Raw genomic sequence first — 115,343 nt, forward strand, 5'->3', positions numbered from 1 at the left:
CGTTGAGGCTATCCGCCAGGGCCGCACCGAGCGGGCACTGACGGTTGCGACCGACGGTTCGGTCAGCGCCGAGGCACTGATCCGCTTCTCGCTTCTCTCCGCGCTTTCGACCCAGAATGATCCGCCGGAAAAGGCCTCCAAGCCGTTCAGCAAGGATCGCGACGGTTTCGTGATCGCTGAAGGTGCCGCAACGCTGGTGCTGGAATCGCTCGAAGCCGCGGTTGCACGTGGCGCGAAGGTGCTCGGCATCATCAAGGGTGCCGGTGAAAAGGCCGACAGCTTCCACCGCACGCGGTCTTCGCCCGATGGTGGCCCGGCGATTGCGACGATCCGTGCGGCACTGGCCGATGCGGGTGTGGCCGAAAGCGATATCGGCTATATCAACGCTCACGGCACCTCGACGCCTGAGAACGACAAGATGGAATATGGCTCGATGCTCGCCGTCTTCGGCGAAGGCCTGAAGAATATTCCGCTGTCTTCCAACAAGTCGATGATCGGCCATACGCTGACGGCGGCAGGTGCCGTGGAAGCCGTGTTCTCGCTGCAGACGATGCTGACCGGCACGCTGCCGCCGACGATCAACTACAACAATCCCGATCCGACCATTTCGCTCGACGTGGTGCCGAATGTGAAGCGGGATGCCGAGGTGAGTGCGGTTCTGTCCAACTCCTTCGGATTTGGCGGACAGAATGCAAGCCTTGTCATGACGCGGGAACCGGCTTAACCGGTTCCGCCACAAACAGAAGCGTTTCCGGACCTGAACAGAACTCTGGAAACGCTCTCGCTTCTTTGATTACGCATTCCGGCCGCAAAACCGTTACAGAGGTTTGCTGGAATAGCCCTTTAGATAAACGCCCTCGGGCGAAGGACTGAAATATGCGCGCTCTTCAACTCGTGGACGACCGGAAGCTCGAAAAAGTGGACCTGCCTGAACCGGATGCACCGGGCCCGGGCGAGGTGACGCTGCGCGTCAAGGCCGTGGCGCTCAACCACATCGACGTGTGGGGCTGGCGCGGCATGGCTTTCGCCAAGCGCAAGATGCCGCTCACCATTGGTGCCGAGGCTTCGGGTGTGGTGGAAGCCATCGGCCCGGGCGTTTCGAACGTGCTGCCGGGCCAACTCGTCGCGGTTTATGGCGCGCGCACCTGCGGACTGTGCAAGCCCTGCCGCGAAGGCCGTGACAATCTGTGCGAACACGTTCAGGGCGTACACGGTTTCCATCTCGACGGTTTTGCGCAGGAAAAGATCAATATTCCCGCCCGCCAGCTCGTGCCGGCACCGCATGGCATTGACGCCGTCGCTGCAGCACTTGCGCCGGTGACCTTCGGCACGGTCGAGCACATGCTGTTCGACAATGCCAAGCTTGAGCCGGGCGAAACGATCCTTGTGCATGCCGGCGGTTCCGGCATCGGCACGGCGGCGATCCAGCTTGCCAAGAAGATGGGCTGCACCGTCATCACGACAGTCGGCTCCGATGACAAGATCGAGCGGGCAAAGGCGCTCGGCGCCGATCACGTCATCAACTACCGCACCGACCGTTTCGAAGGCGTCGTGCGCAAGCTGACGAAAAAGAAGGGTGTCGACGTGGTGTTCGAACATGTCGGTAAGGACACGTTCGTGGCCTCGATGTTCTCGCTGAAACGCGGCGGCCGCCTCGTCACCTGCGGCTCCACCTCTGGCGTATCCACTGACATCAACCTGATGATGCTGTTCCAGCAGCAGCTGAAGCTGCTCGGCTCCTTCGGCTGCCGCATGGAAAACATGGCCAATGCCATGCAGAAGATGGCGCGCGGCATCGTTCATCCCGTCATCGACACCGAAGTGACCTTCGATGATATCGACCGGGCACTGGAGCGCATGGAAACGCGCCAGGTGTTCGGCAAGATCGTTCTGCGGATGGACTGACCAACGTGAAGCTGTTCCTGACGCGGATCGTCCTTAAACTGGACCACTTCCGGCAGTGGCTGATTGCGACATTCGCCTTCGGCCTTCTCAACCTGCTGAAGCTTTTCCCTGCCGATGCGGGCATTCGCGCCGCCGACCGGCTGGCGCGCTTCGTGGGGCCGAAAACCGGCCGCCACAAGCTGATGCTCTACAATCTGGCCCGTGCCTTTCCGGAAAAATCCGAGGAAGAGCGGCTGGCGATCGCCATGGACAGCTGGGCCAATATGGGCCGGCTTGCGGCGGAGTATGTGTTTCTCGACCGGCTGTTTGATTTCGATCCGGAGAAGAACGAGCCCGGCCGCATTCAGGTCGAAGGCATTCCGACATTCCTTGAGTTGCGCGACAATCCGCGACCCTTCATCGTCTTTACCGCCCATAGCGGTAACTTCGAGCTGCTGCCGGTGGCGAGTTCTGCCTTCGGTCTTGATGTCACGGTGCTGTTCCGTCCGCCCAACAATCCGTATGTCGCCGACAAGGTGTTCAATTTCCGCAAGGAGCGCATGGGCAATCTCGTGCCGTCGCATGCCGGCTCGTCCTTTGCGCTGGCGCGGCAGCTGGAAAGGGGCGGCGGTGTCGGCGTTCTGGTTGACCAGAAGTTCAGCAAGGGGCTGACGACCAGGTTCTTCGGTCTTGAGGTTCGCACCAATCCGCTGCTGGCCAAACTTGTGCGGCAGTTCAACTGCGATGTTTATCCCGCCCGCTGCGTGCGTCTGCCGGATAATCGTTACCGGCTGGAGATCGAACCGAAGGTCGAGATTCCACGCGATGAAAAAGGCAATGTCGACATTCAGGCGACGGCGCAGCTTTTGAACGACAAGGTGGAAAGCTGGGTGCGCGAATATCCCGGACAATGGTTGTGGTATCACGACCGCTGGGACGTAAAGCACCAGATCTGAGGTATTTGCCGCCGGGTTCGATTGCGCCTGATTTTTATAAAATCAGGCTGCGAATTTGTGCGTTTTGATATTTTTTCATATTAGTGGAACCTCATTTCTCGTTCATGGATTATCGAAATTGAAAAAATAGCGGCGGCTGTGATATTTTGAACAATAATCCCTGCGGCGTTTCTGTGTTTCGTTACGTCATTTTTAAGCGCGCAGACGTTATGATTGAGGGATATAGGGTCTATCCTTTTGGATTGGGAGCGGGGTGTTTGCCCGTTCAGGGAGAGTTGGGTTGAAAGATTTGATTGAGCTGTTCTGGCTGCGTTACACGGAACTGCAATCTGCCGTTGGTAAGAACGAGACCGACAAGATTGCGGTGCTGGAGCGTGAACTGGAGCAGCTGCTCGACCGGGTCATCGGGCGTCAGACCGGCAGTTCCGAGGACATTCGCGAGCAGTTCCGTTTCGCCATCGATCTCCTCAACCATGAGGCGGAAGACCTTGGTTGCGTGCAGCGCAATTCCGAGCTTTTGCGAACGCTTGTCGATCGTTATGTCGGCATGCCGCTCAAGGCGAAAGTCATCGGCGACGAGGACCAGGACAGTTTAGAGTGGCATCACCGCCATCTGATCCTCGATGAGGATATGCTGAACGACCTCGACGAACCCGTGATGGTGGTTTCGCCCGGCTACCGCGTGTCCTTCGCGAACGGGCTGGATGCGTTTCCGCACAACAGGCCGGACGGGCTTATGGGATGCCATATCGCCGAGCTTGTCGGGGTGCACCGTTTCCAGAACGACCTGCGGGAACGGCTCGACAATTGTTTCAAGGGCGGTACCTCGAAATATACCTATGCCGAAGATCACGACGGACAGACAATCGTGAAGTCGCTTGAAATGTCACCCTGCTACTCCTCCAGCTACAAGCTTGTCGGTGCCATGGTGGTCATCAGGGAAATCGCCGATCGCAGGCGCGGTCGCGCCACCGGGTGAACCAGCGGATAATTTTATCCGCGTTTCCGTTTTCAACGGAGCGTTTCACCTGAGGCTTACGTCGGAAAAATGGTTTCCCAGATCGTGGCGATGGACCAGGCGGATGACGCATCGACAAGAAGCTTCGTCGCCATTGCCAGACACGAAAGCACCAGAAGCGGGCGGATGATCTTCGCGCCGTTTTTCATCGCGAAACGTGAGCCGATCTGCGCGCCGACGAATTGGCCGAGACCCATGGCGAGGCCGAGTTTCCACAGAACCGCGCCGCCAATGGCGAAGACGATGAAACCGCCGAAATTCGAGCCAAGGTTCAGAAGTTTGGTATGGGCGGTTGCCTTCAACATGCCGAAGCCGGCAAGCGCCACGAAGGCCAGCATGTAAAACGAACCCGCGCCGGGACCGAAAACCCCGTCATAAAAGCCCACCAGCGGCGCGACCGTAAGGCCGAAGACGAAGGGGGTGATGCGACGATGGCTGTCGATATCGCTGAGCTGCGGTTTAAAGGCGAAATAAAGCGCGATGGCGATCAGCAGGAACGGCATGATGGTGCGCAGCAGATCTGCCGGCACGAACGCGGCGGTAACGGCCCCCAGCATTCCGCCGGCCATGGCCATCAACCCCATCGGTAATTGCTCTTTCAGATTGACGTGGCCGCGTCTGGCGTAAGCAAGGGTGGCGGAGGCCGAACCGAACTGCGCCTGCAGCTTGTTGGTGCCAAGCGTGTCGAGCGGCGCAATACCCATGATCAGCATGGCCGGAATGGTGATGAGCCCACCGCCACCGGCAATGGAATCGATAAATCCGGCAAAGATGGCGACGCAGAAAAGAACGACGAAAACGTTGAGAGCGATGTCTTGCACTTGGGATGTCCGGGCAGGCGGAAGGGAGAGAGCCCCTTCTTTCACCGAAAACAACGCCGCGCAATATTTTTCTCTCCGATCTGCGACGGGCAGGGGGATTGCGGTGTTGCCGCTTATGGGTATGTTTCCGTGGCGCGTCGGCAATAGAGGCCGATGACGCTCAGGACATACGGATGAGGGCATTATGCATAAAGTGATTTTCGATACGGATCCCGGTGTAGATGACGCCATGGCGCTGCTGTTCCTGCATCGCCATCCCGATATCGATCTGATCGGCGTCACCACGGTTTTCGGTAATGCCCCCATCGATATTACCACACGCAATGCGCTGTTCCTGAAGCGGGAATGGCAGATGACAGCGCCGGTTGCGAAAGGCGCCGGTGTAACGTTCGATCCCGCCCGCAAGGAAGGCCACTGGCCGACCTTCATCCACGGAGAAAACGGTCTCGGCGATATCGACATTCCAGAGACCATCGATCTGCCGCTCGATCCGCGTCCGGCGCATCGTTTCATCATCGAGACCGTGAAGGCCAATCCGGGTGAGGTGACGCTGATTGCCGTCGGCCGCATGACCAATCTGGCGCTGGCGCTGCGCGAAGAGCCGGATTTTGCGGCACTGGTGAAGGAAGTCATCGTCATGGGCGGCGCCTTCGACATGAACGGCAATGTGTCGCCGGCGGCCGAGGCCAATATTCACGGTGACCCGGAGGCGGCCGATCTCGTCTTCACGGCACCCTGGCGCGTCGTCGTCGTTGGTCTCGATGTGACGACGAAAACGGTAATGACCAGCGCCTTCATGGCTGAGATGGCAAAGGCCGGCGGCAAGCCGGTGCAGCTCTTGTCCGACCTGTCGCAATTCTACATTGATTTCTACAAGACCCGCACCGGCGACGGCATGGTGGTGCATGACAGCTGCGCCTGCGTCTATCTCGTCGCGCCTGAGCTGTTCGAGAGCCGCAGCGGCCCCGTGCGCGTCGTCTGCGGCGGTCTTGCTGACGGCCAGACCATTCAGAAGCCGGACGGACGTGCCTTCCCGCCGGGTGACTGGGACGGGCATCCAAGCCAGCTTGTGTGCACGGATATCAAGCCGGAGCGCGTGCTTTCGGTCATCCGTGCTGCAATTGTGACGGGTGAGCGCGGCTGAACGACAGGAATGGCCGTTCTTGAGCATGGCTTGCCTTGCATTTTCCAAGAATCTGGCGTTATGCAAGTTCCTTGATCCTATTGCGCGATCCGCCTTGCCAAAGGGGCCGAAAAGGCTGTGCCGAAGCACAGGCGGATGACCGCGGTGGCGTGTGGGCCGAGAAAAGCCTTGTAGGTTTTCCCGTGCTTTGCGCTACAATGAATAACGCCTGCCGGATCGGTTCGTGTCGGCGGCGTTTAAAAACAAAAAACGAACCTTCGTTATGGGCCGGCAGAACCGGTCCATTCCCATGAGGAAAGTGATGGAAGAGTTTCACAAGGTCCGGCGTCTGCCGCAATACGTCTTCGAACAGGTCAACCGTTTGAAAGCGAGCGCGCGAGCGGCCGGGGCCGATATCATCGATCTCGGCATGGGCAACCCCGACCTTCCGACCCCCAAGGCGATCGTCGACAAGCTTTGCGAAGTCGTTCAGGACCCGCGCACCCATCGTTATTCCTCGTCCAAGGGCATTCCCGGCCTTCGCCGCGCGCAGGCCGCCTATTATGCCCGCCGTTTCGGCGTGAAGCTGAACCCCGATACCCAGGTTGTCGCCACGCTCGGCTCCAAGGAAGGCTTCGCCAATATGGCGCAGGCCATCACCGCACCGGGTGACGTGATCCTGTGTCCGAACCCTACCTATCCGATCCATGCCTTCGGCTTCCTGATGGCGGGCGGCGTTATCCGCTCGATGAATGTCGAGCCGGATGAGAGCTTCTTCGGGCCACTGGAGCGCGCGGTGCGCCACTCCATTCCCAAACCGCTGGCGCTGATCATCAACTACCCGTCGAACCCGACTGCTCATGTGGCTTCGCTGGATTTCTACAAGGACGTCATCGCCTTTGCGAAGAAACACGAGATCATCGTGCTCTCCGACCTTGCCTATTCGGAAATCTATTTCGACGACAACAATCCGCCGCCTTCGGTTCTGGAAGTTCCCGGCGCAATCGACGTTGCGGTGGAATTCACTTCCATGTCGAAGACCTTCTCCATGCCCGGCTGGCGCATGGGCTTTGCCGTTGGCAACGAGCGGCTGATCGCGGCCCTGACCCGCGTGAAGTCCTATCTCGATTACGGCGCCTTCACGCCGATCCAGGTTGCGGCCACCCATGCCCTCAACGGCGACGGTTCCGACATCGCCGAAGTGCGCAGCGTTTATCGCCGCCGCCGTGATGTCATGGTCGACACCTTCGGCAAGGCCGGTTTCGAGGTTCCGCCGCCGGCGGCGACGATGTTCGCCTGGGCTAAAATCCCGGAAAAATTCCGCCATCTCGGCAGCCTGGAATTCTCCAAGCTTCTGGTCGAGAAGGCTGATATTGCCGTTGCTCCCGGCATCGGCTTTGGCGAGATGGGCGATGATTACGTCCGCCTTGCGCTCGTGGAAAACGAGCATCGAATTCGTCAGGCAGCGCGCAATCTGAAGCGTTTCCTGTCGAGCGCAGACGAAACGATGCACAATGTCGTTTCGCTTAACGCCCACAGATAAGGGCAACCGAAGGCGGCCGGGCCTCGGCCGCCACCATCATCAGCAAATCAGGAACATACCCATGGCAGATTCATTGAGAATCGGCATAGCGGGGCTCGGCACTGTCGGCGCTTCGCTCGTGCGCATCCTCCAGCAGAGAAGCAACGAACTTGCGATTACCTGCGGACGCGCGATTGAGATTATTGCGGTGAGCGCGCGCGACCGTTCGCGCGACCGCGGCATCGATCTCAAGGGTATTACCTGGTTCGACACGCCGGAGCAGCTGGCGAGCGAAGCCGATATCGACGTGTTCGTCGAACTGGTCGGTGGCGCTTCCGGCCAGGCTGAAAATGCTGTGCGAGCCGCACTAGCACGTGGTCTCCACGTGGTGACAGCCAACAAGGCACTGCTGGCCAAGCATGGCGTGGAACTGGCGACTATCGCCGAAGACAAGGGCGCGCTTCTCAACTTCGAAGCGGCGGTGGCCGGCGGTATTCCCGTCATCAAGGCGCTGCGTGAGTCTCTTACCGGCAACCATGTGTCGCGCATCTACGGCATCATGAACGGCACCTGCAACTACATCCTCACCAAGATGGAGAAGGAAGGGCTGTCCTTCGAGGCCTGTCTGAAGGAAGCACAGCGGCTCGGTTATGCCGAAGCCGATCCGGCTTTCGATATCGAGGGCAACGACACCGCTCACAAGCTCGCCATTCTGACGACGCTTGCCTTCGGCAACAAGATTTCGGCCGATGACATCTATCTCGAAGGCATCACCAATATTTCGAGCGAGGATATTCAGGCGGCCGCCGAACTCGGTTATCGCATCAAGCTTCTCGGCGTGGCGCAGGTGACCGAATCCGGTATCGAACAGCGGGTGCATCCAACCATGGTGCCGCTCGATTCCGTCATCGCACAGGTCGATGGCGTCACCAATGCGGTGGCGATCGAATCCGATATTCTCGGTGAGTTGCTGATGGTCGGTCCGGGTGCCGGCGGCAACGCCACGGCGTCGGCCGTGCTGGGTGACATCGCCGATATTGCCAAGAGCCGCCCCGGCGCCCAGCAGGTGCCGGTTCTCGGCCGTCCGGCAAAATCGCTGGCCGATTATCGCCGCGCCAAGATGAAGAGCCATGAGGGCGGTTATTTCATCCGTCTGACGGTGAAGGACCAGGCCGGTGTCTTCGCCTCCATCGCCGGCCGTATGGCCGACAATAACATCTCGCTGGAATCCATCGTGCAGCGCCAGCGCGTGCATGTGGAAGGCGCGCCGCAGACAATCATCCTCGTGACCCATGCGACGATGGAAGATGCGATCCGCAAGGCCGTGAAGGCGATCAAGAACGAGAAATATCTGGTCAGCGAACCGCAGGTCATCCGCATCGAGCGGACCTGAGATAGTCCACGATTTTTCTGAAATTGACGACCGCGCCTCCACATGGAAGCGCGGTCTTTTTTGTCATGGGGAGACCTTGGTGAGGGTGTAAAAAACGCCCCCGAAACACCGGCTTTCAGCCGTCATAAAATTTTAGAAAACGGCTGCTGAACCGCTGGAATGCGACACGATTCGGCCCTATGGTTAATCCTGTTCACCAAGCGAGGGAGGCGTGGCCGTGACATCGATCATCCTGTTCAAGGACAATAAGCGCGCAGACGTTCCGGTTGCCCATCATCGGGCACGGCCTCACACTGCCAACGACAATATTCGCAGCATGGAATTCGATATAGCCGAACACGAGCGCAACTGGTGTTCGCTTGCCGTGTTCTCGCTGCTGCTGCTGGTCGGTGCGGTATCGATCGTCAGCCCGTTTTTCTCGATATTTGCAGTGTGAAAGCCGGAACAAGCGTTTTTGCTTGAAAAACGCGCCATCGCCATTTAGCCCGTTCTAAGCATTAAAGCGCCGATATACGCGCATGACAGGACGAATGGACAGGATGGCAATGATGGAGCCGGCCGACGCCGTGGCCCGCGCATTTTTGAGCGTGGAGCGGTCGGCGACAGAGCAGCGCTGGGTATCACGGCTGGATCAGGCCGGACAGAACCGCGCGCTGGCCATGTCCCAGATCCATGCCATTCCCGAGCTGATTGCCCGCGTGCTGGCCGGACGCGGAGTAGGCGTGGATGACGCGCTGGCTTTTCTCGATCCGACCATCCGTTCGCTGATGCCCGATCCGCATATGTTGACCGATTGCGAGAAGGCGGCCGAGCGGCTGGTGCGCGCCATCGAGACCGGCGAGAAGGTGGCGATCTTCGGCGACTATGATGTCGATGGGGCTGCCTCTTCCGCCTTGATGTACCGGTTTTTCGCGCATTTCGGGCTGACGCCGGAGATCTATATTCCTGACCGTATTTTCGAAGGCTACGGGCCGAACCCGGCGGCGATGCAGCAGCTTGCCGCCAATGGTGCGACCCTGATCGTGACGGTCGATTGCGGTTCCACCAGCCATGAATCGCTGCAGGCGGCCAGGGATGCGGGAACCGATGTGGTCGTCATCGATCACCACCAGGTGGGTTCGGAACTGCCGCCGGCTGTCGCACTGGTCAATCCCAACCGGGAAGACGATCTGTCAGGGCAGGGGCATCTGTGTGCCGCCGGCGTGGTGTTTCTCGTGCTGGTCGCCACGCTGCGGCTGCTGAAGGACCGACGCAACCGGCAGGCCTTCACGCTCGATCTGCTGTCGCTGCTCGATATCGTCGCCCTTGCAACGGTATGCGATGTGGTACCGCTGAAGGGGCTTAACCGCGCCTATGTGGTGAAGGGGCTGATCGCCGCGCGCCATATGAACAATGCTGGCCTCACCGCCCTGTTCAAGAAGGCTGGATTGGGCGGACCTGTCACGCCCTATCATTTCGGTTTCCTGATCGGGCCGCGCATCAATGCCGGCGGCCGCATCGGCGATGCCGCTCTCGGCAGTCGTCTGCTGACCATAGAGGATCCTTCGCAGGCAGAAGTGATCGCGGAACGGCTGGATGAGCTGAATCGTGAGCGGCAGGCGATGGAAGCGGTGATGCTGGCGGAAGCCGAGGCGGAGGCGTTGTTTGAATATGGTGATGGGTCTGGCGCCGGTGTCATCGTTACCGCCCGGGAAAACTGGCATCCGGGTATTGTCGGCCTGCTTGCATCGCGGCTGAAGGATCGCTTCCGTCGTCCGGCCTTTGCCATCGCTTTCGATCCCTCCGGCAAGGGCACCGGTTCTGGCCGTTCGATCAATGGTTTCGATATGGGCCGCATGGTGCGCGCCGCCGTGGATGCGGGTTTGCTGGTCAAGGGTGGCGGTCACGCCATGGCTGCCGGGCTGACGGTGGAGCGTGCCAATCTCGGCAAGCTCAGGACGTTCTTTGAAGAAGCAGCCGTCAAGACGGTGAGCGAACTGGTGGAAAGCAGCGTGCTGAAGATCGACGGCGCCATCGGCGCGTCGGGCGCGACATTGCAGCTTGTCGACCAGCTGGAGCAGGCCGGTCCTTATGGATCAGGCCACTCACAGCCGATCTTTGCCGTCCCGGCCCATCGCCTGCGCGATGTGCGCCTCGTCGGCACCGCCCATGTGAAGATCACGCTCGAGGCCATGGACGGCTCTCGGCTGGAGGGCATCGCATTCCGGGCCGCAGAGGCGCCTCTGGGGCAGATGCTGCTGAATGCGCGCGGCAGGTCCATCCATGTTGCAGGCACCGTGGGTGCCGATCTCTGGCAGGGCCAGAGGCGTGTGCAGCTGCGCGTTCTGGATGCGGCTTTCGCGCCCTGACGGGGTTGCCAATCTGTCTGAATTTTCGGGGAACAGCTGGTGGACGAGCTATAAACGGCAATCGTCACCACATTCACGTGCTACGTGAAGTTTTTTATGCAGAGTGCTGATTTTTAATGAGAAGCAAGTGGCACGCCCTAGGGGAGTCGAACCCCTCTTTTCAGAATGAAAATCTGACGTCCTAACCGATAGACGAAGGGCGCGTGCGCTTGTGGTGTGGCGCCCTTATAGTCAGGCTCCCGTTGGTCCGCAAGCGGAAAAATTGATTTTTTCGCTTCGGGACGAGATTTTTTGAGGAAATCCGAAGGGCTGTGGAAAACCATGCACGATCTGGCCAAAGCCTTGAAATATCGCCCCTATCACTTGCCGGAAGTATTGCCAGTTTGCCTCGTGAGAGGTCGGAGACGCCGCTTTTATCCCCTTAGCTGGCATCTCTGCCGGGGGAATCGGAAAGGCGCTGTCATCGGATCAAGGGGGGAAAGGCAAGCCGGTCGATCTGCCCGTTGGCGTTTCCCCCGGCTTGCCTTCCATCGGGGGGGACAGCATTCTAACGTGCCGATCGGGAATCGGTTCCGACGCATCGGTTGCCCACGGCAATTTCGCGGGCATGAAGGATATCTGTGTATTTTTTGATGAGGGTAACACGAAGGCAAGTGGCACGCCCTAGGGGAGTCGAACCCCTCTTTTCAGAATGAAAATCTGACGTCCTAACCGATAGACGAAGGGCGCGTGCGCTTGTGGTGTGGCGCCCTTATAGTCAGGCTCCCGAAGGTCTGCAAGCGGAAAAATGCATGATTTGACAAAAAAATGACATGGGCGGTCACAACGCTTGGAAAACAAGGATTCTTGTTTCGTAACAAATGGTTAAAGCGTGTGAGTATTGCTGCTTTCGAGGCCTTTCGCTCGGGAGGCAGGCCGCGAGATGACGACTCAGCGTGGTTGTTGGCTGGATTGGAACCGTACGGTGACGCAGTCACGAGGGAGAACACGTTTACCGTCATCCTTGCCCTTGAGGCGAGGGATCCACTCTTCAGCCGCCCATGGATCCTCGCCTCAAGGGCGAGGATGACGGGGTGTGTGGCGCATTGACCCTGCAACAAAAAACGGGGCCGAAACGGCCCCGTTGAATGATGCATTGATGGTAAAAGGTCTCAGTGCAAAATCTGGCTGAGGAACAGACGTGTACGTTCGTGCTGCGGATTGTCGAAGAATTCGGCGGGCGAATTCTGTTCGACGATCTGGCCCTGATCCATGAAGATGACGCGGTTGGCGACCTGGCGGGCGAAACCCATTTCGTGGGTCACGCACAGCATCGTCATGCCGTCTTCGGCAAGGCCGACCATGGTGTCGAGCACTTCTTTCACCATTTCCGGATCGAGCGCCGAGGTCGGCTCGTCGAACAGCATGATCTTCGGCTTCATGCACAGCGAGCGGGCAATCGCCACGCGCTGCTGCTGGCCGCCGGAAAGCTGGCCCGGGTATTTGTGGGCCTGCTCGGGGATCTTGACGCGCTTCAGATAGTGCATCGCCACTTCTTCCGCTTCCTTCTTGGGCATCTTGCGAACCCAGATCGGCGCCAGCGTGCAGTTTTCGAGGATGGTCAGATGCGGGAAGAGGTTGAAGTGCTGGAACACCATGCCAACTTCACGACGGACTTCATCGATCTTCTTCAGGTCGTTGGTCAGTTCGATGCCATCTACCTGGATAGAGCCCGACTGGTGCTCTTCCAGCCGGTTGATGCAGCGGATCATGGTCGATTTGCCCGATCCCGAAGGACCGGCGATGACGATGCGCTCGCCCTTCATCACCTTCAGGTTGATGTCGCGCAGCACGTGGAAATCGCCATACCACTTGTTCATGCCGGTGATTTCAATTGCCACGTCCGTTGTCGAGACGGCCAGTTTTTTTGCTTGGTTTTCTGCCATTTTGAGCGTCCCTTATCGTTTATGCCCGGTGTCGAGGTGCCGTTCCATGAACAGCGAATAACGCGACATGCCGAAGCAGAATATCCAGAATACGAAGCCTGCGAAAATATATCCAGTCATGGCGGTGACGGGTGTCGCCCAGTTCGCATCCGATTGGTTGAGTGTGACAATGCCGAGCAGGTCGAACATGCCGATGATCGAGACCAGCGACGTGTCCTTGAACAGCCCGATGAAGGTGTTGACGATGCCCGGAATGACCAGCTTCAGCGCCTGCGGCAGCACGATCAGCCGCGTTTTCTGCCAGTAGTTCAACCCGAGCGAATCCGCCCCTTCATATTGTCCCTTCGGAATGGCCTGCAGGCCGCCGCGGATCACCTCCGCCATATAGGCCGAGGAGAACAGCGAGACACCGACCAGCGCGCGCAGGAACTTGTCGAAGGTCCAGCCGTCAGGCAGGAACAATGGCAGCATGATGCTGGCGAAGAACAGGACGGTGATCAGCGGAATGCCTCTGATGACTTCGATGAAGAGCACGCAGAGCATCTTGATGACCGGCATGTTCGACCGGCGGCCGAGCGCCAGAAGAATGCCGAAGGGCAGGGATACCGTTATTCCAAAGAATGACAGGATCAACGTGACCATCAGGCCGCCCCAGAGCTGCGTTTCCACCTTCGGCAGGCCGAAGACGCCGCCGATGAGCAGGAAAAACGCAATGAAGGGCAGGATGATGAACAGCACCAGAGCATTGAGGCGCTTGAACGGCGCTTTCGGGATGAGCATCGGTATCAGCAGGATGGCGAACGTCACCATCACGAGAATGGGACGCCAGCGTTCATCAAGCGGATAACGGCCAAAGACAAATTGTCCGAGTTTGGCCGAAACGAACGCCCAGCATGCCCCGGACTGACCGTCCGGAAGCGCGCCGCCCTGCGAGGCGGTAAGGCAGGCGATACGATCGCTGCCGGTCCACACAGCATCGATGAACAGCCACTTCACCACCGGTGGCAGAATATAAGCCAGAAAGGCGATGGCGAGAACCGTGAGAATGGTGTCCTTCGGTGTGGCGAAAAGTTTGGTGCGCAGCCAGTGGCTGATACCAACGGCGCTGGAAGGGGCGGGTTTCGCCTCTTCGATGGTGTGTCGCACGAATGCGGGATTGCTTGATGTCATCGATTATCTCTCCACCAGCGCCATTTTCGCGTTGAACCAGTTCATGACCACGGCCGTGAGCAGGGACAGCGAGAGATAGATGACCAGCCAGATCGCGACGACTTCGACTGCCTGACCCGTCTGGTTGAGGATCGTGCCGCCGACGGAGACGATATCGGCAAAGCCGACCGCGACCGCAAGCGAGGAGTTTTTGGTCAGGTTGAGATACTGGCTCGTCAGCGGCGGGATGATGATGCGCATCGCCTGCGGCACGACGATCAGACGTGTCGTCGTGCTGGAGCGAAGCCCCAGTGCTTCCGCAGCTTCCGTCTGGCCCTTCGCCACGGCCTTGATGCCGCCGCGAACGATTTCGGCGATGAAGGAGGCTGTGTAGAAGGACAGCGCAAGAAACAGCGACATGAATTCAGGTGCGACGACTGCGCCGCCCGACAGGTTGAACCGCCCGGCAATCGGGAAGTCGAATGTCAGCGGTGAGCCGAGCGCCAGAAATGTCACGGCGGGAAGGCCGATAAGGAGAATGGTAAGGGTGATCCCGGTGCGAAACTGCTTGCCGGTCTGCTCCTGTCTGGCCTTCGCCCAGCGATAGACAAAAAAGCTGATGACGATGGCGACCAGGAAGGAAAGCGGTATCAACCACGTGCCGTCTCCCCAAAGCGGCTTCGGGAAAAAGAAGCCGCGGTTGTTGAGGTAGCTTCCGAGCGGAAGCTCCAGCGAATCGCGCGCCTGCGGCAGGACGGAGATAACCCCCTTGTACCAGAAGAAGAGAACAAGCAGCGGCGGGAGGTTGCGGAAGATTTCCACATAGGCCTGCGCCAGCTTGGCGATGAGCCAGTTGTTGGACAGCCGCGCGATACCGACTAGGAATCCGATGATCGAGGCGGCGATGATGCCGAAAAATGCAACCTGAAGCGTGTTGAGAATACCAACGAGCAATGCCCGGCCATAGGTCGCATCGCTGGTATAAGCGATCAGCGACTGGCCGATATCGAAACCGGCGCGTCCATTGAGGAAGCCGAAGCCGGATGAAATGTTTGACCGTTGAAGATTGGTGATCGTATTCGTCACGATGATCCAGACGAAGGCGGTCAGGATGACGACTGTCAGGACCTGATAGAAAATTCCGCGTATGCGTGGATCGTTGATAAGTGACGACGCGCTTTGCGCGCGCGATCGTTGCGAACTGACCGCGTTGCCTGCCATAGGCACCTTTCCCTTTTATATGCTCTTTGCGAGCTTATTTATATAATTTTAAATGGAGGCCGGGCGTTGCCCAGCCTCCTGTCATGATCTAGCCGATGATGGGGTCGATCAACGGACCGGCGGTGCGTATTGCAGGCCGCCCTTGGTCCAAAGCGCGTTCTGGCCACGCTCGATCTTCAGCGGCGAGCCCGCACCGACGTTGCGGTCGAAGACTTCGCCGTAGTTACCCACCAGCTTGACGATGTTGTAGGCCCAGTCGTTGGTTACGCCGAGGTCGGTACCGATCTTGGTGCCTTCTTCGGTGCCGAGCAGACGCTTGATATCCGGATTGGCGCTGGACTTCTGCTCATCGACGTTCTTGGAGGTGATGCCCAGTTCTTCGGCATTGACCATGGCGTAGTGAACCCAGGTCACGATGTCGAACCACTGGTCGTCACCCTGGCGAACGGCCGGTCCAAGCGGCTCCTTGGAGATGACTTCCGGAAGAACGATGTTGTCGTCCGGGTTCTTCAGCTTCAGGCGGATGGCATAAAGGCCGGACTGGTCGGTGGTGTAGACGTCGCAACGGCCCGAATCATAGGCGGAGGTTGCGTCGGCTTCCTTTTCGAAGACGACCGGGTTGTACTGCAGATTGTTGGTCTTGAAATAGTCGGCGAGATTGAGCTCGGTGGTCGTGCCGGTCTGAACGCAGACGGCGGCGCCGGAAAGCTCAAGCGCAGACTTCACGTTGAGGCCCTTCTTGGCGATGAAGCCCTGGCCGTCATAATAGTTGACGGTACGGAAGTTGAAGCCAAGCGACGTGTCGCGGCTGATCGTCCAGGTGGTGTTACGGGTCAGAACGTCGACTTCGCCGGACTGGAGAGCCGGAAAGCGGTCCTTGCTCGAAAGAGCGACAAACTTCGCCTTGGAAGGGTCACCGAAAACCGCTGTGGCAATACCACGGCAATAGTCCACGTCGATGCCGGACCATTCGCCCTTGTCATCGGGATTGGAAAATCCCGGAATGCCGGCGCTTACGCCGCAGGTGACGAAACCTTTTCCCTTCACGTCCTGAAGCGTCGCAGCCGAAGCGACCGAGGCTCCTCCCAAAACTGCTGCGCCGATAGCGGCTGACAGAATTGCCTTTTTCATTTTTCCCAACCTTTGTTTGTTATCGTCAATAGCAAGGGGACCGGCATGTTTGTTTTACCCCAGCTCCCCCCTCGGCGAGATCTTTTCGATCCGCTTTTTCTATCACAATCGCAATTGGCAGCGGGGTCAAGACATGCCGGCGATAATTGTGCCTATAAAACGGAATTTTCGGAATTTTGGTCGGGAAGTGTGCAAAGGGTGAAAATATAAGCATATTTTTGCGGAAATTTGCACTTGCACGATTTTTGTATACTTCTTGTATGCTGTTTCACGATGGATCAATCGAGCCATCCCGCGTCGCCTTACGGGGCTTGACCTTGCCTCTGGCTCTCAGCATTGTCGCACGCGTCAATATTCTTCGAAAGCTGATCTGAAATGACCAAGACAAATGACCTGCTTTCCGCCGCAGGTGTGAATACGCGCCTGACCCATGGCGGCAACGATCCCGCGGACTGTTTCGGTTTCGTCAATCCGCCCATCGTGCGCGGCTCGACCGTGCTTTTTCCCGACGCGGAAACGCTTTCGACTGAAAACCAGAAATACACCTATGGCACGCATGGCACGCCGACGACGGACGCGCTGTGCAACCTCGTCAACGAGCTGGAAGGTTCTTTCGGAACTATCCTCGTGCCGTCGGGCCTTGCGGCGATCACCGTGCCGTTCCTTGCCTATCTCGGTGCGGGCGATCATGCGCTTGTCGTCGATTCCGTCTATTTCCCTACACGCCGCTTCTGCAACACGATGCTGAAGAAACTGGGCGTGGAGATCGAATATTACGATCCGGCGATCGGGGCTGGCATCGAGGCGCTGATCCGGCCGAATACGAAACTCGTGCATCTGGAAGCGCCGGGTTCCAATACATTCGAGATTCAGGATGTCCGGGTGATCACGGAGATCGCCCACAGGCATGACTGCGTGGTCACGATGGACAATACCTGGGCGACACCGCTTTATTTCAAGCCGCTTGATTTCGGCGTCGATATTTCCATTCACGCCGCCACCAAATATCCCTCGGGGCATTCCGATGTGCTGATGGGCTTCGTCTCGGCCAATGAAAAACACTGGAAAGCGCTTTACCAGGCCAATACCAATCTCGGCATCTGCGTTACCTCCGATGATGCCTACCAGATCCTGCGTGGCATGCGCACCATGGGCATCAGGCTGGAACACCATCAGAAAAGCGCGCTCGATATTGCCCAATGGCTGGAAGGCCGTGACGATGTCGTGCGTGTTCTGCACCCGGCCTTGCCGAGCTTTGCCGGGCATGAAATGTGGAAGCGCGATTTCAAGGGCGCAAGCGGCGTGTTCTCCTTTGTGTTGAAGGCGGAAGAGGGCAAATACAAGCAGGTGGCGTCGGCCTTCCTCGATGCCTTGACCTTTTTCGGGCTTGGTTATTCCTGGGGCGGATACGAATCGCTTGCGGTTTCGGTGTCGCTCATCGACAGGACCATTGCAAAGGGGCATTCGGAGGGACCGGTCATCCGCCTGCAGATCGGGCTCGAAGACATAGCCGATCTGAAAAAGGACCTCGAAGTCGGCTTCGCAGCCGCGGCTGGGGTCTAATCAGCCCCCAGTGCCCAGACCCTACTGCTCAGCCCTCTGCGTGATAGCCGTAGAGCCAGTCGAAATCGCCAAGAAAGGCCTCTGAGGGGCGCGTGGAAAATACGAAGTCCCTGGCAATACGGACCGGGCCTTTTGCATGATAGGCAAAACGATTGAGAGAGGCCCGCTTGCGGGCCTTTTCTATGCGCGGCAGGCGCAGAGCCTCAAAGGCGGCAAGGGCTTGCGGCACGGGCAGGGAGGCTGTACCTCCGCTGCCTGCCATTGTTCCCGCAAGTTCAAATGCATCCTCTATTGCCATGGCCGCCCCCTGTGCCGCGAACGGCATCATGGCGTGGGCCGCATCGCCGATCAGTACCGTGTCGCGGCCATTATGCCAGCGTCCGGGGCCGGCCTGATAGAGCGGCCAAAAGGTGGGGTTCTGAGCCTTTTCCAGCAGCCGCAGCAGATACGGGCTCCAGCCGCGAAACTGTTCGAGCAGCATGGTTTTCTGCCGTCCACTCGATTCGGCCCGCCATGTGGCGCCGGGATCGGCGCCAAGCGCGATGGCGACGATGTTGAAACCGCCGACTTCCTTCAGCGGATAGGCGACGATATGGCCGCCCGAGCCGAGATAGGCTGTGACGGCGCTTTTATTGATGGCGGACGGCACGTCGTTTTCGCTGACGGTGAAACGCCAGGCGATATTGCCGGAGAAGGTGGCTGCCGGCGCGGAAGGCACGGCAAAACGGGCTGCCGACCAGACGCCGTCGGCGCCGACGATCAGATCGTGATCGCGGAAGGTGGTTGCGGCGATGACATCGACTGTGGCGTTTTCGATGCGCTTGCCGAGATGCAGGCGGCAGAGCGGATTATCCTTGACCGCATTCAGAAGTGCGCTCTGCAGCGTCGAACGATGCAGCACGCCATAGGGTGCGCCCCAGCGGGTGCGGGCCACCGCGCCCATTGGCAGCGACAATAGCGTGGCCAGTGACTTGCCGGAGGCCAGATCGACGCTGACCGGTTCGGTCCAGCGCGCCTCGATCTCGGGCAGCACGCCGAGTTCGGCGAGAATGCGGGCGGCGTTGGGGGAGAGTTGCAGGCCGGCACCGACCTCCGTCAGCTCGCCTGCCTGCTCGATGATGTCACAGTCGATACCGTGCCGGGCAAAAGAAAGGGCAGCGGTGAGACCGGCGATGCCGGCACCGACAATGGCTACGGATTTTATGGGCATGATGCGGCCCGATCAGCAAAAGTGGAGGTCAGGCGGCCTTCACATGGAAGACGCAGCCCGGAGGATTGGTCTGCTCGGCCTTCAGCGACGGATTGTAGCGGAAAAGGGTGGAGCAGTAGGAACAGACCTTCTCGTTGTCGTCGCCCATATCGATGAAGATATGCGGGTGATCGTAAGGCACGGAAGCGCCGGTGCACATGAATTCCTTGACGCCGATCTCGATTACGCTGTGTCCGCCATCGTTCTGGAAGTGGGGAATGGAATGCCCGGCCATGTTCGTCTCCAAATGCAATATCGTTATCGAGCCGCAATCCGTCGTCGCGCAGCGGCTCTTCGTTGCGGATATGTAGCCTCAAACGCATTGCATCTCCATAAAAATCGTCAGGAAAACATGTTCAATCTTGTGCTTTCCTGCCATATGGTCCGGCAAAAAGGATGTCCTTGATGAATCTCAACGTGCCGCAATTTTCAGATTTTTCCCATGACGGCCTGCGCCTTGCTTATTTCGACGAGGGCGATCCGGCGGGTGATCCGGTTTTGCTGATCCACGGCTTTGCCTCCAGCGCCAATGTAAACTGGGTACATCCCGGCTGGCTGAAGACACTGGGCGATGCGGGTTACCGGGTCATCGCCATCGATAATCGCGGCCATGGCGCAAGCGACAAGCCGCACGATTCTGAAGCCTATTATCCGCCGGTGATGGCTGGTGACGCGGTGGCGCTGCTCAATCATCTCGGCATCGCGGAAGCGAATGTGATGGGTTACTCCATGGGCGCGCGGATTTCGGCCTTCCTCGCCATGGCCCATCCGGAGCGTGTGCGCTCGCTGGTCTTTGGCGGGCTTGGCATCGGCATGGTAGAAGGCGTGGGCGACTGGGATCCGATCGCCGAGGCGCTTCTTGCGCCCTCGCTCGATGTCGTCACCCATGAGCGCGGCCGCATGTTCCGGGCCTTTGCCGACCAGACGAAGAGCGACCGGCTGGCGCTTGCCGCCTGTATCGAAACGTCGCGGGTTCTCGTCACGCCTGAACAGGCGGCAAAGATCGAAGCGCCGACATTGATTGCGGTTGGAACGAATGACGATATTGCCGGATCGGGCGCGGAACTCGCCGCGATCATGCCGCATGCGCGGGCAATCGACATTCCCGGCCGTGACCATATGCTGGCCGTTGGCGACCGGGTGTTCAAGGCGGCGGTGCTGGAATTTTACCGCTCGCTTTGATCCGGAGCATTTCCGGGAAAGCGGAACCCGGTTTTCCGTGCGGAAATGCTCCGTGCGGCAAGAAACGGTTTTTCATGCTGCATGAAGAAAAACTGAAGCTTTGCCGTCTTTAAAGTCGTCATTCGAATCCCATTTCTTATGCACGTCTTTTTCTGTATAAAGAACGACCACTGCAAACGAGGAGACCGTTCATGGTCGCACGTACCGAGGCCCGCCAGCCCGAACAGCTGGCGATCGTCGATCCGATCTGGGGCAGCCTGCTGCATGAAGCGCGTAGCGCCGCAGCTCAGGATCCGCTGCTTTCCGCCTTTCTTTATTCGACGATCCTCAATCACCGGTCTCTCGAAGAATGTGTGATCTATCGTATCTGCGAACTCCTCGATCATCCCGACATGCAGGCCGTGCTTCTGCGCCAGACCTTCCAGGACATGCTGGATGACTGGCCGGAATGGGGCAGCGTGCTGCGCGTCGATATCCAGGCCGTTTACGACCGCGACCCGGCCTGCACGCGTTTCATGGAGCCGCTGCTTTATTTCAAGGGCTTCCACGCCATCCAGACCCATCGCCTCGCGCACTGGCTGCTTGCGAAGGGCCGCCGGGATTTTGCGTTTTACCTGCAAAGCCGCTCATCGAGCATCTTCCAGACGGATATCAACCCCGCCGCACGCATCGGCAAGGGCATCTTCCTCGACCATGCCACCGGACTGGTGGTTGGTGAGACCGCCGTTATCGGTGACAACGTTTCCATCCTGCATGGCGTGACGCTTGGCGGTACCGGCAAGGAGGGGGCAGATCGCCATCCGAAGATCGCCAATGGCGTGATGATCGGTGCGGGCGCCAAAATTCTCGGCAATATCGAGATCGGCAGCTGCTCGCGCATTGCCGCCGGTTCGGTGGTGTTGAAACCGGTTCCGCCAAAGACCACCGTGGCCGGCGTGCCGGCGCGCGTGGTAGGAGAAGCAGGGTGTTCGGAACCCTCGCGTCTGATGGACCAGGTTATCGGGGCCGATATCTGACAGGTCGTGAATATTGCGCTCGTCCGTGTGGAAGACACGGATGATGCGCCGCTTTCACTTTACTTTGGCCTTTGTCCCATGCCAAAAGCGGCCAACCCGAACCGCACAGGAGAATACTGGTGAAAGCCGACGAAATCAAAAAACTCGACGCCTATTTCAAGCGCACCTTCAACGAGAAGATGATTGTCAAGGCGCGTCCGCGCAAAGACGATTCCGCCGAAGTGTATCTTGGCGAAGAGTTTCTCGGCGTCGTCTACATCGATGACGAAGACGGCGACCGCTCGTACAACTTCTCCATGGCGATCCTCGACGTCGATCTGTGATTGTCACCTTCAGGTGACATATTCAGCAATCATAGTCGCCCGCGGTGATTACACCGCGGGCGATTTGTTTTAGCGCTGGGTGATCTTCATCATCAGCCGGTCCTGCGGCCGCAATGTCACCCGCATCAGCGGCTCCGCCGCAGTCGTGGACCTATTTTCGAGATGGACGGTCTGCAGAAGAACGGCAAGGATCGCCACGGCCTCCATCATGGCAAAGGCATTACCGATGCAGACGCGCGGGCCGGCGCCGAAGGGCATATAGGCATAACGGTGTCGGGCCTTGACCTTGTCGGGCTCGAAACGGGACGGGTCGAAGCGTTCGGGTTTATCCCACAACGCGGCGTGCCGGTGCACGGCATAGATTGGCACATAAAGAACCGTTCCGGCCGCAATATCATGCTCTCCGAGCCTGAAATCCTGCAGCGCCGTGCGCGTGATGACCGGGGCAGGCGGGTAGAGCCGCATCGCCTCCGAAAACACCTGTCTCGTATAGGTGAGATTGGTGATATGTTCGGCCGCGACAGGCTCGCCGCCGGTGACCGCCTCAATCTCCTCGACAACTTTTCTTTCAATTTCTTTGTTCTGCGACAGAAGGTGGAAAGTCCAGGCTAGGCCGAGCGCTGTCGTTTCATGGCCGGCGGTGATGAAGGTCAGAAGATTGTCGATGATTTCCTCATCGCTCATCATGCGTCCGGTCTCCGGGTCTTTGGCTTCCAGCAGCATGGAGACGAGATCGCTTCGGTCGGTGGGTTTTTGCCGCCGGCCGGCGATCACCGTTGCAAGGCTGGCGCGGAGATAATCGACGGCGGCGCGGGATTTGCGCCGGCCGGGATGGGGCAGCCATTCCGGTGCGCCGAGCATGGCGAGCGCGAAGGTCCAGCCCGTCGGCCTCAGATAATCGGTGATGCTCTGTTCGACACGCGCGATATCGATACCGTATCCGCCGGACATCATGGTTTCGACGATGATGTCGAAGGTGGTGCGCATCATTTCATGGCCGATATCGATGTCGCCGATTGAAGGGGAGCGCCAGCGCGCTTGCGTGCGCCGCGCCGTCTCGATCATGGCCGGCAGCAATTCCAGCAGCTTTTCATGCCGGAAGGCTGCTGCGACGGATTGCCTTTGCCATTTCCAGTGGTCGCCATCGGCGGTCAGCAGACCCTGCCCAAGCGCGGGCCCGAGCACCCGGCGGACATCTTCGCCCTTGCCAAGCAGATTGGCATTCTTGACCAGAGCTTCGTGGATCAGCACGGGATCGGCAAGATGAACGCGCATCGTGCCGCCCAGCCGGGTGAAGACGGCGGGTTGGCTGAAAATATCCGGCGGCAAGGCTTTTAACGGGTTACGGACAAGCGAGATTGCAAGACGCGCCGTGGCCAGTTTTGACAGGGGCGCCGCCCCGGTCTTATCCATGGGCGGGGTGTGAAGGCCGGTTCCGATCATCGACAGCTCCTTATTCGCGTTTGAACAATGGGGTTTTGCTGTTAAGGTGCATACCTTATTTTAGGTATTTAAGGTGCATGCCTTAGGTTTCAATGGCAGGACAGGATTTTGATGAAGAGCAATGAGCCGGAGCGACCACGCAGAGCACGTACGCGCGACAGAATTCTGGACGCCGCCCTCGAACTGTTCAACGGGCGCGGACCTGATCGCGTAACGACGGCGGAGATCGCCGTTGCGGTCGATATTAATGAGGGCAATCTTTATTATCATTTCCGCACCAAGGAAGCGCTGGTTCTCGCGCTGTTTGCGCGGTTCGAAGCCGATGCGATGATGCTGGTCGCAACCGTTGCCGGGGCAGACGAGGGGGCGGCGGCCACCTATGCCGGTTTTCTTCGGCAATGGTTCTCGCTGGTATGGAATTACCGTTTTCTGTTTCGCGATCTGGTCGGCCTGATCGCACTGGCACCATCACTGGTGGAGCCGGTCAGAACCATAAGCGCCGCAATGCGACTGGCGGTTGGCGAGATTGTCGGCCGCATGCAGAAGGCGGGTCTGGTGACTATTCCCGAGAGCGAGCGCGACGCGGTTTTGACCAATCTATGGATCGTCTCGACCTATTGGGCGGCCTATCTCAATCTGCAGGAAGGCGTCAGCGAATTCGGGCAGCAGCAGCTGGATTGGGGGCTGCAGCAGGTCTCCAGCCTGTTCAGGCCTTATCTTTCCGCGGAGGCGGTGGCCGAGCTTGAAGCGCTTGCCGAGAGCGAAGCCTAATATCTCCGGCCGGAGACATGCCTGGCCATGCAAAAACGCCCGCGACGGGGTGTGTCGCGGGCGTTCTGTCATTCCTGCCTGTTGATCGAGGCGTCAGGCCGCTTTCAACAGATCGCCGTGCGGGTCGAGGACGAACTTGGTTGCCGCGCCCTGATCGAAGCTTTCATAACCCTGGACGGCATCGTCGAGCGCGATGATCTTGGCATTGACGATGTCGGCGATGGGCAGGCGGTCATGCAGGATCGCCTGCATGAGCTGGCGGTTATATTTCAACACCGGCGTCTGGCCGGTGTGGAAGGATTGCGCCTTGGCCCAGCCGAGGCCGAAACGCAGCGACAGGGCGCCCTGTTTCGCCGCATTGTCAACCGCGCCGGGATCCTCGGTGACGTAGAGGCCGGGGATGCCGATGGAGCCGGCGGCGCGGGTGATTTCCATCATCTGGTTGAGAACGATGGCCGGCTGTTCGCCGCCGGAATGGCCGCGTGCCTCGAAACCGACGGCGTCGATGGCGCTGTCGACCTCGTTGGTGCCGACGATCTCGGCAATCATGTCGCCCAGCCGGTCACCCTTGGAAAGATCGACGGGCTCGAAACCGACGCGGGCGGCGTGGGCGAGACGATCCTTGTTGAAATCACCGACCATGACGACGGCCGCACCGAGAATGCGGGCGGAGGCGGCTGCGGCAAGACCGACCGGGCCGGCGCCCGCCACATAGACCGTGGAACCGACACCGACGCCCGCCTTGACGGCGCCGTGGAAGCCGGTCGGCAGAATGTCTGACAGCATGGTGAGATCGCGAATCTTCGACATCGCCTTGTCGCGATCGGGGAATTTCAGAAGGTTGAAATCGGCATAGGGGATGGTGACATAACGGGCCTGTCCGCCGATCCAGCCGCCCATATCGACGTAACCGTAAGCGCCGCCGGCGCGTGACGGGTTCACCGTCAGGCAGACGCCGGTATCCTGCGACTTGCAACAACGGCAACGGCCGCAGGCAACGTTGAACGGCACCGAGACGATGTCGCCGATTTCCAGCATTTCGACATCGACGCCTTTTTCGATGACTTCGCCGGTAATTTCATGGCCAAGGACGAGACCCGGCATGGCGGTGGTGCGGCCGCGCACCATATGCTGGTCGGAGCCGCAGATATTGGTGGAAATCACTTTGAGAATAACGCCGTGTTCGATACGGCGGCCATCCGGCGCCTCAAGCTTGGGGTCGTCGATGTCGCGGACCTCGACCTGTCCGGGCTTCAGGTAAACGACGCCTCTGTTCCTGCTCATATCCATCTCCTCCTCGGGTTGAACGCCAATGCCGGCCCGCTCCTCCGCGGACAGGATATCGTCGAAATACGCGCCTGAACCGATGTCCGGTTCGAGCGGAATTTTTCGGCGAAGGGATGGAAAGGGGAATGGTCATGTGTCCATAAAGGACGCAGCCTGCCTCCGATCACCGCCCGCCGCAGCCACCGGCATTTCGCCGGTGTTCCGACTGTTCCGCCTTGAAATTCAAAGCGGAACCGGATGGCTGCAGCAAACCATGCGGGACGCGGCTTGTCGTTCGGAAATACGACACGCTTTGTGGCCGTAACGACACCGGCTTTCGCCAGATGTCACTGTCGCGTTATCGGTCGATGGATTTCCTCAAGCGGCCGGCGGCGTCCTGAATATATTGCCAGGCAACACGGCCAGAGCGGCCGCCGCGGGTGGTTGCCCATTCCAGCGCTTCGTGATGCAGGGTTTCGCGGTCCACACCCAGATCGAAGTGTTCGGCATAGCTGTCGATCATCGTCAGATAGTCTTCCTGGCCGCATTTATGGAAGCCGAGCCACAGGCCGAAGCGATCGGACAGGGAGACTTTTTCTTCGACTGCTTCCGACGGGTTGATGGCGGTCGATTGTTCGTTTTCCATCATGTGGCGTGGCAGCAGATGGCGGCGGTTGGAGGTCGCATAGAAGAGCACATTATCCGGCCGCCCTTCGATACCACCATCGAGCGCCGCCTTCAGCGATTTGTAGGCCGTGTCGTCGTGATCGAAAGAGAGGTCGTCGCAGAACAGGATGACGCGCTGATCCGAGGTTTTCAGTATGTCGAGCAAAGCGGGCAGGGTGTGGATATCCTCACGGTGCACTTCCACCAGTTTCAGGGGAACGCCGCTTGCGGTGCGCACATCTTCGTGAACCGCCTTGACCAGCGAGGACTTGCCCATGCCGCGCGCGCCCCACAAGAGCACGTTGTTGGCAGGAAAACCATCGGCGAAACGCAGGGTGTTTTCATGCAGGATGTCACGCACATGATCGACGCCGCGAATGAGTTTGAGTGCGATGCGGTTGGGGCGGGGGACCGGCTGCAAAAAGGAGTTGACCGGCGACCAGACGAAACAATCGGCTGCATTCCAGTCGTTTACCGCGGGGGCCGGGCCGGCCAGCCGCTCCACGGCAACGTTCAGCCGGCGCAGTTCGGCAAGAAGCAGGGTGGCCGTTTCTTCTCGAATCATGGTGTTTCTTCCGCTTGTCTGGTGTTCAAAACTCTGTTTTGCGACCGGCCTAGCATGGCGTTTCCGGCCCATAAAGGTTAAGAGGTCCGGAATCGGTACGGCGTGGGCCTTGCATCTGTTGCAATCCCGGCGTTCCCCACTATATTCCGGCGGCTTGAAAGCTGGGGCGGCATACGAGGTCGTGCCGTAATCGTTGAGGAGTTTTATATGTTCATTAGTCAAGCTTTTGCCCAGGACGCAACGGGCGGCGCATCGGCCTTCGGTTCCGGCCTGGAAATGCTTTTCCTGTTTGCGCCCCTTATGGTCGTCTGGTACTTTTTCCTCATCCGCCCGCAGCGCGCGCAGATGAAGAAGCGTCAGGAAACACTGACCAGCATTCGCCGTGGCGATCAGGTCGTTCTTGGCGGCGGCATCGTTGGCAAGGTGACCAAGGTCATCGACGACAATGAACTCGAAGTCGAAATCGCCGAAGGCGTGAAAATCCGCGCTGCCCGCGCTTATATCGCCGAAGTGCGTGTGAAGGGTGAAGTGGTCAAGACGGAAGCCGCTTCCTGATCCTGCCGGATAACCGGACGCCCGATTGCGAATTTTGACGGGTTGCGCTGTCCGCGCAACCCCAACCCTGACCGAGATCGAAATGCTTCATTTTTCCCGTTGGAAAACAGTCTTCATCTGGCTGCTTGTGCTGGCAAGCGTCTTTATCGCCTCTCCTAACCTGTTTTCGGAAAAACAGCTGGAGAGCATGCCTGCCTGGTACAAGGACAACAAGGTAACGCTCGGTCTCGACCTTCAGGGCGGCTCGCACATCATGCTCAAGATCGAGCGTTCCGACATTGTCAAGGAACGGCTTGAGACGATTGTCGGCGATGTGCGCACCCAGCTTCGCGACGCCAATATCCGCTATTCCGGGCTTGCCGGCAACGGCCAGCAGATTCAGGTTCGCATCAGCGATCCCGCCCAGCTGGAAGCCGCCAAGACGGCGCTTCGCGATCTGACGCAGCCGGTATCCGCCGGAACGCTGGTCGGCGGCTCCATCACCGAAGTGACGATGAGCGACGGCGGCGACAATCTGCTGCGGCTCAACCTCACCGACGAAGGCGTTGATTACCGCCTGTCATCGGCCGTATCGCAGTCGATTGAAGTCGTGCGCCGCCGCGTCGACGAAGTCGGCACCACCGAGCCGCTCATCCAGCGTCAGGGTTCCGACCGCATCATCGTGCAGGTGCCGGGCCTTCAGGATCCGCAGCGCCTGAAATCGCTTCTCAACCAGACGGCAAAGCTGTCCTTCCGCATGGTCGACACCACCATGCCGGTGCAGGAAGCGATGAATGGCCGTCCGCCCGCAACCTCCGAAGTTCTCTATTCGCAGGACGATCCGCCGGTTCCCTATCTGGTGGAGCGCCGTGCTCTCGTTTCTGGCGACAACCTCGTGGATTCGCAGGCGAGCTTCAACCAGCAGACCAACGAGCCGGTCGTCACCTTCCGCTTCGACAGCCGCGGCGCGCAGCGCTTTGCGCAGGCGACGCAGCAGAATGTCGGCAAGCCTTTCGCCATCGTGCTGGATAACCAGGTCATTTCCGCACCTGTCATCCGCGAGCCGATCATCGGCGGTTCGGGACAGATTTCCGGTAACTTCTCGGTGCAGGGTGCAAACGACCTCGCGGTTCTGCTGCGTGCCGGCGCACTTCCGGCCACGCTGACCGTCGTTGAAGAACGCACCGTCGGCCCGAGCCTTGGTAACGACTCCATCACCGCCGGCCTGACGGCAAGCGCCATCGGCGCCGTCGGCGTTCTCATCTTCATGTTCGTCTTCTACGGCTTCTTCGGCCTGCTGGCGAACATCGCCCTTGTCGTCAACGTCGTCATGCTGCTGGCGGTCCTCAGTGTGATCGGATCAACGCTGACATTGCCAGGTATCGCCGGTATCGTTCTGACGATCGGTATGGCGGTGGATTCCAACGTTCTGATCTATGAGCGAATACGCGAAGAGGTGAAAAGCGGCAAACCGCTGATCCAGTCATTGGATAACGGCTTCACCCGCGCCTTTGCGACCATTATCGACGCCAACCTGACGACGCTGATCGTGGCGAGCGTGCTGTTCTACATGGGCACCGGTCCGGTCAAGGGCTTTGCGGTGACGCTGGCTGTCGGTATCATTACCACCGTCTTCACCGCCTATACGCTGACAGCGTGGATGTTCGGCTACTGGGTTCGCCGCAGCCGTCCGAAACACCTGCCGAAGGGTGTCCGCACCGCCATGTTCGACGGCCGCGATATTCCCTTCATGCGTTATCGTCGCGTGGTGTTCATGATCACCGGCGCCATCATGCTCGCCTGCATCGGCGGTTTCGTTGGCAAGGGCCTGAACCTCGGCATCGACTTCCAGGGCGGTTCGGTCATCGAAGTGCGCGCCAAGCAGGGTGAGGCAGATCTCGCGGACATCCGCGATCGTCTGAACCAGCTGAACCTTGGTGAAATCCAGGCGCAGAACTTCGGCACGCCGCAGGATGTTCTCATCCGCATTCAGGCGCAGGAAGGCGGCGAGAATGCCGAACAGTCCGCCATCACCATGGTGCGTGGCGAGCTTGAGGACAAATACGATTTCCGCCGCGTCGAAGTCGTCGGTCCGGCCGTGTCGGGTGACCTTACCTTCACCTCGACGATCGGCATCCTGCTCGCGATGACGGCGATCATGGTCTATATCTGGGTTCGCTTCGAATGGCAGTTTGCGCTCGGCGCGGTCATCTCGATGGTGCACGACGTGGTCTTCACCATAGGCCTCTTCGTCTTCCTTGGGCTTGAGTTCAACCTGACGAGTATCGCGGCGATCCTGACGATCATCGGTTATTCGCTGAACGATACCGTCGTCATCTATGACCGTATCCGCGAAAACCTCCGGCGTTACAAAAAGATGCCGCTGTCGATGGTCATCGACGTGTCGCTGAACCAGACGCTGTCGCGTACGATCCTTACCGGTCTGACCGTGCTTCTGGCACTGCTCGCGCTCTACCTCTTCGGTGGCGAGGTTATTCGCTCCTTCACCTTCGCCATGCTGTTCGGTGTCGGTATCGGCGTGTTCTCCTCGCTCTATATTGCCGCGCCCGTGCTTATCGCCTTCAAGCTGCGTCCCGATAACAAGGATGCGGAAGACGAGAAGGATGAAAAACCCGGCAACGCCATCGGCGGCAAGCCTGCCGTCTGATGGCCGGCGGGATAGAAATACGCCCGGCCCATTTTCCCGGCCGGGCGCCCATCGATGCCTATGGCAATGGCGGTTTCCGTTTTGCCGAGATGTCGCATCGCGGCTCGCTTCTGCTTCTGCCCTCCGGCATTCATGGCTGGGAGCCGGTCGATGCGAAAGAGTTGACCATCGGGCATTTCGAAAAGGTTCTGGCGGAAGCGCAGGACATCGAAGTACTGCTGATCGGTACGGGGGACGGCATGCGTGTTCTGCCGAAGGAACTGCGCGCGGCCTTCAAGGAAGCGGGCATTTCGGTCGACCCGATGAGCACGGGTGCTGCCGTGCGCACCTATAATATCATGCTTTCGGAATCGCGCGCCGTCGCTGCGGCGCTGATTGCCGTCGAAGGCTGACAGGACGTTTCGCGCGGGGAACCATGGCACCCACAGAAAATCTCGACGTCTGCCTCGCGACGCTGCGCGACACCGATCGCGACCGCTATCTCGCCTGTCTTCTGTCGCCTGCCGATAAACGCAATTCTCTGGCGGCGCTTTACGCTTTTAATGCCGAGATCGCCCGTATCCGCGATTCCGTGCGCGAGGCGCTGCCTGGCGAAGTGCGCATGCAATGGTGGCGCGATCTGCTTGAGGGCAATGCGCATGGCGACAGTCTGTCCCATCCCGTTGCTGCGGCTCTCTTGACCGCTATCGAGCAATATCGTCTGCCGCGCCCGGTGCTGGCCAATATGATCGAGGCGCGCATTTTCGATCTCTATGACGATCTCTTCGAGGATCGAAACGCGCTCGAAGGTTATGCCGGAGAGACCGCCTCGGCGCTGATTCAGCTGGCGAGCCTTGTGCTCTCGGCGGAAGACGCTCCGGCCAGCGCGGAGGCGGCCGGACATGCGGGCGTCGCGCAGGCCATGGCCGGCATTCTGCTGCTGATGCCGCTGCATCGCCGTCGCGGGCAGGTCTATATTCCCGCCGATATGCTCGCGGCCGCCGGGCTCGATCGCGAGACCTTTCTTGAAGGCGATGACCGACAACGCATCGGCATCGCCATAGAGCTATTTGCCGCCCATGCGCTCGATCATCTGGAAAAGGCAAGACGCGCGAAAATCCCAAGGTCCGTCTTTGCCGCCTATCTGCCCGTTGCCCTGTCCGGACCGGTCATCCTCGCGGCAAGAAAGGCCGGGGTGGGCGTGTTCGAGGGCGAGTTGCAGCTGTCGCAGCTTCGCCGGCAATGGGCTCTTGCAAAGGCATCGTTCCTGAAGCGGTTCTGATTTTCCATCCGTCCCGGGTCTTCCGACAAGCCACACTTCACACAAGCCTCGATCTCTATGAAGCTGAATCAGGTTCGCGTCGTTTCGATTCGCGAGTCGTGATGTTTCAGTGCTGAGGGAGCGTCCCCGATGAATATGGCGATCTGGATTATCGTCTTCGTGCTGCTGTCGGTCTTTGCCGTTTATGCCTGGCGCATGACGCGGGCAACGGATGAGGACAACAGCCATGATGTGGGGCAGGCGATCATGGATTTCGCCCGGGCTTTTCCCAATGAGGCGATCCGAAGCCTGCATATGACGGTGGATGGCGGTGCGGCCTTCGTGCGGCTGCACGACAACAAGGCCGGCTTCATGCGCAATATGGGATCGCACTATGTCTGCGTGATGATCGACCCTGAGCGGATCAGGGTCGAGAGCCTGGAAAGCGGCGACGGTTTTGTCGTCACCTTCTTTGACATGCCGAAATATAGCGGCTCATATCGCTTCAAATCCGCCGGTGAAGCGGCGGAGGTTTCCCTCTGGCTGCTTGGCAGCCTTGTGGAGGCGCAGGATCATCACGACGAAGGACCGCTGCCCTCGGGCACTTGAACACGGGCTTGGCGTCTCATTGCCCGTCAAGCGGCGGGGTGGCATGCGCCTGCTTGCTTTCCCGCCAGATGATAAACAGGCCGGATGCGACGATGATGAGGATGCCAAGCCATTTTGACGGCGTCGGGAAGTCCGAAAACAGCGCATAACCGAGAACCGTCGCCGAAATGATCTCGAAATACTGGAACGGCGCCAGAAGTGATAGCGGCGCAAGCCTGAAAGCCCTGACGATCAGCAGGTGCATGTAGCCGGATATCGATCCAAGCAGGATGAGCAGGACAAGCGCAAAGCCGGATTGTGGAAGCGACATGGTGAAATCCTTGTCGCCCAGCGCATCGCCGGCCAGAAGCACCACACCCATGAATATCGTGCCGGCAATGCCGGACATGGTCTGCATGACAAGCGGGCTGTCGGCGTCACCAATGGCACGGTTCAGAAACAGATAAAGCGTATAGAGAAAGGCGCAGGCAACCGGCAGCAGTGAAGTCCAGCCGAAGATTTCGAAACTCGGCTGAATGACGATCAGCGCGCCACCGAAACCGACGACGATCGCCGTCCAGCGCTTCCAGCCGACTTTGTCACCCAGGAAGAGGGCCGACATCATCGTCAGCATGAAGGGCTCGACGAAATAGATGGCAAAGACATCGGCAAGCGGCATGTATTTGACGGCGGCGAAGAACATCAGGCTGGCCGAGGCATGCAGCACGCCGCGCAGGCAGTTCATCCACGGCCGTTTGGCGCTGAACAGGGCTTTCGGCGAAACCAGGAGCAGCAGCGGCAGGGTGCACACCACCTGAAAGAAAAAGCGGTAAAAGGTCACCTGCGCCGGCGACATGCCGCCGCTGACCGCCATGTATTTGGCAATCGCATCCATGACCGGCAGCACGAACATGCAGCCTGCCATGATGGTCATGCCCTTGGCGACATCGCTGAAACCGGTCTGGCTGGTCATGGTTGGGGCTGCGCTTTCGACCGGAAGGTCCAATGAGGAAGGGGACGCCCACAAGGCCGCCCCCTCTCAGGATCAGGCGGCTTTCTGGCGTGGCAGGCTCTTCATATCAATGACGAAACGATAACGCACATCGCTTTTTATCATGCGTTCATAAGCGTCATTGATCTGACCGATATCGATCATTTCGATTTCGGCGGCTATGTCTTTTTCGGCGCAGAAATCCAGCATTTCCTGTGTTTCCGGAATGCCGCCGATCATCGAACCGGCAAAGGTCTTGCGGCCGGGGATAAGGCTGAAGGCGTGAACGGAGAGCGGCTTTTCCGGCGCGCCGACCTGCACCAGGGCGCCATCGCGCTTCAGCAGTGCAAGATAAGAATCGATGTCGTGATCGGCCGCAACCGCGTCGATGATGAGATCGAGGCTGGAAGCGGCTTTCTTCATCTGTTCGGCGTCGCGCGAAACGATAACCTCGTGGGCACCCAGCTTCTTTGCGTCTTCCGCCTTGCCGGGCGAGGTGGTGATCATCACCACCGTTGCGCCCATGGCATTGGCGATCTTGACGGCCATGTGGCCAAGACCGCCGAGACCAACGACGCCGACACGTTTGCCGGGGCCGGCATTCCAGTGGCGCAGCGGGGAATAGGTGGTTATGCCGGCGCAGAGCAGGGGTGCCGCGGCCGCCGGATCGAGCCCTTCGGGAATATTGAGCACGTAGCGGTCATCCACCACCACATGGGCGGAATAGCCACCCAGCGTATGCGCGCTGCCGCCCATCGCCTTGTCAGGCGAATTATAGGTGCCGGTCATGCCGTTTTCGCAATATTGTTCGAGCCCCTCGGCGCAGCTTGCGCATTCACGACAGCTATCGACGATACAGCCGACGCCGACACGGTCGCCTGCCTTGAACTTCGTGACGTCCGAACCCAGCCGGGCGACGCGGCCGATGATTTCATGGCCGGGAACGCAGGGGTAGAGAGACCCCGGCCATTCGCTGCGGGCCGTGTGGATATCCGAGTGACAGACGCCACAGAACTCAATCTCGATTTCGACATCGCGGGGACCCGGATCGCGACGTTTGATCGTCGCGGGCTTCATCGGCGAAGACCCGTCATCGCAGGCATAAGCGGACGTTGTGAACATGGTCGTTCCTCCTCTTGTGGTGATCGATGCATCAAACACCGGCCTGCGACAAAGGTTGCGGTGGGATTAGCCGCCTGCGCCGGTTTCGGGCGCTGCCGGTCCGAAAACCTCCTCGAAGGCCTCACGCAGCAGAACGTCGACATCGCCGATCATAACCGGCAATCCGAGATCGACAAGGCTGGTGACGCCATAGGCGCTGATGCCGCAGGGAACGATGCCGGAGAAATGCCCGAGGTCAGGGTCGACATTGATCGATAGCCCGTGGAAGCTCACCCATTTGCGCAGCCTGATACCGAGTGCGGCAATCTTGTCCTCGGCCATGCCGCCGCCCGGCAGTAACGGTTTTTCAGGCCGCCTGACCCAGACGCCGACCCGATCTTCGCGCCGCTCGCCGCGAACATTCATCTTGTCCAGCGTGCGGATGATCACGTCTTCCAGCGCCGCCACATAGGCGCGGACATCCTGCCGGCGTCGTTTCAGGTCCAGCATGACGTAAACGACCCGCTGCCCCGGGCCATGATAGGTATATTCGCCGCCACGACCGGTGGCGAAGACGGGAAAACGGTCCGGCTCGATGAGATCGGCGGCATCGGCGCTGGTGCCAGCGGTATAAAGCGGCGGATGCTCAAGAAGCCAGACAAGTTCGTCCGCCTCGCCGCTGGCGATGGCTGCAACTTCGCGCTCCATTTCCTCGATCGCCTGTCCGTAAGGGACGAGACCTTCCGAGATTCGCCAGCGAACGGGCGGCGAACCGGCGAGGGGGAACATATTTGTCTCGATATCCGTGCGTGTGAGCATGAAAAAGTCCTTTCCACAGCCTTCTCGCAAAATGGCGACAAGGCGGCAACCCCAGCATTTCCGGGCTTCCTGCATATAGGGTGGGTCGGGGCGATTTTTAATTTCAAAAAACTGTCACGACGCTCTTGTGCACCGAAAATCCTTTTGCTACATGCACCCCCGTCGGCGCAAGTTGACATCTACCACGATGCGGTCGTGGCGGAATTGGTAGACGCGCAGCGTTGAGGTCGCTGTGGGGCAACCCGTGGAAGTTCGAGTCTTCTCGACCGCACCAAAGAAACCCGCTTCGGCGGGTTTTTTCTTTTTGGCCAATTGGTTAGACCTTCGCTTTGCTAAGCGGTAAGTTCCATCGGTGTAGATCTGGCGTAATCCGGCTGCGTTAATGTACAGCCGGAGCGCTATGCTTTAAGGGCGGAAAATTATGTATCGCCAGTCACGGTTCAGCGTCGAATAATATTCGAAGCGGTCCCGTTTTCCTGATGGTTTCCATCGCCGACGCGATATGGGTCACCATCCATGACCTGATCCATTCGCCAGCCGCTTCCGCGATATGGACTTTCCCACGTCTGACAACCTGCGAGAACGACAGTTGTCGTCAGCAGTCCAAAAGTAAGAGCGGTTCGCAGCATATTGACCTCCTTCGAAATGATATCGAAAAGCTATGTAGGTGCAGGCGGGGGGCTTTGCGATATCTCTTCGGGATTTATCGTGGCTTTGAGAACGATATATGGATTCACTCATTATAAAATTTCGGTGGATATCGATGCACGCTGCAGTAGCCGGGCGGTTACCCCTACAAAAACGAGGGGTGGAATATTAGAGGTCTGGTGTTAGCTTTTGTCAGAAAAAAATGTCCGGGGGTTTTCGTGCTGGGAGACAAGACGGATTCGGACGATGCGCTCGGTTATTACATGTGGAGCATTTCCGATAACAGGCTGATCATGGATGCGGTGACTGCGGAATGCCACGGTTTTTCCGAACCGGCGGCGTCGCGCGGGGTGACGATCGAGGAAGTCCTTGAAAAAATTGATGTGGAAATGCGCGATCGGGTGGCCCAGGCTATTTTCGACAGCATAACCACCGGTGTGTTCTTCGATCAACGTTACAAGGTCAATTTGCCAGATGGTTCAGTCCGCTGGATTTTGGCGAAGGGCAGGGCGATTTTTGATGCCGACAATACGCCGTTTCTGGGTATTGGCAGCGTTCGGGATATTACGCTCAAGAAACCCTATCAGTTCGAGCCTCGACAGTAGGTCGAGAGTCTCCAACAAAAAGAGGCGGCTTTCGCCGCCTTTTTCCGTTCGCGCTTCACCGGGACATCAGAAGACCGCGAGATATTTCAGCAGTGAAATAATGCCGATGATGATGACGATGATCTGCGCGATCTGTTTCGCGCCGCCGCCGACTGGCAGTCGTGCGATGAGCCACAATACGAGCACGATCACCAGGAAGGTGATCAAAATGCTGACGAGCGTAGATGTAACCATATGTCCCAGCTCCCTGTAAAATAAAGGTTTCAACGGTCGTTCACCGTTGTGTGAGTAAAAAGCGCCAGATAGATTTTTGTTCCATGCGTTCAGTTGCACGCGATTAAATTAGGATTTGTTTGAATGGCCGATGGTGCGAAGGTGAAATCGAGACCAGTTGGCGCTGCCGCCAAACTCGGGCGGCTTGGTCGCCCCGCTATTTCGACGGTGACCGGCGGCGCGCTGGAGATCGTCACCGGTGTCTCGGAACGGGGATTTAACCCGATCGATCTCCTCTACTCCTCACTCGCCGCCTGTCTGGCGCTCAGCGCCCGAATCGCGGCAAGCCAAATGGGATTGCTTGATCGTTTCGAGGGTGTCGTCGTTGAGGTCTCCGGTGAAAAATCCGCCGCGGAGCCCTATCGCATCATCCGTTTCGATATCAAGGTCGAGTTTGCCGGGGATTTCGACGACGCGACCCGCACCGCGCTCGCCCATGCGGCCGAGGATATCTGCACCGTCAGTAACACACTGAAGGGTGACGCTGAATTCGTGCTGTCGATTGCCGACTGATCATCACGGCTTGCGAGACTTTTCCCATTTTTTCACCAGCCGGTCGCGCTTCAGCTTCGAAAGGCGTTTAAGCCAGAAAATGCCATCCAGCTGGTCGATTTCATGCTGAATGCAGATGGCGTGAAATCCTTCGGCGGTCTGCCGGTGCTCCGCACCTGATATATCCTGAAACCGTACCTCGACCTTATCCGGCCGCTCCACCTCATCCGTAAAACCGGGCATGGAAACGCTGCCCTCCATATGGCGCATGGTCTGGGTGGACCGGGTTATGATTTCAGGATTGACGTAGGTCAGAACGGTACCCGGCGTCAGTTCCAGCACGAAAACGCGTTGTTTTATGCCGATATGGGCCGCGGTGATGCCGACACCGGGGGCGGCGCGCATGGTGTCGATCAGATCCGTCACCAGATTTTGCAGATGATCATCAAAAGCGGTGACCGGCGCGCAGATTTCGGACAGGCCGGCATGAGGATAGGGCAGGATTGGCCTGATTGCCAAGGGATGCTCCGTTCTTTTCAAATCCGGGAGGAGGACGCGGCCAGTGCCTGTCCTTCCGCCGTTGCCTGCAAGAAGCTGCGCTGCGTGCGGGCATCGCGTTTCGTGACCCGCACGAAGCGGGGTGACAGGGCAGTGATTTCGCGCAGAACGAGGGCATGCGCAAGCCCCAGCCGGTTGGCGATGCTGCGGCTGTCGGTGGCAATATCGAGATGGATTGCCAGAAGGATTGCGGCACCCGTGGCCGTCATTTCCTGCGATTGCCCTTTAATCTGTTCCACCGCCGCCATGAAGGCGGCAGCGGATTGCTCGTCATCCATCAGGAGGCACCCGGTCGCAGGCGGATGGAGACCAGCACCGATTTCGATGTTGGTGTGAAGCTGCCATCACCATAACTCGACAGCGGCACCAGCACGTTCAGTTCCGGATAATAGCCGCCGACGCTGCCCTGCGGGATATTATAGGGCACCAGCCGGAAATTCTCGGCTATGCGCTCGACGCCGTCGCCATATTCGCCGATGACATCCACACGCTGGCGGGAATGGGCGCCGAGCGTCTCCATGTCCTTCGTGTTCATGAAGATGACGTGGCGTTCGCCATAGACGCCGCGATAGCGATCATCCATGCCGTAGATGGTGGTGTTGTACTGATCGTGGCTGCGGAAGGTCTGCAGCACGAAGAGGTCGTCGCGCGTCAGCGCCTGCTGGTGTTCGGTCTTTTCGGGCAGTGGGCCGCTATAGAAGGTCGCCTTTTTCGCCGGCGTGTTCCATTCCCGTTCAGACGCCGTGTTGCGCAGACGAAAACCGCGCGGCACGCGGACGCGTTCGTTGAAATTGTCGAAACCGGGAATGACCCGCTCGATCATGTCGCGAATGAGATCGTAGTCATCGGCGAGTGCCTTCCAGTTCACATGGACATTGCCGAGGGTTGCCTGTGCAATGCCTGCGACGATGGCGACTTCGGAACGCAGTTCGTTCGAAGCGGGCGGGTTGATGCCGCCGGAACCATGCACCATGCTCATGGAATCTTCGACGGTGACGATCTGCGGACGGCCCAATGAATTCAGATCGATTTCCGTTCGCCCGAGACAGGGCAGGACGAAGGAGGTTTCGCCCGGCACCAGATGCGAATGGTTGAGCTTGGTGGCGATATTGACCGTCAGCTTCTGCTTTTCGAACGCCTTGACGATCAGCGGGCTGTCGGGTGTCGCCCGCATGAAATTACCGCCAAGCGCGATAAAGGTCTGAGCCTCGCCATCCAGCATGGCGGCCACGGCCTCGACGGTGTTGTGGCCGGGCTTGCGTGGCATGGGAATGCCGAGTTCCTTCTCCAGCGCATCGAGAAGGGCAGGTGGGGCTTTTTCATCGATGCCGACGGTACGGTCGCCCTGCACGTTGGAGTGGCCGCGCACCGGGCAGAGGCCGGCGCCGGGACGGCCGATATTGCCGCGCAGCAACATGAAATTGGTGATTTCGCGGACAATGATGACCGAGTGGCGGTGCTGGGTGACGCCCATGGCCCATGTGGCGATGACGGAACCGGCATTCATGTAGATGCGTGCTGCTTCCTCGATTTCCGCGCGGGTGAGGCCCGACTGGTCGAGAATGGTTTCCCAGCTTGTCGCCTCCACGGCAGCGCGGTAGGCCTCGAACTCCACCGCATGTTCGGCGATGAAATCGTAATCGATGATGGCGTCTTCACCCGCAGCCCTTGCGGCATCGTCGGCGGCGAAGACCGCCTTGCTCATGCCGCGCACGGCCGCCATGTCGCCGCCCTGTCGCGGCTGGTAATAGTTGGTAGCGATCCTGGTGTTGCTGCCGGTGATCATCTCGATCTTGTCCTGCGGATCGGCAAAACGCTCCAGACCTTTTTCGCGAATGGGATTGAAGACAGCAATCCTCGCGCCACGAAGGGCTGCCCGGCGCAGATCACCCAGCATGCGCGGGTGGTTGGTGCCGGGGTTCTGGCCGATGACGAAAATCGCATCGGCGTGCTCGAAATCCTCCAGCAGCACCGTGCCCTTGCCGACACCGATCGAGGCTTTCAGGCCAACACCGCTTGCCTCGTGGCACATGTTGGAACAATCGGGGAAATTGTTGGTGCCGAAAAGCCGGACCATCAATTGATAAATGAAGGCGGCCTCGTTGGAGGCGCGGCCGGATGTATAAAATTCCGCCCGGTTCGGATTGTCGAGGCTGTTGAGAATCCGGCCGATTTCGGCAAAGGCGTCGTCCCAGGAGACAGGCAGATATTTGTCGGTCGCCCGGTCGTAACGCATCGGGTGGGTTAGGCGACCCTGTTTTTCCAGCTCATAGTCGGACCAGCCGCGCAATTCGGAGACGGTGCGGGTGGCGAAGAAATCCGGCGGCACCCGGGCTTCCGTCGCTTCCCATGCCACCGCCTTGACGCCGTTTTCGCAGAATTCGAAGGAAGATCCGTGTTCGGGATCGCCCCATGCGCAACCGGGGCAATCGAAACCATCAGGCTGGTTTGCCTTCAACAGCGCACGCGCGCCAGAAAGCGGCGCACCGGATTCCATAAGCCGTTTGCCCACGCTTTTCAGCGCGCCCCAGCCGCCTGCGGCCGAAGATGCCTTGCCGATGAAATCCGTCTTGCTCATTGCTGTATTTTTCCTGAAATCTGCGTGATCGGCCATGTGGCGAATGAGGCCGATCATATGTAAAGAAGCTTCTTCAGAATCGTCTTTAGGCGACATATGTCAATCTTTAACTTGCCGTTTTCTGCGGAACAGTCGGGCATTGCGGGGCGTTGTGCGAAGTGCGGCGCTCGTGGATTATTGTCGCGCGAAAGGGCGGTTCATGACATTTTCGTCGCAGTTGCGAGGCTTGTTGTTTTCCGCCTATCCGGTTGTTGACAATGCGCTTTTTAACGCCATTCTGCCTGCGCATTCGTGCACTGCGGCATTTTAAGAATAGGGGGACGCCAGATGACAGACCGTGACGACGATCTTGCCGCTCCCGAAGAGTTGAGGCCGACAGAAGCACCCTCCGACATCTATGCCGAGGACGGGTCCGTCCGTTCGGATTTTCTGGCGATGGTGGGGGCGGCGATTGCCGACCGCGACCTGCTTTTCCTGCGCAAGAATGTGGCGCGGCTGCATGAGTCCGAACTCGGCGACGTGCTGGAATCCATTCTGCCCGAACAGCGCCACGCACTCGTGCGGCTTCTCGGTTCCGATTTCGACATGACGGCGCTGACCGAGGTGGATGAAGGCATCCGCCTCGATATCGTCGACCAGATGTCGAACGAGCAGATCGCCGCCGGTATCGGCGAGCTGGATTCGGACGACGCCGTTTACATTCTCGAAGATCTCGATGATGACGATCGCGAGGATATTCTCTCGCAGCTGCCGTTTACCGAGCGGGTGCGACTGATGCGGGCGCTGGATTATCCGGAAAGCTCGGCCGGTCGCCGTATGCAGACGGAATTCGTCGCCGTGCCGCCGTTCTGGACCGTCGGCCAGACCATCGATTATCTGCGCGAGGAGGAGGAGCTCCCGGAATCTTTCTCGCAGATATTCGTCATCGATCCCACCTTCAAGCTGGTCGGCGCGCTCGATCTCGACAAGGTGCTGCGCGCCAAGCGGCAGGTGAAGATCGAAACGATCATGCACGAGACCAACCACTCCATTCCGGCCGAAATGGACCAGGAAGAGGCGGCGCAGCTTTTCGAGCAATATGACCTTCTGTCCGCCGCCGTGGTCGACAATAACGGCCGGCTGGTCGGCGTGCTGACCATCGATGATGTGGTCGACGTCATTCAGGAAGAGGCTGAAGAGGACTTGCTGCGCCTCGGCGGTGTGGGTGATGAAGAGCTGTCGGATAGTATCGTCAGCACCTCGCGCTCGCGTGTGCCGTGGCTTGCGGTCAACCTGCTCACCGCCTTTCTGTCCGCCTCGGTCATCAGCCTGTTCGATGCGACGATCCAGCAGATCATTGCACTGGCAATCCTGATGCCGGCGGTGGCCGGCATGGGCGGCAATGCGGGATCGCAGACCATGACGGTGTCGGTGCGGGCGCTGGCCACCAAAAGCCTCGATATTCACAACGCCGCGCGCATCATCCGGCGCGAAGCGGGTGTCGGTATCCTGAACGGCATGTTGTTCGGCTGCGCCATTGGCATCGTTGCCGGAATCTGGTTTCAGGATATCCATATTGGCGGCATCATCGCCACGGCCATGTGCCTCAACATGCTGGCGGCGGCGCTGGCCGGCATTCTCATTCCGCTGGTTCTGGACAAGTTCGGGGCTGATCCTGCCGTTTCTTCGGCGGTGTTCGTGACTGCGGTCACCGATATCGTCGGCTTTTTTGCCTTTCTGGGCATCGCAACTTGGTGGTATGGTATTTCCGGGTAGGCGGGTGGCGAAAATTGACTTTTACGTGAAGGTCAAATAATATTATCCGGTGATGAATCGGATAGGCCCTTGGACAAGTATTATAGCATAACCGAACTGACACGCGAATTCGGTGTTTCCACCCGCACCTTGCGTTTTTACGAGGATGAGGGCCTCATTCACCCTGAGCGCCGCGGTCGCACACGGCTTTTCAGGGCCGCCGACCGTCGTCTCATTCAGGAAATCCTGCGCGGCCGCCGTATTGGATTTACGATAGCCGAAATTCGCGAGATCATTCACGTCTACAAGGAGCCGCCAGGCGAATCGGGTCAGCTTGTGCTTTTGATGAAGAAGGTCGATGAAAAGCGCGCCGATCTCAGGCAGAAGCGCAAGGACATCGAGGAGACGCTAGCGGAACTCGACAATGTCGAAGAGGCCTGTCTGACGCGGCTTGCCGAAATCGGCGTCGGGACGTGAGCATAGCTCGATAGCTCCCGCTTCATAAAAGATAAAACATCTGCGCCTCTGATTTCACTTCTGAGACAGCAAATTGTGAGGTGATATCTGGAGCGGGCGATAGCCGCTTGTTTCTTCTCACCGCCGGGGAGAAGTCCGCGGCAGCGGGATGAGGGGGCAAGCTCTCCGAAATCCGGCAACGTTTCCCCCTCATCCGACCCTTCGGACCACCTTCTCTCCTGCGAGGAGAAGAAACGAGGGGCAATGTCGCCGCCCTTATCGAGCGTCCGGCAAAGCGGCGGCAATACCTGATGGTTCCCCTTACTGCGCCTCAACCGTACACTGCTGTGCCAGTTCGCTGACCTTCGTCTGCTGATCGGCGCTGAGCTTGCCTTCCATCATGATGTCAAACAGGCTTTCCGCCTGCAGTTTCTCCAGCGTGCAGCCGCAGAAACGTTGGCACAGTTCCACCCCGTTCGCCTGTTCGACACAGCTTTTTTCGCAGCTGGATTTGTAAAGCTCCACCTGATCCACGGGAGGAGGCGGTGCCAAGACCGACAGGACATAAACGACGCCGATCAGTACTGGCTGATGAATGAGGTAGAAGGCCAGGCTGTGCCGGCCGGCGCTGGCAACCAGATTGCGTGGTGAGCTGGGGTTGCGAAAGCGATCCAGCCAGCCGCGAGGGGTGACAAATTGCGAAACGCCAAGTCCGGCGAGGAACGGGGCGAGCCAGGGCAGCAACGGCACATAGTCGTTGGAGCGGGGCGGCATGGTGGAAAAGCCGATCCAGGCCAGCCATTTCGCATTAAAGAGATCGGATTGCAGATATTGCGGCAACACGAAGGCGATCACCGCGAAAAGCAGCGTCACCAGCGCTGGTGCGCGCAGGAACAGCAGCCCGACGAGGCTTGCGGCGGCGATATTATGCAGGATGCCGAAGAAGATGAAACTGTCGGGAAAGGCGAAATAGGTGGCGGCGGTAATCAGCAGCGCCGAACCTGCCACCATGGCGAAACGCTTGCCGAAGGACGGCCAGTTCAGGCCTTTGCCATGGGCGAGAAACAGGCTGAAACCGGCCAGAAACAGGAATGAGGTGGCGATGCCGCGGGCGTAAAGCTTCCACAGGCCCGTGGTTGCCGTGCCGGGTTCGAGATAACCGAAATATTCCAGGTTCCACGTGAAGTGGTAGGATGCCATGGCGAGAAGCGCCAGCCCGCGCAGGGTATCAAGACCGCCTATGCGGCCCCTGCGGCTGGTTTCGGTGATGGCTGCGTTTTTATCCATGTTTTCCGCTTTTCACGAGACCGGTATTCATTCGGGCTTGGCCCTTGAAGTGCGGCTATTTCAAGGCCTGCTGTCTTCCATGATGGCGCGACGCGCCTCGGAAAAGAACTGCCGGCGCAAGAGCGCCACGATGATGATCACGGTGCTGGCAATGAAGACATAGGGGCTGATGAACCAACCGAGATAACCGATGGACAGAAAGATCGTCCGCAGGCCATCATTGAAGTTCTTAGCAGCGATGATGTTCATCTTTATGACGTTTTCGGCGGCGCGCTCGGCCGCCACGCGGTCGGAACTCGCATCATGGACCATCGGAATGGCGCCGAACAGGATCGTGCAATAGTTGAACAGGCGGTAAGACCAGCCGAATTTGAAGAAGGAATAACCGAACAGACAGGTGAGCCCGATAACCTTCAGCTCGAAAGCCGTGCGTCCGGAATAATGCACGAACGGCATGTCGCGAAACACCGATTCGACCTGCTCGGTGGCGCCGAGCAGGGCAAAACAGCCGCCGATTGCGAAGATGGAGGTGGAGGCGAAGAAGGCCGTGCCGTTCTGCAGACCGGCCATGATCTGGGTGTCGATCATCTTCAGGTCGCGTTTGAGCGAATTCATGATCCAGTCGCGCCGGCGTTCGGCCATGGCCTGGTTGAGGCTGGCGCGCGAAAACAGCCGCGATCCCGTCGTGATATGGGTATAGGCAGCCCACAGCACGACGAAAATGACGATCGATATATAGTCCATGACGGTCATCACGGGCAGGTCACCTTGCTGTTTGCGAATCTTCGAAAGCATATTGATTTGAAGGTCATGGCAAGGCAATGGCGGCCGCCCCTCCGTCCGAATATTCTGCCGCCGCGTTGCAGCTTCGTCATGGCGCGATTTCGCTAACCTTCCGGTAACCCTATGGCTTTATCAATCGCTTCGCGGACGGAAGGTCTGCCGGTTCCGGGTGAGGTTTTGCGTACCGGTTCCGTGTAAATTCCCGGCACTATCCCCGGCCGATTGACAGAACAGCCATTCGCACCTAGCCTTTCATGAGGACCGGTGTTTCCGGTATCCGGAGTTGCCAAGGCTGATATGTCCCGCATCCCGCAGGCAGGTTTTGTCTCTCCGGTCCGGTATCAGCGGCAGTCCGGCATGAACAACCGGGGACGCCTTTTTCTACGAATCGTTCCCTTCATGGCCGCCTGTTTCTGGCTTGCGACATCGCAAAGACGCCGGTCCGTTTCATTTTCCTCATTCAGGTTTCCGATGACAGATAAAAACCGCTCCGTTTTCATTCTTGGCGGCGCGCGCTCCGGCAAGTCGCGTTTTGCGGAGGATCTTGCGGTAAATGCCGGCGGAAACCTGCATTATCTGGCCACCGGCAGGCCATGGGATGAGGAGATGCGTGACCGTATCGGCCATCATCAGGCGCGGCGTGGCGGCGAGTGGGCGACCCATGAAGCGCCGGTCGACGTAGTCTCGGTGCTCGCGCGCCTCGACCGGCCGGAGAATGTCATCCTCATCGACTGCCTGACATTGTGGCTCACCAATCTGATGATGGAAAATGCCGATATCGAGGTCGCCTTCGACGTTTTGGCGGCGGCGGTGGCGCCGGCAAGAGCGAAACTGATTCTCGTCTCCAACGAGGTTGGTCTTGGCATCGTGCCTGAAAATCACATGGCGCGTGAATTCCGCGATCATGCCGGCCGGCTGCACCAGCGTATCGCGGCCATTGCCGACGACGTCTTTTTCGTCGCCGCCGGGCTGCCCCTGAAGATGAAGGGCTGACGCGACACCTGCAAAAGCAGGATCGCCATCACCGCGCACTTTTGTTTTTACGCAAATTCCCTCCATAAAGCCGCGCCCTGTTTTACCGGGGCTGCGACAGCTTTGCTTTCTTGATCTGGATCAAGGTGGCGTTGCCCTGCCGGTGGCAATGCTCCAACCGACGCAAAGGCGCGTTTCCGCTCTCCCAGGCGCACAACCTGCCTTTCGTCGGTCGGCTTGTACGTTGGGGGAAACCAACAATGAATTACACGTTAGAAACCGCGATCGTGGCCCTTGGGGCCTTTCTCGCGTTGCTTGGGGCAGCTTTTTCCCATGACAGTCTTTTCGCCGCCCATATGTGGGTGCTGTTCTTTACACTGCTGGTCAGCACGGTGCTTCTGTTGCGCCGTGTCTCCTTCGCGCCTGTCGATCCGGCCGCGCTCGCCCGCCGCAAGTCGGAATATTTCGACGAGGTGGTGAAATACGGCGTCATCGCCACCGTGTTCTGGGGTGTCGTCGGTTTTCTGGTCGGGGTCGTGGTGGCGCTTCAGCTTGCCTTTCCCGATCTCAACATCGCACCCTATTTCAATTTCGGCCGCATGCGGCCGCTGCACACCTCGGCGGTGATCTTCGCTTTCGGCGGAAATGCGCTGATCGCCACGTCTTTTTACGTGGTGCAGAGAACCTGTCGCGCGCGCCTGTTCGGCGGCAATCTCGGCTGGTTCGTGTTCTGGGGTTATAATCTCTTCATCATCATGGCCGCCACCGGTTACCTGCTCGGCATCACCCAGGGCCGCGAATATGCGGAGCCGGAATGGTATGTCGATATCTGGCTGACCATCGTCTGGGTCGCCTATCTCGTGACCTTCCTCGGCACGATCTTCATGCGCAAGGAGCCACATATCTATGTGGCGAACTGGTTCTATCTCGGCTTCATCGTCACCATCGCCATGTTGCACATCGTCAATAATCTGGCGGTGCCCGTGTCGTTCCTGGGCGTCAAGAGCTATTCGGCGTTCTCCGGCGTGCAGGATGCGCTGACGCAATGGTGGTACGGCCATAACGCCGTCGGCTTCTTCCTGACGGCTGGCTTCCTCGGCATGATGTATTATTTCATTCCGAAGCAGGTGAACCGCCCGGTCTATTCCTACCGCCTGTCGATCATCCACTTCTGGGCGCTGATCTTCATGTATATCTGGGCCGGCCCGCATCATCTGCACTATACCGCGCTGCCCGACTGGGCGCAGACGCTCGGCATGGTGTTCTCGGTGATGCTGTGGATGCCTTCGTGGGGCGGCATGATCAACGGCCTGATGACGCTTTCGGGCGCATGGGACAAGATCCGCACCGATCCCGTCGTGCGCATGATGGTGATGGCGGTGGCCTTCTACGGCATGGCGACCTTCGAAGGTCCGATGATGTCGATCAAGGCCGTCAACTCGCTCAGCCACTATACCGACTGGACCATCGGCCACGTTCATTCCGGCGCGCTTGGCTGGAACGGCATGATCACCTTCGGCGCGATCTATTACCTGACGCCGAAACTCTGGGGCAGGGACCGTCTCTACAGCCTGCAACTGGTCAACTGGCACTTCTGGCTCGCCACGCTCGGCATCGTCGTTTACGCCGCCGTCATGTGGGTGGCCGGCATCCAGCAGGCTCTGATGTGGCGCGAATATGATAGCCAGGGCTTCCTCGTCTATTCCTTCGCGGAATCGGTCGCGGCCTTGTTCCCCTATTACGTGATGCGTGCACTGGGTGGCCTGATGTTCCTCAGCGGCGCGCTGATCATGGCCTACAACGTCACGATGACCATTCTCGGTCATCAACGCGAGGAGGGCGCCCGCAAGGACGCGGCTCCTTCGCTGCAGCCTGCTGAATAAGGAGAGGCCGATGTCCATACTTGACAAACACGGCGTCATCGAACGCAACGCCACGCTGCTTCTGGTCGGCTCGCTGCTGGTCGTCTCCATCGGCGGTATCGTGGAAATCGCACCGCTCTTTTATCTCGAAAACACCATCGAGAAGGTGGAGGGCATGCGACCCTACACGCCGCTGGAACTGGCCGGGCGCAACATCTACATCCGCGAGGGATGTTACGTCTGCCACAGCCAGATGATCCGGCCGTTCCGCGACGAGGTGGAACGTTACGGGCATTACAGCCTGGCGGCGGAATCCATGTACGACCATCCGTTCCAATGGGGTTCCAAGCGCACGGGGCCGGACCTCGCGCGCGTCGGCGATCGCTATTCGAACGAATGGCACGTGCAGCATCTGGCCGATCCGCGCTCCGTGGTGCCGGAATCGATCATGCCGTCATACGCCTTCCTCAAGACGACGCCGCTGAAGATCACCGACATTTCGATGGAGCTGAAGGCCAACCGCGCCGTTGGTGTGCCCTATAGCGATGAGATGATTGAGAAGTCCGCGGCTGATCTTGTCGCCCAGGCCGATCCGAATGCGGATTCGTCGGAACTTCTGGCGCGTTACCCGAAGGCGAAGGTCGGCGATTTCGACGGCGATCCGGCCAAGCTTACCGAAATGGATGCTCTGGTCGCCTATCTGCAGATGCTCGGCACGCTGGTCGATTTCTCGACCTATGACGATGCCGCCGGATACCGGTGAGGAGGCGAAACGATGGAAACCTATACGGCCATGCGCCACTTCGCCGACAGCTGGGGCCTGCTTGCCATGACCCTGTTCTTCGCCGGCGTCGTCGTTTTTACCCTTCGCCCCGGCTCCAAGAAGGCCGCGGACGATGCCGCCAGCATTCCGCTCAAGGAGGACTAGGATATGTCCGAAAAACACATTGATGACATCAGCGGCGTCGAAACCACCGGCCACGAATGGGACGGTATCCGCGAGCTGAACAATCCCATGCCGCGCTGGTGGGTCTGGACCTTTTATTTCACGATCCTCTGGGCTATCGGTTATACCATCGCCTATCCGGCTTACCCGCTGATATCAGGCGCAACAAAAGGCTTGCTCGGCTGGAGCAGCCGCGGCGAAATCGCCGCCGAAATTGCCGATGCGAAACAGGCGCAGAGCGTCTATGTCGACAGAATCGCCAATTCTTCGCTTGCCGAAATTCAGGCGGACCCGACCCTGATGCAGTTTGCCCTTTCCGGCGGTGCAGCCGCTTTCAAGGTCAATTGCATTCAGTGTCACGGTTCGGGCGCGGAAGGCGGGCAGGGTTATCCCAACCTTAATGACGATGACTGGATGTGGGGCGGCAGTGCCGACGATATCTACACGACGGTGAAGCACGGCATTCGTTTTGCCGATGATCCTGATACGCGCGCTTCGGAAATGCCGGCCTTCGGTGACATCCTCCAGTCGAATGAAATCCGCGAGGTCGCCGCCTATGTCGTCAGCCTTACCGGCACGCCTTCCAACCCGGCGCTGGTGGAACCCGGCAAGCAGCTCTTTGCCGACAATTGCGCCTCGTGCCACGGGGAAGACGCCAAGGGCAATCGCGAATTCGGCGCGCCCAATCTGGCCGATGCGATCTGGCTGAAGTCGCATGGGGAGGAGGGGATCGTCTCGCAGATCCGTTCGCCCAAGCATGGCGTCATGCCCGCCTGGGGTGAGCGTCTCGGTGACACGACCGTCAAGCAGCTGGCAATCTTCGTGCATTCGCTTGGTGGGGGTGAATGAGGCAAGTGGAATGCAAAGAAGGGCGCCGGGGAGGCGCCCTTTTTTATTGTTCAGATCAGGCGTTTTCCGCCCGTCCATCCGGATATTCGGCTGGTCCCTTCAACTCGATCTTGTTGCCGAAGGGATCACGGAAATAGAACGAATGTCCCATTCCTCTCGCGCCACCGTGAAAGGCTTCCTGTTCTATCGTGACGTTAAATTTCGCCAGATGGGCGCGAAGCGCATCATGATTCAGGGGACCGGTCGCTATGCAGATGTGATCGACATTACGACCTCCGGAGACGGGCGGAGCGGCCTTTGTGCCACCGGGGTGCGTGACATCCCACAGCACGATCAGGGCATTGCCGCACCAGACTTGTTCCATCCCGAGAGCAGGGTAAGAGTAACCATCCCTGCACCCCAGCACGTTCCGGTAAAAATCGAGCGCCCGCGTCATGTCGTCGACGATGAAGACGATATGATCGATACCGACCAACGAAAAAGGCGGTGTTGTCAAAGTCATGGCGAGCTCCTGCCGATCAGTTTGTCGACCAGACGGCCACTTCGTATCCATCCGGATCGGTGAAATGGAAACGCCGGCCGCCGGGAAAGGCGAAGATCGCGACGCTGATCTGGCCGCCGGCGGCTTCGACACGCCGCTGCACATCCTCGATATCGGCGGCGTAGAGAATGACGAGCGGTCCGCCCCTGGCCGAAACCGGCGCGGTGGTGGTGAAGCCGCCGGTCAGGCGGCCGTCGGAAAACTCGCAATATTGCGGACCGTAATCCTTGAAGGTCCAGCCGAATGCGCCGCCGTAAAATTCCTTGCTGCGTTCGATGTCGGCGACGTTGAATTCGACATAGTCGATGCGCCGGTCATTGGCATTTTCTGTCATCATTTACTCCATCAATCCGCTTCAAGCAGCGATTTCAGCGTTTCGAGATCGGCCGTGATCGCGCTCGCATCCTGCTCGAACTCCTCGTCCGTCATGCCGTCAAGCCGAAGCAGCGTGAAGCTTACTTCCGCGCCGCTGCCATTCGGCGTTACCCGAAGCGCGTTATAGACCTTCAGCCCGTCAGGCAATGTGACGACGTGATCTATGACGCCGAATTCGTTGGCCGGCGCGAAATTGACACGCACCTCGCCAAGCGGTCCGCCATCGGCAATCCAGTCGTTGCCATCCGGCTTCAGCCCGCCGCCCAGACCTGCCGCCCAGCGCGGCATGTTCTGCGGGTCGGAGGCGAAACCATAGACCTGTGCCCACGGCTTTTCGACTGACAGGTGAATGATTCTCGACTGCATGACAGGCATCTCGTCCTCCCTCTGCGGCGCGGTCCCTCCCTGCGCCACTTTGTCGTCACTTGATGTAAGTCAAGGATGTTTCCCCGCTGAGATGGGAGAAAGCAAGGAGATAAAAATGGACTCCTATCATGAACATCTATCGCGCCGGACAGGATCGCCCGCAACAGCCCGTCGAAAGGCTGGAGGCGGAAGCCGTCAATTCCGCAAAAACGCGCAAACCGCTTTACGAAGCGCGCAAGAAGATTTTTCCGAAGCGCGCCGAGGGCAGGTTCCGGCGGTTCAAATGGCTGGTGATGCTGGTGACGCTCGGCATCTATTATCTGACGCCGTTCCTGCGCTGGGACCGCGGTCCCTATGCGCCCGATCAGGCGGTATTGATCGATATCGCCAACCGGCGCTTTTATTTCTTTTTCATCGAAATCTGGCCGCAGGAGTTCTTTTTTGTTGCCGGCCTGCTGGTCATGGCGGGGCTGGGGCTGTTTCTCGTCACATCAGCCGTCGGGCGCGCATGGTGCGGTTACACCTGTCCGCAGACCGTCTGGGTCGACCTGTTTCTGGTGGTCGAACGGGCGATCGAGGGCGACAGGAACGCCCGCATGAAACTGGATGCGGCGCCCTTCACATTTGGCAAATTGCGCAAGCGGGTGCTGAAACATGCGATCTGGCTGGTGATTGGCGTTCTGACCGGCGGCGCCTGGATTTTCTATTTCGCCGATGCGCCGACACTGGCGATGCAGTTCATGACCGGGCAGGCGCCGATGATCGCCTACTCGACCGTCGCCACGCTGACCGCCACCACCTATGTCTTCGGCGGGCTGATGCGGGAACAGGTTTGCACCTACATGTGCCCCTGGCCGCGCATCCAGGCGGCGATGCTGGATGAGAATTCGCTTGTCGTTACCTATAATGACTGGCGCGGCGAACCGCGCTCGCGGCACGCCAAGAAGGCTGCGGCAGCTGGGGAGAGCATCGGCGATTGCGTCGATTGCAATGCCTGTGTCGCGGTCTGTCCCATGGGCATCGACATCAGGGACGGGCAGCAGCTGGAATGCATCACCTGCGCGCTCTGCATCGATGCCTGTGACGGGGTGATGGACAAGATCGGCAAGCCGCGCGGGCTTATCGCCTATGCGACGCTGTCCGAATATCAGTCCAACATGGCGCTGGCGACCGGCAACGGCGAATACGCGATCCGCCCCGCCAATGTGCGTGAGGAGGACGGCAGCTTCAGCAAGCGCGTCCGCCACTTCAACTGGCGCATCATCTTCCGGCCGCGCACGCTGCTTTATACCGCCATCTGGGCTGCTGTCGGCATCGGCATGCTGTTTGCGCTGGTGACGCGCGAGCGGCTGGCGCTCAATGTCCTGCATGACCGTAATCCGCAATATGTGCTGGAATCGAACGGGTCGATCCGTAACGGCTATACCGTGCGCATTCTCAACATGGTGCCGCAGCCGCGCGTGATGAGCCTGACGATAGAAGGCCTTCCGAATGCGGTGATGAAGATAAACGGCATGCCGGATACGGCCGCGCGCGCCTTCGAGGTGACGGTGGAGCCGGATGAGGCGACGACGCTGAAGGTCTTCGTCACCCTGCCGGGCAAGGATATTGCGCGGGCGGCGGAAAACTTCGAATTCATCGTCAGCGATACGGCCGGCCACGAAACGGCCCGCTACGATGCGGTCTTTAATGCTCCGGGAGTGAAAAAATGACAGTCAACAATCGCCAGACATCCGGCTTCGTTTTTACCGGCTGGCACATGCTCGGCGTCATGGTGCTGTTCTTCGGCACCATCATCACCGTCAACATGATCATGGCCTGGAATGCGGTCCACAGCTGGAGCGGGCTCGTTGTGCCCAATACCTATGTTGCCAGCCAGCAGTTCAATGCCAAGGCGGAAGCCGCCAAGGCACGGGCTGCAACCGGCATCAAGGGCAGGCTCGTGGTGGATGAGAAGACCGTGCGTTACGAGGTTTTCCACCCGGATAAAGGTCCGATCGATACGGATACGGTGACGGCGCATTTTCGTCGGCCCGTGGGTGAAAGCCAGAATTTCGACATGGAACTGACCCCGGCCACCACCGGCGTCTTTACCGGCGCACATGACATGCTGCCGGGGCAATGGATCGTCGAGGTTACCGCCGTCAAGGACGGCCGGATTATCGTGCATGAGGGCACGCGGATTGCCGTTATCAGGGGACGTCAATGAGCTGCTGTGCACCGGGAACGGAAGGCTCGCTTCAACTCGGCGAGCCGGTCAATCCACCATCGTCGGAGGAATTGCTGCTGGCAAGCCGCGATCTGGGGCAGGGGCTGCGCCAGACCGATCTCAGCGTGCCGGATGTTTATTGCGGCGCCTGCATCACAACCATCGAGACTGCGCTTAACCGTTTGCCACAGGTGGAACGCGCGCGGGTGAACCTGTCGTCCAAACGTGTGGCGGCTGTCTGGAGGGAAGAGGTCAATGGCGTCAGGACCGATCCCGCCGAGATTGCCCGTGCAATCCTGTCGACGGGATACCGCACACATCTTTTCGCCAGCGGGCAGGATGCTTCCGACGCGTTGCGCTCGCAGCTGATAAGGGCGGTGGCGCTGTGCGGTTTTGCCTCCGCCAATATCATGCTTCTGTCCGTCTCCGTCTGGTCGGGGGCGGATGCGGCGACGCGCGACATGTTCCACTGGATTTCGGCGATGATTGCCGCGCCGGCGCTGATCTATGGCGGGCGTTTCTTCTATCAATCTGCCTGGAACGCGCTGAAACACGGCCGCACCAACATGGATGTGCCGATCGCGCTTGCCATCACGCTCTCTTATGCCGTTTCGCTGTGGGAAACGATCCATCACGGTGAGCATGCCTGGTTCGATGCGACCGTGTCGCTGCTGTTCTTCCTGCTGATCGGCCGCACGCTCGACCATATCATGCGCGACAAGGCGCGCTCGGCCATTGCCGGATTGGCCCGGCTGTCACCACGCGGCGCGACCGTCATCGGTGAGGATGGAACGCGGGAATATCGCCAGCTTGCCGATGTCCAACCCGGAATGTCGATTGCGATTACGGCCGGTGATCGTGTGGCGGTGGATGCCGTGGTCGTCTTCGGCAGCAGCGATCTCGACATGTCCATCGTCAATGGTGAAAGCGCGCCGCGCCGCGTTGCGGCAGGCGACAGCCTGCAGGCCGGCACGCTCAACCTCACCGGTTCGCTCACCGCCCGGGTGACCGCCTCGGCAAGGGATTCCTTCCTGTCGGAAGTGATCGGGTTGATGGAGGCGGCCGAAGGCGGGCGGGCGCGTTACCGCCGTATCGCCGACCGCGCCGCAAGCTATTATTCACCCGTGGTGCATCTTCTCGCGCTGGTAACGTTTATCGGCTGGGGCGTTTTTGGCGGGGACTGGAAACAGGCGATGCTGATTGCCATTGCGGTTCTCATCATCACCTGCCCCTGTGCGCTCGGCCTTGCCGTTCCCGTCGTGCAGGTGGTGGCCGCTGGACGGCTTTTTCGGCACGGCATCATGGTCAAGGAAGGCTCGGCCATGGAGCGGCTGGCCGAAATCGACACCGTGCTGTTCGACAAGACCGGCACGCTGACCGTCGGTAAACCGAGACTGGTCGAGACAGGGGATGTGAAGCCGGCCACCATGGCAATTGCGGCGGGACTTGCCGCTCATTCGCGTCATCCTCTCTCGAAAGCCCTGCATGCCGCCTATAACGGTGCCTTGCCGATCTATGACGCGGTGCGGGAAATTCCGGGCTCGGGTGTCGAGGCCGAGACGGAAGCCGGTATTTACCGGCTCGGCAATCGCCGTTTCGCCTGCCCGGATGAGGCACGGACCGACAATGGCGATGCGCGGTCGGAAGTGGTGCTGTCGCTCGATGGCCATCAACTGGCAAGCTTCGGTTTCGAGGATAATCCGCGCGCGGGTGCGGTTGCGGCTTTGCGTAATCTCTCAGTGCGGGGCCTGATGCAGGAAATCGTTTCGGGTGACCGGGCCGCCGCCGTCAGCGCCATGGCGCAGCGGCTGGGGATCGGCAACTGGCGTGCGGACCTGTCGCCGAAGGACAAGGCGGCGCGCTGCGCCGAACTTGCCGGTGAGGGGCGCAGGGTGCTGATGGTGGGAGACGGTATCAACGATGCGCCGGCGCTTGCCGCTGCACATGTTTCCATGGCGCCCGCCACCGCCGCCGATATTGGCCGTCAGGCCGCCGATTTCGTGTTCATGCAGGAGGATCTCGATGCCGTGCCTTTTGCGATCGAGACATCTCAGCGGGCCGGAAGGCTTATCCGGCAGAACTTCGCGCTTGCCATCGGCTATAATATCATCGCCGTGCCGATTGCGATTGCCGGTTATGCGACGCCGATGATTGCGGCCATTGCGATGTCGACATCTTCACTGATCGTCGTTGCCAATGCGTTGCGCCTTGCCGGTGCGGCGGAAACCATCCGTCCCCGGAGCGACGTAAAAACAGGATTTGCGGGCGAGGGGGCACAACTGGCATGAACATGCTGATCTATCTCATTCCCGTCGCGCTGTTTCTGGGCGCGCTCGGGCTTTTCGCTTTCCTCTGGTCGGTTCGATCAGGGCAATATGACGATATGGACGGGGCTGCCTGGCGGGTAATCGATGATGGTGACGACCGGCCACGGCCCTCTTGAAGGGGAAGCAAAAGGTCAGTTTTGAACTGGTCTTGACCTGTCGCAAATATGCAAAGCTGACTTGCGTCATCAAAATTTAATCGTTTCAGTCCCGGCTAGCCTTGCCGTTTGTCCATTACAGTGCCACAACACGACCACCTAAAAGCAAGATGGAGGCACATCCGTGGAACAGGCAGAAATCGGTTTGATCGGTCTCGGCGTCATGGGCTCGAACCTGGCGTTGAACATCGCGGAAAAGGGCAACAAGATTGCCGTATTCAACCGAACCCCGGAAGTTACACGAAAATTCTACGCCGATGCGGGCGAACTGCAGGGCCAGATCATTCCCTGCGAAACCATCGAGGAATTCGTCGCTGCAATTCGTCCTCCGCGCCCGATCATCATCATGATCAAGGCCGGCGATCCTGTTGATCAGCAGATGGAAATCCTGAAGCCCCATCTCGCCAATGGCGACATCATGATCGATGCCGGCAATGCCAATTTCCGCGATACGATCCGCCGTTTCGACAATCTGAATGATAGCGGCCTGACCTTTATCGGCATGGGCGTTTCCGGCGGTGAAGAAGGCGCGCGTCACGGACCGTCGATCATGGTTGGCGGCACCGAAGACAGCTGGAAGCGTGTCGAGAAGGTGCTGACCTCCATTTCCGCCAAATATAATGACGATCCGTGCGTGGCATGGCTCGGCAATGACGGCGCCGGCCACTTCGTCAAGACCATCCATAACGGCATCGAATATGCCGACATGCAGATGATCGCCGAAATCTACGGCATCCTGCGTGATGGCCTTGGCATGAGCGCCGTCGAAATCGCCGATGTCTTCGCCGAATGGAACAAGGGCCGCCTGAATTCCTACCTGATCGAAATCACCGAGAAGGTTCTGCGCGCCGCCGATCCGATCACCGGCAAGCCGATGGTCGATCTGATCCTCGACAAGGCCGGCCAGAAGGGCACCGGCAAGTGGTCGGTCATCGAGGCGCAGAACATGGGCGTCGCCGCAACCGCCATCGAAGCGGCCGTGGCTGCCCGTATTCTCTCCTCGCAGAAGGATGAGCGCGAAGCTGCCGAAAAGATCTTCGGCCTGCCGACCCTCGCGGCGGCACCGGCTGACAAAAAGGCCTTCATCGCCGATCTGGAAAGCGCGCTTCTGGCCGCCAAGGTCGGCGCTTATGCGCAGGGCTTCGCCATCATGTCGGCGGCATCGAAGGAGTTCAACTGGAACCTGCCGATGCCGACGATCGCCCGCATCTGGCGCGCTGGCTGCATCATCCGCTCGGAATTCCTCGATGAGATCACCTCGGCCTTCACCAAGGATCCGCATGTGGCCAACCTCATCGTGACGCCTGCCTTCGCCGCCATCGTCAAGGATACCGATGCGCCGCTGCGCCGCGTGGTTTCCTACGCCGTGCTCTCTGGCCTGCCGGTTTCGGCGCTGGCTTCGGCACTCGGCTATTTCGATGCCTATCGCCGCGGTCGCGGCAGCGCCAACCTCATTCAGGCGCAGCGCGACTTCTTCGGCGCGCATGGTTTCGAACGCACCGACGGTGTGGACAAGCCGCACGGCCCATGGGGCAGCGGCGCCGACATTTTCTGATCGGCTGAAACGATAAACGACAAAAGGCCCGCGCAAGCGGGCCTTTTTCATTTCGGTTGCTGCTTCAACTCAGCGGGCAGCGGCGAGGCCGACGATAAGGCCGCTGACAGCGTTGATCAGCAGGAACTGGTTGTCGACGCGCACCCAGCGCTGGTCGCGGCGCGGCTCAGCGAGGTGGTAACGGCGGTAGTCACGGCGGTCCACCATGTTGCGACGCTCACGGGCCGAGAGGCGCTGGCCGCGATCCCAGCGGTGCTTCTTGACGATGACTTTCTTGGTGGTGACCTGACGCTCGACGGTGACGCCGCGATGGCGATCGTCGTGGCGGCTCTGGGCCTGTGCCATCGGAGCTGCAAGAACGGTGGCTGCCAGAAGAATGGTGACGAACTTTTTCATGGAAGTTTCCTCTCGGGTTTCGATGAGAAGAACTTACGAATAAACGAATGAACGGAAACTGAATTTAAAATTACATTTATGTAATGGTTGTTAATGCTTAGGCGCGGGAGTTAATCTTTTGTTTTGAGTTTCTTGGCGCAAGTTTCGGGGTGCGAAGGCCGCCCGGCGGAACCGGGCGACCGTTCCTGTATCAGACCCGTTCGGCGGATTTTGCCCAGAGGTTGATGTCCGCATCCCTGGCGTAACGATCGATTTCCGCCAGCTCCTCGGTGGAGAACTCGGCATTGTCGAGCGCCTTGACGCAATCCTCGACCTGTTCGACACGGCTTGCGCCGATCAGCGCCGAGGTGATGCGGCCGCCACGCAGAACCCAGGCAATCGCCATCTGCGCCAGCGTCTGGCCGCGGCGTTCGGCAATGCTGTTGAGGGAGCGGATGTTTTCAACATTGCGCTCGTTGAGGAAGGCCGGGTTCAGCGACTTGCTCTGCGATGCGCGGCTGCCATCCGGCACGCCGCCAAGATATTTCGTCGTCAGCATGCCCTGCGCCAGCGGTGAGAAGACGATGGAGCCGATGCCCAGTTCTTCCAGCGTATCGACGAGACCGTCTTCCTCGATCCAGCGATTGATCATCGAGTAGCTCGGCTGATGGATGATGCAGGGCGTGCCGAGGTCCTTGAGGATGGCGGCGGCCTCGCGGGTGCGCTTCGAGTTGTAGGACGAGATGCCGACATAAAGCGCCTTGCCCGAGCGCACGATCTGGTCCAGCGCGCCGCAGGTTTCCTCAAGCGGTGTGTTGGGGTCGAAACGGTGGGAATAGAAAATATCGACGTAGTCCAGCCGCATGCGCTTCAGGCTCTGGTCGCAGGAGGAGATCAGATATTTGCGGCTGCCCCATTCGCCATAGGGGCCGGGCCACATGTTGTAACCGGCCTTGGAGGAGATGATCATCTCGTCGCGATAGCCGGCGAAATCCGTCTTCAGGATTTCACCGAAGGCGGTTTCGGCGCTGCCGGGCGGCGGGCCGTAATTGTTGGCGAGATCGAAATGGGTGATGCCGAGATCAAATGCGCGGCGGCAAATGGCCTGTTTCGTCTGGTGCGGCGTATCGTTGCCAAAATTGTGCCAGAGCCCCAGCGAAATCGCCGGCAGTTTCAGGCCGGTCTTGCCGCAATGATTGTATTTCATGGATGCGTATCGGTTTTCGGCCGGTTGCCAAACCATGGGTCTTCCTCCACTTGCTGATGACTGGCTGCCGGAGAACCCGGCAACCCTTTGAACCGATGAAAACAGGTGCGGGCGCACCTGTCATTCCCCAGAGGGATGGTTATGCCTTTCTCTGCATTGTTTCAATGCCGGGACTGGGCGAGGATTGGCAGGAATGAAGATCGAAGATGCGGAAATGCGGCTGGGGGCCATCCGCCTTCGGGGTGAAGATGATGCGGCGCGTTTCGCCGGCGGAAAGATCGAACAGATTGTCCGAATATCGCCCAGGCTGGTCCGCCTCCAGCATGACGAAGAGGGCGAGACCGGCGGCGGTGACATCGATTTCAAACTGACCGTTCTTCAGCGGGCCGACTGACAGATCCAACCCCGCGGGCTGAAGCTCCAACGCCTTGTAGGTGTCGCGCACGTGATGGCCTTCGCCGGTCATGCCGTTGGAGGCGATGAAGCTCCATCCAAGGATGGCGCCATCCGGCAGGCTGTCCATGTCGATTTCGGTCAGCGTCGCGGCCTTGTCCGTCGCGCATGTGCCGTTGGCGGATTTCAGCGGCACGCGGTTGCCGTCCATGGTCAGCGCAACGATGTTCATGTCGATCTCGACATCTTCCGCCGTGTCGTTGACCATGGAAAAGCTCACCTGTCGCCCATCCCTGGAGGGAATGGCCGAGACCGTGACCTGCTGGAAGAACCGTCGGGCGGCATAATGCAGCGCCTTCCAGCCGCCGCCATAATCGAGGCTCGACCATGAGGCGACCGGCCATGTGTCGTTCAACTGCCAATAAAGTGTGCCCATGCAATGGGGTTTCAGCGAGCGCCAGTAATCGACCGCCGTGCGGATGGCCAACGCCTGCTGGACCTGGCTCAGATAGACGAAGTTCTCGAAATCCCTGGGGAAGCGAAAATAACGGAACATGGTGCCGGCGATCCGCTCATTGCCGCCGACATTCTTCTGGTGCAGTTCGATGACCGGGGAGGCGATGTTCATGTCCCTGTCTTCTGCGTAGGTGCGGATGACGGGCATGGATGTATAGGACTGGAAACCGAATTCGGAGCAGAAACGCGGTTTCACTGATCGGTAGTTGTCGAACGACTTATTCTCGTGCCAGACGGACCAGTAATGCATGTCGCCGGAGCCGTCCGCATGCCAGGCATCGCCGTAATCGAGATAACCCGACGCGGGGCTCGATGGCCACCAGAGCGCTTCGGGGGCGGCCTTTTTCAGGGCCCGTTCGATGGTGCGGTTCAGGCGATCATAGGCGACGAGATAGCGGTCACGATTGTTGCGGGATTCATCGAACCAGGTCAGCGCGCCCACCAGCTCGTTATCGCCGCACCAGAGCGCGATGGAGGCATGCGAGGACAGGCGTTTCACCTGGTAATCGACCTCGTGTTCGACATTGTCGAGAAAGTCCTCGCTGCAGGGATAAAGATTGCAGGCGAACATGAAGTCCTGCCAGACCAGAAGGCCAAGGCGATCACAGAGATCATAGAACCAGTCTTCTTCATAAAATCCGCCGCCCCAGACGCGGATCATGTTCATGTTGGCCTCGACCGAGGAGCAGAGGAGGTCTTCGGTCTTTTCCCGGCTGGTCAGCGAATGGAGCGCATCTGCCGGAATCCAGTTGGCGCCGCGGCAGAAAATTTCCCGGCCATTGATGCGGAAAGCGAAACGGCTGCCCGCTTCATCCTTGTCCGTAACTAGTTCGATGGTCCTGAAGCCGATCTGGCGGGTGACGGTCTCGTCGGGCAATTCCACCGTCAGCCTGTAGAGTGTCTGCTCACCACTGCCGGCCGGCCACCAGAGTTGCGGGTTTTCCACGAAGAAGACGTGGCGCACCACCGTCTCGCCCGCGCCGACGCCGCAATCGAGCCGCAGTCTTTCATCGTTGAGGGAGAGGTAGACCGGCAGGCTTGCCGGGCCTTCGGCAAACAGCGTCACGGCCACATGCAACTCAACGCCGCCTTCGACATGATGCTGCGAGGTGACGACATGCTCGATGCGGGCCGTATCGAGGCGTTTCAGCAGGATTTTGCCGTAAAGCCCAAGCGGCGCAATGGCGATGTTCCAGTCCCAGCCGAAATGGCATTGCGGCTTGCGCAACATGTTGCCATTGGCGATCGGTGAATTGCCGGGGTGATAGGGAATATAAAAGGGCTGCCGCGCCTGACGTTCCGCACCGGCCACGATGTTGGAATGGAAATGGATGCGGATGGTGTTTTCACCCGGCCGCACGGCGCGCGAAATATCGGGGCGGTAACGGCGGAAGCAATTGTCTGCACTCAGGACCGGGACATCGTTGACGAAGACGATGGCGACGGTGTCGAGATAATCGATATCGAGATACCAGCTGGCATCGGCCTCATCGAGGATGAATGTGCGCTCAATGATCCAGTCCCGCTGCGCCACCCATTGCACCGCGTTTTCATTGGCGCCGTGATAGGGGTCGGGAATGATGTCCGCATTTTTGAGCGCGGTGTGAATATCGCCGGGGACGGAAAGCTCGGTGGCATGGTCTCCCTCCACCGAACTCAGGCGCCAGAGCCCGGCCAGATCGATGGTGGTTTCGGGCGTGGAAGAAGAGATCATGGTGGGACCCTGCATAATATGAATTCAACAAAGACGGCCCGGCATTGTGAAGCAGGCTTGTGTCAGAATCTGGGGGAACTGCATGCCGGCAAAACGGCTTTTGCCGGTTCGCTCCACGTCACGATCTTCTCCCTTCGGCAACGTTACCGTAAAACAAACGTGCCGTCATGCCTTTGATTGCCGACTGGCGAGGTTAAATGCATCTGCCATCAACGTCACGCGGTGAAGAGGTAGTCTTATTCTAATTCTTCGATAATTGATTTATATATAACAATAAGTTATGTTTGTTTTTTAATTTAAATAATTAATTTCTGTATGTTTTCGAGGCTTGGGTTTCATGGCTGCGGGAACAGTTTCATGGGAGGAAATATTTTCTGCACCTGCATCGTTATAGCTGAATTGAGGCGTGATGGGATGAGGCCGAGCGGTGTGAGGGGACGTTTGCCTTTGCAACAGCGCAAAAGCTATCTATGATTATCGTTCGGTAAAGCGTGGCGAAATGACATGAACGATACTGGTAAATCCGGCGGGGGCGAAGCACCCGCGACGACGGGCGAGCGCCCGACCTTGAAGACCATCGCCTATATGACAGGTCTTGGCATCACCACAGTCTCGCGTGCATTGAAGGATGCGCCCGATATCGGCGCGGAGACCAAGGAGCGCGTGCGGCTGATCGCCCGGCAGATCGGCTACCAGCCCAACCGGGCCGGCGTGCGGCTTCGCACCGGCAAGACCAATGTCATCGCGCTGGTGCTGAGTGTCGACGAAGAGCTGATGGGTTTTACCAGCCAGATGGTGTTCGGCATCACCGAGATACTCTCCACCACGCAATATCACCTCGTTGTCACGCCACATATCCACGCCAAGGATTCCATGGTGCCGATCCGCTACATTCTCGAGACCGGCTCGGCGGATGGGGTCATCATTTCGAAGATCGAGCCGAACGATCCGCGCGTCCGTTTCATGACCGAGCGCAACATGCCCTTCGTCACCCATGGGCGGTCCGATATGGGCATCGAACATGCCTTTCACGATTTCGACAATGAGGCCTATGCCTACGAGGCAGTCGAGCGTCTGGCGCAATGCGGGCGCAAAAGGATTGCCGTGATCATGCCGCCATCGCGATTTTCCTACCACGATCATGCGCGCAAGGGGTTCAATCGCGGGATCAGGGATTTCGGCCTTACCGAATTTCCCATCGATGTCGTCACCATCGAGACGCCGCTCGACAAAATCCGCGATTACGGCCAGAGGCTGATGCAATCGGATGATCGCCCCGATGGCATCGTCTCTATCAGCGGCAGCAGCACCATCGCGCTGCTGGCGGGCTTCGAAGCGGCCGGTGTGAAGATCGGCAAGGATATCGATATCGTCTCGAAACAGTCGGCCGAGTTCCTGAACTGGATCAAGCCGCAAATCCATACCGTCAACGAGGATATCAAGCTGGCGGGCAGGGAGCTTGCGAAAGCCCTTCTGGCACGCATCAACGGCGCTCCGCCGGAAACCCTGCAGAGCGTCAGCGAGCCGGTCTGGTCTTCCATGGCGCCGAAGCCGTAAAGAGCAGCGTCGGAATCGATGCTTTGCACCCGACTGTGTTGCCGGTTGCCACTTACTCGCCGTCATGCCGGCCTCGAGCCGGCATCCAGCCAGCCCAAGTCCTTGGGCTGAAAGGAGTCTCCCCGTCGCGCGGACGCGCGTCTGCTGGATTCCGGCTCAAGGCCGAAATGACGCAAAAGAAGCGTTATCGCTCACGGCTGGGCCAGGCAGTCCTTCAGCGAGCCGGCAATGCCGCGCATCAGCTTGAAATAGAGGTCTGGACCGGGCTCCAGCGTGGCCGCTTCCGGATCGAGCGTCGCGGACTTTGCCGCCGTGCCTTCAGTGATGACCGAGATCAGTTTCGGCTCGAATTGCGGTTCGGCGAAAACGCAGGTTGCGCCTAGCTGGCGAACCTTTTCCTGCATCTGCTTGACGCGGTCCGCACCAGGCAGGGTCTCGGGGCTGACGGTGATTGACCCCGCCGTCTTCACGCCATAACGATGCTCGAAATATTGATAGGCGTCGTGAAAGACGATGAAAGGCTTGTCCTTGATCGGCTTGACCGTTTCAGCCAGTTCCGTGTCGAGTGCATCGAGATCGTCGATCAGCTTTTTGGTGTTGGCCTGATAGGTCGCGGCATTTCCGGCATCGGCCGCAATCAGTGCGGTTTCGATCGTCTGCGCCATGGCCTTGGCATTGGCGGGATCAAGCCAGAGATGGGTATCATAGGCGCCGTGCCCATGGTCATGGTCACCGTGGTCATGGCCATGATCGTGTGCCGCCTCGCCATCCGCATGGTCTTCATGACCTTCTTCGCCGTGGTCATGCGCCTCGAAGGGGCCGCCTTCACGGAAAGGCAGCTTTTCCAGCCCCTTGGCGTCTTCCAGTTCCACCACCGTCGCTTTGCTGGCCAGTGCCTCCAGCGGCTTTTCCAGGAAAGCTTCCAGCCCGGGCCCAACCCAGAACACCACATCCGCCTTTTCCAGCTTTCGGGCATTGGAGGGCCGCAGATTATAGGTATGTGGCGAGGCGGCACCCTCAACGATGAGCTGCGGTTCACCAACACCGCGCATGATGGCCGCCACGAGCGAGTGTATGGGCTTGATCGAGACCACGACATCGGGCGCGGCTGTGGCGCCCGAAGCGGCGGCCGCTATTGCCACCGACGCCATGAGCGGGATCAGGATCGATTTCATGCAATGCACTCCACTTGAAGAAGTATAGTTATGTTATTACATTTATTGCGTAACTCTATAACGTATGCAATAGCGGTAGGCAACATCGCCGAACGGACAATCCCATGCTTCATTCCGCCCGTCAGGGTAACGATATACTGGTTTCCCTTGCCAATGCCGGCGTGCAGCGCAATGGCCGCTGGCTGGTGCGCGGCGTGGAGTTTTCCGTCAGCAAGGGCGAGATCGTGACGCTGATCGGCCCGAACGGTTCCGGCAAATCCACAAGCGCGAAAATGGCGATCGGCGTAATGAAACCAACCGAGGGTGAAGTCTCGCGCATTGCCGGCCTGCGCGTCGGTTATGTGCCGCAGAAGCTTTCGGTGGACTGGACCATGCCGCTTTCGGTACGGCGGCTGATGACGGTGACCGGGCCGCTGCCCGCCCGCGAGATTGATGCGGCGTTGAATGCGACAGGCATCTCACATCTGGCGAACGCCGAAGTTCAACACCTTTCCGGCGGCGAGTTCCAGCGTGCGCTTCTCGCTCGCGCCATCGCCCGCAAGCCCGATCTTCTCGTGCTTGACGAGCCCGTGCAGGGTGTGGATTTCTCCGGCGAGATCGCACTCTACGATCTGATAAAAAATATCAGAAATTCAAGTAATTGCGGGATTCTGTTAATCTCCCATGACCTGCATGTGGTGATGGCGGAAACCGATACCGTGATCTGCCTGAATGGCCATGTCTGCTGCCGGGGAACACCGCAGGCGGTAAGCCAGAGCCCGGAATATATGCGGCTGTTCGGCGGTTCTGCCGCAAAGGCGCTTGCCGTCTACAGCCACCACCACGACCACACCCATCTGCCCGATGGCCGGGTGCAGCACGCGGATGGTTCGGTGACGGATCATTGCCATCCTGAAGACGGCCACCATCACGCCCATGATCATGGCCACCATCATGATGACCATGGCGACGAATGCGGTTGCGGCCATGAACATGAACATGAACATGGGGAGCAAGCGCCCTCGAAACACGCTCAGGGAGAACGGCATGTTTGACGATTTCTTCGTTCGCGCCATGGTCGCCGGCATCGGCGTTGCCCTTACCGCCGGGCCTCTCGGCTGTTTCGTCGTCTGGCGGCGCATGGCCTATTTCGGGGATACGATGGCCCATTCGGCGCTGCTTGGCGTCGCGCTCTCGCTGCTGTTGCAGCTCAACCTCATCATCAGCGTCTTTCTGGTGGCGTCCGCTGTTTCGATCCTGCTGATTTTTCTGCAGCGGCGGCAGGCACTGTCGTCCGACGCATTGCTTGGCATCCTGTCCCATTCGGCTCTCGCCATTGGCCTTGTCATCGTCGCCTTCATGAGCTGGGTGCGTATCGATCTCGTCTCGTTCCTGTTCGGCGATATTCTTGCTGTCACCCGCAGCGATATCGCGCTGATCTGGGGCGGCGGGCTGGTGGTCATCGTCTCCATGGTGTTCCTGTGGCGGTCGCTGCTCGCCTCCACCGTCAATACCGAACTGGCTGAAGCCGAAGGGCTGAACCCGGAGCGGGCGAAGCTCATCTTCACGCTGTTGATGGCGCTGGTGATCGCCATTGCGATGAAGGTGGTCGGCATCATGCTCATCACCTCGCTGCTGATCATACCGGCTGCCACCGCCAGACGTTTTTCCGCCACGCCGGAGGTGATGGCGGTGGTCGCTTCGCTGATTGGCGCCATTGCCGTTATCGGCGGCCTGTTCGGCTCGCTGACCTATGATACGCCGTCCGGCCCCTCCATCGTGGTTGCCGCGGTGATCCTGTTCGTTATAAGCCTGTTGCCGGCGCCGGGTTTTTCCCGCTCCGCGGATGAAGGAGGCAAATCATGAATGCGCAGACCCAGCAGAACCTCACCAAGAACCAGTCGCTGGTCATGAACGCCCTGTCAAACGCGCATCAGCCGCTCAGCGCCTATATGATCCTCGACAAGCTGCGGGATGACGGGTTCCGCGCGCCGCTGCAGGTGTACCGGGCGCTGGAAAAGCTGGTGGAATTTGGTCTCGTGCACCGGCTGGAAAGCCTCAACGCTTTCGTTGCCTGCACGCATACGCAGGCCGAGTGCTGCTCGCACCACCATGGCACCGTGGCGTTCGCCATCTGCGAATCCTGCGGGCAGGTGACCGAGTTCCATGATCACGAAATCGACCACCGTCTTGAGCGCTGGGTGAAGGACAGCAAGTTCAAGGCGGAAAAGACCACCATCGAGATTCGCGGTCTCTGCGCCAACTGCGCGTCATAGGCTTTGTTTGCGGGGCGGGCATGGTTGCCCACCGTTGCTCATCCGTCGATAATCGCCAGATCTTTCGAAAAACGCTTCCAGTTCTCAATGTATTTTTCCGCGGAACGGCGCAGGCCGGCGACGGCTTCGTCATCCAGCGTTCGGATGGCCCGCGCCGGCGAGCCGACGATCAGCGAATTATCCGGAAATTCCTTGCCTTCCGTCACCAGCGCATTGGCGCCGACGAGGCAGTTGCGGCCGATCTTTGCGCCGTTCAGGATCGTTGCGCCCATGCCGATCAGCGAATTGTCGCCGATGCTGCAGCCATGCACGATGGCGTGGTGGCCGATGGTGCACATTTCGCCGATGGTCGCGGCAAAGCCGGGATCGCTGTGCACCATCGCCCCTTCCTGAATATTGGTGCCGCGCCCGACGCTGATCGGCTCGTTGTCACCGCGCAATGTCGCGCCGAACCAGATGCCGACATCTTGTCCGAGCGTCACCGAACCGATGACATTGGCATCGGGGGCGACCCAGTAACGATCCGGGGCAGGGGTTTGCGGCACCCGGTCGGCGAGGCGGTAAAGCGGCATTCGGTTTCTCCCTCTGGATTATGCGCCGGCAGCGATCAGGCGACCGTGACGGACAGCGTACCGACACCATCGACGCCGCAGTCGATGCGGTCACCGCGCACGATCGGACCAACGCCGGCCGGCGTGCCGGTCATGATCACGTCACCGGCGGCAAGCGTGAAGAGCTTGGAAAGCTCGGCGATCACTTCCGGCACCTTCCAGATCATCTGTGCGAGATCGCCCGTCTGCTTGCGCTCGCCATTGACATCAAGCCAGATTGTGCCGGTCGCGGGATGGCCGATCTTGTCCGCGGGAACGATGGCGGAAACCGGGGCGGAATATTCAAACGCCTTGGCGCCTTCCCAGGAACGGCCCATCTTCTTCAGCCCTTCCTGCAGGTCGCGGCGGGTCATGTCGATGCCGACGGCATAACCCCAGACATGGTTCAGGGCCTCGGCAGCCGGAATATCCGCGCCGCCGCTTTTCAGCACCACGACGCATTCAACCTCGTAATGCACGTTCGAGGACAGCGACGGATAGGGGAAATCATTGCCGGCGGGCAGAAGATTGTCCGGGTTCTTCTGGAAATAAAAGGGGGGCTCGCGCGACGGATCGTGGCCCATCTCGATGGCGTGATCGGCATAATTGCGGCCAACGCAATAGACCCGCCGCACGGGGAACATCTCGCCTGTGCCTTCAACGGGCAGGAGAACGGGTTTCGGGGCGGGGATGACGGTGGCGGCCATGGGAATTTCCTGTCGTCTCTTTAAGGTGCAATTCTTGTCCCGCGATTCCGGGCTGATTTCCAGTTGAAAATGCTATCGAGCGCAAAACTGGCTTTTTACGGTCCTTTGCTGTAGAAGCCGGCGCAAAGAGGTTAATCCATGTACAGACAAGCGCTTGCCAGCGGCGAAAAAATCTTCGCCGTGGCCCCCATGATCGACTGGACCGACACGAGGTGCAGATTTCTGCACCGGCAATTGTCGAAGCGCGCGCTGCTGTTTACCGAAATGATTGTTGCCGATGCCATCATCCATGGCCAGCGCGACAGGCTGCTCGGTTATCATCCGCAGGAACATCCCGTTGCGCTGCAGCTTGGTGGATCGGACCCGGCCAAGCTTGCCGAGGCGGTACGGATTGCCGGCGATTACGGCTATGACGAAATCAACCTCAATGTCGGCTGTCCATCGGATCGGGTGCAATCCGGCACCTTCGGCGCCTGCCTGATGCGCGAGCCCGAAGTCGTGGCGCAGTGCGTTTCGGCGATGAAGGCGGTTGCGACTGTGCCGGTGACTGTCAAATGCCGCATCGGGGTGGATGATCAGGAGCCGGAAACCGTGTTGCCGGATTTTCTGGCGCGTGTTGTCGCGGCCGGCGCGGATGCCGTGTGGATCCATGCGCGCAAGGCCTGGCTGCAGGGGCTCTCGCCGAAGGAAAACCGCGAGGTGCCGCCGCTCGATTATGATCTCGTCTATCGTATGAAGCGGGAAAATCCTGATGTCTTCGTCGGCATCAATGGTGGTATCGCCGATCTCGATCAGGCGTGTGACCATCTGCAACATATGGATGGCGTCATGCTCGGCCGCGCCGCCTATCACAACACCTCGATTCTCGCCGATGTCGATCACCGCATCTACGGTGACGAGGCCCGGCAAGCCGACTGGATGGGGTTGCGCGACGCGATGATGACCTATGCCGCCGATTATATCGCCGCGGGTGGGCGTCTCAACCACGTCACCCGCCATATGGTCGGTCTGTTTCAGGGCATGCCGGGCGCGCGCCGTTTCCGGCAAATTCTCTCCAGCGATGCCACCCGTCCGGGGGCAGGGACGGAGGTGATCGAGGCGGCTTTCGCAGCGATCGATTTCAACCCGACGAAGGAACTGGCGGGCTGAAGGCTGGAAACGGCATTCTTTCGATTTTATGCCGTCGGCGACCAGGGCGTTGCGAAGAGTTCCGTAGCCTCAATCGGGAGATATCCTGGAGCATTTCAAGTAGAACTGTGTAGTGGTCTTAGGTCCAGAACGTGCGGAAGAACAATGGGCTGGAGCAGGTCCGGCTATTCCGTTTGGACCGGACGGCTCCAGGGAGCGACCCAGACCAGCCCGCGCCATTCCCTGTCCGTATGATTGGGCATGGAGAAATCGCGCGATGGTTCGCGGATCAGGCCAAGGCGCGACATGACGGCCCGGGAGCGAAAATTATCGGGGCTGGTATAGGCGATGATCCCAGCTATTCCCGCGTATCCGGTAGCATGGGTCAGCGCGGCTTTTGCGCTTTCGGTCGCATAACCTTTTCCCCAGGCCTGCCTTATGAAACGCCAGCCGATTTCGTGGTGCGGGCCGAGTGGATGATCTTCGGACAGGCGCGGCATGACGCCGGCATAACCGAGAAACAGGCCATCGGGATTTTCAACAGCCCAGCGGGCGATGCCCTGTTCGCGCTCTGCCATGCGGTAGCGCTCGAATTTTTCCCTGCTCCGCGCCTCGTCCGCCGGGCCGCCCTGATCGACCATCACCTCCGGATCGGATTGCATTGCGGCGAAGGCTTCAAAATGGTCGTCCCGCCAAAGGCGCAGGCGCAAACGTTCCGTCTCGATCATATTCATTCCGGCCAGCCCTCTGATAACGACAGCCTTTTGCCGGCGAAACGCCTTGTGCCGTCATTGGCATTCTTGCCGGCGTGAAATGACGGGAGTGCGACGTGGGTTGTTTATTCTGCGGATACCGTTTTCCGACACGATGATTTATCGGTGACGCCGCAACATCCGGTGTTCGGCGTCAACGTGTCACTCAGACAGCCTTTTGCAATTCCTGTGCACCGTTGGGCGCATTGACCTTGCCACCGGTGATGAAGAAGGCGAAAACGTCACGCGGCGTTTTTTCCGCTTTCCGGTCGGGCGCGATCAGCGGCAGGTCGTCGGGTAGGCCGCCCGCCGCATAGGTTTTGACCCGTTCTGCCCAATGGCCGATCTCTGCCTTCGGGTAACAGGTTGCGATGTCGTCTTCGCCCTTTTGCAGGCGGCAATAGACGAAATCGGCCGTGACGTCAGGCAGCATCGGATAATCGTGGTGATCGGCGCAGACGACGGCGACCTTGTGTCTGGCGAGAAGATCGATGAATTCCGGCACTTGGAATGTTGGGTTGCGCACCTCGACCACATGGCGAAGGCGGATACCATCCTGCTTTTCAGGCAGGAGCGCCAGAAAGGCGCCGAAATCATCCGCGTCGAATTTCTTCGTGGGGGCGAACTGCCAGAGGATGGGGCCGAGATGGGAGCCGAGTTCCGTCAACCCTTGAGTCAAAAATTTCGTCATGGATTCCCCGGCTTCGGCCAGAACCTTGCGGTTGGTGACGAAGCGGCTGGCCTTCAGGGAGAAGATGAAATCCTCAGGCACTTCGGATGCCCATTTGGCGAAGGTCTCGGGCTTCTGGCTGCTGTAATAGGTGCCATTCACCTCAATGGCCGTCAATTGCCGGCTGGCATGTTCGAGCTGGCGCCTCTTCGGCAGCTTTTCCGGATAAAACGTGCCTTCCCATGGCTCGAATGTCCAGCCGCCGATACCGGTGCGGATCGTGCCTGATGTCGACATATGCTGTTCCTCCTTCGGCCTTTGGCCCATTCGACCTTTGCTGTGAAAGACTGCGGATTACTCCGCAGCCTCGCGTTTGCCGGCCGGCCGGCGTTCCAGAAGTTCCTTCAGGAAATGACCGGTGTAGGAGCGCTCGACCTTGACGATGTCTTCCGGCGTGCCGGTCGCCACAATTTCGCCGCCGCCCGTGCCGCCTTCGGGGCCGATATCGATGATCCAGTCGGCCGTCTTGATGACCTCGAGGTTGTGTTCGATCACCACGACGGAATTGCCCTGGTCCACCAGCGCCTGCAGCATTTCCAGCAGCTTGTTGACGTCGTGGAAGTGAAGGCCTGTCGTCGGCTCGTCGAGGATATAAAGCGTGCGGCCCGTCGAGCGTTTTGACAGTTCCTTGGCAAGCTTGACGCGTTGCGCCTCGCCGCCGGATAGCGTGTTGGCCTGCTGGCCGACCTTGATATAACCGAGGCCGACATCGAACAAAGCCTGCAGCTTGTCACGCACCGCCGGCACGGCAGCGAAGAATTCCACGCCTTCCTCCACCGTCATATCCAGCACGTCGGCAATGGACTTGCCCTTGAAAGTCACGTCCAGCGTCTCGCGATTGTAACGCTTGCCGTGGCAGACGTCGCAGGTGACATAGACGTCAGGCAGGAAGTGCATTTCGATCTTGATGACGCCATCGCCCTGGCAGGCCTCGCAGCGGCCGCCCTTGACGTTGAAGGAGAAACGGCCGGGCGCATAACCGCGCGCCTTCGCTTCCGGCAGGCCGGCGAACCAGTCACGGATCGGTGTAAAGGCGCCGGTATAGGTGGCCGGGTTGGAGCGCGGCGTGCGGCCAATCGGCGACTGATCGATATCGATCACCTTGTCGATGAATTCGAAACCGTCGATGCGATCATGTTCGGCCGGAATTTCGCGCGCGCCCATCACCCGGCGTGCCGCTGATTTATAAAGCGTCTCGATCAGAAAGGTGGATTTGCCACCGCCTGAAACGCCGGTAACCGCAGTGAAAACGCCAAGCGGGACCGCCGCCGTGACATTCTGGAGATTATTGCCGCGTGCGCCATGGACCTTGATCTCGCGGCCCTTCTTGGGCTTGCGGCGCTCTGCCGGTACGGCGACGCCGAGTTCGCCGGAGAGGTATTTGCCGGTTAGCGATTTCGGATTGGCCATTACGTCCTGCGGCGTGCCTTCGGCGATCACCTGACCGCCGTGAATGCCGGCGGCCGGGCCGATATCGACCACATAATCCGCCGTCAGGATGGCGTCCTCGTCATGTTCGACAACGATGACAGTATTGCCGATATCGCGCAGATGTTTCAGCGTCTCGAGCAGGCGGGCATTGTCACGCTGATGCAGGCCGATCGACGGCTCGTCCAGAACGTAGAGAACGCCCGTCAGGCCTGAGCCAATCTGCGAAGCGAGGCGAATGCGCTGGCTTTCGCCGCCGGACAACGTGCCGGAGTTGCGCGACAGGCTGAGATAATCCAGTCCGACATCATTGAGGAAGCGCAGGCGTTCGCGGATTTCCTTGAGGATGCGGACGGCGATCTCATTCTGCTTGGCGTTGAGACTTTCCGGCAGCACCTCGAACCAGTCGCGTGCCTTGCGGATCGACATCTGGGTGACTTCACCGATATGCAGCTTGTTGATCTTGACGGCGAGGGCTTCGGGTTTCAGGCGATAACCGGCGCAGGCCGGGCAGGGCGCTGCCGACATATAACGCTCGATTTCCTCGCGCGCCCAGGCGCTGTCGGTCTCTTTCCAGCGGCGCTCCAGATTGGGAACGATGCCTTCGAAATTTTTCACCGTCTTGTAGGCGCGGGCGCCGTCCTGATAGTTGAATTCTATCTTGTCATCGGTGCCCTGAAGAATGGCGTGCTGCGCGTCCTTCGAAAGCTCCGACCATTTGCTGGACAGTTTAAAACCGAAAGCCTTGCCGAGCGCTTCCAGCGTCTGGTTGTAATAGGGAGAAGACGACTTGGCCCAAGGCGCGATGGCGCCGTCGCGCAGCGTGCGCGCCGGTTCCGGAACGATCAGGTTTTCATCCACCTTCTGCTGCGAGCCGAGGCCATCGCAGCTGGGGCAGGCGCCGAAGGGATTGTTGAAGGAAAACAGCCGCGGCTCGATCTCAGGAATAGTGAAACCGGAGACGGGGCAGGCGAATTTTTCCGAAAACAGCACACGCTCATGGGTTTCGTTGAGCGACTTGTTGGCGGAGCCGCCGGCGGCGGTTTCTTCCGGCGGCAGAGGCTTGTCGGCGAATTCGGCGATAGCCAGCCCATCGGCGAGCTTGAGGCAGGTCTCGAGACTGTCGGCAAGGCGTGCGGCCATATCCGGGCGCACCACCGCACGGTCGACGACCACATCGATGTCGTGTTTGTATTTCTTGTCGAGCGCCGGCACATCGGCGATTTCGTAGAACTGGCCATCCACCTTGACGCGCTGGAAGCCCTTCTTCATCAGCTCGGCAAGTTCCTTCTTATATTCGCCTTTGCGGCCACGCACGATCGGCGCAAGAATATAAAGACGCGTGCCTTCCTCAAAAGCGAGGATGCGGTCCACCATCTGGCTGATGGTCTGGCTTTCGATCGGCAGGCCCGTGGCCGGCGAATAGGGCACGCCAACACGCGCAAACAGCAGGCGCATGTAGTCGTAGATTTCCGTGACCGTGCCCACCGTGGAACGCGGGTTCTTCGAGGTGGTCTTCTGCTCGATGGAAATGGCCGGCGACAGACCCTCGATACGGTCGACATCCGGTTTCTGCATCATTTCCAGGAACTGGCGCGCATAGGCCGAAAGGCTTTCGACATAACGGCGCTGACCCTCTGCATAGATCGTGTCGAAGGCAAGCGACGACTTGCCCGAGCCGGAAAGCCCGGTCATGACAATCAGCTTGTTGCGTGGCAGATCGAGGTCGATACCCTTGAGATTATGCTCACGGGCACCACGGATGGAAATCGTCTTCAGTTCACTCATGACAAGGCTCGTGGCAAGGCTCGGACAAAAATAACAGGCTTGATGGCGGCGTGTCCTTATGTAGTGACGCAGCCGGAGGTGTCGAGGTCTATTCCCCATCGGTCGGAGCTTTTCAGCCCACTTGACTCGAATTTCGCGATTAAATAGAACAAAAAAGGAACAAATAGCAAGTGCGAATATCCGCTGTTCGAAGCTCTGGATTATTCGTTGTGGATAGTTCCACGCCTGCGGTGCCCTTTGCGGGCCGTGATGGTTATTGTGTGCGGAATTTTTTTGAAATGCAATTGCCGGTCATGATGGCCGGCGGACAGGATGACGAGATGGCTGGTAGCGTAAACAAGGTAATTCTGATCGGGAATGTCGGCGCAGATCCCGAAATCCGCCGTACGCAGGATGGCCGCCCCATCGCCAACCTGCGTATCGCCACCTCGGAAACCTGGCGGGACCGCAATAGCGGCGAGCGCAAGGAAAAGACCGAATGGCACACGGTCGTGGTTTTCAACGAAGGCCTGTGCAAGGTCGTCGAGCAATATGTCAAGAAGGGCGCCAAGCTCTATATTGAAGGCCAGCTGCAGACGCGCAAATGGCAGGACCAGACCGGGAACGACCGCTACTCCACCGAAATCGTGTTGCAGGGCTTCAACTCCACGCTCACCATGCTCGATGGTCGCGGTGAGGGTGGCGGCGGTGGCCGTAGCGGCGGTGGTGATTTTGGCGGTGGCGGAGATTACGGCAGCAGCGGTGGCGGCTCCAGCTCCGGTTATGGCGGCGGTTACGACCAGCAGTCGTCATCGCGCGGCGGCTCTTCACGCGGCGGCGGCCAGCCTTCCGGCGGCTTCTCCAACGATATGGACGACGATATTCCGTTCTGAGCCGACGACGAATGATGTTATGCGTCACAGGAGGCGGGCATGAGTGATGATACGGCACCGAAACAGCCGATCTCAAAACAACCGGCTTCCTGGCGCATCATTCTCGCTTTTTTCCTCGATTTCTGGACAGCGTTTTTCGCCGCCGGATTTCTCGTCGCAGCGGTCGCAGGCGGGCGCACGCCACATGGTTTCGCGCTGAGCGGCCTGCCTGCCTTTATCGCCTTAGTGCTGATCATCGCCTATTTCATCGTGCTCGGCCGGTTTTTCGGCGGCACGCTGTGGCAGCGGCTTTTGAAGGCTAAACGTTAGCCAAACGGCTTTGCCGGTTTTTACGGGAGCCGGTTATTTCGATGTCGCGGTGGTTACGCCGCGACTTTGTCGGCCAGCATCGCCACCATGACGTCGGATTGTGAGACAATCCCCACCATCTTGCCATTGGCGTCGATCACCGGCAGGTAATGCAACCCTTCTTCCGCAAAACGGATGATGGCTTCTTCGATCGAGGTTTCCGGTTGCACGGTTCTGACCGGCGATGTCATGATGTCCTTGACGGTATCGTTGGGGGCACTTGCACCGGAAAGAATGAGGCGCAGACGCTGCAGGAAACCGATGGAGGGGCGGCCGTTTCTCCAGCTTGCCTTTTCCAGAAAATCCGTCTGGGTGACGATGCCGACGATTTCCGCCCTGTCATTGGTGACGGGCAGGGCCTTGAAATGGTGGCTGTGCATCAGCGCATGGGCATGGCGCAGGCTGTCGTCAGGGGCAACGCCGACCACATCGCGCGACATGACGCTGGCGCAATCGAGATGCAGCGCGCGGCGGCGATAGGAGCGCAGCTCGGTCTTGCGCAGGATGGTCTCCAGTTCCTCGCGATCGATATCGAGAACTTCGTCATATTCCTTCAGCACCTCGTCGAGGTCGGTGGAGGAGAAGCCGATTTTCTGGATGGGGGTCGGATCCGTCGTGCCGTGGGCGGCCTTTCCGAGCTTCAGACCATGCGGATAGGCGCGGCCGGTGGCATTGTTATAGGCGAGCGCCAGCGCAAGAAGGATCAGCGAATTTCCAGCGACCGGCCATAGAAGGAAACCATATCCGAGGCTGTGAACGGCGGGACCGCCGAGAACTGCCGTCAGCGCTACAGCACCGCTTGGCGGGTGCAGGCAGCGCAGCGCCATCATGGCGGCGATGGCAAGGCTGATGGCGAGCGCGCTGGCGAGGAATAGATCCGGAACCAGCAGCGCCACCGTGACACCCACGAAAGCCGATACCAGATTGCCGCACATGATGGACCAGGGCTGCGCCAGCGGGCTCGAGGGCACCGCGAATAAAAGCACGGCCGATGCGCCCATCGGTGCGATCATGGCGGGCAGGGTGGGGTCGAAGCTGAGTGCGAGACTGCCCAGAAATCCGGTCAGGAGAATGCCCACGAAGGCGCCGGTCGCGGAACGCAGCCTTTCCCTGATACTGACAGGTGCGGCATCCGGGATGAGGCGACGCAGCGTGGAGCGCATGAAGAGAACTTTCGAATCCGGAAAAGATGCGCGTCTTTTAACCGAAACGATGGCCGGATTTAAAGGATGGATTTTTTACAGTTTCAGCGGGATGCGGGATTTTGTTGCGAGATATCGCCACCATGCCGCGTTTCAGAAGGCAAAGGCCGATTTTATGCCGTCGACCACGAATTGCACCGAAAGGGCTGCAAGCAGCACGCCAAGCAGCCGGGTGAGGATCGCCCGGCCGGTATTGCCGAGAAAACGGTCCATGCGTTCCGCAACGATCAGGGCCGCGTAGACAAGGGCCATGGCGAAAGCGAGGATCAGGATCAGTACGACCATCTCGATGGTGGTCTTCATCGTGCCGGCAAGAAGCACGGTGGCGGAAATGGCGCCCGGCCCGGCAATCAGCGGCAAGGCCAGCGGAAAGACCGCCAGATTGTGCAAATGGTCCTTGGTTATGGCGATTTCGGAGGTCTTTTCCTTGCGCTCCTGACGCTTCTCGAAAATCATCTCGAAAGAAATCCAGAACAGCAGAAGGCCACCGGCGATGCGGAAGGCGCCAAGCGAAATGCCGAGCAGGTTGAGGATGGTAAGGCCGAACAGGGCGAAGACGGCGAGAATGCCGAAAGCAATCAGCGAGCCGCGCAGGGCAACCTGACTGCGCTGGCTGCGCGTCATCCCTGCGGTAAGCGCAAGGAATACGGGCGCAAGACCGGGCGGATCGAGCGTGACCAAAAGTGTGGTAAGCGCGTTGATGAGCGTTTCGCTGCTGGCCATTCTTTCCCCGCTTATTGCCTTTTTGTGCGCGAGCCTACGCAAGTCGCGGCTGCTTTGAAAGGGAGCGGCGTTGCTTTTGCCGGGCTAAATCGCGAAAAGCGGTGTTCGTCTTGCAAATGACGCAAAAGACTGTTCAAAACTCGCCGGGAAATTGGCTTAACGTGGCTGTTTCCGCTATAAAAATCCATCCGATTCTTAACAGAGAATGTGATCCGTTTTGACTGACCAGAGCCCCCCCGGCGGCGGAAAACTTCCGCCAGGCATTGAACCGATTTCCATCATGGAGGAAATGCAGCGGTCCTATCTCGATTACGCCATGAGCGTCATCGTGTCCCGCGCGCTTCCCGATGTCCGTGATGGTCTGAAGCCGGTTCACCGCCGTATTCTTTACGGCATGTCCGAACTCGGCATCGACTGGAACAAGAAATACGTCAAATGCGCCCGCGTCACCGGTGACGTCATGGGTAAATTCCACCCGCACGGCAATTCGGCGATCTATGATGCGCTGGCGCGCATGGCGCAGGACTGGTCGCTCCGCCTGCCGCTGATCGACGGCCAGGGCAATTTCGGCTCCATCGACGGCGATCCGCCGGCGGCCGAACGTTATACCGAATGCCGCCTGGAAAAGGCCGCGCATTCGCTGCTCGACGATCTCGACAAGGAAACCGTCGATTTCCGTGACAACTATGATGGCACGTTGCAGGAACCGGTGGTTATTCCGGCGAAGTTCCCGAACCTGCTGGTCAACGGGGCAGGTGGCATTGCGGTGGGCATGGCCACCAATATTCCGCCGCACAATCTGTCCGAGGTCATTGACGGCTGTATTGCGCTGATCGAGAATCCGGCGATCGAGCTGCCTGAACTGATGCAGATCATTCCCGGCCCGGATTTCCCGACCGGTGCTCTGATCATGGGCCGCTCCGGCATCCGCTCGGCTTACGAGACGGGTCGCGGGTCGGTCATCATGCGCGGCCGCGCCACCATCGAGCCGATGCGCGGCGACCGCGAGCAGATCATCATCACCGAAGTTCCCTACCAGGTGAACAAGGCCTCGATGATCGAGAAGATGGCCGAACTGGTCAAGGAAAAGCGCATCGAGGGCATTTCCGACCTGCGCGACGAATCCGACCGTCAGGGTTATCGCGTCGTCGTCGAGCTGAAGCGCGATGCCAATGCCGACGTCATCCTGAACCAGATTTATCGCTACACGCCGCTGCAGACCTCGTTTGGCTGCAACATGGTGGCGCTGAACGGCGGCAAGCCGGAACAGATGACGCTGCTCGACATGCTGCGCGCCTTCGTCGCGTTCCGCGAGGATGTCGTCAGCCGCCGCACCAAGTACCTGCTGCGCAAGGCGCGCGACCGCGCGCATGTGTTGGTGGGTCTGGCGATTGCGGTTGCCAATATCGACGAGGTCATCCGCGTTATCCGTCACGCGCCCGATCCGGCTTCGGCCCGCGAGGAGTTGATGACGCGGCGCTGGCCGGCGCGGGATGTGGAAAGCCTGATCCTGCTCATCGACGATCCACGCCATCGCATCAACGAGGACGGCACCTACAATCTGTCCGAAGAGCAGGCGCGTGCCATTCTCGAATTGCGTCTTGCCCGTCTGACGGCGCTGGGTCGCGATGAAATCGGCGACGAACTGAACAAGATCGGCGCGGAAATCAGCGAATATCTCGACATCCTGTCTTCACGCCTGCGCATCATGCAGATCGTCACCGAGGAGCTCATCGCCATCCGTGATGAGTTCGGCACGCCGCGCCGGTCCGAGATCGTCGAGGGCGGTCCTGACATGGACGATGAAGATCTCATCGCCCGGGAAGACATGGTCGTCACCGTTTCGCATCTTGGCTATATCAAGCGCGTGCCGCTCACCACCTACCGGGCGCAGCGTCGTGGCGGCAAGGGTCGTTCCGGCATGGCGACGCGCGACGAGGATTTCGTCAACCGTCTCTTTGTTGCCAACACCCATACGCCGGTGCTGTTCTTCTCCTCGCGCGGCATCGTCTACAAGGAAAAGGTCTGGCGCCTGCCCATCGGCACGCCGCAGTCCAAGGGCAAGGCCCTTATCAACATGCTGCCGCTGGAACCCGGCGAACGCATCACCACCATCATGCCGTTGCCCGAGGATGAAACCACCTGGGAAACGCTTGATGTGATGTTCTCGACGACACGCGGCACGGTTCGCCGTAACAAGCTCGGCGATTTCGTCCAGGTCAACCGCAATGGCAAGATCGCCATGAAGCTCGATGAAGAGGGTGATGAAATCCTCTCCGTTGAAACCTGTACGGATCGGGATGACGTGCTTCTGACCACGGCGCTTGGCCAGTGCATTCGCTTCCCCGTGGACGATGTGCGCGTCTTTGCCGGCCGCAACTCGGTCGGCGTGCGTGGCATCAACATGGCCGAAGGCGACCGCATCATCTCCATGACCATCGTCGGCCATGTGGACGCTGAACCGTGGGAACGTGCCGCTTACCTCAAGCGCTCGGCAGCCGAACGGCGTGCCGCAGGCGTTGATGAAGATGACATCGCGCTCGTTGGTGAAGAAGTGACGGAAGAGGGCGAACTCAGCGAAGAGCGTTATCAGGAGCTGAAGGCACGCGAAGAATTCGTGCTGACGGTGTCCGTGAAGGGCTACGGCAAGCGCTCGTCCTCCTACGACTTCCGCACATCGGGCCGCGGCGGCAAGGGCATCCGCGCCACCGATACCTCGAAGACGGCGGAGATCGGTGAACTCGTCGCGGCTTTCCCCGTGGACGAAGGCGACCAGATCATGCTGGTTTCCGATGGCGGCCAGCTTATCCGCGTGCCGGTCAACGGCATCCGCATCGCCAGCCGCGCCACCAAGGGTGTGACGATCTTCTCCACCGCCAAGGATGAGAAGGTGGTTTCCGTGGAACGCATCAACGAGCCGGAAGGCGACGAAGAGGCGGAAAACGGCAATGGCGACGAGGCGGAAGACAATCTGCCGGATACGCCTGAGGCACCGGAGAGCGAGGCGTAAGCCGCCTCGTTTCCCTTTCGTCAATCAACGGAAAACCCCGCGGCGCTCAGGCACCGCGGGGTTTTTCTTTGAGTCTTATCTGGTTAGTTCGGTTTGTTAGCGAATGCGGATATGGATCGGCGCACGTCCGGAACGGCGGGCCACGTGAAGGTGGATGCTGGCTTCCGGCTGGTTGGCGCGCCAGGCGCGGGCGCCATGCGACAGGAGCAGGCTGACCAGATCGCGCGTCTTTGCCTTGGAACGGTTTAGACCGAGATCGGCGATCCGCATCGCCGCTTCATGAATGGGATGCAGAACCGACAGACTGCTTTGCCCGTTGCCAGACGCAATGTCCGAATAATTCTCGTTAACTGCCATCTTGGAAAGCCTCGCTACACATTACACAATTCGAGGAGACAGGCGATGTTGCGACAATGAACACCGCCTGCGGAAACGTCGGTTACTGGAGTGACGCCCAGCAGCTGACGCCTTTCTTTTTCAATGCATTGCATGCATTTACCGCGGCATTCTGGCCATCAAAGCCGCCGAAACGGGCGCGGTAGATCTGGGAGCCGTCCTTGCTGAAGGCGACCGTGAAGGGCTTTGCGGAACGCAGGGCCGCACCACCTTTTTCCTGTGCGTTCTGCAACAGGCCGCGGGCGGAGTTTTCGTCCGGCGATGCGCCGATCTGGATTACCCAGCCACCCTGAGGTGCGGCGGATGTAGCCGACGCCGAAGGGGCAGGGGCGACGGAGGCGGTGACGATATTGTCCACCTTGGTCGAGTTGGTGATCATGCTGCGATCAGGAGCGATCGGCGCCCGAACAATCGGATCCTTGCCCTTCTGCCAGGTAGCGGCTTCCATGGCCTTGACGGCGGCATTGGAAGAGGAACCTGCAAAGGCGGTGACCGGCGCTTCTTCATAGCGGGCCTGCGGTACAGGGCCGGCATTTGGCAGGCCGGCATTGGTCGCCGCAACCGCAACGGAAGGAACAGCTGCCGCCACGGCGACGGGCTCTTCGACGGGTGCAGACCGCGTCTGGGCGATCAGGTTGCTGTTGCCGCCACGCGAGGCCTGCGGCAGATAGGTCGCGACAAGCTTGCGCATGGTTGCGTCACGGGCGGCGCTGGAGCGACCGCCGAGAACGACGGCAACGATGGAACGACCATCGATCTGCGCCGAAGTGGCAAGATTGCTGCCGGCTGCACGGGTGTAACCGGTCTTGATGCCATCCACGCCCTTGACGGTTCCGACAAGACGATTGTGGTTGCCGATAACCTGCTTGCCAAAATTGAAGGTGCGGGTGGAGAAGTAACCGTAATATTGCGGATAATGCTGGCGAAGGGCGATGCCGAGGCGGGCCTGATCGCGTGCCGTCGTCATCTGCGCCGTGTTGGGCAGGCCGTTGGCATTGCGGTAGGTCGTGCGGGTCATGCCGAGCGCACGGGCCTTGGCGGTCATCATTCTGGCGAAACGGTCTTCCGAGCCGCCGAGATATTCGCCGAGCGCCGTCGCCATGTCATTGGCGGAGCGGGTGACGAGAGCCAGAATGGCCTGTTCGACCGTAATGGCACCGCCAGCGCGCACGCCAAGCTTGGATGGCGGCTCCTTGGCGGCATTGGCCGAGACCGGCACCTTGGAATCAAGTGAGATGCGTCCGGAATTAAGCGCCTCGAACGTCAGATAAAGCGTCATCATCTTTGTCAGAGAGGCGGGATAACGCAAACCGTCCGGATCCTCGCCGTAGAGAACCTTGCCGGTCTTGGCGTCGATGACGATGCCCGCATATTTCGGTTCCGCCTGCGCGGTACCCACGGATGTTGCGGTTATGAACGCCGCAGCAAGGGTCAACGCCAGAAACCTTACAAAAGACGTCGCACCCGCTTTGCGCGAATGTGCCCAAGATACACTTTTCAACACTGCTGAACTCTTCAATCGCATATTTCTGTTCCGCTCGGACACGCCCCGCCCGATAGCTCCGGGGAGAAACTTTATCGGGATGGCGTTACCAAGTGGTTTATGAAAGGTATCCACCCTCCATAAAATGCGACTTTTCGCACGCAATCTGTGCCATGCCGTGTCACGGATTTCCGTCTTTTGCGAGGCGCTGCTCAATATAATGTTTCACATCGGTGTCGAGCCTTTGCCATTGCGGCAGCAGGCCGGAGGAGAATCGGTAAAAAAGACTGAGATCCTGCCCGACGTGGATATCCCTCTGGCAGTCGCTGCCCGTGGCCTCCTGGGGTGTCTGCGGCAGAAGGCAGCGCACAACATAGTCGCTTTCGCCTTCGCGCCGTCCAGTCAGGATAACTTCCTTGCCGTAACCGGAATCGGCACGCAGGCGGTGCAGCAACAATCCGTGCTTCAGCTGTACGGGGTCTCCTTCCGTCAGCCGTGTATAGATCGGCCCGAACCGGCCGGACATGTCCTGTGACATGGTGCTTTGCGACAGCTGAATATAAATCAGCCCCGTTGCCTCAGCCGGATCGTCGAATATTGCGCGATTCCCTTCCTCGTATCCCTTGAGGCCAGGCCAGGTCAGATAAAGATCGACCCGCTCCTGTTCGCCGCCCTCACGACCGGAGGGCAGGCGCAGCGTGTTCTTCGCGAGCTTCAGCCGGTCGTTGCCGATCACTATCTGCACCTCGTCGGTCGCCGTCGTGTGGCCCGCCTTCAGTATGCGTTCGCCATATAATTTGACGCCAAAATTAAGAGCGATGACTGAAACGAGAAGGATTCCGGCGATGATGGCGGCGCGGCGCATCAGCGACGATGAAAGCAGGGGTGTTCCGTTCTGCATGGGCGTCCAGATTCGTTCTTGTCGCGGGCGGGATTTCCGGGCCGAAAATTGGCTGACAAAGCTTTAACCTGCGGCGATCGCCATTGAAATGCTGTTTTGCCGCTGCTACCTGATAGGGCGCAAGCAAAGGACGGCATATGGCAGCGCGCGACAGATATTCCCGGAAACTCGAATGTTCCAAATGTGGCCATCAGGGTTTTGCCGAAGTGTCGGAATCAGATGAGAAGAGCCGCGCCGATGTCGATTTTCGCGTCGATGAAATGCCGCGGGGGTTTCGCACCGAACGCGCCTCGGGTGATCCGACCGATTTCATGATCCGCTGCGGCCAGTGCGGCAACATATTTCGTTTCCTGCAGAAAACTGCCTATGCGCCCGGAGGCGAACCGCGCGTGAAGGCCTGAACGGGAGGTGCCGGATGACCATGCCGCAACAACCGAACGGAGCGCCGCCAAGGCGTAAGCCAATCTGGCCGTGGATCGTGCTTCTGGTGCTGACGCTCTGCGCCATCTACTCCTATAATCGCGCCAACGAAATCCTTGCCGAATTGTCTGACACGTTGCCGCCAGCGGTGCTGAACCTGTTCGAGGATATTCTCCGGGATGGCGGACGACACGGTGATGGTGGCCCCAGCATCGGGGTCTGAATAGACAAACCGATAATAGGGTTTGCCTGCAGGCTGGGCTCTCGCACACAGACGTTTTTTAGAGGCTCATTAAAGAAAAAAAGCCCCGCAAACGGGCGGGGCAGGTTGATCGCTCGGGGAAAGTTGGGCAATGCCCGGGAGCGATGTGACTATATAAGCGACAATATTGCTGACGCGATAGGCCACTTCCGTCCCAAACAGTACGCCGGCGCATAAAATTTGCTCAAGTGAGGAGGATTTGAGGAGATGAACTCGTTAAATCTGTCAGGCAACTTGACAGCAAGCCATCCTATTCTTTCGCTTGCCTCGAATTGCACATATTTGCTCCTAACATAAAGAGACATGAGCAGACGCATGGATAAATCCGGAATCTTCTTCGTGGCGCTTTTGCTGGTGCTTGTTGCAATCGTTCTCAGCCTGACGCTGTTTGATTCGGCCGAGCAAGGTCCAACGGTTCCCGCGGGCGAGGGGTCTCTGCTGCCGCCGGCGACAACGCCCGGCCAATGACCGGGTGAATGCGAGACAAGGGACCGCAACGGTGTGCGCCTGCCGGGATTGACGGCCCTTTTCAAACCGCTATAAAGCCTCACCACCGAAGGATGGGTGTCCGAGTGGTTTAAGGAACCGGTCTTGAAAACCGGCGTGCGTGAGAGCGTACCGTGGGTTCGAATCCCACCCCATCTGCCATTCAGCTCAAAAGTGACCCTTTAAAACGCGCAACGATTGCCGATCCGTGTCGCGTCTTTTGGCCGGTGATGCTTTAATCTTATCCACAACGAAGAAACCCGCCTTTCGGCGGGCTCCAGATTTCACATTGAATTAGATTTCGTCATCAGATTTCGGGGCAACCCCGTTCGTTGGCGAAGGTGATGCGATCCGGGCCGCGGCGGGTGAAACCCTGAACAACGACGCGGCCGGGGGTGACGCGCACGACTTCAGGATCTCGAAGGCCAGCCTCACGGGCGGCGGCGCGGGCTTCGCGTTCGCTGCAGCCGCGCATGCGGGGCGGGCCACGGCGGTCAACGTCTCTGTCGCGATCTCGATCGCGGATGACGGGGCGGACGCCATCGGGACCGATCCTCAATTCCATGTCCTGCGCCGCGGCCGGGATCGGCGCTGTGATGGATACGAGGGCGATGCCAAGCGCCAGACCCGTAGCTTTTATTGACTTGATCATGGTTTCCTCCCTCAGCCGAAAACCGGCGGAAGCTTGTTTGTTTGCGGGGAAGAAACGCGGTCGCACTGCCTTTGTTCCGTAATGACGGATGCCGGGTAAGGTGCGGATGAGCGTCAACGGCAGATTTCAGGGCTCAAAAAAGAGATAAATCATTAACCACGTTCATTACAATTTTATCGAATTTGCAGAAGTCGTTCGCATTTTCGCCACGTTATGCACAAGATTAAGCGACTGTTAGGTGCTTCGATGGCAGGGGCAATTAATCGAGGCAAGTGAGGGTGCGGTTCTCCGAGCCAATAGCAGCGTGGGGCAGACGATTTGAATTCTACGGTCAAGAAACTCGGCATCAGCACCAGATCGGGTGCGAAGTGGCTTGCAATTTCCGTGCTTTGCGCTGCGACAGCGTCGTGTTCCACCACGACCGAGACCAAGCCTAAGCCCAAGCGCAGCAAGGAATATTTCTCTGAATCGGAATATGGCGTCAAAGCCAGCCCGCGCGTTGCCGATGGCAAGAGCATTCCCAAGGGCGGCGGGCGAGAGCTGATCGGCAACGCTTATACCGTCAAGGGCCGTCGTTATTTTCCGAAAGAAGAGCCGGGTTATAACAAGACCGGTCTTGCCTCCTGGTACGGTTCCGCCTTCCATGGCCGCCTGACGGCGAATGGCGAAGTGTACGATAAAGAACATCTTTCTGCCGCACATCCGACATTTCCCCTGCCGAGCTATGCGCGCATCACCAATACGGAAAATGGCGCATCGGTTCTGGTGCGCGTCAACGATCGCGGACCTTTCCATGAAGGCCGCCTGATCGACGTTTCCAGCAAGACGGCCGATCTTCTCGACATGAAGGCGACAGGTACGGCGAATGTGCGGGTGCAATATGCCGGCCGTGCCCCGCTTGACGGTCACGACATGCCCTATCTGATGGCGTCTTATATTCCGAAGGGCTCGCGCTCGCCGGGTGTGGCGCCGGAAGGGCAGATCGCAACGGGCGTGATGGTGGCTTCGGCCTCTCCGAATTTCGTTCCGGCTCCTGCCTCCAATCCGAATTATAGCGGTTCGACGCAGACGGCGCTGGTCGGTTCCAAGAAGAATGCGGCCCTGCAGGCCATGCCGCTGGTCAATGGTCCGGCACCGGTATTCGAGCAATTTGCGATCCTGCCGGAAATCGGTCCGTTCCTGGCCGAGCGTCCCGAAGGAAACTTCATGCGTGAGCCGGCAGCACCCGGCGGCAATTATCTGCGCGTGCCGACACCATCGTCCAAATATGCGGCGGCTTATTCGGAAGAATCTGCTACGGTTTCCCGGACCGCACGTGCCTTCGACAGCGTGCTGGTCGATCGTGGCGCGCTCAACGAGCAATCGATACTCGCCCATGTGAAGCGTCAGCAGGCGAAGTCTCGCTGACGGATTGAAGGGTAGGGCTGCATCCGTTTCATTTCGGGCGGCCGGTTGCGGCAGGCAGGACTGGGCGGTTTCATGCGCAAGGCCATTTATCGCTCCTATTGTTCGGTCGTCGTCGCGGCCGGACTGGCGTTTTTCAGTGCGGGTGCGGCGCAATCGCAGACTGCACCCTTCATCGCCAAGGCCGAACAGGCCTATATGATCGATGCCGAAACCGGCACCGTGCTTCTCTCGCAAAATGAGGATCAGTCGTTTCCACCGGCTTCGCTTGCCAAGCTGATGACGGTGGAGGTGGTGCTGGATGCGCTTTCCAAGGCGCAGGTGACACCGGAGACCGCTTATCCCGTCTCTGAATATGCCTGGCGCACGGGCGGTGCGCCGTCACGAACCTCGACCATGTTCGCGGCGCTGAAATCTTCCGTCAGCATCAACGATCTCCTGACCGGCATCATCGTGCAGAACGCCAATGATGGCTGCATCATCATCGCCGAAGGCATGGCGGGGTCGGACCCGGCATTTGCCAAGCGCATGACCGCGCGGGCGGGTGAACTCGGCATGAACCGCAGCAGGTTCACCAATTCCACGGGGCTTCCTGATCCGGGCAACCAGACGACGGCCAGGGATATGGTGCGTCTTGCCCAGCATCTGCACGATACCTATCCGGATCGTTATGGGCTTTTCATCAAGCCGGATTTCGAATGGAACCGGATATTCCAGCGCAACAAGAACACACTGCTTGGAAGCGGCATAGATGGGCTCGGGCTTGGCTTTGCGGAAGGCAGCGGCTTTGCGGCCGTGGTTTCGGCTGAGCGGGAGGGTCGGCGGGTCTATCTGGCGCTGTCAGGCATAACAGACGACAAGACGCGGCAGGAAGAAGCCCGCCGTGTGGTCGAGTGGGGCCTCACAGCTTTCGAAAAGCGCCATCTTTTCAGCAAGGATGAAGTGGTGGGGTCGGTCAGCGTCTATGGCGGTGATGCGTCCTATGTCGATCTCTCGCCGAAGGAAGATGTCAGCGTGCTGGTGCCGGTCAACAATCCGGAGCGAATTTCCGGACGGATTGTTTATCGCTGGCCATTGAGCGCGCCGCTGGACGTGGGCGCCAATGCGGGAACGCTCAAGGTCTTTTCCGGTGAGCGGCTGCTGCGCGAAGTGCCGCTTTATACCAAGGGTTCGGTCGGCAAGGGCTCGCTGACGCAGAATGCGGCGGGTGCGTTGAAAGAACTGCTGCTGTTCTGGCTCTGAAAATCCGCGCTTTGCGCTACTTTCCTCTATGCTTTTGTTCAGGCACCGGATTTTCTGAAAAGCGCTTCACACTTTTTGGTTCGATGCTGTAAACAGGCATTTCAATATTTCCGGGAATTCCTCGCAGGACGTGACATTGGCCGAAAAGACTGGATTGTTCATCAGCTTCGAAGGCGGCGAGGGCGCCGGCAAGTCCACGCAGATTCGCACGCTTGCCGAGGCGCTTCGTGGTCGGGGCTTCGAGGTGGTCGTGACGCGTGAGCCAGGCGGCTCGCCGGGTGCGGAGGCCGTGCGGCATGTGATTTTGTCCGGTGCGGCGGAATCCTTCGGTGTGCGCATGGAAGCAATCCTGTTTGCGGCGGCGCGCAACGACCATGTCGAAGAGGTCATTCGCCCGGCGCTGGCGCGTGGCGAGATCGTGCTCTGCGACCGGTTCCTTGATTCCTCCCGTGTCTATCAGGGCACGACCGGCAATCTGGAGCCGGATTTCATCGAGACGCTGCAACGCATTGCCATCGATGGTGTGGTACCGGAACTGACGCTGATCTTCGACATTGCCGCCGAAAAGGGGCTCGCCCGCGCCAGAAAACGGGCGGATGAGGGGGCTGCGCCTGACCGGTTCGAAAAAGAGGAAATCGAAACCCACGAGAAGCGGAGGGAAGCCTATCTCGATATAGCGCTTGCCGAGCCGCGTCGCTGCCGTATCGTCAATGCCGACCAGCCGGAGGAGAAGGTGGCGGAGGATGTAAGGTCCTTTGTCGAGCCCTTGCTCGGACAACTGGGAACTGCAGCGGGCGCGGCGCATGAGTGAGGTTCAGGGCGTTCTCGACGGCGCGATTGCGCCGCAGCAGAACACGAAGCTTTTCGGGCATGAGGAAGTCGAAGCGTTCCTCGCCCAATCCTATCGCTCCGGCAAGGGCCATCATGCCATTCTCATCGAGGGGCCGGAAGGGATTGGCAAGGCAACGCTCGCCTTCCGTTTCGCCAATCATGTCCTTAACCATCCCGATCCGTCTTCGGCGCCGGATGTCCTTGCCGATCCCGATCCGCAATCGCTTGTCAGCCGGCAGATCACGGCCGGGGCGTCGCACAACCTGTTGCATCTGACACGTCCGGTGGATGAAAAGACCGGCCGCGTGAAATCCGCCATCACCGTGGATGAGGTGCGGCGGGCCGGGCATTTTTTCTCGCAAACTTCGGGCACCGGCAACTGGCGCATCGTCATCATCGATCCGGCCGATGATCTCAACCGCAATGCCGCGAATGCGATCCTGAAAATACTGGAGGAGCCGCCGAAGCGGGCGATGTTCCTCGTCCTGTCGCACGCGCCGGGCAAGTTGCTGCCGACCATCCGCTCGCGCTGCATGCCGCTTCGTCTGCTACCGCTTTCCGATGCGGCCATGGTGCAATCACTCGATCATCTCGGCATCGGCTCCGCCGGCGAAAAGCGCGATGCCCTGATTGCTGCCTCGAAGGGCAGCGTGGCGCAGGCGCTCAAGCTGATGAATTACGGCGGTTCCGACATTGTCGAGGCCTTTGCCGAGGTGATGTCTGCGGAAGGGCCGGGCGCACGCAAAAAGATGCACAAGTTGGCCGAAGTTCTGGCGCAGAAGGATGGCGACATCGTCCTCGGCTTCTTCATGGAGCATGTGACGGAAGAGCTGATGGAGCGGGCCCGGGCGGCCGCCATGGCGGGCGACATCGCGGCGGCGGAAAGACATGCGCGGCTATCCTCGATGCTTGCGGAGCGCATCAGCGTGGCGCAGGCCTATAATCTCGACAAGAAGCAGATGGTGCTTTCCATTCTGGAAGATGTTCGCGGGCACTAAATACACTTTAAGTTGCGAATCACATCTTTTTCTATTTTACTCAGTTAGAGAAATGTCCATGAGCTGAAATAGCAAGGAAAAGTCGTGAGCGAAAAATCTGTTGTTACGAGGATGGACAGTTTGCTATCAGAGAAGAGCGTAGATGCATCTGATAAATTAAAGGTAGCTATTTACAGTGGATCGCTCCCGATTGGAGACATTGAAATTGATTGTGCTGTTCTTGAGGATGGTACTCGAGTCCTATCCGAGCGCGCGGTTCACAGGGCGTTCGGAAGTAAACGTGGAGGTTCGCATTGGCGGAGAGTCAAGGCCAATCCTGATAGTGTAAGCTTACCATCTTTTATATCTGCGACTAATTTATCTCCATTCATAAATGACGATCTAGAGAAAGCTCTTACCACACCAATTTCTTATACCGCATCGGCTGGTGGTACGGCTGCGAACGGAATAAGGGCCGAGATGCTGCCGGAGATTTGCGGTGTCTATTTACGTGCGAGACGAGAAGGACGACTTCACCCATCTCAAGAGCAAATGGCGTTGCAAGCCGAAATTTTGATGGAAGCCTTCGCCAAAGTTGGTATCGTTGCGCTTGTAGATGAAGCTACTGGATACCAGAAGCAGCGCGGTCATGATGCCTTGAGGCTGCTATTATCTAAGTACATTGCAGAAGGTCTACAGAAATGGATAAAAACATTTCCGGATAGCTTCTTTGCTGAACTCGATCGTCTTTATGACAACGCGCCGACATCTGCTCACAGTAGACCGCAATACTATGGACATTTTATCAATCGTTACGTCTATGATCCGATAGAAAATGGATATGTGAAAGCAGAGCTTAATCGACTTAATATTGATGAAAAAGGAAAAAGACGGGCAAAATTCCATCAATGGCTAGCGGACGAGGGGCGTAGCATGCTTATCCACCAGATTGGGCGCGTCCACGGTCTCATGGAAATGTGCAACGATATCGACTATTTTAAGAACGCGGCGAAAAAGCAAAAGAACATCTCTGTAGCGCCATATCTTTTCGATGAAATGAACAAAATCTTGGAGTGAAGCTAGTGTTCGGCGAACGTAAGTGTTTCGCTGCTGCGAACAATGGTTTAAGAGCGGTCTATCCAAAAAACAGCCTGTAAAGTCGATAGACCGTCATGACAGACAAGACACCATTCTACATCACCACCGCGATCTCCTATCCCAACGGCAAGCCGCATATCGGCCATGCCTATGAGTTGATTGCGACGGACGCCATGGCACGTTTCCAGCGCCTGGATGGAATGGATGTTTTCTTCCTGACGGGCACCGATGAACACGGCCAGAAGATGCAGCAGACGGCGCGGGCGGAAGGCATTTCGCCGGAAGAGCTGGCGCAGCGCAATTCCGACCAATTCCGCGCGATGGGCAAGCTGCTCAACGCCTCGAATGACGATTTCATCCGCACCACGGAAGAGCGTCACCACGAGACCTCGCGCAATATCTGGAACCTGATGGCCGATAGCGGTGACATCTACAAGGACAGCTACGCCGGCTGGTATTCCGTGCGTGACGAAGCCTATTACGGCGAAGACGAAACGGAAGTGCGCGCTGACGGCGTCCGCTATGGGCCGCAGGGCACACCGGTGGAATGGGTGGAAGAGGAAAGCTACTTCTTCAAGCTCTCCGAATACCAGGACAGGCTGCTGAAGCTCTACGAGGAAAACCCTGAATTCATCGGCCCGGCCGAACGGCGCAACGAGATCATCTCCTTCGTCAAATCCGGCCTGAAGGACCTGTCGATTTCCCGCACCACCTTCGACTGGGGCATCAAGGTTCCGAATGATCCCAAGCATGTCATGTATGTCTGGGTCGATGCGCTGACCAACTACATCACCGCCACGGGTTACATCGAAGACAGGAACGGCCCGCGCGCGAAATATTGGCCGGCCGATGTGCACATCATCGGCAAGGACATCATCCGCTTCCACGCGGTCTATTGGCCCGCCTTCCTGATGAGCGCCAAGCTGCCGCTTCCCAAGCGCGTTTATGCGCATGGCTTCCTGCTCAACAAGGGCGAGAAGATGTCGAAATCGCTCGGCAATGTCGTTGATCCCGCCAATCTGGTTGCTCACTTCGGCCTTGATCAGGTACGGTATTTCTTCCTGCGTGAAGTTTCCTTCGGCCAGGACGGTAGCTACAGCGAAGAAGGCATCGCCACCCGCATCAATGCCGATCTTGCCAACGGCATCGGCAATCTCGCCAGCCGTTCGCTGTCGATGATCGTCAAGAATTGCGATGGCCAGATCCCGGCACCCGGCGTGTTCACCGACGAAGACAGGGCGATGCTCGCTTCGGCCGACGGCCTGCTGGCGGTCTGCCGTGAGGAAATGGGCAAGCAGCTCATCCACCGCGCACTCGCTGCCATCATCGCCGTCGTTTCGGAAACCGACCGTTATTTCGCATCGCAGGAGCCTTGGGCTCTGAAGAAGACCGATCCGGAGCGCATGGGCACCGTGCTATACGTGACGGCGGAAGTGGTGCGCCAGATCGGCATCCTTCTGCAGCCCTTCATGCCGGAATCCTGCGACAAGCTGCTTGATCTCGTGGCCGCGGCCGCTGACAAACGCGATTTCGCAGCGCTCGGCGAGGCCGGTCGTCTGGTTCCGGGCACGCCGCTCGAAGCACCGAAGCCGGTCTTCCCGCGTTACGTTGCACCGGAAGCGTGAAGGCGAGGCCGATGCTGATCGATACCCATTGCCATCTGGATTTTCCTGACTTCGATGCTGAGCGCGACGATATCATAGCCCGCGCCCATGCCTCCGGCGTCGCCCAGATGGTGACGATCTCGACCCGGGTGCGTCGTCTGCCGGAGCTGTTGAAGATCGCGGAAAAATACCCGTCGGTGTTCTGCTCGGTCGGCACACATCCCAACAGCGCAGCCGAGGAACTGGATATCTCGGCTGACGATCTGGTGCGGCTGGCCGAAAGCCACGACAAGATCGTGGCGATCGGCGAGGCGGGACTGGATTATTTCTACGATACGCAGAAGCCGGAAGACCAGAAGACCGGTCTCATTCGCCATATCGAGGCGGCAAGACGGACGAAGCTGCCGCTCGTCATTCACAGCCGCAGCGCCGATGACGACATGGCCGCTATTTTGCGCGCGGAAAGCGAAAAGGGAGCATTCCCCTTCATCTTGCACTGCTTCTCGGCGGGTCCTGAACTGGCGAAAACCGGTGTCGAGCTTGGCGGTTATGTTTCCTTTTCGGGCATTCTCACATTCCCGAAATCGCAGGATATCCGCGATATCGCCGCCACCGTGCCGCTTGACCGGCTGCTTGTCGAAACCGACGCGCCTTATCTTGCCCCCAAGCGCTGGCGGGGAAAACGCAACGAGCCTTCCTACGTGGTCAATACGGCAGAAGTTCTGGCCGAGGTGCATGGTGTTTCTTTCGAGCGCATGGCCGAAATCACCACCGAGAACGCCTTCCGCTGCTTTTCGAAGATGACAAGGGTGTAGCGTGGCAATCTACCGTCGTCGCTTCACGGTTCTCGGCTGCGCGTCTTCGCCCGGTGTGCCGCGCATCAACGGCGACTGGGGTGCCTGCGATCCCGAAAATCCGAAGAACCGGCGCACGCGCACGGCCTTCATGGTGGAGCAGATCGGCCCGGATGGTGGCAGGACCACAGTCGTCATCGATACTGGCCCGGATTTTCGCGAACAGATGATTGCGGCCAAGGTGGAGGCCGTCGATGCGGTGCTTTACACCCACGCCCATGCCGATCACCTGCATGGCATCGACGATCTGCGCATCTATTTCGCCATCCAGCAAAATCGCATTCCGATCTATGCCGATCCTGTCACCATGGCGCGCATATGGGATGGTTTTGCCTATTGCCTGGAGACCCCGCCGGGCAGCAGTTATCCGCCAATCGTTGAACCGCGGATCATCGCCGACATCAACGCGCCGGTGACTATTAACGGGGCAGGTGGGCCGATAGCTTTCAATGTGCATATGCAGCAGCATGGTGATGTACATTCGCTCGGCTTCCGCATCGGTGACGTTGCCTATTGCACTGACGTCAGCGATTTTCCGGCTGAAAGCCTGCCCAAGCTTGCCGGCCTTGATATTCTCGTCATCGACGCGCTGCAGCACCGTTACCACCCCAGCCATCTTTCGCTGGAACAGGCGCTTGGCTGGATCGAAAGATTCGCACCCAAACGGGCGATCTTGACCCATATGCATATTCCGCTCGATTATGAGACGGTAATGCGTGAAACGCCCGATCACGTCGAACCGGCTTACGACCAGATGCGTTTTGAAGTGGAGTTCGAAGCGCCCTGAGCAAGTCTCTCAAAACCGGTTGCCGGTTCTGGAACAGAGACGTGCTTTGAAACACTAGTACAGGCGCGTCGCGCTTTGACGTTGCCTGAGAAGGAACAGCATGTCGACCCGGCCTTTCCGTGCACCCAGTATGGCGAGCTTTTTCGACAATCTGCGCGCCAGCCGGTTGCGGGCAATGTTCCGTCGCGGCGAACTGGGGCTGGTGGCTCTTGCCGCTCTCATCGGCATTGCAGCGGGCCTTCTGGTAGCGCTGATCGGCGCGTTGAGCACGGCGCTGCATGTGCTGGTCTTCGGTACCGAGCGGCTGAGCAGCAGCGACCTCTCTGGCCCTGTCGTGCTTGCCGGACCGATCGTCGGCGGCATCGTGCTTGGCGTGATTATCTTCATTCTTTCAAAGACCCGCAAGAAACCGATGGTCGACCCGATCGAGGCAAATGCCCTGCATGGCGGCCGCCTGTCGCTGACGGACAGCATCATCGTTTGCGTGCAGAACATCGTCTCCAACGGTTTCGGCGCGTCGGTCGGGCTTGAAGCCGGTTATACGCAGATCGCCAGCGGTGTGGCCTCGAAGATCGGCATCAAGCTGAAACTGCGGCGAGGGGATATGCGCATCCTCGTCGGCTGTGGTGCTGCAGGTGCGATTGCGGCGGCCTTCAATGCGCCTCTGACGGGGGCGTTTTACGCCATCGAACTCATTATCGGCACCTACACCGTCGTGACGCTTGCGCCGCTCATTGTGTCGGCGCTGGTGGCCACCACCGTTATCGGGATTATCGGCGGTCATGGCCTGTCGATCGATATTGTCGATGCCAGCCGCGTGACGCCTGCAGATTATGTGCCCGCCATCTTTCTGGGAGTCGTGTGCGCGGCGATCGGTATCGTGCTGATGCAGACGGTTTCCTTCATTGAGGAGACGGCCCGCAAAAGCGCCATTCCCGGCTGGCTGCGTCCGGCGATTGGCGGCATGGCGGTCGGCGCTCTTGCGCTGATTTCACCGCAGGTCCTGTCGAGCGGCCACGGCGCGCTGCATCTCAATATTGATGCCGAACTGACGATTTACGGGCTGGTCGGGCTCTTCCTGCTGAAAGCGGCGGCCAGCGCCATTTCCATCGGTTCCAATTTTCGCGGCGGCCTGTTTTTCGCCTCGCTGTTCATGGGGTCGCTTCTGGGTAAAGTTTTTGCGCTCTGCGCCCCCTATATCGGCTATGGCTCGACAGCGCCCATCGTTTATGCGGTGATCGGTATGAGCGCCTTTGCCGCCGCCATCATCGGTGGCCCTTTGACGATGACGTTCCTGGCGCTGGAACTGACGGGTGACTTCCAGATCACGGCTCTGGTGCTCGCCGCCGTCATCACAACGTCGCTGGTGGTGCGCACGACCTTCGGTTATTCCTTCGCCACGTGGCGTTTTCACCTGCGCGGAGAGAGTATTCGCAGCGCCCATGATATTGGCTGGATCCGCGACCTGACGGTCGGCAAGATGATGCGTGCCGATATCCGCAAGGCCAATGTCAGCATGGGGCTCCCGGCCTTCAAGGAGAAGTTCCCGCTCGGTTCGACGCAGCGGGTGATCATGACCCATGATGACGGGCGTTATGCCGGCATCGTCCTCGTGCCGGAAATTTACGCCGACCCGATGGATCGTGATCCAAGCAAGATCAGCCTTGAGACCTATCTGCAATATAAGAACGACGTGCTGTTGCCGACCATGAATGCGCGTCAGGCAGCAGCCGCCTTTGATGCCACGGAAAGCGAAGCGCTGGTTGTCGTTAACGACAAGATAGAGAACCGCCCGGTTGGTCTGCTTACCGAGAGCCATACGCTCAGGCGCTACAGCGAAGAGCTGGAACTGAGACGCCGGGAGGCATCCGGAGAGCTATAAATTTGGATTAGAAAATTCTTTTTATATATTGATATAATTCGCATTTCTTTACGAATACGGAAATTAGCACGGCTTGATATGTTCACGCGTGAAAACCATGCAAGCGCAAGTGTCGAACCTGTGACGCCCTGACCTTCAAGCCATCTCAACGTCCTGCATTCATGCACGGTCCAATGTCTGGAGCGCGCTAGCCCGCACGGCGTTCTCGCTGCCTTCCTGATTTTTCTCGTGCCAGCTTGACAAAAAAGACTTCTCCATAATAAATAGACTGACTACTTAATTAATGAAACATTTGATGCTTGTGAGTGGGCGAGCGGGGTTGCTGACGTGACCTGTCGCGCGCCTTGGCGCAGCCGTGCGCTCAAGTCATTTGCCGCCGTCATCATCGCCCGCAGCACTGGTTCGGTGAAATTTGGAGATCGTAATGCCTTCAGACAGCAGCCCTGCCGAGACGATGCGCCTTGCGGCGGCATATGCTGATCTCGACGCCGGCTCCGAGGCGGGGCCTCGCGGACTTGGTCTTCCGCACAGCCGCATTCCGCTCTATGGCATCATCCTTGCCGGCGCCCTGTCGCTTTTCGGCAATGCGGTGGCCGGCGTCGTGCTGCCATGGATCGTGCTTTCCCTGACAGGCAATGCCGCATGGACCGGGATTTCGGCGGCGGCCGGCATGATGCCGCTGGTGATCGGCGCTTTTTTCGGCGGGCCGATCGTTGACCGTTTCGGTTCGCGTGTCGTTGCCGTTACTGCCGATCTTGCCAGCGCATTGAGCGTTGCAGCCATTCCGTTGCTGATGATGACCGGACAGCTGGATATCGGCCTGCTGATCGGCCTGATCGTGATCGGCGCGCTTCTCGATGGGCCGGGCATGATCGCCCATGATGCAAGGGTGCCGGAACTCGCCCGTGTTGCACGCATGCCGATCGAGCGGATGACGTCGATTGATGAATTGCTGGAAAACACTGCGCTGATCTTCGGCCCGCCGGTCGCCGGCATCGCAATCGCCGCTTTCGACATTGAATATGCCCTGCTGATCACGGCCGGTTGCTCGCTGCTTGCCGCCGTCATCGGCGCGATCTGCCTGCCGCGTCATCGCCGCAGGATCACCGATCCGGACAAAGGCGGTGCGGCGCTTGCGGGCCTGCGCTTCCTGCTGACCGAACCGCTGCTGCGTCTCATGCTTGTTGTCGCCATGGTAATGCTGGCGGTTTTCGGGGCGCTCAACGCTGTTGTTCTACCGGTCCTGTTCAAGGCAAGCGGGGCGGATGTTCTCGACCTCGGCCTGTTCCTCGCGGTTTCCGGGGCAGGGGCGGCCTTCTCGGCTGTCACCTTTGCCATATGGGGCCATGGCTGGAACGGACGCTTTGTGCTTCTGGCGGGCATATCCGGCGCCACGCTTGCGATCGGCCTGATAGCCTTCATTGAGACCGGTCCATATCTATTTTTCGCGGCTGCCTTGATCGGCCTGTCGACCGGGGCGCTTGGCCCGCTCGCCAATGCGATGTTCCTGAAACGCGCACCGGCCTCGATCCGGGGCAGCGTGCTTGGGACGACCGCGGCAATTGCCATGATGGCGACGCCGCTCGCCGTGCTGATCGCCGGTTTCGGCATGGAGGCTGTCGGTTCCGCATTGTTCCTGTGGGGGCTGACGGCAACCCTCTGTTTGCTGGTGCTCTGGGTGCTCCTCAGCCGGGCGGCGCGGATGCTCGGCAAATCGCCGCCATGATCGGAGAGCCGTCGCAATCTTCCCATCTCCTTCAATTTCCCATCCGGACCGCTTCCATCATGACCGAACCGAACTCTATCGCTGAAAACTCCACCGGATATACCGAGCCCACATCTGCCGAAAAACGCAGAAGGGGTTCCGCCACCAGACTGTTCTGGTGGGGGGCAGCAGCTGCCGCTTTTTTGGGTGTCACTGTGTGGCTGATGCTGGCTGGCGAAGAAACACCGGCAGCGGCGCAGAATGCGCAGGCCGCCAAAGTGTTGCCGCATGTGTCCGTCGTTGCGGCAGCGTCCTATGACTTTAACGCGAGCCAGGATGTTGCCGGTCTTCTGGCCGCCCGCAATGATATCTCGATTGGAACGGCCGTGACCGGTCAACGTATTGTCGAGGTTTCTGTTGATGTCGGCGATGCCGTCGCCGCCGGGCAGCTGCTGGCGCGGCTGGAGAGCAAGACGCTCGCCGCACAGGTCCAGCAGACCGAGGCCAATGTTGCCCGTTCGCGTGCTGCGCTTGCGGAAGCCGAGGCCGCCGAGATCGAGGCAAGCGAAAATCTGCGTCGCGCCGAAGGGCTTTCCGGCTCCAGCGTCAGCAAGGAGCAGCTTGGCCAGCGTCGCGCCGCGGCGGCCATGGCGGCGGCGAAAATCGAAGGCGCGCGGGCGGAACTTGCCGGCACGCAGGCGCAGCTTACCCAGAACCGTCTTGAACTGGAACGCACTGAAATCCTGTCGCCCAAACCCGGCGTCATCACCCAGCGCCACGCCCGCATCGGCGCGATGCCCGATAGCACCGAACCGTTGTTTCGTCTGTTGCAGGATGGAGAGTTGGAGTTTCTGGCCGAAGCGCCGGAACGGGTGCTGCCGTCGCTGCAGACCGGCCAGTCCGTGACGATCACCGTCAACGGCGTCAGCCGGCCCATTCAGGGCACCATCCGTGTCGTCGAGCCGGCGGTCAACACCCAGAGCCGCCTCGGTATCGTGCGGATCGCCGTTCCTCCGTTCGCAGATCTGCGCACCGGTGCGTTTGCCCGTGGCAAGGTCGATCTTGGTGAGCGCCGGTTCCGTGTCGCCGTGCCGGAGGCGGCCCTGCGGCTGCGCCGTGAAGGCACCGCACAGCTCGTCGTGGTCGATCACAATGACAGGGTGGCGCGACGCACCGTTCGCCTGGGGCAGGCGCAGAACGGCATCATCGAAATCCTTGAGGGGCTGGAACCGGCCGAACGCGTCGTTAAAAGCGCCAGTGCTTTTCTGCGTGACGGCGACCAGATCGTCGGCGTGGATGAGATGGCGCAGAAAGGGGAGGGTCGTTGATGACCAATATTTCGTCCTGGGCCATCCGCCGTCCGATCCCTACTCTCGTTCTCTTCCTGCTGTTGACGATCGTCGGCATCCAGTCCTTTTTAAAATTGCCGGTCAACGCCAATCCCCGCGTCGATTTTCCGATCGTTACTGTGTCCATCGCCCAGGCCGGTGCTGCCCCGGCCGAACTGGAAACACAGGTGACCCGGCGTGTCGAAGGCGCGATCTCCGGCCTTGCCGGCATCCGGCATATCCAGTCGACCATCGGTGACGGCCTGTCGACCACGACGGTGGAGTTCCAGCTCGGTATCGACACCGCCCGCGCCACCAATGATGTGCGCCAGGCGGTCTTGCAAATCCGCACCGAAATGCCGCGTGATATCGAGGAGCCGATCATTGCCAGCCTGGATGTCGAGGGTGGGGCGATCCTCTATTTCGCCGTTCGTGCACCGCAGATGTCGCCTGTCGATCTCTCATGGTTCGTTGACGAGACGATTGCGCGGGAACTCCTGACAACCAAGGGCGTGCAGCGCGTGCAAAGGCTTGGCGGCGTCAGCCGCGAAATCACGGTGCAGCTTGACCCCGACCAGCTCATTGCCTTCGGCATTACCGCCGAGGATATCAACAATCAGGTTCAGGCGTTCAACACCAATGTGCCCGGCGGCAGAAGCCGGCTCAATGAAAAGGAACAGTCGATCCGCGCGGTTGGCGGAGCGATTACCGCCGGCGAGCTTGCGGAACGGCCGATCAGCCTTCCTAACGGCCAATGGACGACGCTCGCCACGCTTGGCAAGGTAACGGATGGATCGGCCGAACCGCGCGAGTTGTCGCGCCTTGATGGTGACCCGGTGGTCGGCTTTTCGGTGTTCCGGGCCAAGGGTTCGAGCGATACGGCCGTCGAAAATGGCGTGAACGCCACCATCGCACGGCTGACCGACACTTATCCGGGCGTTGAGATTGATCGGGTGCTTTCGACGGTCGATTATACGAGGGCGAGCTACGAAGTCGCCATGGAAACCCTGATCGAGGGCGCGGTGCTGACGGTCGTGGTGGTGTTTTTCTTCCTGCGTGACTGGCGTGCGACGCTGATCGCCGCCGTTGCCATGCCGTTATCGATACTGCCTACATTTGCGGTGATGCTGTGGCTTGATTTCACCCTCAACAGCATCACCCTTCTGGCGCTGACGCTGGTGATCGGCATTCTCGTTGATGACGCCATCGTTGAGGTGGAAAATATCGACCGCCACCTGCATATGGGCAAGCGGCCGTTTCAGGCGTCGATCGATGCGGCGGACCAGATCGGTTTTGCGGTTCTGGCAATTACCGCCACCATTGTTGCAGTGTTTCTGCCGGTCAGCTTCATCGGTGGGGTGATCGGGCAATATTTCAAGCAGTTCGGGCTTACGGTTTCGGTTGCAGTCCTTGCCAGCATGCTGGTTGCGCGTCTCGTCACCCCGCTGATGGCTGCCTATCTTCTGGCGCCGAAGGCGGTGAAAGTGGAGGAGCATGAAGCGCCGAAATCACGCCTTGGCCGGGCTTATGTCGCGCTTCTCGAGCTTGCGCTGCGCCACCGGTTGAAAACCTGTGGCATTGGCGTTCTGGTGCTGGTGGGTTCCTTCCTTCTCGTTCCACTGCTGCCATCGGGTTTCCTGCCGAGCGACGACCGCAGCCTGTCGCGAATCCAGATCGAACTGCCGCCGGAATCGACATTGCGCGATACGGATGATGCCGTGCAGTCGGTAACGGCGACGCTCCGGCAAATGCCGGAGGTCAAAAGCATCTTCGCCTCTGTCGGCCGTACTGATGACGGGCCGGATGTTGCCCGCGCTTCGCTGCTAGTCAATCTGGTGCCTTCGTCGGAGCGGACGCTTTCCCAGCGCCAGTTTGAACTGGCTGCCGCAAGCGTCATAGCCCGCACGCCGAATATTCGCTTTGCATTCCAGAACGAAAATGCGGCGCGCGACATTTCCATCATTCTCGTCGGCGATGCGCCGGAGAAGCTCGCGGCCGCGGCGCTTGCCGTCGAAACAGGAATGCGCGGCCTTGCCGGCATCGCCAATGTGCAGACCATCGAACCCCTGCCACGCGCCGAATTGCAGATAAGACCACGTTTCGATGAAGCGGCCCGGCTTGGCATTTCCACGCAGTCCATCGCCGCCGTCATGCGTATTGCAACCACGGGTGATACCGACGCCAACTCCGCCAAGTTCAACATTGGCGACCGGCAGGTGCCGATCCGCGTGATGATCGACAGGGATGCGCAGAGCAATCTCGATACGCTCGGCATGCTCAGGGTGTCGGGAGCAAATGGCAGCGTGCCGCTGATGTCCATCGCCGATCTTTCGGTTTCGGAAGGGCCGGGACAACTCAACCGCTTTGACCGTCAGCGCCGCGTGACAATCAGTGCCGATCTTGCCGGCATTCCGCTGGGCGTGGCGCTGGAGCGCATTCACGCCTTGCCTGCCATGGCGTCGCTTCCAGCCGGGGTGCGGGAGGTGCAATATGGCGATGCGGAATATATTGGCGAGATGTTCCAGAGTTTTAGCGCGGCCATGCTGTTCGGCCTGCTTATGGTGCTCGCCGTACTGGTCGTTCTGTTCAAGGACTTTCTCCAGCCGATCACCATTCTCGTGGCGCTGCCGCTTTCGGTGGGGGGAGCGATCGTCGGCCTCATGCTCTACGGCGGCGCCCTCGATCTGCCGGCCGTCATTGGCCTGTTAATGCTGATGGGCATCGTTACCAAGAACTCCATCCTGCTGGTGGAATTCGCCATCGAGAAGCGAAACAACGGCCTTGACCGCCATCGAGCGCTGGTTGAATCCGGGGTTGAACGCGCCCGGCCGATCATCATGACCACGCTTGCCATGGTTGCCGGCATGATGCCGGCGGCGCTGGGCGTGGGGGCGGATGCCGGTTTTCGCGCGCCGATGGCGATTGCCGTCATTGGTGGCCTTATCACCTCCACCCTGTTGAGCCTCGTTTTCGTGCCTGTCGTCTTCACCTATATGGACGACCTGCGCGGCTGGCTGGGCTGCAGATTGCAGCGCCTCACTTCCGTCACGGCCGCTGACCGGGCAGGGGCGGAACAGCTGATGACCGGCGGGGCTGAAACGTTGCGGGGGCAGGGATGATGCCCGGCCACCAGATTTCAGGCACCAACGCACCCGTCATGCGAGACGATATTGCCGCCGCTGTTTGCCGTTCGGACGGTTTCCTGTCCGGCCCGGTTTTTCTCGATACCGGCTCGGAAAATGTCGTCGCGCTCGAAGCGCAATATCATCTGCCCTGTTATCGGCCGGCGCTGTTCGACAGGCTGGAGGTGGTGATGCCAACGCTGCTTGCCGAGGCTGTTCCCAAACGGCAGGCCGAGTTTCTCGCAGGGCGTTTTCTGGGGCAGGCGGCGCTGAAGCTTCTGGGCAGGCCTTCCGTTCCGATCGGCATCGGCAACAAGCGCGAGCCAGTGTGGCCGCCGGGCATATCCGGTTCCATCAGCCATTCCCACGGCATATGCGTCAGCATGGCGACGCTGGACGGTGAGGCGATGGTTGGCGTTGACATCGAGAAAATAGAACCTGGCGCGGTTACCGAGATCATCCTGAAACGCGCCCTCGACACGCTGGAGCGAGAGCTGATTGCCGATCGGGAACAATGCGACGGTCGCGTGCTGCCTTTTCTGGTGTTTTCCGCCAAGGAGACGCTGTTCAAAGCACTTTATCCGATCGTTGGACGTCACTTCGATTTCCATGCCGCACGTCTTTTCGAGAGGCCCGACCGTGACGAATTGCGGCTGGAGCTGACACGCCCGCTGCATCGGTCGCTTCCGGCCGGCAGCCGTTTCCATATTCGTTTTTCAGTGACAGGCAGTTTCGTCCGCACCTGGCTGATTTGTCGTTAAAACCATGTTTTCAAGGAGATATTCATGAGTGACAGGGATCTTCGCATAACGCTGGTGCAAGCCGATCTGGCCTGGGAAAATGCCGGGCAGAACCTGCAGCAATTCGACCGTCATCTGGATGAGATCGGCGCGACGGACCTGATCGTTTTACCGGAAATGTTCACAACCGGCTTCAGCATGAATCCACAGGCTGTCGCGGAACCCATGGACGGGCCAGCGGTGGAATGGATGCGGGAGACTGCCCGTCAGCACGATGCCGACATCGTCGGGAGTGTGGCGATTAGAGAGGACGGCCGTTATTTCAATCGGCTGCTCTGGGCCCGCCCGGACGGTGCGCTCATTCATTATGACAAACGGCATCTCTTCACCTATGCCGGGGAGCATGAGCACTATACGCCGGGGCAGGCGCAACAGGTGGTGCATTTGAAGGGCTGGAACATCGCGCCCTTCATCTGCTTTGATCTCAGATTTCCGGTCTGGTCGCGCAATCGCGGTCAATATGACGTAGCGCTTTATATTGCGAGCTGGCCCGCCCGCCGGGCTGCGCATTGGAAAAGCCTGCTGCCGGCACGCGCCATTGAGAACCAGGCCTATGTCATAGGGGTGAACCGCGTCGGCATTGACGGCAACGACCTTGCTTATGACGGCGACAGCATGGTCATCGATCCCCTGGGAGACATATGTTTTCACGCCAATGTGAATGCTGTCGTGCACCAACAGCAGCTTTCGCGCCAGATGCTCGACGATACAAGGGCGAAATTGCCGTTCCTGCGTGAATGCGAGCAGTTTGAATTGACCGTTTAAGGTGTAATCGGCGCGCAGGACCAGTCGGGGCGGGTTGACAGTCCGCCTCGATATAATTAATGGACTAAGCGCTCAGTTAATTTATGGGAGCAATCATGGCCCGCAAGCTCGATCCGGCAAAGCATGAAGCCAAGCGGCAGCAGATACTTGAAGCTGCCATAAGCTGCTTTGCACAAAACGGGTTTCACCAGACCACCACAGCGCAGATATGCGCGGCGGTCGGCATGAGCTCCGGCAATCTTTTCCATTATTTCGCCAGCAAGGAAGCGATCATCGAAACGATCGTTGCCGAAGAGCGGCGGGAAACCGCCGCCTATTTTGCCGAACTTGGCGCGGCGGACGATCAGTTCGGTGCGGTTCTGGGCTTTGTCGATGCATCGCTGGAACTTGCCACCGACCCCACCTATGCCCGGCTGGTGCTGGAGATCGCCTCAGAAGCGATCCGCAACCCGGCTATTCATGCGCTTGTCAGGGCAGCCGATCAGGAAATCCGGGCAGGGATCACCGATCTTTTGCGCAAGGGAATGGAGCGTGGCCAGATCGACGCCAATCTCGACGCCGAGCGTGCTGCGACATGGATCGCGGCGCTGATAGACGGCGTTTTCTCACGCCTGGCGGTCGATCCCGATTTCCGGCCACTCGAAGAAGCCGACATGATGCATCTGATTATCGGCCGCTTTCTGGCTGCAAGACAATCTGCCGGTGAAATGGCTGAGATCGGGCAAAATCCGACGCCGGCAACGGCTGGTTGATAGGCCTGCAGGGAATGCCCAGGGAAAACCGGTCCGCGGTTTTCTGTTCCTTTGCTTCCGGCAGTCGCTGACAGGCGGCTCCGGGTTCGCGGATATTTACGAGAAAATCCGAGATTTAAAGCGGGGCTTTTGACAGTCAGTTTTCATTAATTCAACTGAAGATGTCGGATTTATGAAAATTTCAACGCAAAGTATATTAATGCTTTTCAAATGAATGAATGTATGTTTTATACAGCCTCAGACGCATAAAGGCGAAATGAGCTGAGAAAACTCTCATATTAATATTCCGAACTCGGAGTATTAATAATATTTTTTGCATGCGATACGGCCTCCATTTCTGAATTACATCGTAATTTTTCTTGTCTCTGACGGGAGCGTTGCTTCTCGTCCCCAGGGAAGGACTATTCCTGTGATGCTGCAAAACCGTAATTCCGCACCGCCACCTCTCGATATCGCCATTGTCGGCATGGCCAGCCATTTTCCCGATGCGGCCGATCTCTATGATTTCTGGTCTAATATCGTGAACGGTCATGATGCGATCCGCGACATAGGCACGGTCGATCCCGTGGAATATTGGCGGCCGGAGGACTTCTACGATCCCGATCCGCGCGCCGCTGACAAGGTCTATGGCCGCAAGGCCGGCTTTGTGCCGCCGATCGATTTCGATCCCGTCGGTTTCAAGCTGCCGCCGCTGATGCTTCAATCAATCAGTACGGCGCAGCTTTTCGCGCTGCATGTTGCAAAACAGGCGATGGCGGATGCCGGTCTGCTCGGCGCGGGCGCTGAAAAGACCGACCGTGACCGCATCGGTGTCATTCTGGGCGGCTCCGGCAACGGCAATACGGCGTTCTCGCTCGCCGTGCGGCAGCAGGTTCCGTTCCTGCGCCAGATTCTTGTAAATAGCGGGCTGTCAGCCGAAGTGGCGGAAGAAACGATTGAACGCCTGCAGGGGCTGTCGCTGGAATGGAATGAGGATAGTTTTCCTGGCTTTCTCGGTAACGTGGCCTGTGGCCGTATCGCCAGTTACTTCGATCTCGGCGGCACGTCCTATATGGTGGATGCCGCCTGCGCGAGCAGTCTCGCCGCCATCAAGGCTGCCATTGGTGAACTGACGGATGGCAGCTGCGACGCTGTTCTGACCGGTGGTGTCAATCTCGAAAACTCGATTTTCTCGTTCCTGTGCTTTAGCAAGACGCCGGCTTTGTCGAAAAGCAACCGTTCGCGGCCATTCGACAAGCAGTCGGACGGCATGATGCTGGGTGATGGCGTCGGTTATCTGGTGCTGAAGCGGCTTGCGGATGCCGAGCGTGATGGCGACCGCATTTATGCGGTGATCCGCGCACTTGGCGCGTCCAGCGACGGTCGTGCCAAAAGCATCTTTGCGCCCCGTTCCGAGGGGCAGGTGAAGGCTTTGAAGCGCGCCTATAGCCAGGCCGGGCTGACGCTTGCCGATATTCAGCTGATCGAAGCGCATGGCACCGGCACGGAATCCGGTGACGAGACCGAGATTAAAAGCCTTATCAGACTATCCGAGGAACAGGGCATCGATGCGGGTCATGCCATTGCGATTGGCAGCATCAAATCGCAGATCGGGCATACGCGCTGCGCGGCAGGTGCGGTGGCAATGATGAAAGTGGCGCTTGGCCTCTATCACAAGGTCCTGCCGCCGACCATCAATGTGGAAGACCCCACCGATGTTCTCGCAAAACCCTTTTACGTCAACAGCCTCGCACGGCCATGGATGCGCCCGGCCGGCGGCGAGCTGCGGCGCGGCGCCCTGAGCGCCTTCGGTTTCGGCGGCACCAATTTTCACGTCATTCTCGAGGAATACGAACCGGAAACGCGGGAACAGACATACCGGCTGAACCGCGCCGCTGAGGTCTTCGTGTTTCATGCGGCAAACCCGGCTCTGCTGGAGGCGACCTGCCGTGATGCGCTTTCGCAGCTTTCCGGCGAGGGCAGGGCGGCGTTCTTCGACGCACATCTGGCCGATGGCGGCAGGCTTTCTCCACCTGCGGCATCCGCTCGCCTCGGTTTTGCGGCCGCGACGCCCGAACAGGCGCGCGCGTTGCTGGCGGAAGCTCTGGCGCTGTTGCAATCCAGTCCCGATCAGGGTTTCGATCATCCGGCCGGAATTTACTACAAGCCTGAGGCCGCCCCAGTGGCAGGCCGTATCGTCGCACTTTTCCCCGGGCAGGGCGCGCAATATGTCAATATGGGGTCTGGGGTCGCGGTCGATTACCCGGAGGTGCGCCATGCCGTGGAAGCCGCGGATGCCGTGGCTGTAGAGGCAGGCCTGCCAGCCCTTTCGGGTGTGATCTATCCGCCGCCGGCCTTTTCCGACGAAGAGACCATGCGGCAGGCCCGTGAACTTACCCGCACCGCCAATGCGCAGCCGGCTATCGGGGCGGTAAGCGCCGGTTATTTCCAGCTACTGAAACGGCTTGGTTTCACTCCGGATTTTGTTGCCGGACACAGCTATGGCGAGCTTACAGCCCTCTGGGCGGCAGGCGTGCTTTCGGATGGGGATTTTCACCGGGCCTCGCTTGCGCGTGGTCAGGCTGTCGAAACTCCGAGCGGGCTTGACGATCCCGGTGCGATGCTTGCGGCACAGATGCGCCGGGAGGAAGCGGCGGAATTGCTGGCGGCCGTGCCGGATATCGTAATCGCCAATGATAATGCGCCGGAGCAGCTGGTATTCGGCGGCGCCACCGAGGCGATTGCCCGCGCCCAGGCCTGGCTAACCGAACGGGGCCGCCGTTGCCAGACGCTTCCGGTTTCGACGGCCTTTCACACATCTTACGTCAGACATGCGGCGGATCCGTTCCGGGATGGAATTGCCGGAATTGAATTCTCGCAGCCAAGCTGCGCGCTTTATTCAAGCGCGACGGCGGAGCCCTACGGCAGCGACCCCGCGCTTTATGGTGATGCGCTTGTCCAGCAACTGGTGCAGCCCGTGCGGTTCCGGGACATGATCGAGCGACTGCACGCCGATGGCGGTTATCTGTTCGTCGAGATCGGGCCGAAAGGCATTCTCGGTAAACTGACCGGTGACATACTGAAGGGCAAACCGCATGCGGTGGTTTCGCTCAACCCGAGCGCCAATGGCGAGGAAGCATTGCAATTCCGCCGGGCACTGGCAAAACTGGTGGTGGAAGGTGTGGCTCTTGCCGAAGCCGACCCCTATGCCCGCCCGCGCCCGCCGGAGGATCGATCGGTGAAGCCGGCAACCAGTTTCAGGCTTCAGGGCGGCTTTTATCTGACCGACAAAAACCGCGCGCGGCGCGAACATGCGCTGCGGCATGATACGGCCGTCGTGGAGAAGTTTATCGCCGAGCGTGCCGCAGGCTCGCCTGAACCGGCCGCTTCTCCGGTCGTTCAGGCCGCACCTCAACCTGTTGAGGTGGCTGCGGCTTTTACGCCGATTGCGAAAACTCTTCCTTCCTTTCCCCGTTTGTCCTCCTCCATTCAGCCCTCCCATGACACTGACAGGATCGAGATAGCGATGACCAGCCAATCCGAAAATATGTCGAAGCCGGACCAGATGGACAGGCAGATCGAAAGCCAGAATCTGCTCAGCCAGCTTCACCAGCAGTTTCAGACCAACCAGAGCGAATATATCAATATGCTGGGATCTCTGGTCAGCAAGCAGCATAACCTTCTGGAAAAATTCCACGGTCATCCGCAGATGGAAAGCATGACCGCGAGCCTTGCGCGCAGCCTGCAATTGCTGGAGCGCAATCAGGAACTCTACCACCTCAATCACGAGCGCTATTTCGACAACCAGATGTCCCTGATCAGCGGCGAGGTGGTTCGTAGCCTGCCGCATTCCCCCGCCTATATTCCCAATATGCTGGACATGCCGAAACCGGCGCATCCGGTTACGGTAACGCGGCAGGAGAGTTTCGCGCCGGCGCCATTGGCTGCACCCCGGGCTGCCGATAGGGCGGTTTCTGCACCGATCACCTCCATAGCCGCGCCGAAACCGGTGATGCCGGTGATGGCTGCGCCGCAGATAACCGTGCCTCAAACGCCGGCACCCGCCGCACCGGCTCCTGCTCTCAGCGACGAGGACCAGGCGAGGATCGCCGTTCTCGAAGGTATCACCGAAGAGCGGCTGATCCGCGAGTTGACGGATATCGTCAGCGAGCGCACGGGTTATCCGGTCGATATGATTGGCGACCAGATGGACCTTGAGGCCGATCTCGGCATCGACTCCATCAAGCGGCTGGAGATTTTCGGGGCAATGTTCGACCGGCTGTCGAACGGCACCCGGCTTCTTGAAGATGCGGACAAGAACCGCAACGACGAGAATTTCGACATCGAAACCATGAGCAATATCCGCAAGATGACGCAATTCTTCCTGCGTACGGTCGATGAGTTGCTTGTGGCCGTGAAAGGCAGCTCAGCCGTTGCTGCTGCCCCAGCGCCGGTTATCTCGGCCCCGGCACTCAGCGCCGAGGATCAGGCAAGAATCGCGGCGCTTGAAGGGATCACCGAGGAGCGGCTGATCCGCGAACTGACTGACATCGTCAGCGAGCGCACGGGTTATCCGGTCGACATGATCGGCGATCAGATGGATCTCGAGGCCGATCTCGGCATCGACTCCATCAAGCGGCTGGAGATTTTCGGGGCAATGTTCGATCGCCTGTCGAACGGCACCCGGCTTCTTGAAGATGCGGACAAGAACCGCAACGACGAGAATTTCGATATCGAAACCATGAGCAATATTCACAAGATGACGCAGTTCTTCCTGCGCACTATCGGTGAGTTGCTGGCCGATATCAAAGGGGCCACTCCAATGGCTGCGGCCGTCGCCAAAACCGCGGCGTCGACTGCACCCGCCAGCGCCCCGGCTTCAACCGGCGCCTCCGTTGTGACCCTGCAACGTCTCGGCGTGGTGACATCAACGAAACTGTCGGACATCGGCGATGGGGAGATATCACAGCCAAAAAAAGCTTCGGCTGAGCGGGATGCATCTGCGCTTCCTGCTCAGCCGCTCAATGCCGCCCCTTCCGTCTATCGTCAGCGAGTGGTTCCTCAGGACCTTGCCCGGCCCGACCGGACATCGCTGGCCCTTGGGGCCGGACGGATCTGGCTGCTTGTTGATGATGGCAAGGGACTGAGTGAGGCGGTGGCCTCCCGCCTCGTTACCCTGGGCGAGAAGGTCGCACGCCTTCAGATATCCGCGCCGGCCAAACCGGCAAAGGGCAAGAGAACCGCAAAACAGTCATCCTCCATGCCGGCGATGGAAGGTGTGCGGGATTACGGTCTCCAGGATCGCGGCAGGGTGTCTATAGAGGCCATGATCGCTGAAATCGAACAGGCGGAAGGCCCGATTGGCGGCTTCATCCATCTGCAGCCACCAACGGCTGCGGCATCGATCGGCGAGGTATTTGCGGAAACGGGTTACGAGGCGGCTGAAATACTCTTCACGCTGGCTGGAGTGCTTCAGCCACGCCTGACGGGGACGGGAGCACGCAGTTCCTTCTTCATCGCCAGCCGATGCGACGGTGCTCTTGGAACATCGGGCAGGGGATTGTTCAACGCCATCGGCGCAAGTTTCGGCGGATTGTCTAAATCACTCGCCGTTGAGTGGGACGATGTTTTCTGCCGCTTTGTAGATATCGATCCGGCACTGCCTGACGAGGAAGCGGCCGGCATCCTGATCGAAGAGCTGGAAGACCCGCAAACCGCACTGGCGGAGGTGGGACGTGGTCCTGACGGGTCCCGCATGACACTGACGAACCAGGCCGAACGGGTGATCGACCAGCCGGAAACCGTGCTCGATGCGGATAGCGTGCTTCTCGTCAGTGGCGGCGCGCGCGGCATTACCGCCGATTGCGTGATCGCTCTTGCGGAGCGCCATCCCGTTCGTTTCGCTCTCCTCGGACGAACCGATGTCGACGCGCCATTGCCCGACTGGGCAGAAGGCATCGAGGGAGATGAAGCGCTGAAGACAGCCGCGATTGCGGCGATGCAGGCCGAAGGTGAACAGCCTACGCCGGTGAAGGTCGAAAAAATGCTGAATGGTGTACGCCATGCGGTGCAAATTCGGCAGACGCTGGCGAAGATCGAAGAGCTTGGCGGCAAGGCGGCCTATTTCGCCTGCGATATCGCCGACGCGAAGGATGTCGAACGCACCGTGACTGCGGTGGAGGAGACCTTTGGCAAGATAACCGGCATCATTCACGGTGCGGGCCTGCTTGCGGACAAGCGGATCGAGAAAAAGACAGCGGAGGATTTCCGCGCGGTCTTCCACACCAAGGTGCGGGGTCTGCAAAATCTGATGCAGGCAATGCAGCCGGATACCATCAGGCAGCTTATGCTCTTTTCATCCGTATCGGGCTTCTTCGGCAATGCTGGACAGACCGACTATGCGATGGCGAACGAGGTGCTGAACAAGTTCGCGCATATGTTCAAGGCGCATTATCCGGATGCCTTTGTGCGCAGCATAGGCTGGGGTCCCTGGGACAGCGGCATGGTCAATGACGTGCTCAAGAAGGCCTATGGTGAACGCGGGCTGGCGATCATTCCGGTGGAAACCGGGATACGGTTCTTCGCTGAAGAATTCGGTTCCGGTCATGGTCCACAAATTCTCGTCGGCGGCGACAGCTACAGGGTCGCAAAAACGGTCAAGACGAAGGTAGCACCGCGTGTCGTGGAGCGCAGGGTCGATCTCACTACTGCGCCCTTCCTGGCCGACCATGTGGTCGACGGACGTTACGTCCTGCCTGCCACGGCCGCGGCCAGCTGGCTGGTCAAGCTGGCGGAAGATATGCTGCCTGGCTACCGTTTTGAAACCCTGCTCGGTTTCAAGGTTCTGAAGGGTGTCACGCTGGAGGCGGAAGAATCCTGCCTGCTGGAAGCGCAGATAGAACCGGCGGCGGATGTGTCAGGCCCAATGGCCGGTGACAGGTATGCCCTGACGATCTCGGTCTATAGCCGGACGGGCTCCGAGCGTCAGAACCGCTATATGGGCACCGTGGTGTTGAGCCGCGAGCTGAGCCTTCGCCCACGTCTCGGGGCCTTTGATCTGGGTAAGGATGACGAGCCGCTGGGTTACCCGCTTTACGGCATGCCGCAGGAAGGTCCGCTTCTGTTCCATGGCCCGAGCTTCCGGGGGCTGCGGGAGGTGCTGAACGGTGGCGATCACGGTCTCACACTCGCTTGCGAGCTGACGCCGGTGAAAGAGGAAATGCAAGGGCAGTTTCGCACCACCTCGTTTAATGCCTATCTCGGCGATGTCTTCATGCAGGCGCCGTGGTTGTGGCTGATCCTCGGCAGCGATTATGCCGGGCTTCCTTCCGCCATCGGCCGCGTCGACCAGTTTGCAGCGCTCGGTTTCGGCCAGCCGTTCTTCCTCTCCATGACGATAAAATCCCTGACGCAGGCGAGCCTTCTGGTGGATATCGCCGTGCATGACGAGGCGGGACAACTTTATTTCCGGCTCTCGGATGTCCAGTTCACCGTTTCCAGGCAGCTGCGAGAGCGGCTGGTCGGGCGCGAAGACAAGGTCGAGGCGGCAGAATAGCCGCCCCGATCAAGGCCCGGAAAAGCGAAGGCTTTCCATAAACTCGTAACGACAGGCAGTGAGAAGCGTTTCCGTGTTCCGGTTCAGGCCGGAGACGCTCTCCCTCTGCGCGCCATTTGAAGGATGATCGCGATGGGACAGATAGCAATTACGGGGCTCGGATGCGTCTTTCCGGGCGCGGATACCCCGGATCGTTACTGGCGCAATCTGGTCGAGGGCAGGGACAGCACGTCGCCGCTCTCCGTTGCTGAACTGGGTGTCGATTCAGCGCTTTATTATCATCCCGAGCCGGGTACGGCCGATCATATCTGCTACAACCGGAATGGCCACGTGCGTGACTTCCGTTTCGAGGCCGAAGGTTATCGTCTGCCGGCGAAGGACCTTGCCACACTCGACCCGCTGTTTCAGTGGACCATGCATGCGGCGCGCCAGGCGCTTGAAGACAGCGGCGCATCTCCACAGCGTTGCGGCCTGATCGCCGGCAATATCGGCATGCCGACTCATTCCGGCAAACGCCTGATGTCGGGCTTTTATCATCGGATTCTCGAGCCCTATCTGCGGGAACTGCTGGACCGGCCGGACTTTTCCTTCCCCGCCTATTGGGATACCAGCGGCCTGTCCGGGCTCAATCTCATGACCGGTAGCCATAATGCCACGATCGCGGCGCTGGCGCTTGGTCTTTCAGGGCCGACTTACGCCATCGATGCCGCCTGCTCTTCGGCGCTTTACGCCATCCGCGTGGCCAGTTCCTATCTTCTCGACGGCAGCGCCGACATGATGCTGGCGGGCGCGGTCTGCCATGCGGACCATATCTATCTCGACCATGGTTTCAACGTTCTGCAGGCTTTTCCGACCGATGGCCGCTCGGTCCCCTTCGACCGGTCCTCGCAGGGGTTGAAGGCCGGGGAAGGCGCCGGCATCGTGGCGCTGAAACGTTACGAAGACGCACTGCGCGACGGCGACCGGATTTACGGTGTCATCGAGGCGATCGGTGTTTCCAATGATGGCGGCGCCAAGCACATGCTGCTACCCGATCCGCACGGGCAGATGCTGGCGCTGCAACGCGCCTATGCCAGCATTTCGCCTGATATCGATTATCTGGAATGCCATGCGACGGGCACACCGGCGGGCGATCAGGTGGAGCTTTCGACCATCGAGCGCTTCTTTGGCGAAACGTCGATACCGCTTCTTGGCGCCAACAAGGCCAATAACGGCCACAGCCTCACCGCATCGGGCATGGCAAGCCTGCTGAAGGTGCTGCTGGCGATGCAGCACGACCTGATACCGGCGACGCTGCAAATAGAAAACCTTGTGACGACGCCCAAAGGGCTTGTGAAGCGCGATCATATCGTTCGCGAAAACAAACCCTGGGCGAGGGGTGAAAAACCGCGCCGTGCCGGCATCAATGCCTTCGGTTTCGGTGGCGTCAACGGCCACATGGTGCTGCGCGAGCATGTTGCGGGCGCGATGGTGCCGACGATTACAACCCCACCTACCACCACTCCGGCCGGAATTGATATTGTCGGCATCGCCATGGCCCTGCCGGGAACCGATAATGTCGAGACGTTTCGCGAGACGATAACGACCGGACGTCAATGGTTTCAGCCATTGCCACGCACGCGCTGGCTGGGTCTCGAAAAGCGCGCCGATATTCTGGCGCTGGGTGGGATCGGAGAAGCGCCGGCCGGCGGCTATATCGAGAGTTTCGATTTCGATTGCCGCCATTTCAAGCTGCCACCGAAAGTCATCGGCAATCACCTTCTGGCCCACGCCTTTCTGCTGCCGGTGGCCGAGCGGGCATTTCTAGATGCGGGTTATGCGCTGGACGGGCAGAGGCGTAACATCGCGGTCATCGTCGCACGGGATGTCGATCATAGCTGCCTGCGTTATCAGGCGCGCAACGAGATCGGCTGGCAATTGCGCGACAGCCTCGAGAGGTCGGGCATAGAACTTTCGGCAGAGCAGCTCGCCGGTCTGCAAGGAATCGTCAAGGAAAGTCTGTTTCCCGAACCCTTCGCCGAAGGCATTACCGGTGGGGTGGGCAATATCGCCGCAAGCCGTGTGGCCGCGCATCTGCGGCTGGACGGACCGGCCTTTGCCCTGTGTGCGCATGAAAGCTCGGCTTTCAAGGGGCTGCAACTGGCGCGCTACATGCTTTCCGAAAATATGGTCGATGCGGTCATTCTGGCCAGCAGCGCCTGTGATGGCGGGCTGGAAAACATGATCTATGCCAACCCAAATCGCAGCCAGCCCGTGGGGGAAGGCTGCGGCGTGATTATGCTCGAAAGAGCGGATGGCGGACCGGCCGGACGCGCCTATGCCCGCCTTCGTGGCCTTGAAATCCGCCATGACACAGCGCCGGGCACCACCTTCCAGCCATCGGCGGATGCCGTGGCCAATGTGGCGGAGGCCTGCCTGCAAAAAACAGGCGTTGCGCCGCAAGAGATAAGTTATCTCGAACGCTACAGCATGGCGGATGATGTGGAAGCCCGCATCGAGGCGGAGGGGCTTGCCAGGGTCTATGGCGCCACCGTTGCTGCGGACAGTTCAAAGCGTCACTACGGCCATCTTGGCGCGGCTTCCGGCATGCTGAGCCTCATCCATACCGCGCTGGTCCTGCATTACGGCCTGTCACGGCAGCGCGCGACGGGGCCGCAACTGGCGGCAATCAGTGGTATGGGGGTCGATCGGGCCTATACGCATATATTGCTGGAAAGCCCGACAGTGGCGCGGCCTCAGGCGATCAGCGCTCCCGCGGGTGTTTCGGCGACCGATCCTTTGCTCGTAAGGGTCTTTACCGGGCGAGAGCGGACCATGGCCGAGATCATTCTCGATCCCACCAATTTTGCCCTGTTTGAAAAATCTCCACCTGCAATGCGGCCACAGATGTCCCCGGCAGTGGTGACCGAAGCTTTCGATGGCCCGGTCTCCGGCTGCTTCCCACGCCTGCCGCTGACCTGGCAGCAGCGGCAGGCGATCCGGAACGCGCAGACGAACCTGCGCTTCATGCAGACCGAGCAGGCGTTCTATCGTCGCTTGAGCCATATGATGTCCGGTGAGACGGTTAGTCCAGCGCGTGCCGCATTGTTCGATGAAGCGCAGTTGATCGAGCTGACGGATGGTGCGGTCAGCCGCGTGCTCGGGCCGGATTATGCGCTGGCCGATACCTATGCGGTGCGCACGCGCATGCCATCGCCGCCCTATATGTTCGCCTCGCGCATTACCAGCACGACGGCCAAGGCCGGTGCGCTGGAGCCCTGCCGCATCGAATGGGAACTCGATCTGCCCGCCGATGCCTGGTTCATGTGCGAGGACAAGGTTCCGGCTTTCGTGGCGCTGGAATCTTCACATGCGATGATCGTCGCCTTCACGCTTATCGGCTGCGATCAATTGTTCCGGGGTGAATTGCGCTATCGGGCGGTGGACAGCCGCACCTTCGTTTATGGCGAAATGCCGCGCGCCGGCGAATTGCTGCGCGGTCGGGTGGATATCAAATCCTTCCTCAAGGTCGGCCGTAATATTCTGGTTTCCTACGAATATTGGTGCCTTGCCGATGAGCGGCCCGTTTTCCGGCTGGAGGCGAATTCCGGCTTTTTCCTGCCGCGCGATCTGGAACGCTCAAAGGGTGTCGATCCGGCTCCCTTCCTGAAAAATGACGGCGCTGTGCGGCAACCCTTCACACCGCTGCTGAACTGCACGAAGGATCGTTTCACCGAAGATGATATCGAGGCGCTGGGCAACGGTGATCCGGCAAGCTGCTTTGGTCCTGACTACAGAACCGAAACTGCCGCGCCAAAGCTGTGGACACCGATGGCCAGAATGCTCGACCGGGTGGTGGATGTCGACCCCAAAGGCGGCGCGTTCGGCCTCGGCGTGGTGGTCGGCGAGCGCGACATCGATCCAGATCACTGGGCTTTCAAGGCGCATTTCAAGAACGACCCCTGTGTGCCGGGAACATTGCTGGTGGAAGGCTGCGAACAGCTTTTGAAATTCTACCTGGCCTATCTCGGGCTTTATTCGGTGCCTCACCTGAGCGGACATACGCTGACCGACCATCAATACAGCGCCAAGTTCCGGGGGGAGGTGAAACCACAGCGCGATACGCTGAGGTATCGCCTGACCTGCAAGTCGATCGACCTCGCTTATGGCGAGGACGGTGTGACGCTGGAGACCGCATCCTTCGTCTTCGTCGCCGAGATCATCCACAAAGGCAATGTCATCGGCATTTGCGACAATCTCGGCGCCGGTTTTGCCCGTCGCCGCACCGACCAATCATCATGGGTGGCCGCAGCATGAATGAAAATCCGCACATCAATTCCACACCGCTTTTCCGGACATGGAAAAAACAGGCGGGTATTGACCCCACTACCATCGAGGCAATGGGTGGGCTTCTCGCTGATCTCGATAAACGCCTCTATGTACTCGAATTTGGTGGCCAGCGGTCGCTCGAAGCTTCCTGTACCGACGTGGAAAAATGCCGGGGAATTGTACCCGTGCTGACACCCAGCCAACTCGGCGATCCGGGTTTCCTGCGCGATTACGGCGTGCGCATGGCCTATTATGCCGGGGCGATGGCCAATGGCATTCACTCCGAAGACATGGTGATCGCACTTGGCAAGGAGCGGCTTCTGGGTTTTTTCGGTGCGGGTGGGCTTGGCAGGGAGCGTGTCGCCTCGGCGCTGGCGCGCATAAGCGCCGCCCTGCCGCACGGGCCTTGCGGCGTCAATCTGCTGCATAATCCCGGCGATGCCGAATGGGAAATGGATGTGGTACGTCTGTGCATCCGCCATGGCGTGAAGGTGGTTGAGGCTTCTGCCTATATGAACCTTTCGCCGGCCATCGTTTATTGGCGTGCGGCCGGGCTCGTTCGTAACGGGCAGGGGGCTATCGAACCGCGCCATCGCATCATCGCCAAGGTTTCGCGCCGCGAAGTGGCGCAGCATTTCATCAATCCGGCCCCGGAAAAAATCCTTTCAAGGCTGGTCGAGGACGGTCTGATTTCCGCCGAACAGGCGGCGATGGCGGGCGAGGTGCCGATGGCTGACGACATCACCGTCGAGGCCAATTCCGGTGGCCATACCGATAATGGCGTGCTGAATTGCGCCTTTCCTTCCGTTGCGGCGCTAAAAGACGAAATAGCCGATCTCAGGGGCGAGGCATTCCGCATCCGCATCGGCGCAGCTGGCGGCATCGGCAATCCGCAGGCGGTCTATGCGGCTTTCGCCATGGGCGCGGCCTATGTCTGCACGGGGTCGATCAATCAGGCCTGCATCGAGGCCGGCACGTCGCCGCAGGTGAAGACCCTGCTGGGGCGGGCGAAGATGGACGACATGGCGATGGCGCCATCCGCCGACATGTTCGAGATCGGCTCCAAGGTGCAGGTGCTGAAGGGCGGCACCATGTATGCCATGCGCGCCCAGAAGCTTTACAATCTCTACAAGCAATATGACGGCCTCGAAGACATTACGGCAGCGGAAATTGCCAGCCTGGAAAGCGGATTTTTCCAGCGCTCCTTGCCGCAGGTCTGGGAAGAGACCCGGC

The 115,343-nt window shown here is 59.3% G+C and carries 99 protein-coding genes and 4 tRNA genes (2 of these 103 cut by a window edge); 64 read left to right on the forward strand and 39 right to left on the reverse strand.

What is annotated here, in order from left to right; translation table 11 throughout:
* The 4 genes from M0412_RS04940 to M0412_RS04955 all read left to right on the forward strand — a co-directional run.
* Window positions 1-724, forward strand: the 3' portion of a protein-coding gene (locus M0412_RS04940; protein ID WP_142839823.1) for a beta-ketoacyl-ACP synthase. The gene continues 560 nt to the left of window position 1, outside the view; 724 of the gene's 1,284 nt are visible here — the last part of the coding sequence; its start codon lies off the left edge, out of view; it ends in the stop codon at window positions 722-724.
* A 152-nt stretch (window positions 725-876) separates the two neighbouring features.
* Complete coding sequence (locus tag M0412_RS04945) at window positions 877-1,905, forward strand: zinc-binding dehydrogenase (protein WP_035242478.1); 1,029 nt, start codon at window positions 877-879, stop codon at window positions 1,903-1,905.
* Between the two features lie 5 nt (window positions 1,906-1,910).
* Window positions 1,911-2,840: a lipid A biosynthesis lauroyl acyltransferase gene (locus M0412_RS04950; protein ID WP_161991194.1), complete on the forward strand. Its 930-nt coding sequence runs from the start codon at window positions 1,911-1,913 to the stop codon at window positions 2,838-2,840.
* A 280-nt stretch (window positions 2,841-3,120) separates the two neighbouring features.
* Window positions 3,121-3,819 (forward strand): hypothetical protein, encoded by a 699-nt coding sequence (locus M0412_RS04955; RefSeq protein ID WP_142839821.1) that lies wholly within the window; start codon window positions 3,121-3,123, stop codon window positions 3,817-3,819.
* 56 nt (window positions 3,820-3,875) lie between these two features.
* Here the strand turns inward: M0412_RS04955 and M0412_RS04960 are convergent, their stop codons facing one another.
* Window positions 3,876-4,679: a TSUP family transporter gene (locus M0412_RS04960; protein WP_142839820.1), complete on the reverse strand. Its 804-nt coding sequence runs from the start codon at window positions 4,677-4,679 to the stop codon at window positions 3,876-3,878.
* A gap of 184 nt (window positions 4,680-4,863) precedes the next feature.
* Here M0412_RS04960 and M0412_RS04965 point away from each other — a divergent pair, with 184 nt between their 5' ends.
* From M0412_RS04965 to recJ, 5 genes are all read left to right on the forward strand, one after another.
* A complete protein-coding gene (locus tag M0412_RS04965; RefSeq protein ID WP_269699631.1) occupies window positions 4,864-5,823 on the forward strand; it encodes a nucleoside hydrolase in 960 nt (319 codons plus the stop codon).
* A 301-nt stretch (window positions 5,824-6,124) separates the two neighbouring features.
* Window positions 6,125-7,345: an LL-diaminopimelate aminotransferase gene (locus M0412_RS04970; RefSeq protein WP_046800081.1), complete on the forward strand. Its 1,221-nt coding sequence runs from the start codon at window positions 6,125-6,127 to the stop codon at window positions 7,343-7,345.
* A gap of 61 nt (window positions 7,346-7,406) precedes the next feature.
* Entirely contained in the window at window positions 7,407-8,717 is a 1,311-nt protein-coding gene (locus M0412_RS04975; protein ID WP_269699630.1) for a homoserine dehydrogenase, read from the forward strand.
* 211 nt (window positions 8,718-8,928) lie between these two features.
* On the forward strand, window positions 8,929-9,153 hold the full coding sequence (locus M0412_RS04980) for a hypothetical protein (RefSeq protein ID WP_309568465.1): 225 nt from the start codon (window positions 8,929-8,931) through the stop codon (window positions 9,151-9,153).
* Between the two features lie 103 nt (window positions 9,154-9,256).
* Window positions 9,257-11,065: a single-stranded-DNA-specific exonuclease RecJ gene (recJ, locus tag M0412_RS04985; RefSeq protein WP_269699833.1), complete on the forward strand. Its 1,809-nt coding sequence runs from the start codon at window positions 9,257-9,259 to the stop codon at window positions 11,063-11,065.
* A 128-nt stretch (window positions 11,066-11,193) separates the two neighbouring features.
* On the opposite strand, the gene M0412_RS04990 is transcribed toward recJ, so the two are convergent.
* From M0412_RS04990 to M0412_RS05015, 6 genes are all read right to left on the reverse strand, one after another.
* Window positions 11,194-11,268 (reverse strand) — tRNA-Glu (locus M0412_RS04990).
* A 451-nt stretch (window positions 11,269-11,719) separates the two neighbouring features.
* Window positions 11,720-11,794, reverse strand: a tRNA-Glu gene (locus M0412_RS04995).
* A 422-nt stretch (window positions 11,795-12,216) separates the two neighbouring features.
* Window positions 12,217-12,990, reverse strand: a complete 774-nt coding sequence (locus M0412_RS05000) for an amino acid ABC transporter ATP-binding protein (protein ID WP_046800084.1) — start codon at window positions 12,988-12,990, stop codon at window positions 12,217-12,219.
* Between the two features lie 12 nt (window positions 12,991-13,002).
* Complete coding sequence (locus M0412_RS05005) at window positions 13,003-14,160, reverse strand: amino acid ABC transporter permease (protein WP_269699628.1); 1,158 nt, start codon at window positions 14,158-14,160, stop codon at window positions 13,003-13,005.
* A gap of 3 nt (window positions 14,161-14,163) precedes the next feature.
* Complete coding sequence (locus tag M0412_RS05010) at window positions 14,164-15,360, reverse strand: amino acid ABC transporter permease (RefSeq protein ID WP_269699627.1); 1,197 nt, start codon at window positions 15,358-15,360, stop codon at window positions 14,164-14,166.
* Window positions 15,361-15,468: 108 nt separating this feature from the next.
* Window positions 15,469-16,491, reverse strand: a complete 1,023-nt coding sequence (locus M0412_RS05015; RefSeq protein WP_161991193.1) for an amino acid ABC transporter substrate-binding protein — start codon at window positions 16,489-16,491, stop codon at window positions 15,469-15,471.
* Window positions 16,492-16,866: 375 nt separating this feature from the next.
* Between M0412_RS05015 and M0412_RS05020 the strand changes: the two genes are divergently transcribed.
* Window positions 16,867-18,054 carry a cystathionine beta-lyase gene (locus M0412_RS05020; RefSeq protein WP_269699626.1) on the forward strand — a complete coding sequence of 396 codons (1,188 nt, stop codon included), beginning with the start codon at window positions 16,867-16,869 and terminating at the stop codon, window positions 18,052-18,054.
* Between the two features lie 28 nt (window positions 18,055-18,082).
* On the opposite strand, the gene M0412_RS05025 is transcribed toward M0412_RS05020, so the two are convergent.
* Window positions 18,083-19,264 carry an FAD-dependent monooxygenase gene (locus M0412_RS05025; protein WP_269699625.1) on the reverse strand — a complete coding sequence of 394 codons (1,182 nt, stop codon included), beginning with the start codon at window positions 19,262-19,264 and terminating at the stop codon, window positions 18,083-18,085.
* 28 nt (window positions 19,265-19,292) lie between these two features.
* Entirely contained in the window at window positions 19,293-19,538 is a 246-nt protein-coding gene (locus M0412_RS05030) for a zinc-finger domain-containing protein (RefSeq protein WP_046800090.1), read from the reverse strand.
* A 170-nt stretch (window positions 19,539-19,708) separates the two neighbouring features.
* Here M0412_RS05030 and M0412_RS05035 point away from each other — a divergent pair, with 170 nt between their 5' ends.
* The 3 genes from M0412_RS05035 (at window position 19,709) to M0412_RS05045 (ending at window position 21,824) form a co-directional block, all read left to right on the forward strand.
* Window positions 19,709-20,485, forward strand: coding sequence for an alpha/beta fold hydrolase (locus M0412_RS05035; RefSeq protein WP_269699624.1), 777 nt, complete (start codon window positions 19,709-19,711; stop codon window positions 20,483-20,485).
* A gap of 191 nt (window positions 20,486-20,676) precedes the next feature.
* Entirely contained in the window at window positions 20,677-21,501 is an 825-nt protein-coding gene (cysE, locus tag M0412_RS05040; RefSeq protein ID WP_046800091.1) for a serine O-acetyltransferase, read from the forward strand.
* A 119-nt stretch (window positions 21,502-21,620) separates the two neighbouring features.
* Window positions 21,621-21,824 (forward strand): DUF3126 family protein, encoded by a 204-nt coding sequence (locus M0412_RS05045; protein WP_003502851.1) that lies wholly within the window; start codon window positions 21,621-21,623, stop codon window positions 21,822-21,824.
* A gap of 69 nt (window positions 21,825-21,893) precedes the next feature.
* On the opposite strand, the gene M0412_RS05050 is transcribed toward M0412_RS05045, so the two are convergent.
* Window positions 21,894-23,267, reverse strand: coding sequence for a cytochrome P450 (locus tag M0412_RS05050; RefSeq protein WP_269699623.1), 1,374 nt, complete (start codon window positions 23,265-23,267; stop codon window positions 21,894-21,896).
* 111 nt (window positions 23,268-23,378) lie between these two features.
* Here M0412_RS05050 and M0412_RS05055 point away from each other — a divergent pair, with 111 nt between their 5' ends.
* A complete protein-coding gene (locus tag M0412_RS05055; protein WP_269699622.1) occupies window positions 23,379-24,038 on the forward strand; it encodes a TetR/AcrR family transcriptional regulator in 660 nt (219 codons plus the stop codon).
* Between the two features lie 93 nt (window positions 24,039-24,131).
* On the opposite strand, the gene fdhA is transcribed toward M0412_RS05055, so the two are convergent.
* A complete protein-coding gene (gene fdhA / locus M0412_RS05060; RefSeq protein ID WP_046800115.1) occupies window positions 24,132-25,322 on the reverse strand; it encodes a formaldehyde dehydrogenase, glutathione-independent in 1,191 nt (396 codons plus the stop codon).
* 340 nt (window positions 25,323-25,662) lie between these two features.
* Entirely contained in the window at window positions 25,663-26,535 is an 873-nt protein-coding gene (locus tag M0412_RS05065; RefSeq protein ID WP_142839809.1) for an ATP-binding protein, read from the reverse strand.
* 207 nt (window positions 26,536-26,742) lie between these two features.
* On the opposite strand from M0412_RS05065, the gene yajC reads away from it, so the two are divergent.
* From yajC to M0412_RS05090, 5 genes are all read left to right on the forward strand, one after another.
* Complete coding sequence (yajC, locus tag M0412_RS05070; RefSeq protein ID WP_003495911.1) at window positions 26,743-27,090, forward strand: preprotein translocase subunit YajC; 348 nt, start codon at window positions 26,743-26,745, stop codon at window positions 27,088-27,090.
* An 82-nt stretch (window positions 27,091-27,172) separates the two neighbouring features.
* The gene (gene secDF / locus M0412_RS05075; protein ID WP_269699621.1) at window positions 27,173-29,737 is read left to right on the forward strand and encodes a protein translocase subunit SecDF; all 2,565 of its coding nucleotides are present in this window, start codon (window positions 27,173-27,175) and stop codon (window positions 29,735-29,737) included.
* Window positions 29,737-30,129: an Mth938-like domain-containing protein gene (locus M0412_RS05080; RefSeq protein WP_269699620.1), complete on the forward strand. Its 393-nt coding sequence runs from the start codon at window positions 29,737-29,739 to the stop codon at window positions 30,127-30,129. The genes secDF and M0412_RS05080 overlap by 1 nt, the downstream gene beginning before the upstream one ends.
* Before the next feature lie 23 nt (window positions 30,130-30,152).
* Entirely contained in the window at window positions 30,153-30,998 is an 846-nt protein-coding gene (locus M0412_RS05085; RefSeq protein WP_269699619.1) for a phytoene/squalene synthase family protein, read from the forward strand.
* A gap of 129 nt (window positions 30,999-31,127) precedes the next feature.
* Window positions 31,128-31,586 carry a hypothetical protein gene (locus tag M0412_RS05090; protein ID WP_046800099.1) on the forward strand — a complete coding sequence of 153 codons (459 nt, stop codon included), beginning with the start codon at window positions 31,128-31,130 and terminating at the stop codon, window positions 31,584-31,586.
* 16 nt (window positions 31,587-31,602) lie between these two features.
* On the opposite strand, the gene M0412_RS05095 is transcribed toward M0412_RS05090, so the two are convergent.
* From M0412_RS05095 to lipB, 3 genes are all read right to left on the reverse strand, one after another.
* On the reverse strand, window positions 31,603-32,538 hold the full coding sequence (locus tag M0412_RS05095; protein ID WP_269699618.1) for a DMT family transporter: 936 nt from the start codon (window positions 32,536-32,538) through the stop codon (window positions 31,603-31,605).
* Between the two features lie 72 nt (window positions 32,539-32,610).
* On the reverse strand, window positions 32,611-33,678 hold the full coding sequence (locus tag M0412_RS05100; RefSeq protein WP_142839805.1) for an NAD(P)-dependent alcohol dehydrogenase: 1,068 nt from the start codon (window positions 33,676-33,678) through the stop codon (window positions 32,611-32,613).
* A 66-nt stretch (window positions 33,679-33,744) separates the two neighbouring features.
* Window positions 33,745-34,476, reverse strand: coding sequence for a lipoyl(octanoyl) transferase LipB (gene lipB, locus M0412_RS05105; protein WP_142839804.1), 732 nt, complete (start codon window positions 34,474-34,476; stop codon window positions 33,745-33,747).
* 189 nt (window positions 34,477-34,665) lie between these two features.
* On the opposite strand from lipB, the gene M0412_RS05110 reads away from it, so the two are divergent.
* Both M0412_RS05110 and M0412_RS05115 read left to right on the forward strand, forming a co-directional pair.
* A tRNA-Leu gene (locus M0412_RS05110) sits at window positions 34,666-34,750 on the forward strand.
* Window positions 34,751-35,303: 553 nt separating this feature from the next.
* On the forward strand, window positions 35,304-35,729 hold the full coding sequence (locus M0412_RS05115) for a PAS domain-containing protein (RefSeq protein ID WP_142839802.1): 426 nt from the start codon (window positions 35,304-35,306) through the stop codon (window positions 35,727-35,729).
* 66 nt (window positions 35,730-35,795) lie between these two features.
* On the opposite strand, the gene M0412_RS05120 is transcribed toward M0412_RS05115, so the two are convergent.
* Window positions 35,796-35,963 (reverse strand): Thivi_2564 family membrane protein, encoded by a 168-nt coding sequence (locus M0412_RS05120; RefSeq protein WP_003495928.1) that lies wholly within the window; start codon window positions 35,961-35,963, stop codon window positions 35,796-35,798.
* 123 nt (window positions 35,964-36,086) lie between these two features.
* Between M0412_RS05120 and M0412_RS05125 the strand changes: the two genes are divergently transcribed.
* Entirely contained in the window at window positions 36,087-36,515 is a 429-nt protein-coding gene (locus M0412_RS05125) for an OsmC family protein (RefSeq protein ID WP_269699616.1), read from the forward strand.
* 3 nt (window positions 36,516-36,518) lie between these two features.
* Here M0412_RS05125 and M0412_RS05130 read toward each other — a convergent pair whose 3' ends face one another.
* The 3 genes from M0412_RS05130 to M0412_RS05140 are packed head-to-tail and all read right to left on the reverse strand — an operon-like array spanning window position 36,519 to window position 39,630.
* Window positions 36,519-37,013: a peptide deformylase gene (locus M0412_RS05130; RefSeq protein ID WP_269699615.1), complete on the reverse strand. Its 495-nt coding sequence runs from the start codon at window positions 37,011-37,013 to the stop codon at window positions 36,519-36,521.
* Window positions 37,014-37,030: 17 nt separating this feature from the next.
* Window positions 37,031-37,330: a hypothetical protein gene (locus tag M0412_RS05135; RefSeq protein ID WP_269699614.1), complete on the reverse strand. Its 300-nt coding sequence runs from the start codon at window positions 37,328-37,330 to the stop codon at window positions 37,031-37,033.
* A complete protein-coding gene (locus M0412_RS05140) occupies window positions 37,330-39,630 on the reverse strand; it encodes an FdhF/YdeP family oxidoreductase (RefSeq protein ID WP_269699613.1) in 2,301 nt (766 codons plus the stop codon). The genes M0412_RS05135 and M0412_RS05140 overlap by 1 nt, the downstream gene beginning before the upstream one ends.
* A 327-nt stretch (window positions 39,631-39,957) precedes the next feature.
* On the opposite strand from M0412_RS05140, the gene mgtE reads away from it, so the two are divergent.
* Together mgtE and M0412_RS05150 are read left to right on the forward strand one after the other, a co-directional pair.
* A complete protein-coding gene (gene mgtE, locus M0412_RS05145) occupies window positions 39,958-41,385 on the forward strand; it encodes a magnesium transporter (RefSeq protein WP_269699612.1) in 1,428 nt (475 codons plus the stop codon).
* 69 nt (window positions 41,386-41,454) lie between these two features.
* Window positions 41,455-41,841 carry a MerR family DNA-binding transcriptional regulator gene (locus tag M0412_RS05150; protein ID WP_046800119.1) on the forward strand — a complete coding sequence of 129 codons (387 nt, stop codon included), beginning with the start codon at window positions 41,455-41,457 and terminating at the stop codon, window positions 41,839-41,841.
* Window positions 41,842-42,141: 300 nt separating this feature from the next.
* Here the strand turns inward: M0412_RS05150 and M0412_RS05155 are convergent, their stop codons facing one another.
* Both M0412_RS05155 and M0412_RS05160 read right to left on the reverse strand, forming a co-directional pair.
* Window positions 42,142-43,107, reverse strand: a complete 966-nt coding sequence (locus M0412_RS05155; RefSeq protein ID WP_269699611.1) for a heparan-alpha-glucosaminide N-acetyltransferase — start codon at window positions 43,105-43,107, stop codon at window positions 42,142-42,144.
* A 60-nt stretch (window positions 43,108-43,167) separates the two neighbouring features.
* Complete coding sequence (locus M0412_RS05160; protein WP_269699832.1) at window positions 43,168-43,860, reverse strand: DUF599 domain-containing protein; 693 nt, start codon at window positions 43,858-43,860, stop codon at window positions 43,168-43,170.
* 501 nt (window positions 43,861-44,361) lie between these two features.
* Between M0412_RS05160 and cobU the strand changes: the two genes are divergently transcribed.
* From cobU to ccoP, 5 genes are all read left to right on the forward strand, one after another.
* The gene (gene cobU, locus M0412_RS05165) at window positions 44,362-44,883 is read left to right on the forward strand and encodes a bifunctional adenosylcobinamide kinase/adenosylcobinamide-phosphate guanylyltransferase (RefSeq protein ID WP_269699610.1); all 522 of its coding nucleotides are present in this window, start codon (window positions 44,362-44,364) and stop codon (window positions 44,881-44,883) included.
* Between the two features lie 239 nt (window positions 44,884-45,122).
* On the forward strand, window positions 45,123-46,745 hold the full coding sequence (ccoN, locus tag M0412_RS05170; protein WP_269699609.1) for a cytochrome-c oxidase, cbb3-type subunit I: 1,623 nt from the start codon (window positions 45,123-45,125) through the stop codon (window positions 46,743-46,745).
* Between the two features lie 10 nt (window positions 46,746-46,755).
* Window positions 46,756-47,487 carry a cytochrome-c oxidase, cbb3-type subunit II gene (ccoO, locus tag M0412_RS05175; protein WP_137003548.1) on the forward strand — a complete coding sequence of 244 codons (732 nt, stop codon included), beginning with the start codon at window positions 46,756-46,758 and terminating at the stop codon, window positions 47,485-47,487.
* A gap of 12 nt (window positions 47,488-47,499) precedes the next feature.
* A complete protein-coding gene (locus tag M0412_RS05180) occupies window positions 47,500-47,652 on the forward strand; it encodes a CcoQ/FixQ family Cbb3-type cytochrome c oxidase assembly chaperone (RefSeq protein ID WP_003502810.1) in 153 nt (50 codons plus the stop codon).
* A gap of 3 nt (window positions 47,653-47,655) precedes the next feature.
* Window positions 47,656-48,519, forward strand: a complete 864-nt coding sequence (gene ccoP, locus M0412_RS05185; protein ID WP_137003547.1) for a cytochrome-c oxidase, cbb3-type subunit III — start codon at window positions 47,656-47,658, stop codon at window positions 48,517-48,519.
* A gap of 55 nt (window positions 48,520-48,574) precedes the next feature.
* Here ccoP and M0412_RS05190 read toward each other — a convergent pair whose 3' ends face one another.
* Genes M0412_RS05190 through M0412_RS05200 form a run of 3 tightly spaced genes read right to left on the reverse strand, consistent with a single transcriptional unit; the run spans window position 48,575 to window position 49,810 of the window.
* The gene (locus M0412_RS05190) at window positions 48,575-49,021 is read right to left on the reverse strand and encodes a VOC family protein (RefSeq protein WP_269699608.1); all 447 of its coding nucleotides are present in this window, start codon (window positions 49,019-49,021) and stop codon (window positions 48,575-48,577) included.
* Between the two features lie 16 nt (window positions 49,022-49,037).
* On the reverse strand, window positions 49,038-49,394 hold the full coding sequence (locus M0412_RS05195; protein ID WP_269699607.1) for a VOC family protein: 357 nt from the start codon (window positions 49,392-49,394) through the stop codon (window positions 49,038-49,040).
* An 11-nt stretch (window positions 49,395-49,405) separates the two neighbouring features.
* A complete protein-coding gene (locus tag M0412_RS05200; RefSeq protein WP_137003544.1) occupies window positions 49,406-49,810 on the reverse strand; it encodes an SRPBCC family protein in 405 nt (134 codons plus the stop codon).
* A gap of 119 nt (window positions 49,811-49,929) precedes the next feature.
* Here M0412_RS05200 and ccoG point away from each other — a divergent pair, with 119 nt between their 5' ends.
* The 5 genes from ccoG (at window position 49,930) to gndA (ending at window position 56,047) form a co-directional block, all read left to right on the forward strand.
* Window positions 49,930-51,513 carry a cytochrome c oxidase accessory protein CcoG gene (gene ccoG, locus M0412_RS05205; RefSeq protein WP_174024817.1) on the forward strand — a complete coding sequence of 528 codons (1,584 nt, stop codon included), beginning with the start codon at window positions 49,930-49,932 and terminating at the stop codon, window positions 51,511-51,513.
* Window positions 51,510-52,010, forward strand: a complete 501-nt coding sequence (locus M0412_RS05210; protein ID WP_065115620.1) for a FixH family protein — start codon at window positions 51,510-51,512, stop codon at window positions 52,008-52,010. Before ccoG ends, M0412_RS05210 begins: the two co-directional genes overlap by 4 nt.
* Window positions 52,007-54,298 (forward strand): cation-translocating P-type ATPase, encoded by a 2,292-nt coding sequence (locus M0412_RS05215; protein ID WP_269699605.1) that lies wholly within the window; start codon window positions 52,007-52,009, stop codon window positions 54,296-54,298. Before M0412_RS05210 ends, M0412_RS05215 begins: the two co-directional genes overlap by 4 nt.
* Window positions 54,295-54,453: a cbb3-type cytochrome oxidase assembly protein CcoS gene (ccoS, locus tag M0412_RS05220; protein ID WP_035223387.1), complete on the forward strand. Its 159-nt coding sequence runs from the start codon at window positions 54,295-54,297 to the stop codon at window positions 54,451-54,453. Before M0412_RS05215 ends, ccoS begins: the two co-directional genes overlap by 4 nt.
* Before the next feature lie 163 nt (window positions 54,454-54,616).
* Window positions 54,617-56,047 (forward strand): NADP-dependent phosphogluconate dehydrogenase, encoded by a 1,431-nt coding sequence (gene gndA, locus M0412_RS05225; protein ID WP_269699604.1) that lies wholly within the window; start codon window positions 54,617-54,619, stop codon window positions 56,045-56,047.
* A gap of 69 nt (window positions 56,048-56,116) precedes the next feature.
* On the opposite strand, the gene M0412_RS05230 is transcribed toward gndA, so the two are convergent.
* The 3 genes from M0412_RS05230 to M0412_RS05240 form a co-directional block, all read right to left on the reverse strand.
* Window positions 56,117-56,443: an RcnB family protein gene (locus M0412_RS05230; RefSeq protein ID WP_003525025.1), complete on the reverse strand. Its 327-nt coding sequence runs from the start codon at window positions 56,441-56,443 to the stop codon at window positions 56,117-56,119.
* Window positions 56,444-56,633: 190 nt separating this feature from the next.
* Window positions 56,634-57,665 carry an L-glyceraldehyde 3-phosphate reductase gene (gene mgrA, locus M0412_RS05235; RefSeq protein ID WP_269699603.1) on the reverse strand — a complete coding sequence of 344 codons (1,032 nt, stop codon included), beginning with the start codon at window positions 57,663-57,665 and terminating at the stop codon, window positions 56,634-56,636.
* Between the two features lie 103 nt (window positions 57,666-57,768).
* On the reverse strand, window positions 57,769-60,267 hold the full coding sequence (locus M0412_RS05240) for a glycoside hydrolase family 2 protein (RefSeq protein WP_269699601.1): 2,499 nt from the start codon (window positions 60,265-60,267) through the stop codon (window positions 57,769-57,771).
* A gap of 489 nt (window positions 60,268-60,756) precedes the next feature.
* On the opposite strand from M0412_RS05240, the gene M0412_RS05245 reads away from it, so the two are divergent.
* Window positions 60,757-61,809 (forward strand): LacI family transcriptional regulator, encoded by a 1,053-nt coding sequence (locus M0412_RS05245; protein ID WP_142839784.1) that lies wholly within the window; start codon window positions 60,757-60,759, stop codon window positions 61,807-61,809.
* Window positions 61,810-62,000: 191 nt separating this feature from the next.
* Here M0412_RS05245 and znuA read toward each other — a convergent pair whose 3' ends face one another.
* Complete coding sequence (gene znuA / locus M0412_RS05250) at window positions 62,001-62,984, reverse strand: zinc ABC transporter substrate-binding protein ZnuA (RefSeq protein WP_269699600.1); 984 nt, start codon at window positions 62,982-62,984, stop codon at window positions 62,001-62,003.
* Between the two features lie 104 nt (window positions 62,985-63,088).
* Here znuA and znuC point away from each other — a divergent pair, with 104 nt between their 5' ends.
* Genes znuC through zur form a run of 3 tightly spaced genes read left to right on the forward strand, consistent with a single transcriptional unit; the run spans window position 63,089 to window position 65,239 of the window.
* A complete protein-coding gene (znuC, locus tag M0412_RS05255) occupies window positions 63,089-64,018 on the forward strand; it encodes a zinc ABC transporter ATP-binding protein ZnuC (protein WP_269699599.1) in 930 nt (309 codons plus the stop codon).
* Complete coding sequence (gene znuB, locus M0412_RS05260) at window positions 64,011-64,829, forward strand: zinc ABC transporter permease subunit ZnuB (protein WP_142839781.1); 819 nt, start codon at window positions 64,011-64,013, stop codon at window positions 64,827-64,829. Before znuC ends, znuB begins: the two co-directional genes overlap by 8 nt.
* Window positions 64,826-65,239: a zinc uptake transcriptional repressor Zur gene (zur, locus tag M0412_RS05265; RefSeq protein WP_065115613.1), complete on the forward strand. Its 414-nt coding sequence runs from the start codon at window positions 64,826-64,828 to the stop codon at window positions 65,237-65,239. The genes znuB and zur overlap by 4 nt, the downstream gene beginning before the upstream one ends.
* A gap of 38 nt (window positions 65,240-65,277) precedes the next feature.
* Here zur and M0412_RS05270 read toward each other — a convergent pair whose 3' ends face one another.
* Both M0412_RS05270 and M0412_RS05275 read right to left on the reverse strand, forming a co-directional pair.
* On the reverse strand, window positions 65,278-65,811 hold the full coding sequence (locus tag M0412_RS05270) for a gamma carbonic anhydrase family protein (RefSeq protein WP_269699598.1): 534 nt from the start codon (window positions 65,809-65,811) through the stop codon (window positions 65,278-65,280).
* A gap of 35 nt (window positions 65,812-65,846) precedes the next feature.
* On the reverse strand, window positions 65,847-66,536 hold the full coding sequence (locus tag M0412_RS05275; RefSeq protein WP_269699597.1) for a fumarylacetoacetate hydrolase family protein: 690 nt from the start codon (window positions 66,534-66,536) through the stop codon (window positions 65,847-65,849).
* A 138-nt stretch (window positions 66,537-66,674) separates the two neighbouring features.
* On the opposite strand from M0412_RS05275, the gene dusA reads away from it, so the two are divergent.
* Entirely contained in the window at window positions 66,675-67,685 is a 1,011-nt protein-coding gene (gene dusA, locus M0412_RS05280; protein WP_269699596.1) for a tRNA dihydrouridine(20/20a) synthase DusA, read from the forward strand.
* Window positions 67,686-67,849: 164 nt separating this feature from the next.
* Here the strand turns inward: dusA and M0412_RS05285 are convergent, their stop codons facing one another.
* The 3 genes from M0412_RS05285 to uvrA form a co-directional block, all read right to left on the reverse strand.
* Complete coding sequence (locus M0412_RS05285; protein WP_269699595.1) at window positions 67,850-68,398, reverse strand: GNAT family N-acetyltransferase; 549 nt, start codon at window positions 68,396-68,398, stop codon at window positions 67,850-67,852.
* Between the two features lie 184 nt (window positions 68,399-68,582).
* Window positions 68,583-69,383: a DUF72 domain-containing protein gene (locus M0412_RS05290; protein WP_269699594.1), complete on the reverse strand. Its 801-nt coding sequence runs from the start codon at window positions 69,381-69,383 to the stop codon at window positions 68,583-68,585.
* A 57-nt stretch (window positions 69,384-69,440) separates the two neighbouring features.
* On the reverse strand, window positions 69,441-72,362 hold the full coding sequence (gene uvrA, locus M0412_RS05295) for an excinuclease ABC subunit UvrA (protein ID WP_269699593.1): 2,922 nt from the start codon (window positions 72,360-72,362) through the stop codon (window positions 69,441-69,443).
* Between the two features lie 278 nt (window positions 72,363-72,640).
* Here uvrA and M0412_RS05300 point away from each other — a divergent pair, with 278 nt between their 5' ends.
* Both M0412_RS05300 and M0412_RS05305 read left to right on the forward strand, forming a co-directional pair.
* Complete coding sequence (locus tag M0412_RS05300; RefSeq protein WP_052760243.1) at window positions 72,641-73,234, forward strand: single-stranded DNA-binding protein; 594 nt, start codon at window positions 72,641-72,643, stop codon at window positions 73,232-73,234.
* A gap of 39 nt (window positions 73,235-73,273) precedes the next feature.
* Window positions 73,274-73,543 carry a hypothetical protein gene (locus tag M0412_RS05305; RefSeq protein ID WP_269699592.1) on the forward strand — a complete coding sequence of 90 codons (270 nt, stop codon included), beginning with the start codon at window positions 73,274-73,276 and terminating at the stop codon, window positions 73,541-73,543.
* A 53-nt stretch (window positions 73,544-73,596) separates the two neighbouring features.
* Here M0412_RS05305 and M0412_RS05310 read toward each other — a convergent pair whose 3' ends face one another.
* Window positions 73,597-74,745: an HPP family protein gene (locus M0412_RS05310; protein WP_269699591.1), complete on the reverse strand. Its 1,149-nt coding sequence runs from the start codon at window positions 74,743-74,745 to the stop codon at window positions 73,597-73,599.
* A gap of 132 nt (window positions 74,746-74,877) precedes the next feature.
* On the reverse strand, window positions 74,878-75,507 hold the full coding sequence (locus M0412_RS05315; protein ID WP_142839772.1) for a MarC family protein: 630 nt from the start codon (window positions 75,505-75,507) through the stop codon (window positions 74,878-74,880).
* 217 nt (window positions 75,508-75,724) lie between these two features.
* Between M0412_RS05315 and gyrA the strand changes: the two genes are divergently transcribed.
* Window positions 75,725-78,517: a DNA gyrase subunit A gene (gene gyrA, locus M0412_RS05320; protein ID WP_269699590.1), complete on the forward strand. Its 2,793-nt coding sequence runs from the start codon at window positions 75,725-75,727 to the stop codon at window positions 78,515-78,517.
* A gap of 96 nt (window positions 78,518-78,613) precedes the next feature.
* Here the strand turns inward: gyrA and M0412_RS05325 are convergent, their stop codons facing one another.
* The 3 genes from M0412_RS05325 to M0412_RS05335 all read right to left on the reverse strand — a co-directional run bounded on the left by M0412_RS05325 (window position 78,614) and on the right by M0412_RS05335 (window position 81,297).
* Window positions 78,614-78,874: a hypothetical protein gene (locus M0412_RS05325; RefSeq protein ID WP_046800148.1), complete on the reverse strand. Its 261-nt coding sequence runs from the start codon at window positions 78,872-78,874 to the stop codon at window positions 78,614-78,616.
* Between the two features lie 82 nt (window positions 78,875-78,956).
* Window positions 78,957-80,438, reverse strand: a complete 1,482-nt coding sequence (locus tag M0412_RS05330) for a D-alanyl-D-alanine carboxypeptidase family protein (RefSeq protein ID WP_142839770.1) — start codon at window positions 80,436-80,438, stop codon at window positions 78,957-78,959.
* A gap of 139 nt (window positions 80,439-80,577) precedes the next feature.
* Complete coding sequence (locus M0412_RS05335) at window positions 80,578-81,297, reverse strand: hypothetical protein (protein WP_269699589.1); 720 nt, start codon at window positions 81,295-81,297, stop codon at window positions 80,578-80,580.
* Between the two features lie 137 nt (window positions 81,298-81,434).
* Between M0412_RS05335 and M0412_RS05340 the strand changes: the two genes are divergently transcribed.
* From M0412_RS05340 to M0412_RS05355, 4 genes are all read left to right on the forward strand, one after another.
* Window positions 81,435-81,698 carry a hypothetical protein gene (locus tag M0412_RS05340; protein WP_046800151.1) on the forward strand — a complete coding sequence of 88 codons (264 nt, stop codon included), beginning with the start codon at window positions 81,435-81,437 and terminating at the stop codon, window positions 81,696-81,698.
* A gap of 14 nt (window positions 81,699-81,712) precedes the next feature.
* Complete coding sequence (locus tag M0412_RS05345; RefSeq protein WP_269699588.1) at window positions 81,713-81,940, forward strand: hypothetical protein; 228 nt, start codon at window positions 81,713-81,715, stop codon at window positions 81,938-81,940.
* 354 nt (window positions 81,941-82,294) lie between these two features.
* A complete protein-coding gene (locus M0412_RS05350) occupies window positions 82,295-82,447 on the forward strand; it encodes a hypothetical protein (protein WP_193559496.1) in 153 nt (50 codons plus the stop codon).
* 90 nt (window positions 82,448-82,537) lie between these two features.
* Window positions 82,538-82,627: transfer RNA gene (locus tag M0412_RS05355), tRNA-Ser, on the forward strand.
* A gap of 145 nt (window positions 82,628-82,772) precedes the next feature.
* Here M0412_RS05355 and M0412_RS05360 read toward each other — a convergent pair.
* Window positions 82,773-83,117, reverse strand: coding sequence for a hypothetical protein (locus M0412_RS05360; protein ID WP_269699587.1), 345 nt, complete (start codon window positions 83,115-83,117; stop codon window positions 82,773-82,775).
* Between the two features lie 318 nt (window positions 83,118-83,435).
* Between M0412_RS05360 and M0412_RS05365 the strand changes: the two genes are divergently transcribed.
* The 18 genes from M0412_RS05365 to M0412_RS05450 all read left to right on the forward strand — a co-directional run.
* Complete coding sequence (locus tag M0412_RS05365; RefSeq protein ID WP_269699586.1) at window positions 83,436-84,524, forward strand: septal ring lytic transglycosylase RlpA family protein; 1,089 nt, start codon at window positions 83,436-83,438, stop codon at window positions 84,522-84,524.
* Between the two features lie 72 nt (window positions 84,525-84,596).
* Window positions 84,597-85,763 (forward strand): D-alanyl-D-alanine carboxypeptidase family protein, encoded by a 1,167-nt coding sequence (locus tag M0412_RS05370; protein WP_269699585.1) that lies wholly within the window; start codon window positions 84,597-84,599, stop codon window positions 85,761-85,763.
* A gap of 136 nt (window positions 85,764-85,899) precedes the next feature.
* Window positions 85,900-86,574, forward strand: a complete 675-nt coding sequence (gene tmk, locus M0412_RS05375) for a dTMP kinase (protein WP_269699584.1) — start codon at window positions 85,900-85,902, stop codon at window positions 86,572-86,574.
* Complete coding sequence (locus M0412_RS05380; protein WP_269699583.1) at window positions 86,567-87,592, forward strand: DNA polymerase III subunit delta'; 1,026 nt, start codon at window positions 86,567-86,569, stop codon at window positions 87,590-87,592. Before tmk ends, M0412_RS05380 begins: the two co-directional genes overlap by 8 nt.
* An 84-nt stretch (window positions 87,593-87,676) precedes the next feature.
* The gene (locus tag M0412_RS05385) at window positions 87,677-88,648 is read left to right on the forward strand and encodes a P63C domain-containing protein (RefSeq protein ID WP_153513705.1); all 972 of its coding nucleotides are present in this window, start codon (window positions 87,677-87,679) and stop codon (window positions 88,646-88,648) included.
* Window positions 88,649-88,743: 95 nt separating this feature from the next.
* Window positions 88,744-90,294 carry a methionine--tRNA ligase gene (metG, locus tag M0412_RS05390; protein WP_269699582.1) on the forward strand — a complete coding sequence of 517 codons (1,551 nt, stop codon included), beginning with the start codon at window positions 88,744-88,746 and terminating at the stop codon, window positions 90,292-90,294.
* Window positions 90,295-90,305: 11 nt separating this feature from the next.
* The gene (locus M0412_RS05395; RefSeq protein WP_269699581.1) at window positions 90,306-91,088 is read left to right on the forward strand and encodes a TatD family hydrolase; all 783 of its coding nucleotides are present in this window, start codon (window positions 90,306-90,308) and stop codon (window positions 91,086-91,088) included.
* Between the two features lies 1 nt (window position 91,089).
* Window positions 91,090-91,914 carry an MBL fold metallo-hydrolase gene (locus tag M0412_RS05400; protein WP_269699580.1) on the forward strand — a complete coding sequence of 275 codons (825 nt, stop codon included), beginning with the start codon at window positions 91,090-91,092 and terminating at the stop codon, window positions 91,912-91,914.
* Between the two features lie 100 nt (window positions 91,915-92,014).
* On the forward strand, window positions 92,015-93,796 hold the full coding sequence (locus M0412_RS05405) for a chloride channel protein (RefSeq protein WP_269699579.1): 1,782 nt from the start codon (window positions 92,015-92,017) through the stop codon (window positions 93,794-93,796).
* Window positions 93,797-94,220: 424 nt separating this feature from the next.
* On the forward strand, window positions 94,221-95,522 hold the full coding sequence (locus M0412_RS05410) for an MFS transporter (protein WP_269699578.1): 1,302 nt from the start codon (window positions 94,221-94,223) through the stop codon (window positions 95,520-95,522).
* A gap of 59 nt (window positions 95,523-95,581) precedes the next feature.
* Window positions 95,582-96,829, forward strand: a complete 1,248-nt coding sequence (locus M0412_RS05415) for an efflux RND transporter periplasmic adaptor subunit (RefSeq protein WP_269699577.1) — start codon at window positions 95,582-95,584, stop codon at window positions 96,827-96,829.
* Window positions 96,829-99,948, forward strand: coding sequence for an efflux RND transporter permease subunit (locus tag M0412_RS05420; RefSeq protein ID WP_269699576.1), 3,120 nt, complete (start codon window positions 96,829-96,831; stop codon window positions 99,946-99,948). The genes M0412_RS05415 and M0412_RS05420 overlap by 1 nt, the downstream gene beginning before the upstream one ends.
* The gene (locus tag M0412_RS05425; RefSeq protein WP_269699575.1) at window positions 99,945-100,712 is read left to right on the forward strand and encodes a 4'-phosphopantetheinyl transferase; all 768 of its coding nucleotides are present in this window, start codon (window positions 99,945-99,947) and stop codon (window positions 100,710-100,712) included. Before M0412_RS05420 ends, M0412_RS05425 begins: the two co-directional genes overlap by 4 nt.
* Window positions 100,713-100,736: 24 nt before the next feature.
* A complete protein-coding gene (locus M0412_RS05430) occupies window positions 100,737-101,516 on the forward strand; it encodes an amidohydrolase (RefSeq protein ID WP_269699574.1) in 780 nt (259 codons plus the stop codon).
* Between the two features lie 95 nt (window positions 101,517-101,611).
* Window positions 101,612-102,268, forward strand: coding sequence for a TetR/AcrR family transcriptional regulator (locus M0412_RS05435; RefSeq protein ID WP_142839751.1), 657 nt, complete (start codon window positions 101,612-101,614; stop codon window positions 102,266-102,268).
* A gap of 412 nt (window positions 102,269-102,680) precedes the next feature.
* The gene (locus M0412_RS05440; protein WP_269699573.1) at window positions 102,681-109,802 is read left to right on the forward strand and encodes a type I polyketide synthase; all 7,122 of its coding nucleotides are present in this window, start codon (window positions 102,681-102,683) and stop codon (window positions 109,800-109,802) included.
* A 132-nt stretch (window positions 109,803-109,934) separates the two neighbouring features.
* Window positions 109,935-114,098, forward strand: a complete 4,164-nt coding sequence (locus M0412_RS05445; protein ID WP_269699572.1) for a beta-ketoacyl synthase N-terminal-like domain-containing protein — start codon at window positions 109,935-109,937, stop codon at window positions 114,096-114,098.
* Window positions 114,095-115,343, forward strand: partial view of a PfaD family polyunsaturated fatty acid/polyketide biosynthesis protein gene (locus M0412_RS05450; RefSeq protein ID WP_269699571.1) — the 5' portion only. It continues 449 nt past the right edge of the window; 1,249 of the gene's 1,698 nt are visible here — the first part of the coding sequence; it begins with the start codon at window positions 114,095-114,097; the stop codon falls past the right edge of the window. Before M0412_RS05445 ends, M0412_RS05450 begins: the two co-directional genes overlap by 4 nt.

Origin of the sequence: Agrobacterium sp. O3.4, from assembly GCF_041414895.1 — a bacterium.
Lineage (GTDB): Bacteria > Pseudomonadota > Alphaproteobacteria > Rhizobiales > Rhizobiaceae > Agrobacterium > Agrobacterium cucumeris.

What these genes read in the sequence shown, in the direction of transcription:
- ccoP (WP_137003547.1), top strand. Translation starts at nt 47,656, where the DNA reads ATGTCCGAAAAACACATTGATGACATCAGCGGCGTCGAAACCACCGGC.
- M0412_RS05025 (WP_269699625.1), bottom strand. Translation starts at nt 19,264, where the DNA reads ATGCCCATAAAATCCGTAGCCATTGTCGGTGCCGGCATCGCCGGTCTC.
- M0412_RS05305 (WP_269699592.1), top strand. Translation starts at nt 73,274, where the DNA reads ATGAGTGATGATACGGCACCGAAACAGCCGATCTCAAAACAACCGGCT.
- M0412_RS05120 (WP_003495928.1), bottom strand. Translation starts at nt 35,963, where the DNA reads ATGGTTACATCTACGCTCGTCAGCATTTTGATCACCTTCCTGGTGATC.
- M0412_RS05190 (WP_269699608.1), bottom strand. Translation starts at nt 49,021, where the DNA reads ATGACTTTGACAACACCGCCTTTTTCGTTGGTCGGTATCGATCATATC.
- ccoO (WP_137003548.1), top strand. Translation starts at nt 46,756, where the DNA reads ATGTCCATACTTGACAAACACGGCGTCATCGAACGCAACGCCACGCTG.
- M0412_RS05180 (WP_003502810.1), top strand. Translation starts at nt 47,500, where the DNA reads ATGGAAACCTATACGGCCATGCGCCACTTCGCCGACAGCTGGGGCCTG.
- metG (WP_269699582.1), top strand. Translation starts at nt 88,744, where the DNA reads ATGACAGACAAGACACCATTCTACATCACCACCGCGATCTCCTATCCC.
- M0412_RS05445 (WP_269699572.1), top strand. Translation starts at nt 109,935, where the DNA reads ATGGGACAGATAGCAATTACGGGGCTCGGATGCGTCTTTCCGGGCGCG.
- M0412_RS05315 (WP_142839772.1), bottom strand. Translation starts at nt 75,507, where the DNA reads ATGGCCAGCAGCGAAACGCTCATCAACGCGCTTACCACACTTTTGGTC.
- M0412_RS05010 (WP_269699627.1), bottom strand. Translation starts at nt 15,360, where the DNA reads ATGGCAGGCAACGCGGTCAGTTCGCAACGATCGCGCGCGCAAAGCGCG.
- M0412_RS04965 (WP_269699631.1), top strand. Translation starts at nt 4,864, where the DNA reads ATGCATAAAGTGATTTTCGATACGGATCCCGGTGTAGATGACGCCATG.
- M0412_RS05245 (WP_142839784.1), top strand. Translation starts at nt 60,757, where the DNA reads ATGAACGATACTGGTAAATCCGGCGGGGGCGAAGCACCCGCGACGACG.
- M0412_RS04970 (WP_046800081.1), top strand. Translation starts at nt 6,125, where the DNA reads ATGGAAGAGTTTCACAAGGTCCGGCGTCTGCCGCAATACGTCTTCGAA.
- M0412_RS05350 (WP_193559496.1), top strand. Translation starts at nt 82,295, where the DNA reads ATGGATAAATCCGGAATCTTCTTCGTGGCGCTTTTGCTGGTGCTTGTT.
- fdhA (WP_046800115.1), bottom strand. Translation starts at nt 25,322, where the DNA reads ATGAGCAGGAACAGAGGCGTCGTTTACCTGAAGCCCGGACAGGTCGAG.
- dusA (WP_269699596.1), top strand. Translation starts at nt 66,675, where the DNA reads ATGTACAGACAAGCGCTTGCCAGCGGCGAAAAAATCTTCGCCGTGGCC.
- M0412_RS05005 (WP_269699628.1), bottom strand. Translation starts at nt 14,160, where the DNA reads ATGACATCAAGCAATCCCGCATTCGTGCGACACACCATCGAAGAGGCG.
- M0412_RS05425 (WP_269699575.1), top strand. Translation starts at nt 99,945, where the DNA reads ATGATGCCCGGCCACCAGATTTCAGGCACCAACGCACCCGTCATGCGA.
- M0412_RS05135 (WP_269699614.1), bottom strand. Translation starts at nt 37,330, where the DNA reads ATGGATGACGAGCAATCCGCTGCCGCCTTCATGGCGGCGGTGGAACAG.
- M0412_RS04975 (WP_269699630.1), top strand. Translation starts at nt 7,407, where the DNA reads ATGGCAGATTCATTGAGAATCGGCATAGCGGGGCTCGGCACTGTCGGC.
- M0412_RS05125 (WP_269699616.1), top strand. Translation starts at nt 36,087, where the DNA reads ATGGCCGATGGTGCGAAGGTGAAATCGAGACCAGTTGGCGCTGCCGCC.
- M0412_RS05420 (WP_269699576.1), top strand. Translation starts at nt 96,829, where the DNA reads ATGACCAATATTTCGTCCTGGGCCATCCGCCGTCCGATCCCTACTCTC.
- M0412_RS05415 (WP_269699577.1), top strand. Translation starts at nt 95,582, where the DNA reads ATGACCGAACCGAACTCTATCGCTGAAAACTCCACCGGATATACCGAG.
- M0412_RS05370 (WP_269699585.1), top strand. Translation starts at nt 84,597, where the DNA reads ATGCGCAAGGCCATTTATCGCTCCTATTGTTCGGTCGTCGTCGCGGCC.
- ccoS (WP_035223387.1), top strand. Translation starts at nt 54,295, where the DNA reads ATGAACATGCTGATCTATCTCATTCCCGTCGCGCTGTTTCTGGGCGCG.
- M0412_RS05275 (WP_269699597.1), bottom strand. Translation starts at nt 66,536, where the DNA reads ATGGCCGCCACCGTCATCCCCGCCCCGAAACCCGTTCTCCTGCCCGTT.
- M0412_RS05395 (WP_269699581.1), top strand. Translation starts at nt 90,306, where the DNA reads ATGCTGATCGATACCCATTGCCATCTGGATTTTCCTGACTTCGATGCT.
- M0412_RS05435 (WP_142839751.1), top strand. Translation starts at nt 101,612, where the DNA reads ATGGCCCGCAAGCTCGATCCGGCAAAGCATGAAGCCAAGCGGCAGCAG.
- M0412_RS05215 (WP_269699605.1), top strand. Translation starts at nt 52,007, where the DNA reads ATGAGCTGCTGTGCACCGGGAACGGAAGGCTCGCTTCAACTCGGCGAG.
- M0412_RS05095 (WP_269699618.1), bottom strand. Translation starts at nt 32,538, where the DNA reads ATGACCAGCCAGACCGGTTTCAGCGATGTCGCCAAGGGCATGACCATC.
- M0412_RS05085 (WP_269699619.1), top strand. Translation starts at nt 30,153, where the DNA reads ATGGCACCCACAGAAAATCTCGACGTCTGCCTCGCGACGCTGCGCGAC.
- M0412_RS05160 (WP_269699832.1), bottom strand. Translation starts at nt 43,860, where the DNA reads ATGACCGTCATGGACTATATATCGATCGTCATTTTCGTCGTGCTGTGG.
- M0412_RS05310 (WP_269699591.1), bottom strand. Translation starts at nt 74,745, where the DNA reads ATGCGCTCCACGCTGCGTCGCCTCATCCCGGATGCCGCACCTGTCAGT.
- cysE (WP_046800091.1), top strand. Translation starts at nt 20,677, where the DNA reads ATGGTCGCACGTACCGAGGCCCGCCAGCCCGAACAGCTGGCGATCGTC.
- M0412_RS05360 (WP_269699587.1), bottom strand. Translation starts at nt 83,117, where the DNA reads ATGATCAAGTCAATAAAAGCTACGGGTCTGGCGCTTGGCATCGCCCTC.
- M0412_RS05155 (WP_269699611.1), bottom strand. Translation starts at nt 43,107, where the DNA reads ATGGATAAAAACGCAGCCATCACCGAAACCAGCCGCAGGGGCCGCATA.
- M0412_RS05200 (WP_137003544.1), bottom strand. Translation starts at nt 49,810, where the DNA reads ATGCCTGTCATGCAGTCGAGAATCATTCACCTGTCAGTCGAAAAGCCG.
- znuC (WP_269699599.1), top strand. Translation starts at nt 63,089, where the DNA reads ATGCTTCATTCCGCCCGTCAGGGTAACGATATACTGGTTTCCCTTGCC.
- M0412_RS05035 (WP_269699624.1), top strand. Translation starts at nt 19,709, where the DNA reads ATGAATCTCAACGTGCCGCAATTTTCAGATTTTTCCCATGACGGCCTG.
- M0412_RS05380 (WP_269699583.1), top strand. Translation starts at nt 86,567, where the DNA reads ATGAGTGAGGTTCAGGGCGTTCTCGACGGCGCGATTGCGCCGCAGCAG.
- M0412_RS05340 (WP_046800151.1), top strand. Translation starts at nt 81,435, where the DNA reads ATGGCAGCGCGCGACAGATATTCCCGGAAACTCGAATGTTCCAAATGT.
- ccoN (WP_269699609.1), top strand. Translation starts at nt 45,123, where the DNA reads ATGAATTACACGTTAGAAACCGCGATCGTGGCCCTTGGGGCCTTTCTC.
- recJ (WP_269699833.1), top strand. Translation starts at nt 9,257, where the DNA reads ATGGCAATGATGGAGCCGGCCGACGCCGTGGCCCGCGCATTTTTGAGC.
- znuB (WP_142839781.1), top strand. Translation starts at nt 64,011, where the DNA reads ATGTTTGACGATTTCTTCGTTCGCGCCATGGTCGCCGGCATCGGCGTT.
- M0412_RS05325 (WP_046800148.1), bottom strand. Translation starts at nt 78,874, where the DNA reads ATGGCAGTTAACGAGAATTATTCGGACATTGCGTCTGGCAACGGGCAA.
- M0412_RS05090 (WP_046800099.1), top strand. Translation starts at nt 31,128, where the DNA reads ATGAATATGGCGATCTGGATTATCGTCTTCGTGCTGCTGTCGGTCTTT.
- mgrA (WP_269699603.1), bottom strand. Translation starts at nt 57,665, where the DNA reads ATGGTTTGGCAACCGGCCGAAAACCGATACGCATCCATGAAATACAAT.
- cobU (WP_269699610.1), top strand. Translation starts at nt 44,362, where the DNA reads ATGACAGATAAAAACCGCTCCGTTTTCATTCTTGGCGGCGCGCGCTCC.
- M0412_RS05410 (WP_269699578.1), top strand. Translation starts at nt 94,221, where the DNA reads ATGCCTTCAGACAGCAGCCCTGCCGAGACGATGCGCCTTGCGGCGGCA.
- M0412_RS05020 (WP_269699626.1), top strand. Translation starts at nt 16,867, where the DNA reads ATGACCAAGACAAATGACCTGCTTTCCGCCGCAGGTGTGAATACGCGC.
- M0412_RS05055 (WP_269699622.1), top strand. Translation starts at nt 23,379, where the DNA reads ATGAAGAGCAATGAGCCGGAGCGACCACGCAGAGCACGTACGCGCGAC.
- M0412_RS05140 (WP_269699613.1), bottom strand. Translation starts at nt 39,630, where the DNA reads ATGAGCAAGACGGATTTCATCGGCAAGGCATCTTCGGCCGCAGGCGGC.
- M0412_RS05050 (WP_269699623.1), bottom strand. Translation starts at nt 23,267, where the DNA reads ATGATCGGAACCGGCCTTCACACCCCGCCCATGGATAAGACCGGGGCG.
- M0412_RS04945 (WP_035242478.1), top strand. Translation starts at nt 877, where the DNA reads ATGCGCGCTCTTCAACTCGTGGACGACCGGAAGCTCGAAAAAGTGGAC.
- zur (WP_065115613.1), top strand. Translation starts at nt 64,826, where the DNA reads ATGAATGCGCAGACCCAGCAGAACCTCACCAAGAACCAGTCGCTGGTC.
- M0412_RS05000 (WP_046800084.1), bottom strand. Translation starts at nt 12,990, where the DNA reads ATGGCAGAAAACCAAGCAAAAAAACTGGCCGTCTCGACAACGGACGTG.
- lipB (WP_142839804.1), bottom strand. Translation starts at nt 34,476, where the DNA reads ATGCTCACACGCACGGATATCGAGACAAATATGTTCCCCCTCGCCGGT.
- M0412_RS05270 (WP_269699598.1), bottom strand. Translation starts at nt 65,811, where the DNA reads ATGCCGCTTTACCGCCTCGCCGACCGGGTGCCGCAAACCCCTGCCCCG.
- M0412_RS05290 (WP_269699594.1), bottom strand. Translation starts at nt 69,383, where the DNA reads ATGTCGACATCAGGCACGATCCGCACCGGTATCGGCGGCTGGACATTC.
- secDF (WP_269699621.1), top strand. Translation starts at nt 27,173, where the DNA reads ATGCTTCATTTTTCCCGTTGGAAAACAGTCTTCATCTGGCTGCTTGTG.
- M0412_RS05440 (WP_269699573.1), top strand. Translation starts at nt 102,681, where the DNA reads ATGCTGCAAAACCGTAATTCCGCACCGCCACCTCTCGATATCGCCATT.
- M0412_RS05430 (WP_269699574.1), top strand. Translation starts at nt 100,737, where the DNA reads ATGAGTGACAGGGATCTTCGCATAACGCTGGTGCAAGCCGATCTGGCC.
- M0412_RS05210 (WP_065115620.1), top strand. Translation starts at nt 51,510, where the DNA reads ATGACAGTCAACAATCGCCAGACATCCGGCTTCGTTTTTACCGGCTGG.
- M0412_RS05195 (WP_269699607.1), bottom strand. Translation starts at nt 49,394, where the DNA reads ATGACAGAAAATGCCAATGACCGGCGCATCGACTATGTCGAATTCAAC.
- M0412_RS05335 (WP_269699589.1), bottom strand. Translation starts at nt 81,297, where the DNA reads ATGCAGAACGGAACACCCCTGCTTTCATCGTCGCTGATGCGCCGCGCC.
- M0412_RS05330 (WP_142839770.1), bottom strand. Translation starts at nt 80,438, where the DNA reads ATGCGATTGAAGAGTTCAGCAGTGTTGAAAAGTGTATCTTGGGCACAT.
- mgtE (WP_269699612.1), top strand. Translation starts at nt 39,958, where the DNA reads ATGACAGACCGTGACGACGATCTTGCCGCTCCCGAAGAGTTGAGGCCG.
- M0412_RS05230 (WP_003525025.1), bottom strand. Translation starts at nt 56,443, where the DNA reads ATGAAAAAGTTCGTCACCATTCTTCTGGCAGCCACCGTTCTTGCAGCT.
- M0412_RS05345 (WP_269699588.1), top strand. Translation starts at nt 81,713, where the DNA reads ATGACCATGCCGCAACAACCGAACGGAGCGCCGCCAAGGCGTAAGCCA.
- M0412_RS05030 (WP_046800090.1), bottom strand. Translation starts at nt 19,538, where the DNA reads ATGGCCGGGCATTCCATTCCCCACTTCCAGAACGATGGCGGACACAGC.
- M0412_RS05065 (WP_142839809.1), bottom strand. Translation starts at nt 26,535, where the DNA reads ATGATTCGAGAAGAAACGGCCACCCTGCTTCTTGCCGAACTGCGCCGG.
- M0412_RS05240 (WP_269699601.1), bottom strand. Translation starts at nt 60,267, where the DNA reads ATGCAGGGTCCCACCATGATCTCTTCTTCCACGCCCGAAACCACCATC.
- yajC (WP_003495911.1), top strand. Translation starts at nt 26,743, where the DNA reads ATGTTCATTAGTCAAGCTTTTGCCCAGGACGCAACGGGCGGCGCATCG.
- ccoG (WP_174024817.1), top strand. Translation starts at nt 49,930, where the DNA reads ATGAACATCTATCGCGCCGGACAGGATCGCCCGCAACAGCCCGTCGAA.
- M0412_RS05100 (WP_142839805.1), bottom strand. Translation starts at nt 33,678, where the DNA reads ATGTTCACAACGTCCGCTTATGCCTGCGATGACGGGTCTTCGCCGATG.
- M0412_RS05300 (WP_052760243.1), top strand. Translation starts at nt 72,641, where the DNA reads ATGCAATTGCCGGTCATGATGGCCGGCGGACAGGATGACGAGATGGCT.
- znuA (WP_269699600.1), bottom strand. Translation starts at nt 62,984, where the DNA reads ATGAAATCGATCCTGATCCCGCTCATGGCGTCGGTGGCAATAGCGGCC.
- M0412_RS05015 (WP_161991193.1), bottom strand. Translation starts at nt 16,491, where the DNA reads ATGAAAAAGGCAATTCTGTCAGCCGCTATCGGCGCAGCAGTTTTGGGA.
- M0412_RS05405 (WP_269699579.1), top strand. Translation starts at nt 92,015, where the DNA reads ATGTCGACCCGGCCTTTCCGTGCACCCAGTATGGCGAGCTTTTTCGAC.
- M0412_RS05285 (WP_269699595.1), bottom strand. Translation starts at nt 68,398, where the DNA reads ATGAATATGATCGAGACGGAACGTTTGCGCCTGCGCCTTTGGCGGGAC.
- M0412_RS05080 (WP_269699620.1), top strand. Translation starts at nt 29,737, where the DNA reads ATGGCCGGCGGGATAGAAATACGCCCGGCCCATTTTCCCGGCCGGGCG.
- uvrA (WP_269699593.1), bottom strand. Translation starts at nt 72,362, where the DNA reads ATGAGTGAACTGAAGACGATTTCCATCCGTGGTGCCCGTGAGCATAAT.